At 62.7% G+C, this 115,343-nt stretch carries 95 protein-coding genes and 3 tRNA genes (2 of these 98 only partly in view); 55 read left to right on the top strand and 43 right to left on the bottom strand.

From position 1 onward, the window contains the following. From SM755_RS05070 to SM755_RS05050, 5 genes are all read left to right on the top strand, one after another. Positions 1 to 543: the 3' end of an MFS transporter gene (locus tag SM755_RS05070; RefSeq protein ID WP_323171709.1), read on the top strand. The gene continues 1,344 nt to the left of window position 1, outside the view; the window shows 543 of its 1,887 coding nt (coding positions 1,345–1,887); the start codon falls outside the window, past its left edge; its stop codon occupies positions 541 to 543. 466 nt (positions 544 to 1,009) lie between these two features. Further along, entirely contained in the window at positions 1,010 to 2,098 is a 1,089-nt protein-coding gene (locus SM755_RS05065) for a Gfo/Idh/MocA family oxidoreductase (protein ID WP_323171708.1), read from the top strand. 41 nt (positions 2,099 to 2,139) lie between these two features. After that, positions 2,140 to 3,591: a flippase gene (locus SM755_RS05060; RefSeq protein ID WP_323171707.1), complete on the top strand. Its 1,452-nt coding sequence runs from the start codon at positions 2,140 to 2,142 to the stop codon at positions 3,589 to 3,591. A gap of 363 nt (positions 3,592 to 3,954) precedes the next feature. Continuing rightward, positions 3,955 to 5,400 carry a hypothetical protein gene (locus SM755_RS05055; RefSeq protein WP_323171706.1) on the top strand — a complete coding sequence of 482 codons (1,446 nt, stop codon included), beginning with the start codon at positions 3,955 to 3,957 and terminating at the stop codon, positions 5,398 to 5,400. A 588-nt stretch (positions 5,401 to 5,988) separates the two neighbouring features. After that, a complete protein-coding gene (locus SM755_RS05050) occupies positions 5,989 to 6,984 on the top strand; it encodes a polysaccharide deacetylase (protein WP_323171705.1) in 996 nt (331 codons plus the stop codon). A 29-nt stretch (positions 6,985 to 7,013) separates the two neighbouring features. Here SM755_RS05050 and SM755_RS05045 read toward each other — a convergent pair whose 3' ends face one another. From SM755_RS05045 to SM755_RS05035, 3 genes are all read right to left on the bottom strand, one after another. Next, a complete protein-coding gene (locus SM755_RS05045) occupies positions 7,014 to 8,033 on the bottom strand; it encodes a GNAT family N-acetyltransferase (protein WP_323171704.1) in 1,020 nt (339 codons plus the stop codon). Positions 8,034 to 8,164: 131 nt separating this feature from the next. Continuing rightward, positions 8,165 to 9,469 carry a glycosyltransferase gene (locus SM755_RS05040; RefSeq protein WP_323171703.1) on the bottom strand — a complete coding sequence of 435 codons (1,305 nt, stop codon included), beginning with the start codon at positions 9,467 to 9,469 and terminating at the stop codon, positions 8,165 to 8,167. Further along, entirely contained in the window at positions 9,466 to 10,824 is a 1,359-nt protein-coding gene (locus tag SM755_RS05035; RefSeq protein ID WP_323171702.1) for an antibiotic ABC transporter permease, read from the bottom strand. The genes SM755_RS05040 and SM755_RS05035 overlap by 4 nt, the downstream gene beginning before the upstream one ends. 174 nt (positions 10,825 to 10,998) lie before the next feature. Between SM755_RS05035 and SM755_RS05030 the strand changes: the two genes are divergently transcribed. Further along, positions 10,999 to 12,114: a glycosyltransferase gene (locus SM755_RS05030; protein ID WP_323171701.1), complete on the top strand. Its 1,116-nt coding sequence runs from the start codon at positions 10,999 to 11,001 to the stop codon at positions 12,112 to 12,114. Positions 12,115 to 12,374: 260 nt separating this feature from the next. Then, entirely contained in the window at positions 12,375 to 13,046 is a 672-nt protein-coding gene (locus tag SM755_RS05025; RefSeq protein ID WP_323171700.1) for an alpha/beta fold hydrolase, read from the top strand. 14 nt (positions 13,047 to 13,060) lie between these two features. Here SM755_RS05025 and SM755_RS05020 read toward each other — a convergent pair whose 3' ends face one another. From SM755_RS05020 to SM755_RS05010, 3 genes are all read right to left on the bottom strand, one after another. After that, positions 13,061 to 14,413, bottom strand: coding sequence for a hypothetical protein (locus SM755_RS05020; RefSeq protein ID WP_323171699.1), 1,353 nt, complete (start codon positions 14,411 to 14,413; stop codon positions 13,061 to 13,063). After that, positions 14,410 to 15,528 carry a polysaccharide deacetylase family protein gene (locus tag SM755_RS05015; RefSeq protein WP_323171698.1) on the bottom strand — a complete coding sequence of 373 codons (1,119 nt, stop codon included), beginning with the start codon at positions 15,526 to 15,528 and terminating at the stop codon, positions 14,410 to 14,412. The genes SM755_RS05020 and SM755_RS05015 overlap by 4 nt, the downstream gene beginning before the upstream one ends. Before the next feature lie 106 nt (positions 15,529 to 15,634). Continuing rightward, positions 15,635 to 16,222, bottom strand: a complete 588-nt coding sequence (locus SM755_RS05010; RefSeq protein ID WP_323171697.1) for a metal-dependent hydrolase — start codon at positions 16,220 to 16,222, stop codon at positions 15,635 to 15,637. Between the two features lie 197 nt (positions 16,223 to 16,419). Here SM755_RS05010 and SM755_RS05005 point away from each other — a divergent pair, with 197 nt between their 5' ends. Together SM755_RS05005 and SM755_RS05000 are read left to right on the top strand one after the other, a co-directional pair. Further along, entirely contained in the window at positions 16,420 to 16,767 is a 348-nt protein-coding gene (locus SM755_RS05005; protein ID WP_006109318.1) for a winged helix-turn-helix domain-containing protein, read from the top strand. Beyond that, the gene (locus SM755_RS05000; protein WP_323171696.1) at positions 16,764 to 17,075 is read left to right on the top strand and encodes a hypothetical protein; all 312 of its coding nucleotides are present in this window, start codon (positions 16,764 to 16,766) and stop codon (positions 17,073 to 17,075) included. Before SM755_RS05005 ends, SM755_RS05000 begins: the two co-directional genes overlap by 4 nt. Before the next feature lie 644 nt (positions 17,076 to 17,719). Here SM755_RS05000 and SM755_RS04995 read toward each other — a convergent pair. Together SM755_RS04995 and SM755_RS04990 are read right to left on the bottom strand one after the other, a co-directional pair. Next, the gene (locus tag SM755_RS04995) at positions 17,720 to 19,213 is read right to left on the bottom strand and encodes an MATE family efflux transporter (protein WP_323171695.1); all 1,494 of its coding nucleotides are present in this window, start codon (positions 19,211 to 19,213) and stop codon (positions 17,720 to 17,722) included. A 443-nt stretch (positions 19,214 to 19,656) separates the two neighbouring features. After that, entirely contained in the window at positions 19,657 to 20,661 is a 1,005-nt protein-coding gene (locus SM755_RS04990) for a MaoC family dehydratase N-terminal domain-containing protein (RefSeq protein ID WP_323171882.1), read from the bottom strand. 190 nt (positions 20,662 to 20,851) lie between these two features. Between SM755_RS04990 and SM755_RS04985 the strand changes: the two genes are divergently transcribed. Continuing rightward, positions 20,852 to 22,000, top strand: coding sequence for a thiolase family protein (locus SM755_RS04985; RefSeq protein ID WP_323171694.1), 1,149 nt, complete (start codon positions 20,852 to 20,854; stop codon positions 21,998 to 22,000). A 20-nt stretch (positions 22,001 to 22,020) separates the two neighbouring features. On the opposite strand, the gene SM755_RS04980 is transcribed toward SM755_RS04985, so the two are convergent. Next, a complete protein-coding gene (locus tag SM755_RS04980) occupies positions 22,021 to 23,271 on the bottom strand; it encodes an acyl-CoA dehydrogenase family protein (RefSeq protein ID WP_323171693.1) in 1,251 nt (416 codons plus the stop codon). A gap of 200 nt (positions 23,272 to 23,471) precedes the next feature. On the opposite strand from SM755_RS04980, the gene SM755_RS04975 reads away from it, so the two are divergent. The 7 genes from SM755_RS04975 (at position 23,472) to SM755_RS04945 (ending at position 32,978) form a co-directional block, all read left to right on the top strand. Continuing rightward, on the top strand, positions 23,472 to 25,046 hold the full coding sequence (locus SM755_RS04975) for an AMP-binding protein (protein ID WP_323171692.1): 1,575 nt from the start codon (positions 23,472 to 23,474) through the stop codon (positions 25,044 to 25,046). A 136-nt stretch (positions 25,047 to 25,182) separates the two neighbouring features. Further along, entirely contained in the window at positions 25,183 to 25,995 is an 813-nt protein-coding gene (locus SM755_RS04970; RefSeq protein WP_323171691.1) for an AAC(3) family N-acetyltransferase, read from the top strand. Positions 25,996 to 26,115: 120 nt separating this feature from the next. Next, positions 26,116 to 26,188 (top strand) — tRNA-Gln (locus SM755_RS04965). A gap of 290 nt (positions 26,189 to 26,478) precedes the next feature. Continuing rightward, entirely contained in the window at positions 26,479 to 27,993 is a 1,515-nt protein-coding gene (locus SM755_RS04960) for a formate/nitrite transporter family protein (RefSeq protein WP_323171690.1), read from the top strand. Between the two features lie 233 nt (positions 27,994 to 28,226). Further along, entirely contained in the window at positions 28,227 to 29,975 is a 1,749-nt protein-coding gene (locus tag SM755_RS04955; protein WP_323171689.1) for an alkaline phosphatase family protein, read from the top strand. Positions 29,976 to 30,154: 179 nt separating this feature from the next. Beyond that, positions 30,155 to 30,829, top strand: a complete 675-nt coding sequence (locus SM755_RS04950) for a helix-turn-helix domain-containing protein (RefSeq protein ID WP_323171688.1) — start codon at positions 30,155 to 30,157, stop codon at positions 30,827 to 30,829. A gap of 499 nt (positions 30,830 to 31,328) precedes the next feature. Next, on the top strand, positions 31,329 to 32,978 hold the full coding sequence (locus SM755_RS04945; protein ID WP_323171687.1) for a right-handed parallel beta-helix repeat-containing protein: 1,650 nt from the start codon (positions 31,329 to 31,331) through the stop codon (positions 32,976 to 32,978). Between the two features lie 107 nt (positions 32,979 to 33,085). Here SM755_RS04945 and SM755_RS04940 read toward each other — a convergent pair whose 3' ends face one another. After that, entirely contained in the window at positions 33,086 to 34,147 is a 1,062-nt protein-coding gene (locus tag SM755_RS04940; protein ID WP_323171686.1) for a polysaccharide deacetylase family protein, read from the bottom strand. 211 nt (positions 34,148 to 34,358) lie between these two features. Between SM755_RS04940 and SM755_RS04935 the strand changes: the two genes are divergently transcribed. Beyond that, on the top strand, positions 34,359 to 35,999 hold the full coding sequence (locus tag SM755_RS04935) for a flippase (RefSeq protein ID WP_323171685.1): 1,641 nt from the start codon (positions 34,359 to 34,361) through the stop codon (positions 35,997 to 35,999). A gap of 512 nt (positions 36,000 to 36,511) precedes the next feature. Here SM755_RS04935 and SM755_RS04930 read toward each other — a convergent pair. Next, positions 36,512 to 37,588: a glycosyltransferase family 2 protein gene (locus SM755_RS04930; protein WP_323171684.1), complete on the bottom strand. Its 1,077-nt coding sequence runs from the start codon at positions 37,586 to 37,588 to the stop codon at positions 36,512 to 36,514. Between the two features lie 25 nt (positions 37,589 to 37,613). Next, the gene (locus tag SM755_RS04925; RefSeq protein WP_323171683.1) at positions 37,614 to 38,903 is read right to left on the bottom strand and encodes a hypothetical protein; all 1,290 of its coding nucleotides are present in this window, start codon (positions 38,901 to 38,903) and stop codon (positions 37,614 to 37,616) included. 162 nt (positions 38,904 to 39,065) lie between these two features. Between SM755_RS04925 and SM755_RS04920 the strand changes: the two genes are divergently transcribed. From SM755_RS04920 to SM755_RS04910, 3 genes are all read left to right on the top strand, one after another. After that, positions 39,066 to 40,154 carry a glycosyltransferase family A protein gene (locus SM755_RS04920; RefSeq protein ID WP_323171682.1) on the top strand — a complete coding sequence of 363 codons (1,089 nt, stop codon included), beginning with the start codon at positions 39,066 to 39,068 and terminating at the stop codon, positions 40,152 to 40,154. A gap of 90 nt (positions 40,155 to 40,244) precedes the next feature. Next, the gene (locus SM755_RS04915; RefSeq protein WP_323171681.1) at positions 40,245 to 41,420 is read left to right on the top strand and encodes a sugar-transfer associated ATP-grasp domain-containing protein; all 1,176 of its coding nucleotides are present in this window, start codon (positions 40,245 to 40,247) and stop codon (positions 41,418 to 41,420) included. Positions 41,421 to 41,653: 233 nt separating this feature from the next. Next, a complete protein-coding gene (locus tag SM755_RS04910) occupies positions 41,654 to 43,033 on the top strand; it encodes a succinylglutamate desuccinylase/aspartoacylase family protein (protein ID WP_323171680.1) in 1,380 nt (459 codons plus the stop codon). A 209-nt stretch (positions 43,034 to 43,242) separates the two neighbouring features. On the opposite strand, the gene SM755_RS04905 is transcribed toward SM755_RS04910, so the two are convergent. Then, positions 43,243 to 44,577, bottom strand: a complete 1,335-nt coding sequence (locus SM755_RS04905) for a polysaccharide deacetylase family protein (RefSeq protein WP_323171679.1) — start codon at positions 44,575 to 44,577, stop codon at positions 43,243 to 43,245. Positions 44,578 to 44,821: 244 nt separating this feature from the next. On the opposite strand from SM755_RS04905, the gene SM755_RS04900 reads away from it, so the two are divergent. Next, complete coding sequence (locus tag SM755_RS04900; RefSeq protein ID WP_323171678.1) at positions 44,822 to 46,528, top strand: asparagine synthase-related protein; 1,707 nt, start codon at positions 44,822 to 44,824, stop codon at positions 46,526 to 46,528. A gap of 969 nt (positions 46,529 to 47,497) precedes the next feature. Here SM755_RS04900 and SM755_RS04895 read toward each other — a convergent pair. Then, positions 47,498 to 48,103, bottom strand: a complete 606-nt coding sequence (locus tag SM755_RS04895) for a hypothetical protein (protein WP_323171677.1) — start codon at positions 48,101 to 48,103, stop codon at positions 47,498 to 47,500. 386 nt (positions 48,104 to 48,489) lie between these two features. On the opposite strand from SM755_RS04895, the gene SM755_RS04890 reads away from it, so the two are divergent. After that, positions 48,490 to 49,488, top strand: a complete 999-nt coding sequence (locus SM755_RS04890) for a DUF1616 domain-containing protein (RefSeq protein ID WP_323171676.1) — start codon at positions 48,490 to 48,492, stop codon at positions 49,486 to 49,488. A gap of 241 nt (positions 49,489 to 49,729) precedes the next feature. Here SM755_RS04890 and SM755_RS04885 read toward each other — a convergent pair whose 3' ends face one another. Continuing rightward, positions 49,730 to 50,659 carry a hypothetical protein gene (locus SM755_RS04885; protein WP_323171675.1) on the bottom strand — a complete coding sequence of 310 codons (930 nt, stop codon included), beginning with the start codon at positions 50,657 to 50,659 and terminating at the stop codon, positions 49,730 to 49,732. Positions 50,660 to 51,086: 427 nt separating this feature from the next. On the opposite strand from SM755_RS04885, the gene SM755_RS04880 reads away from it, so the two are divergent. Further along, a complete protein-coding gene (locus SM755_RS04880; RefSeq protein ID WP_323171674.1) occupies positions 51,087 to 51,782 on the top strand; it encodes a rhamnogalacturonan acetylesterase in 696 nt (231 codons plus the stop codon). A gap of 83 nt (positions 51,783 to 51,865) precedes the next feature. On the opposite strand, the gene SM755_RS04875 is transcribed toward SM755_RS04880, so the two are convergent. The 4 genes from SM755_RS04875 to SM755_RS04860 all read right to left on the bottom strand — a co-directional run bounded on the left by SM755_RS04875 (position 51,866) and on the right by SM755_RS04860 (position 57,498). After that, positions 51,866 to 53,842 carry a hypothetical protein gene (locus tag SM755_RS04875; protein ID WP_323171673.1) on the bottom strand — a complete coding sequence of 659 codons (1,977 nt, stop codon included), beginning with the start codon at positions 53,840 to 53,842 and terminating at the stop codon, positions 51,866 to 51,868. After that, complete coding sequence (locus tag SM755_RS04870) at positions 53,832 to 54,809, bottom strand: glycosyltransferase (protein WP_323171672.1); 978 nt, start codon at positions 54,807 to 54,809, stop codon at positions 53,832 to 53,834. The genes SM755_RS04875 and SM755_RS04870 overlap by 11 nt, the downstream gene beginning before the upstream one ends. A gap of 11 nt (positions 54,810 to 54,820) precedes the next feature. Continuing rightward, entirely contained in the window at positions 54,821 to 55,888 is a 1,068-nt protein-coding gene (locus SM755_RS04865; protein ID WP_323171671.1) for a DUF354 domain-containing protein, read from the bottom strand. Positions 55,889 to 56,094: 206 nt separating this feature from the next. Next, on the bottom strand, positions 56,095 to 57,498 hold the full coding sequence (locus SM755_RS04860) for a nucleotide sugar dehydrogenase (RefSeq protein WP_323171670.1): 1,404 nt from the start codon (positions 57,496 to 57,498) through the stop codon (positions 56,095 to 56,097). Between the two features lie 514 nt (positions 57,499 to 58,012). On the opposite strand from SM755_RS04860, the gene SM755_RS04855 reads away from it, so the two are divergent. The 3 genes from SM755_RS04855 to SM755_RS04845 all read left to right on the top strand — a co-directional run bounded on the left by SM755_RS04855 (position 58,013) and on the right by SM755_RS04845 (position 62,547). Next, the gene (locus SM755_RS04855) at positions 58,013 to 58,675 is read left to right on the top strand and encodes a helix-turn-helix domain-containing protein (protein ID WP_323171881.1); all 663 of its coding nucleotides are present in this window, start codon (positions 58,013 to 58,015) and stop codon (positions 58,673 to 58,675) included. Between the two features lie 1,081 nt (positions 58,676 to 59,756). Then, positions 59,757 to 61,565, top strand: a complete 1,809-nt coding sequence (gene glmS / locus SM755_RS04850) for a glutamine--fructose-6-phosphate transaminase (isomerizing) (protein ID WP_323171880.1) — start codon at positions 59,757 to 59,759, stop codon at positions 61,563 to 61,565. A 295-nt stretch (positions 61,566 to 61,860) separates the two neighbouring features. Next, entirely contained in the window at positions 61,861 to 62,547 is a 687-nt protein-coding gene (locus SM755_RS04845; RefSeq protein WP_323171669.1) for a helix-turn-helix domain-containing protein, read from the top strand. A gap of 581 nt (positions 62,548 to 63,128) precedes the next feature. On the opposite strand, the gene SM755_RS04840 is transcribed toward SM755_RS04845, so the two are convergent. The 3 genes from SM755_RS04840 to SM755_RS04830 form a co-directional block, all read right to left on the bottom strand. Further along, positions 63,129 to 64,133 (bottom strand): carboxypeptidase regulatory-like domain-containing protein, encoded by a 1,005-nt coding sequence (locus tag SM755_RS04840; protein ID WP_323171668.1) that lies wholly within the window; start codon positions 64,131 to 64,133, stop codon positions 63,129 to 63,131. A 595-nt stretch (positions 64,134 to 64,728) separates the two neighbouring features. Beyond that, positions 64,729 to 65,982 (bottom strand): hypothetical protein, encoded by a 1,254-nt coding sequence (locus SM755_RS04835; protein WP_323171667.1) that lies wholly within the window; start codon positions 65,980 to 65,982, stop codon positions 64,729 to 64,731. A gap of 348 nt (positions 65,983 to 66,330) precedes the next feature. Beyond that, positions 66,331 to 67,041: a hypothetical protein gene (locus SM755_RS04830; protein ID WP_323171666.1), complete on the bottom strand. Its 711-nt coding sequence runs from the start codon at positions 67,039 to 67,041 to the stop codon at positions 66,331 to 66,333. Between the two features lie 168 nt (positions 67,042 to 67,209). Here SM755_RS04830 and leuS point away from each other — a divergent pair, with 168 nt between their 5' ends. The 3 genes from leuS (at position 67,210) to SM755_RS04815 (ending at position 73,290) form a co-directional block, all read left to right on the top strand. After that, positions 67,210 to 70,092 carry a leucine--tRNA ligase gene (gene leuS / locus SM755_RS04825; protein WP_323171879.1) on the top strand — a complete coding sequence of 961 codons (2,883 nt, stop codon included), beginning with the start codon at positions 67,210 to 67,212 and terminating at the stop codon, positions 70,090 to 70,092. Positions 70,093 to 70,334: 242 nt separating this feature from the next. Further along, on the top strand, positions 70,335 to 70,943 hold the full coding sequence (locus tag SM755_RS04820; RefSeq protein ID WP_006827630.1) for a DUF420 domain-containing protein: 609 nt from the start codon (positions 70,335 to 70,337) through the stop codon (positions 70,941 to 70,943). Between the two features lie 142 nt (positions 70,944 to 71,085). Further along, complete coding sequence (locus SM755_RS04815; protein WP_323171665.1) at positions 71,086 to 73,290, top strand: ATP-binding protein; 2,205 nt, start codon at positions 71,086 to 71,088, stop codon at positions 73,288 to 73,290. A gap of 16 nt (positions 73,291 to 73,306) precedes the next feature. On the opposite strand, the gene SM755_RS04810 is transcribed toward SM755_RS04815, so the two are convergent. After that, on the bottom strand, positions 73,307 to 74,080 hold the full coding sequence (locus SM755_RS04810) for an ABC transporter permease (RefSeq protein WP_323171664.1): 774 nt from the start codon (positions 74,078 to 74,080) through the stop codon (positions 73,307 to 73,309). After that, entirely contained in the window at positions 74,077 to 75,075 is a 999-nt protein-coding gene (locus SM755_RS04805) for an ABC transporter ATP-binding protein (RefSeq protein WP_323171663.1), read from the bottom strand. Before SM755_RS04805 ends, SM755_RS04810 begins: the two co-directional genes overlap by 4 nt. Positions 75,076 to 75,175: 100 nt before the next feature. Here SM755_RS04805 and SM755_RS04800 point away from each other — a divergent pair, with 100 nt between their 5' ends. Continuing rightward, positions 75,176 to 76,129: a TIGR03557 family F420-dependent LLM class oxidoreductase gene (locus tag SM755_RS04800; RefSeq protein WP_323171662.1), complete on the top strand. Its 954-nt coding sequence runs from the start codon at positions 75,176 to 75,178 to the stop codon at positions 76,127 to 76,129. Between the two features lie 104 nt (positions 76,130 to 76,233). Beyond that, positions 76,234 to 77,898 carry a PQQ-binding-like beta-propeller repeat protein gene (locus tag SM755_RS04795; protein ID WP_323171661.1) on the top strand — a complete coding sequence of 555 codons (1,665 nt, stop codon included), beginning with the start codon at positions 76,234 to 76,236 and terminating at the stop codon, positions 77,896 to 77,898. Between the two features lie 124 nt (positions 77,899 to 78,022). Here the strand turns inward: SM755_RS04795 and glyA are convergent, their stop codons facing one another. Continuing rightward, a complete protein-coding gene (gene glyA, locus SM755_RS04790) occupies positions 78,023 to 79,276 on the bottom strand; it encodes a serine hydroxymethyltransferase (RefSeq protein WP_323171660.1) in 1,254 nt (417 codons plus the stop codon). A 159-nt stretch (positions 79,277 to 79,435) separates the two neighbouring features. Here glyA and SM755_RS04785 point away from each other — a divergent pair, with 159 nt between their 5' ends. The 7 genes from SM755_RS04785 to SM755_RS04755 all read left to right on the top strand — a co-directional run bounded on the left by SM755_RS04785 (position 79,436) and on the right by SM755_RS04755 (position 86,487). Continuing rightward, complete coding sequence (locus SM755_RS04785) at positions 79,436 to 81,649, top strand: hypothetical protein (RefSeq protein WP_323171659.1); 2,214 nt, start codon at positions 79,436 to 79,438, stop codon at positions 81,647 to 81,649. A 396-nt stretch (positions 81,650 to 82,045) separates the two neighbouring features. Continuing rightward, positions 82,046 to 82,864: a transcriptional regulator TbsP gene (locus SM755_RS04780; protein WP_323171658.1), complete on the top strand. Its 819-nt coding sequence runs from the start codon at positions 82,046 to 82,048 to the stop codon at positions 82,862 to 82,864. Between the two features lie 129 nt (positions 82,865 to 82,993). Next, the gene (locus tag SM755_RS04775; protein ID WP_323171657.1) at positions 82,994 to 83,698 is read left to right on the top strand and encodes an RNase P subunit p30 family protein; all 705 of its coding nucleotides are present in this window, start codon (positions 82,994 to 82,996) and stop codon (positions 83,696 to 83,698) included. After that, on the top strand, positions 83,682 to 84,308 hold the full coding sequence (locus SM755_RS04770; RefSeq protein WP_323171656.1) for a class I SAM-dependent methyltransferase: 627 nt from the start codon (positions 83,682 to 83,684) through the stop codon (positions 84,306 to 84,308). Before SM755_RS04775 ends, SM755_RS04770 begins: the two co-directional genes overlap by 17 nt. Beyond that, positions 84,305 to 84,796: an Rpp14/Pop5 family protein gene (locus SM755_RS04765; RefSeq protein ID WP_323171655.1), complete on the top strand. Its 492-nt coding sequence runs from the start codon at positions 84,305 to 84,307 to the stop codon at positions 84,794 to 84,796. The genes SM755_RS04770 and SM755_RS04765 overlap by 4 nt, the downstream gene beginning before the upstream one ends. Positions 84,797 to 84,800: 4 nt before the next feature. Continuing rightward, positions 84,801 to 85,562 (top strand): archaeal proteasome endopeptidase complex subunit alpha, encoded by a 762-nt coding sequence (gene psmA, locus SM755_RS04760; RefSeq protein WP_006663914.1) that lies wholly within the window; start codon positions 84,801 to 84,803, stop codon positions 85,560 to 85,562. 199 nt (positions 85,563 to 85,761) lie between these two features. Then, positions 85,762 to 86,487, top strand: a complete 726-nt coding sequence (locus tag SM755_RS04755) for a ribosome assembly factor SBDS (protein ID WP_323171654.1) — start codon at positions 85,762 to 85,764, stop codon at positions 86,485 to 86,487. 217 nt (positions 86,488 to 86,704) lie between these two features. Here SM755_RS04755 and SM755_RS04750 read toward each other — a convergent pair whose 3' ends face one another. Then, positions 86,705 to 87,028: an FUN14 domain-containing protein gene (locus SM755_RS04750; RefSeq protein ID WP_323171653.1), complete on the bottom strand. Its 324-nt coding sequence runs from the start codon at positions 87,026 to 87,028 to the stop codon at positions 86,705 to 86,707. 551 nt (positions 87,029 to 87,579) lie between these two features. On the opposite strand from SM755_RS04750, the gene hflX reads away from it, so the two are divergent. From hflX to SM755_RS04730, 4 genes are all read left to right on the top strand, one after another. Continuing rightward, the gene (hflX, locus tag SM755_RS04745; protein ID WP_323171652.1) at positions 87,580 to 88,881 is read left to right on the top strand and encodes a GTPase HflX; all 1,302 of its coding nucleotides are present in this window, start codon (positions 87,580 to 87,582) and stop codon (positions 88,879 to 88,881) included. A 38-nt stretch (positions 88,882 to 88,919) separates the two neighbouring features. Next, positions 88,920 to 89,063, top strand: a complete 144-nt coding sequence (locus SM755_RS04740; protein WP_323171651.1) for a hypothetical protein — start codon at positions 88,920 to 88,922, stop codon at positions 89,061 to 89,063. 154 nt (positions 89,064 to 89,217) lie between these two features. Continuing rightward, positions 89,218 to 90,372, top strand: coding sequence for a thiolase family protein (locus SM755_RS04735; protein WP_323171650.1), 1,155 nt, complete (start codon positions 89,218 to 89,220; stop codon positions 90,370 to 90,372). After that, positions 90,369 to 90,728 carry a nucleic acid-binding protein gene (locus SM755_RS04730; protein WP_323171649.1) on the top strand — a complete coding sequence of 120 codons (360 nt, stop codon included), beginning with the start codon at positions 90,369 to 90,371 and terminating at the stop codon, positions 90,726 to 90,728. The genes SM755_RS04735 and SM755_RS04730 overlap by 4 nt, the downstream gene beginning before the upstream one ends. 18 nt (positions 90,729 to 90,746) lie before the next feature. Here the strand turns inward: SM755_RS04730 and SM755_RS04725 are convergent, their stop codons facing one another. Next, positions 90,747 to 91,679, bottom strand: a complete 933-nt coding sequence (locus SM755_RS04725; RefSeq protein ID WP_323171648.1) for a hypothetical protein — start codon at positions 91,677 to 91,679, stop codon at positions 90,747 to 90,749. Positions 91,680 to 91,837: 158 nt separating this feature from the next. Here SM755_RS04725 and SM755_RS04720 point away from each other — a divergent pair, with 158 nt between their 5' ends. The 3 genes from SM755_RS04720 (at position 91,838) to SM755_RS04710 (ending at position 93,955) form a co-directional block, all read left to right on the top strand. Then, entirely contained in the window at positions 91,838 to 92,635 is a 798-nt protein-coding gene (locus SM755_RS04720) for a hypothetical protein (RefSeq protein ID WP_323171647.1), read from the top strand. Positions 92,636 to 92,738: 103 nt separating this feature from the next. After that, positions 92,739 to 93,491, top strand: coding sequence for a ribonuclease H-like domain-containing protein (locus SM755_RS04715; RefSeq protein ID WP_323171646.1), 753 nt, complete (start codon positions 92,739 to 92,741; stop codon positions 93,489 to 93,491). 53 nt (positions 93,492 to 93,544) lie between these two features. Further along, entirely contained in the window at positions 93,545 to 93,955 is a 411-nt protein-coding gene (locus tag SM755_RS04710) for a thioesterase family protein (RefSeq protein ID WP_323171645.1), read from the top strand. Positions 93,956 to 94,001: 46 nt separating this feature from the next. On the opposite strand, the gene SM755_RS04705 is transcribed toward SM755_RS04710, so the two are convergent. The 7 genes from SM755_RS04705 to SM755_RS04675 form a co-directional block, all read right to left on the bottom strand. Further along, the gene (locus SM755_RS04705; RefSeq protein ID WP_323171644.1) at positions 94,002 to 94,286 is read right to left on the bottom strand and encodes a HalOD1 output domain-containing protein; all 285 of its coding nucleotides are present in this window, start codon (positions 94,284 to 94,286) and stop codon (positions 94,002 to 94,004) included. 685 nt (positions 94,287 to 94,971) lie between these two features. After that, positions 94,972 to 95,045 (bottom strand) — tRNA-Thr (locus tag SM755_RS04700). Between the two features lie 12 nt (positions 95,046 to 95,057). Continuing rightward, positions 95,058 to 95,627 (bottom strand): GNAT family N-acetyltransferase, encoded by a 570-nt coding sequence (locus SM755_RS04695; protein WP_323171643.1) that lies wholly within the window; start codon positions 95,625 to 95,627, stop codon positions 95,058 to 95,060. 33 nt (positions 95,628 to 95,660) lie between these two features. Further along, on the bottom strand, positions 95,661 to 96,893 hold the full coding sequence (gene pgk, locus SM755_RS04690; RefSeq protein ID WP_323171642.1) for a phosphoglycerate kinase: 1,233 nt from the start codon (positions 96,891 to 96,893) through the stop codon (positions 95,661 to 95,663). Positions 96,894 to 97,132: 239 nt separating this feature from the next. After that, positions 97,133 to 97,759 carry a CBS domain-containing protein gene (locus tag SM755_RS04685; RefSeq protein WP_323171641.1) on the bottom strand — a complete coding sequence of 209 codons (627 nt, stop codon included), beginning with the start codon at positions 97,757 to 97,759 and terminating at the stop codon, positions 97,133 to 97,135. Positions 97,760 to 97,865: 106 nt separating this feature from the next. Continuing rightward, positions 97,866 to 98,627, bottom strand: a complete 762-nt coding sequence (locus SM755_RS04680; RefSeq protein ID WP_323171640.1) for a GTP cyclohydrolase IIa — start codon at positions 98,625 to 98,627, stop codon at positions 97,866 to 97,868. A gap of 137 nt (positions 98,628 to 98,764) precedes the next feature. Beyond that, the gene (locus tag SM755_RS04675) at positions 98,765 to 99,091 is read right to left on the bottom strand and encodes a DUF5785 family protein (RefSeq protein WP_006663930.1); all 327 of its coding nucleotides are present in this window, start codon (positions 99,089 to 99,091) and stop codon (positions 98,765 to 98,767) included. Positions 99,092 to 99,183: 92 nt separating this feature from the next. Between SM755_RS04675 and SM755_RS04670 the strand changes: the two genes are divergently transcribed. After that, a complete protein-coding gene (locus SM755_RS04670) occupies positions 99,184 to 99,957 on the top strand; it encodes a DUF4013 domain-containing protein (protein ID WP_323171639.1) in 774 nt (257 codons plus the stop codon). A 30-nt stretch (positions 99,958 to 99,987) separates the two neighbouring features. Here SM755_RS04670 and SM755_RS04665 read toward each other — a convergent pair whose 3' ends face one another. From SM755_RS04665 to SM755_RS04645, 5 genes are all read right to left on the bottom strand, one after another. After that, on the bottom strand, positions 99,988 to 101,133 hold the full coding sequence (locus SM755_RS04665) for a sn-glycerol-3-phosphate ABC transporter ATP-binding protein UgpC (RefSeq protein WP_323171638.1): 1,146 nt from the start codon (positions 101,131 to 101,133) through the stop codon (positions 99,988 to 99,990). Between the two features lie 22 nt (positions 101,134 to 101,155). Further along, positions 101,156 to 102,121, bottom strand: coding sequence for a carbohydrate ABC transporter permease (locus SM755_RS04660; RefSeq protein ID WP_323171637.1), 966 nt, complete (start codon positions 102,119 to 102,121; stop codon positions 101,156 to 101,158). Next, positions 102,121 to 103,098, bottom strand: a complete 978-nt coding sequence (locus tag SM755_RS04655; protein ID WP_323171636.1) for a sugar ABC transporter permease — start codon at positions 103,096 to 103,098, stop codon at positions 102,121 to 102,123. The genes SM755_RS04660 and SM755_RS04655 overlap by 1 nt, the downstream gene beginning before the upstream one ends. A gap of 20 nt (positions 103,099 to 103,118) precedes the next feature. Continuing rightward, entirely contained in the window at positions 103,119 to 104,402 is a 1,284-nt protein-coding gene (locus SM755_RS04650; RefSeq protein WP_323171878.1) for an ABC transporter substrate-binding protein, read from the bottom strand. Positions 104,403 to 104,673: 271 nt separating this feature from the next. After that, positions 104,674 to 105,828, bottom strand: a complete 1,155-nt coding sequence (locus SM755_RS04645) for a Gfo/Idh/MocA family oxidoreductase (RefSeq protein WP_323171635.1) — start codon at positions 105,826 to 105,828, stop codon at positions 104,674 to 104,676. A gap of 240 nt (positions 105,829 to 106,068) precedes the next feature. On the opposite strand from SM755_RS04645, the gene SM755_RS04640 reads away from it, so the two are divergent. Next, on the top strand, positions 106,069 to 106,791 hold the full coding sequence (locus SM755_RS04640; protein ID WP_323171634.1) for a ThuA domain-containing protein: 723 nt from the start codon (positions 106,069 to 106,071) through the stop codon (positions 106,789 to 106,791). Positions 106,792 to 106,802: 11 nt separating this feature from the next. Here the strand turns inward: SM755_RS04640 and SM755_RS04635 are convergent, their stop codons facing one another. From SM755_RS04635 to SM755_RS04625, 3 genes are all read right to left on the bottom strand, one after another. Then, positions 106,803 to 108,089 (bottom strand): TIGR00341 family protein, encoded by a 1,287-nt coding sequence (locus SM755_RS04635; protein WP_006663938.1) that lies wholly within the window; start codon positions 108,087 to 108,089, stop codon positions 106,803 to 106,805. 188 nt (positions 108,090 to 108,277) lie between these two features. Next, positions 108,278 to 109,129: a translation initiation factor eIF-2B gene (locus SM755_RS04630; protein WP_323171633.1), complete on the bottom strand. Its 852-nt coding sequence runs from the start codon at positions 109,127 to 109,129 to the stop codon at positions 108,278 to 108,280. An 87-nt stretch (positions 109,130 to 109,216) separates the two neighbouring features. Then, positions 109,217 to 109,585 (bottom strand): DUF5783 family protein, encoded by a 369-nt coding sequence (locus tag SM755_RS04625; protein WP_323171632.1) that lies wholly within the window; start codon positions 109,583 to 109,585, stop codon positions 109,217 to 109,219. A gap of 104 nt (positions 109,586 to 109,689) precedes the next feature. Between SM755_RS04625 and SM755_RS04620 the strand changes: the two genes are divergently transcribed. The 4 genes from SM755_RS04620 to SM755_RS04605 all read left to right on the top strand — a co-directional run bounded on the left by SM755_RS04620 (position 109,690) and on the right by SM755_RS04605 (position 112,219). Next, entirely contained in the window at positions 109,690 to 110,022 is a 333-nt protein-coding gene (locus SM755_RS04620; protein ID WP_006663941.1) for a hypothetical protein, read from the top strand. Positions 110,023 to 110,095: 73 nt separating this feature from the next. Further along, the gene (locus SM755_RS04615) at positions 110,096 to 111,172 is read left to right on the top strand and encodes an Mrp/NBP35 family ATP-binding protein (RefSeq protein WP_006663942.1); all 1,077 of its coding nucleotides are present in this window, start codon (positions 110,096 to 110,098) and stop codon (positions 111,170 to 111,172) included. Next, on the top strand, positions 111,169 to 111,465 hold the full coding sequence (locus tag SM755_RS04610; protein WP_323171631.1) for a hypothetical protein: 297 nt from the start codon (positions 111,169 to 111,171) through the stop codon (positions 111,463 to 111,465). Before SM755_RS04615 ends, SM755_RS04610 begins: the two co-directional genes overlap by 4 nt. Positions 111,466 to 111,553: 88 nt before the next feature. Beyond that, the gene (locus tag SM755_RS04605) at positions 111,554 to 112,219 is read left to right on the top strand and encodes a uracil-DNA glycosylase (protein WP_323171877.1); all 666 of its coding nucleotides are present in this window, start codon (positions 111,554 to 111,556) and stop codon (positions 112,217 to 112,219) included. A gap of 32 nt (positions 112,220 to 112,251) precedes the next feature. Here SM755_RS04605 and SM755_RS04600 read toward each other — a convergent pair whose 3' ends face one another. Then, entirely contained in the window at positions 112,252 to 112,476 is a 225-nt protein-coding gene (locus SM755_RS04600) for a hypothetical protein (RefSeq protein WP_323171630.1), read from the bottom strand. A gap of 100 nt (positions 112,477 to 112,576) precedes the next feature. Between SM755_RS04600 and SM755_RS04595 the strand changes: the two genes are divergently transcribed. The 3 genes from SM755_RS04595 to ppk1 form a co-directional block, all read left to right on the top strand. Next, entirely contained in the window at positions 112,577 to 113,356 is a 780-nt protein-coding gene (locus SM755_RS04595; RefSeq protein WP_323171629.1) for a hypothetical protein, read from the top strand. A gap of 23 nt (positions 113,357 to 113,379) precedes the next feature. After that, positions 113,380 to 113,461: transfer RNA gene (locus tag SM755_RS04590), tRNA-Ser, on the top strand. 960 nt (positions 113,462 to 114,421) lie between these two features. Then, positions 114,422 to 115,343: the beginning of a polyphosphate kinase 1 gene (gene ppk1, locus SM755_RS04585; protein ID WP_323171628.1), read on the top strand. It continues 1,460 nt past the right edge of the window; the window shows 922 of its 2,382 coding nt (coding positions 1–922); the start codon lies at positions 114,422 to 114,424; its stop codon lies beyond the right edge, outside the window.

The following is a 115,343-nucleotide window of genomic DNA, read 5'->3' as shown; positions in this document are numbered from 1 at the left end:
GGTGCGCTCGCAATCTACGGCCTGTGCAGTCGTTTCTCGGGTACGAGCCGCTGGCGACAGTCTCGGTTCGTTCCCTCGGGACAGCCGCTGCTCGCCGTCGGCTTTGCGCTCTTGCTCTTGCTCTCGCTGGCTGCCGTCTTCTCCTCGCCATACACCTACACGCCAACCGCACACGTCAGCGATCAGGATATCCAGGGCTACGAAACGACCTTCGACGATCGAGACGCCGAGGTCGATCTCGTCGGATTGCGAAACGGTCCGAACCGTTTCGACGACGCCGTCAACGGGAACGCAGAGCGCATGCGAGTTCACCGGGACGTTCCCGAGTCGACGCTCGGCAGGAATCTCACCGAGGAGTTCGAAGAGGATCGGTATCTCGTGTTGACCCAGTACGATTACGATCGGGAGGTGATTGCCTACGGTGAACTCCGGTACAGCGACGCGCAGTTCAGTGCCGTCGAGAACGAGCGGGGGGTCAGCCGCATCCACTCGACGGACGAGTTCGAGCGCTACTACGTCGATACCGAGATGGGGGACACGTAAGGAACTGAGCGGCTTGCACGACGCGTTTCGAACGGGTTCGGTTGGTCCGTTTTCGAGTATTGTGGGCACTCTGTTGTTTCGGTGTCGGTGCTGTCGCGGTGTCGCGCTGTCGTGGCAGCGCTGTTGTGGCGGTGATGCTGTCGTGGTGTCGGCGCTGTTATAGGAACAAGCTGTACCGTTCCCGGAGCGGTGTCGCTCTCGGTGTCTTACTGGTTCCTGACGCGTGTTCGCTGGCGTCCCGCCTTCGATTGCGGAACCCACTACTCACTGCTCGCGACGGAGTGGACGCGAGATTCGGTCCCTTTCGAAGACGCAGGCACCAGTTACCGCTGTGGCGGGCAGCCGAGGAAGAGTTCCCAATTCGGCTGCTATAGCGCCGTTTCCGTCGGATCTGGTGGGAAAACGATCCTGGGGATCGGTAATAGATCTATAACAATACCACTGTCTGTGCGTCTTTCGCAGGAGAATGACAGTCAAAACGGCAGTAATCGGCGCGGGAACAGTTTCGGAGGTTCATCTGTCCGGCGTCGCCAAGAACCCCCAAACTGACCTCGTTGCGATCTGTGATCTCGACTTCGAGCGCGCGCGCCAGGCGGCACGGCAGTACGACATCACGCCGTATGCGGATATCGATGACCTGCTCGACCAGGAATCGCTCGACTGGCTCCACGTGTGTACGTCGGTCCAGAGCCACCTACCCCTCGGCAAACGCGCGATCGAGGCCGGCGTCCCGCTGTTGATCGAGAAGCCGGTCACCGAGACGATCGAGGAGATCGAAGAACTCGAGGCGTTCGCAGCCGAACACGACGTGCCGGTGTCGCCCGTCCACCAGCACGTCTTCGATCCGTCGATGCGGGCCGCCCGTCGGCTCATCGACGCGGGCGAACTCGGACAGATTCGCGGCGTCGATCTGATCTACACCGGTCTCTCTTCGCCAGACGAGGCGAACCGCGGCACCTGGGTCTTCGATCTCCCCGGCGGCGAGTTCGAGGAAGGACTGCCCCACCCGCTCTACTCTGCACTTGCTCTCAGTGGCTATCCCGAGAGTGAGGACTCGATTTCGAGTCTCACGCGGCTCATCGGCGACTACGACGACGAGTTCGCCTACGACGCGGCCCAGTTGCAGTACGTCACCGAGGACGACGTGTTGTGTAACCTGAAGATGCTCTCGAGTTCGAAGCCGCGACACGAGATTTACGTCCACGGCTCCGAGCAGTCGATCCACCTGGATCTGATTCTCCAGACGGTCCAGACGGTCGACGACGACTATCACCTGTCCTCGTTCAAGAAAGGAAAGGAGGCGGTCACCCGCTCGGCGAGCTACCTGTCGGGGCTCCTTTCGAACGCCAAACTCGTCGCCGATGGACAGCTGAACGACGACTGGGAGACGGCGACGCGAATGAACCCCCACTACGCGCAGTTCGACCGGACCGCCCGCGCGCTCGAACGCGGTGCCGAAATGCCCGTGTCGCTCGAATCGTCGAAGTGGACGATCCGCTTGCTCGAAGAACTCCGCCGTGCGAGTACACCGCCCGTTCGTACCCCAACGCCGTAACACGCGCTGCGCTCACGACACAGTTATTAGATAGCTAATATATGAAGGAGAAGCTCCTCTCCGGGTTTCGAGCGACGCTCGGCGCAGAGATCGTTCGAACGGTCGCAAAGGGCGTTCTCACCGTCTCGCTCGCCCGACTCTTCCTGACGCCGGACGAGTACGGTATCCTCTTTCTCGCTATCTCCGTCTTCAGCGCGTCCTTGCTCTGTAGTCGACTCGGTATTCCCCGATCGACGGCTCGGTATATCGCGGAATACCGCGAAACCGACCCCGGACAGGTCCCCTACCTCGTCCAGAGTTCGCTGCTGTTCCTCGGTATCGTCATGCTGACCGTCGCCGCCGCGGTCACGGTCTTTCACCAACTCCTGGCCGATCTATTCGGCGAGCCGGAACTGGCTCCCCTCCTGTTGCTGGGTGGCGTCTACATCAGTGCCTGGACGCTGAACTCGTACGTCCACACGCTTTTCCAGGGGTTCAATCGCATCACCTGGAGCGCGAGGGTGACGATCATCACGAACGCATCGACCCTTCTGTCCGTCGTTGCTTTCCTCCTAACCGGAAGCGGCGTGATCGGCGCTCTCACCGGCTACATCATCGGGTATGCGCTCGGCGCGGTGTACGGACTGGTCCTCCTGTATCGCCTGGTCGCCGAGTTCGACCGCGCCGCCGAACCCGAACCCGGACTGCGCCGGCGATTGATCGAATACAGCCTCCCGCTGACGGTTTCCGACGGCGCAAACGTCGTCTACAAACAGGTCGACACGCTCCTCATCGGCGCGTTTCTCACGCCGGCCGCGGTCGGCTACTACGTCCTCGCCAAACAGATTTCGGACTTCGTCATCGCGCCTGCGAGTTCACTCGGGTTCACCGTCTCGCCGTCCTACGGCGAGTACAAGGCAAACGGTGAACTCGAGGAGGCGGCGCGGATGTACGAAACGACGTTCAAACACAATGTGGTGTTCTACGTGCCGGCGGCGGCGGGGTTGATCGTCGTTGCGGACCCGCTGATCCGGTACGTATTCGGGTCGGAGTATCTCGGCGCGATTCCGGTAATCCAGGTGTTCGCGCTCTTCATCGTCTTCCAGTCGATCGACAAGATCACGAACGACGCTCTCGACTATCTCGGGCGGGCGACCCACCGAGCCGTCTCGAAGGGTGCGACGGGCGCGTTCAACTTCGGGCTGAATTTGGTCCTTATTCCAACGATCGGCGTGGTCGGCGCGGCGATCTCGACGGTCGTGAGTTACGGGATCATGGTCGCCGTGAATATCTATCTCATCCACACTGAACTCCCGATATCGCCGCGGTACCTCGCCAAGTCGGTCGTCATGGTCTCCGGGATCGCACTCTCGATGGCGCTGGTCGTGCTGTTGGCGCTTCCCGCCGCGACGAACCTCGTCTCCTTGCTCGCCGTTATCGGACTCGGCGTTACGCTCTGGGCACTCTTCTCCGTGACGAGCGGGCTGGTAGACATCCACAGCGTTCGTTCCTGAATAGCAGCGACCCAGAGTTCCGTTTCGAGGCGAATTAGGTCAGCACCGACCGCTCGCCGTAGCCAGTATCGTGAACCGCTTCGGGGTTAAGCCCGAGACACTCCCCTTACTTCCCTGTGGTTCCCGCCTCTAACGGCCTCTGTTCAGTGTTTTCTGGTGAATTGGACGCGCCGTACTCCGTCTCCTCTCGGGGCGTTCGCTTTCGTCCTGTTCTCTCATAGCCACTATATATTGGGATATAAAATCTAAGGAGTGAACATTCATGCGGTTTTTATAATAATATCACGAGTAATTGACTGTTATATTGGATTATACTAAGGGAAACAGAAGGTTTATGTTTACGACTTCAAATTCCCTGACTGTATGGCACGCGATACGGTACTGGATGACGACGGATCTAGCGATCGGAAACCACCGGAAGGCAGCCGGGCAACGGAGAGTAATAGCGGATTACTCCACCGGCGCAGGTACCTCGGACTCGTCGGGTCTGCGGCGGCGGCGCTTGCAACGACGGTTGGAACCGGCGCGGCGGCCGAAGACTACGAGGAGATCACCGTCGCAGCAGGTGACTCCCAGACGGTGCGTCTCGACGATGGAGAGACGTTTTCGAACGTTCTCATCGACATCACCGCCTCCAACGCTTCCTTCCACATCCGGGCGATCGCGGACGACTGGGAGATCCGCAACATCGGCTTCCGCGGCAACTGGGATAGCACGGAAAAGGAGAACGCGATCATCTGCCAGGTCAACAGTGCAAACGCGACCGGGCTGATCGAGAACGTCTACTTCATGGGGAGCGAAAACGACGACACCTACCCAGGGATCACCGGCATCAACGTCGCAAACGGTCACGCCGGCGACCTCGAAATTCGAAACGTTAACATTCAGAACTGCCCTGACAACTCGATCTACGGGAGCAACCCCGGCGACTCCTCCGCTCACCCAAGCGGTTCCGGTGGTGGCGGCCCGGTCGTCATCAAGGACTCCTACGCTCGCAACTCCAGGGCCGGCGGATTCCGCGTCGGCACCGACGGCTCGCGCGTCGAAAACTGCGTGATCACCGAGTGTGACAAAGGCATCTGGGGCTATTACGAGCACGCGGAGGTCGTGGACAGCGACATCTCCAACTCCCACCACGCCGACATCGTCTGTGGGGCTCCGGACTGGCAGAAGGCCCAGAACGCAGAAATCACCGTCACGGACGCCCGGTACGGGTCGGAAAACAATCGCGGCGCAGCGATCCACGGCTCCTCGGCCGGCACGCCACAGCGCACCGAACCGGGTGACGTCGACGGCGTTCCACTGAGTCCGGAGGAGGCCGCTTCCGGTTCGTCGTCCACGTCCACCCAAACGGCCGACGGCTCCGACGACACGACTGACGACGAGAACGAGGGCGAAGAGGGAAATGAGAACTCGGCGGACGAGCACCTCCTCTCGTTCGTCACCGAACCCGGTGCCCGGTACGCAGGCTATGAGTTCAGTGCCGAGGGATCGGTCGAGTTCACCGAAGCGCCAGCCGAGAGTCCGTCCGGGAAGCCGATCGAAGGTGGCACGTACGTTGCCGAGGACTTCATCGAAGACGGCGACGGCGACGAGACGTGGCACGCCGGCGGCGTGACCGGTGGCGGCTACGGTGATGCCTTCTGCGTCGCGGGCGCGGTGACAGCGATCGATATCGAACAGCCCGACGTCATGTGGGTTGAACTCGACGGCGAGAAGGTATCGCCGGAGACGGTGATCGAACGGACGAGTAGTGGCGGCGGTAAAAGCGAAGACGAGGATGAGACCGAATCCGGCGATAGCAACTAGGACGGATCAGCCGGTCGGTCGAACGTGATCGTCATCAACGCGAACGGATCGACGGCGAGACATCGTTCTCGTTCGCGGTCACCGGCGATATCCAACACACGTCGTATCCGGGTTCCAGGTCGGCACCATCGACGGCTCCGCAGACAAGGGGACGATCGAAAGCGGCTGTGATGCCTCCGAGTTCAGCGGTGAGATTACGAACGTCCGACTCGCCGGGAACGCCGATGTCGACTTCGAGTACGACGTGCGATAAGGGGCGTCTGAGCGGCGACTAGCCGATCCCGTTCGGCATTTTCTTCCGGTCCGGATACGTCTGCGACGAGCGACTGCCGGTTCTTCACCACGGTAGGTGGTGCCTATAGCTGTCCACCCGCGCGGAAACGCACTGAGGACGATTTGACGAGACGGCTGTGCGCCCTGCAATCGGGCGGGCGATGCCGTTCCGCGGTGACTATCAATGGCTGCATCGGATAACCGTCTCCATACTAATAGTTCACCTTGCCAATCACTTCGGTGTGCGAAGTCGTTGACACCGTCGTGACGGTCTCGACCGCTCGAATGGCCTTCGACAGCACCACACTCTAACACATGGGCAGTGTACTCATCTCGATCGACGCCGAACTCGCGTGGGGGTTTCACGACCTCGATCAGCCGCCAGTAGAGAGAGTGCAGAACGCACGCTGGGGGTGGCGACGCCTCCTCGAACTCCTCGACGCCTACGAGGTCCCGGCGACCTGGGGCGTCGTCGGTCACCTCCTGTTAGAACGCTGTGACGGCCGCCACGCCGGCCATCCGGCCGCGCGGGACGGCTGGTTCGACCGCGACCCCGGCGGCAGGGCCACCACCCACGACCACTGGTTCGGCATGGACCTCGTCAACGCCGTCAGAGACGCCGATGTCGAGCACGAACTCGGCTGTCACTCGTTCTCCCACGCGTGTTTCGACCCCGAGGTGACCGACCGCGCCGTCGCCGAGGCTGAACTCGCGGCCTGTTTGACTGCGGCCCGCGATCGAGGCCTCTCGTTCGACTCGTTTCTCTTCCCGCGAAACGACATTGGGTATACGGAGCTGCTGGCCGAGTACGGGTTCAGCTGCTACCGCGGTCGCTCGCCGGCGCAGTGGTACGACAGGCCGTGGTTGTATCCGATCGGCAAGTTCGCAAGTTATACGGCCGGGATGACGCCCCCGCCGCTGGTGACGCCGGAGGTCGACGAAAACGGCATCGTCAACGTGCCGGGATCGCTGTGTCTGTTCTCGTTCGAGGGACTTGCGCGATCGATCGTCGAGCCGGTCGTCGGCGATCCGGTGGTTCGGAAGGCCGCACTGGGTATCGACGCTGCGGCGGCGGGCGATGGAATCTGCCATCTCTGGTTGCATCCGAACGATCTGACGACGCCTCGACGCGTCGCCCGACTCCGGCGGATTCTCGAGATCATCGACGAGCGCCGTCGGGAGTCGGATCTGCGCGTCGAGACGATGCGAGCGGTCGCTCGGCGAACGAAACGACGGGCGGCCGACGGTTACAGAAGCGAGCCGGCGCTCGAGGCGGCGAAACCGGAACGAAGCGTCCAGCGAATACGGTAGCCGGGAGGCGCTTTAGAAGATGGTGGTCGCTACTTCAACGAACCGGCCACGCGCTCGTAGGCCGATTTCGCGAGCGTCATCTCGAGCCCGGCGGACTCGACGACGTAGTACGGCCGGAGGTTGCCGTTGAACTTGCCCTTGTACTCACAGAGGCGTTCGGTGTTCGCGCCGACGAGATCGTAGCCCGTCACCGACTCGAGTTCGGGATCGGTGACGAGATCCTCAAGGATCACGCGGTGCAGGCAGTTGTTGACGCTGACGTGCTCGTAGGAGGCCGTGACGCCGCCTTGCCAGTAGTAGGCCAGGTCGTTCGAGAAGAGGGTGATGATGCCGCTCTTGTACGTCCCATCGGGCGTGCGCGCCACGTACACGCGCCAGCGATCGTCGTCCAGGTTCGAGAGCAGGTCCCGAAGGAAAGGCCGGGTCATCGGCGCGGTGTCGTCGTACTCCTCGTACTGGTCCACGACATCGTCGTAGATCCGCAGCGCCGCGTCGATGCCCTCGGTTTCGATCGAGAGGTCGAGTTCGTCGTACCGGCGCATCTCGTTGCGGAGGCTCTTGCTGAACCCCGCCATCGCGTCGTCGAGGTCGGCACAGTCCTCGAGATCCACGACGTAGGTGAACTGCGGTTCGATCGTGAACTCGTTCCAGCCGTACGGCCGCGGATCGGCGTAGCCGAGCGGACAGGTCATTCGGAACAGCGTCGAGCGCCTGTGCGTTTCGAGGTCCTCGAGGACGCCCTCGGCGAGCGCGGCATTTATCCGCTCCCACTTGCGCCGTTTAGGACTGTTCGGGTTGATGACTGGCCCGAGTCGCGGGACGCCGAGGGAGAGCGCCGGCGAGAAGACGGTGCGGCCGACGGACTTCTCGTCGACGAAGACGGGAAGCAGTCCGACCGCCTGCTGTCCCTTGAACGCGCCGTACAGTCGCAGGTCGCCGCCGGTGTGGGCGTCGAGCACGGCGAGTGCGTCCGGATCGTGAAAAACTTCGAAACCGCTCCGTGGAAGTGCGTCCCCCCACTCCGAGAGGTCGAGTCGTTCGATTTCCATGTAGGTCCGGCTGCGATGACTGACCGTTTTGTTACCACGTGGTTACCGCCCCGTAACGCGTCCGATCCACGATCTGCACGCTGGCGGGACCGATCACCTTCGTCCCCGGCGAACTGACACCGCCCTCGCGGTCACGTCGCAGCAGCCGTCTCGAGCGCAGCCACAATTCGCCGCCAGTCCGCGCCGGCCTGCGCCATCGAGAACTCGTCTCGGACCGCGGTCGCGTTCGCCGCGAGCGACGCCCGCAGGTCCGGCTCGTCCAGACAGCGCGCCATCGCCGCGGCGTACGTCTCGGGCTCCCGATCGGCCACGACGAGGCCGTTCTCGCCGTCCGTGACGGCGTCCGGAATCGAGCCGACCCGCGGAACGACGGGAGCGAGTTCAGTTGCCATAGCTTCGAGGAGGACGAGCGGCAGCGCATCCCGCTCCGACGTGAGGACGAAGGTTTCCGAACGGTGGTAGTACGCGAGCGGGTCGTCGACCCAGCCCGCGAGTTCGATCCGATCGTCCAGCCCCCGAGCCCGAATGTCGGCCGCGACCGACTCGTAGAGCGGCCCGTCGCCGACCATCACTGCGCTGAACTCGCGTTCGGTCGCGTCGAGTTCGGCGGCGGCGGCGACGAAGCGGTGGGGGTCTTTCTCGGCGCTGAAGCGGCCGACCCAGAGGAAGTCGACCGTTTCGCCGGTTGTTTCGTTCCTTTGGTCTTTCTCGTCCGCGTCTGTGTCCGTGTCTGTGTTCGTGTCCGCGTCCACGTCTGCGTCCGTTTCCGCGTCCGAGACCGAGCCGCCGCCGGTCGCGCGATCAGTGGGCGGGCGGTATGTATCCGCGTCGATCGGGTTCGTCAGGCGCTCGATCCGCGCGGACGGGACGCCACACCGGGCGAGCCGGTCGGCGTGGTCGGAGCCCGGAACCGAGACGATATCGAACCGTCGGAATAGCCAGCGTACGAGCGGGCCGTACCACTGCGCGGCGTGGTGATCGAGGTCGATACCGATGATCCCGAGGTGCGCCGGATAGCCGTAGACGGCCTTCAGCGCGAGCGCGTAGCAGCCGTAGGGAAACAGCGAGATCGAGGCGACCGCGTCGTAGTCGTTCCGGCAGCCCTCGTACAGCGCGAGAACGAAGAGGAGCGCGATGCGAAGGAGGCGGGGACCGACCTGGGGCACCGCGACGTTTCGCGCCGCGTCGACGCCCTCGACGGGAGCGAGCGAGACGAGCGTCGTCTCGCCGGCCGCGTCCGCGAGCGGGCCGTAATGGCGTTCGTTCTTGTGAGCGAGTCCGGTCACGACGAGAACTCGTTGCGTTTCGGCGACCTCGCGTTCGAGTTCGGGTCCGGACGCCGCGCCCGCTTCGGACGACCCGCCGTCCGCGCCATTCGCCGACGCCGCCGATCCAGATGCCGTCTGCGGCGCGCTACCGACCCCCCGCCGGCTCATCGCTTCCCGTCGGCTGACTCTCGATCGTCCACGAGCGCCGTTCGATCCGTCCCCCGGGCCGCGTCGTCGCTCGCCAGCATGAACTCCGAGAGCGCGTAGGCCATCCAGCCCTGACACCACCGCATCAGGGTCACGCGCTTCGTGTGGTGGCGATACTGCCGATAATAAAATCGCCCCTCCTCGCCCTCGACCCGCAGGTTCGCGAGCACCCACCGGAGAATTCGCTCGGCGAACTCGAGTTCACCTTCGCGCGTGAAGACGAGCATCCCCTGCGTGCTGGCGTGGATGTCGCGGGGATAGGCGTTGCCCTCGTCGAAGTTCGGGGCCCCGTCGAGTTCGAACAGTTCCTCCCGGTAGAACTCGAGCGCCGTCGAGAGCGTGTCGGCGTAGCGCCCGTCGTCGATCGCGTCGCGGTAGCGCTGGAAGGCCTCGATGACGAACCCGTTGTGGTGGCTGTCCATCGAGAGGTGCGACGCCGAGGCCGGGAGCCGGTAGGGCCAGCCGCCGACGTCAGTCTGGGCCGCCGCGATATGGTCGAGAATGTTCGTCGCGCGCTCGCTGAACTCGTCGTCGCCGAAGAACTCGTAGAGGTCGACGAGCATCGCAGCGCCGACGGCGGCCGCGTTGATGGTGTAGGAGTCCTCGGGGTGGTTCATGTGGTAATCGATCTTCGCTCCTTCGTCGACCTCCCGGTAGTTCAGGTCCTCGACGAGGAAGTCGGCCGCCGTTCGGGCGAGGTCGGCGTACTCGCTCGTGGCTTCGTCGTGGCGGGCGGCCTGCAGGAAGGCGCGGACGGCGTAGGCGGTCGAGACGATGTCGGGGTCGCTCGGCACGCCCTTGGTGTGAAGGTGCTGGATCGGATGGCGGTGGCCGCCGCAGAAGCCGCTGTAGTCGGTGATCCGTTCGTCGGCGAGCCAGTCGGCCAGTCGGTCGGCCTCGCCGAGCGGATCGCAGGCCGGCGAGACTGCATCGCTCCGTCTCGCGAGGTCGTGGTAGTTCAGGTTGGCCATCGCGAACAGCGCCGCGCCCTTGTAGTTGCGTTTGCACTCGACCCGAAACAGCGGTCTGACATCGACGGGCGTGCGTTTGACCGTCTCCTGAACGACGAGATTGAGCGCGCGGTTCTCGAAGGGAAGCGACTGAACGAGCCGGCTGCTCAGTCCGTCGCCGTAGTCCGGCCCGACGTAGTCGTGTCGTCGGGCGTAGGCGAGCGTTGCATCGAGGACGGGACCATACTGGTCGAAATCGATCGTGCGCGCCCCGGTGCTCGCCGACGAACCGCCCGCGGCAGCGGCGTCTCTGGGAGTGTCGGACTCGGTCGTCGCGGTGAGGTGGGAACGTCCGTGCGACTGCATCTACTGATCGCTGGCCCGTGCGAGCCATTAGTATCCGCTCACTACCCGACAGACGGACCGGCCGCCGATCCGGTATCCGACGAGTTCGTCTCGACCGGACAGTCCGTCGAACTGGTATGCAGGCGATAACAAACCCGGTCGGTGAGCCACGTCGGACAGAGACGTGGTCTCCCCATGAACTACCTGTTCTTTACGAATACGCCGGCACACGTCCATCTGTACAAACACGCGATACGCGAGTTGCGCGAGCGCGGCCACGAGGTCCGTATCCTCGCCCGCGAGTACACGTGCACGGTCGAATTGCTCGAATGGTACGACCTGCCCTACGAGGTCTACGGCTCCTGTGGCACCTCGAAGGGGTCGCTGCTGAGTCGGTTGCCGGTACACTATGCTCGGGCGATCCGCCTCGCCCGTCGATTCGATCCGGATCTCATCTTCGGCATGGGCGGCTACGCAGCCCACACCGGCGCGTTGCTTCGGACGCCGACGGTCCTGCTCATCGACTCCGAACCCGCGTCGTTCGATCACACGATCTCCACGCCGTTCGCTCGCGTCGTCCTCACGCCGAACACGTTCCGCAAGGACCTGGGCGACCACCACTACGTCTTCGCAGGCGTCAAGGAATGTGCCTACCTTCATCCGGACATCTACGAGCCGAATCCCGCGGTCCGCGACCGCCTCGGACTCGACGCCGACGAACCCTACGCGATCTTGCGGCTCAACGCGTTCGGCTCCCAGCACGACGTGGGCAAATCGGGGATCACGGGCACCGATCGGCGTCGGATCATCGAGCGACTGGCCGAGGACGCGACCGTGCTCGTCTCCGACGAGGGCGGGACGACGAATCTGGAGGGCCTCCCCGCCCGTCCCTTCGACCTCCATCCAGCCCTGCTTCACGACGTGCTCGCGGAGGCCGAGTTGCTGGTCGCCGACACCCAGACGATGGTCACCGAGGCTGCGATGCTCGGCACGCCCGCGATCCGGTCGAACTCCTTCGTCGGCGACGACGACATGGGCAACTTCGTCGAACTCGAAAACCAGGGACTGATCCGCAACGTCTCTTCGGCGGACGAAATCCGCACCGAGATCGACACCTACCTCGGGACCGACATCGACGAGACGTGGTGCACACGACGCGACGAGTTCCTCGCGGAGACGGTGAACCTCACCGACGTGATCGTCGATGTCGCGACGGTGGACGGCCACGTCGACGGACTCGAGTCGGTCCGCCAGTTCGGCAATCACCGGCGACAGGAACCGGCGAGTTCAGTGGGCGTCGGCAGCGACTGAGCACGGGTTCTTCGACTGCGACCGACGTGTTTTTCCTCACCCTATCCGAGCGTATTGGTAGCACGATACATGTCTATTTACCGTTCACGAGCGGGAAAAGCGAAGCTGCTGGCGGCCTACGACGACGCCGTCGACCGTCTCGACGTCGAGGTCGACGAGCGCCGGATCGAGACGCGGCACGGATCGACCCACCTTCTCGTTACGGGGCCGTCGGACGGTCAGCCGTCGTTGTCTTCCACGGCGGCAACGCGACCAATCCGATGACGCTCGCGTGGTATACGGGACTGGCCGACGACTATCGGCTGATCGCACCGGATACGATCGGGCAGCCGGGAAAGAGCGCGGAGACGCGCGTCGACCCGAACGGAAGCGGCTACGGCGAGTGGGTCGTCGATATTCTCGATGCGCTCGACATCGCGTCGGCGTCGATGATCGGCACCTCGTACGGCGGCGGCATCGTCCTCCGGACGGCCGCGGTCGCGCCCGGACGGATCGACCGCGCCGCGCTGGTCGTGCCCGCGGGGTTCGGTACGGGGTCGCTCGTCTCGATGCTACAAGTCGGTCTGCCCGCCGTACTCTATCGGCTGGTTTCTCGCGACCGGCTGTTGGACCGAGTCTGTTCGGCGATGGTCACACGGCCGGGTTCGAACCCCGTCGTCCGAGACACCATTGCAGCCTCACTGCGACACGTCGATCTCGAGCGCACGTTCCCGCAGGCGACCGCGGCTGAACTCGAGCGGTTCACTGCGCCCGTTGTGCTGGTCGTCGCCGAAAACGATCCGTTCTTTCCACCCGAGGAGATCGTCCCTCGCGCCCGCGACCGTCTTCCATCGCTCTCGCGTGTCGAGCGCATTCCCGGCGAGAAACACATCCTGTCGCCGGCGGCCCAGGAACGAGTCACCGACGTTATTCGCGAGTTCTACGGCGGCTAAAAGAGGCTGCGGCGCTATTCTCGACGCCGAGTTCGGATCGCCGCGGCCCCGATGAGGGCGACGATCACGCTCAGCGCGACGACCGGACCGAAGCCTGGCATCGGCGATTCGGTGATGCTCGACGGCTGCTGTGGCGCAACGGTGAACCCGCCGAGCGACGACACCGACGCGGTGAACTCGTAGCTGTCGCCGGTGGCGTCCCGGACGGTCGTCTCCGATTCGGCCCAGCCGTCGCCGCCACGCTCGTAGAGGGCGAGTTCATCGGGTTCGATGCCCCGTTCGTTCAGCAGATCGGCGGCGACGCTGAACGTGACCGTCCCGGAGACATCGCTGAGGTCGTCGTCGCTGGTGACGGAGAGATGGCCGAGGGATTGCACGTCGTCGGGTGACTCCGGCAGGCCGTCGGGCTGGTTGCTTTCGAACTGAACCGTGCTGTTCGATGGGAGGCCGGTCGCCTCGATCCCGTCGAACCGGACGCCGTCCGTCGTTCCCGCCGTCGGCTGGAGGTAGACGGTATCGTCCCCGCTCGCGCCGTCGATCGTAGCGGTGATGCCGTCCCCTTCGGTATCGGGACCGCTCGTATTGCCGTGGCGCTCGTACGTGACGGACGGTCCGTCGCAGGTCCCGGTTCGGATCGTCACCGGCTCGTCGAGGGAGGGAAGCGTCGCGCGGTCCGGATCGTCGGCGTCGCCCGAGAGCACGACCCAGTCCTCGATCTCGCCGCCGTCGTGGAAGTCCGGATCGTACAGGTCGTCCGCGTCGGCGAACTCGGCATCGTCGTTGAACGCCGGCTGGACGGTAAGACTGAACGGCCCGTTGAGACCGCCGTTGATCGCACCCCCGTCAGTTCTGCCCTCGGCCCAGATGAGCGAGGCCCCGAGCCAGCCGTCGCCGCCGTACCATTCGGCCATGTTCGTCTCACCGGTGTAGTTGTCGTCCTGGACCGCCCACGCGCTCTCGTGGGGAACGCCGACGAACTCGAACGTCGCCACGCCGCCGGTGGTATTGCCGTCGACGCGGTCATTGACGGTGACGAGACTCAGCCCGTCGGTCCCTTCGTGAAGGAAGAGCAGGCTCGTGTTGTCTTCCTGAAGGTCTTGTGTCCCGTAGGAGCTGTACATTCGATCGGTGTCGTTGGAATGCGTCTCGTGATTGCGGTAGTCGTAGAACGATTCGACCGTCTCGCCGGTCGAGAGCGGCTCGATCTGCTGGCAGCGATCGCCCTGTTCGACGACGTACGTGTCGGTCGGCGGTGCGTTCACCTGTGGGGCGACGCTGGATTGGCTTCCCCGCTGGGCGACCCCGCCGACACTGGCGCAGACGAGAAGGACGGCGACCGCGAGTACCGGGAGCACTCTCGCGCTCATGAGTGGGACTCACCCCGCGTTGTCGGCGAGCACGGCCGTGGCGTCGTCCGCTCGTGCTCCCCCGCCGGCGCTTGCGGATCGTACTCCGTCCGACCGTTCTCCCGGACCGCTACCGGTTCTGAACTCGGTCCGTCGGCGTTCGAGAGCCGAGCCGTCCGTTCGTCTTCGATTCGAGTATAGAGTTCTGCCGGCGTTCCGACCCAGCCGCCGAGTTCGAGCGCGCGTTCGACCAGCCACCGGTAGCACTCGCGGTAGCCGGGGAACTCGCGGTCGTTGAAAAATCGGGGGTGCCAGAGCACCGTCATCACCGCGTCGTTGCGGACGGCATCGAGCAACAACCGTTCGCAGGTCCGTCGGGCGGCCGCCGGATTTGCGTCCGGATCGGGAAGCGCCTGGTCCATGATCGTCAGCGGGAAGACGACGAACTCGTCGTCGAAAGGTCGGATCGGATGATACCCGTTGTGGAACCCGCACTCGGTCGTCGATCCCAGACTCGTATCGTACGCGAGTCCGATATCCCGATAGTGCTCCCACGTCTCGGGAACGGAGAGCCGAAGGTGATGTTGGCGGCCGCCGGTGATCGGATGTCCGAGGACGGTTTCGAGTTCAGTTTGCTCGACGTCGAGTCGGTCGCGGTCGTCGCGCGTGTGATAGGAGCCGTGGAGGCCGACCTCCCAGCCGCCGCGATCGAGGTCGCGGATGACGGTTTCAACGTCGTCGGCGTCGAGTCGGTATCGGCCGAGGTGTTGCACCCAGTGTGCCGGGGAGAGCCACTCGCGTGGCGGCCGCGCCGCAAGCAGGTGTTGTTCGTTCAGGAAGTAAAACGCCGATCGGACGCCGAGGTCGTCCTCGAGTGCCATGATCTCCTCGAACTGCCAGTAGGGATTCTTCGAGGAGAGTGCCGTTTGCAGGTGATAGCGCGGTCGCTCCTGCGTTGCGTAGTACAGCGACCGAACCCCCTTGTACGGGCGGTCTACGTCGTGAGTGAGACAGAGGGCGAACTCGGCGTCGTCGGGGAGGGTCCTGACGCGGGGACGATGGTCGGTAGTAGCCGTTTGCTCACGGGCGCACTCGCGCTGGGCCGGTGAGCGATGGCAACCAGTCGTATCGCTCATGCTGTCTAACACGCATCGGAGCCGATATGATAGTAAATGACAACATTACGCTCGCAGTGATCGTGCGACTCTCACGAACGATCGGTACCGAGACCATACCCGGTCGTCAGCGACCGCCGGTGACGACTCGAACGCAGCCGCGTAGACACTCTCGGACGACCGGTGCGCCGTCGTAAAGCCACACCAGCGCCGCGATCCCGACGAGCCCGAGCTGCGCCCACCGATACGCCGGCAACTCGCCCGCGAGCAGGCGCGCCAGATACTGCCCGAACAAGCGTCTGAACTCGTTGACGAATCCCGGGCTTGTGCCGGTCGATTCGACGGTTTTGACGGGCCACAACAGAATGTCGAATCGAATCTGTCCGCCCCGGTAGTAGGTGTCGAGCACGTCTCCCGGCAAGTGCAACAGATACCCGAGGCCGAACGCGAGGCCGACGCGCGGCCGACCGGCCGACTGCGCGATCGCGCCGACGATGAGTGCGAGCGGAACCGCCATGAAAACCGAATGGCCGAGCGCGTAGCCCGCATCGAAGATCCCGAACTCCCAGGCCAGCGGCTTATCGATGATATCGGGGAGCACCGACGCGAACACGACGGCGAATGCCTCGAGTCCACCCGGCGAGCGCCGATACACGAGGTGACTGCACAGTGAGTAGGCCAGATAGCCGACGATTGCGTGTTCCCATGGCCACATCAGTGTACGTCAGCCACCTCGACCCGTTAGTTATGCAGCTGATAACCCGCTGTGCCAGCGGTTTCGTCACCGACTGTGGACGCCGACTCCCACCCGACTCTCGCCCATCCGTCGTCGATGACGCCTGCCACACAGCGTTTTCTCGGTCAGAAAAACCGGACCGTTTTTCATAGCGATGCCGAAACGATCAGCTACCAGTGAGTGAGGATACCGATTTATCGACCGTTCTCTCGGTACTCGACGACGAGTACGCGCGAGAGATCCTCACGCATACGAGCGTCGAATCCATGTCTGCCAGTACACTGAGTGACCGATGTGACGCGTCCCTCCCGACGATCTATCGGCGACTCGATCGTCTCGAGGAGTGTCGGCTCGTCACCGAGGAAACTGAACTCGCCCCGGATGGTAACCACTACAGCGTCTACAGTGCGAACCTCGACCGACTCGAACTCTCACTCGAGGACGGGGCGTTCGATCTCGAATTGTCCTATCACGAAGAAGACGTCGCTGACAAGTTCACCCGGATGTGGGAGGGAATGCGATGAGCAACGAAGCCGTCCCGCTCACCGATGCGACGATGTTCGAAGTATTCACCGTCGTGAGTCTCTTTCTCGTCGCCCTCTTCGGGACGGTTATCGCCTACCAGGCCTATCGCGGCTACCGACGGAACGATGCTGAGTCAATGCTCTACCTTGCCATCGGGTTACTCTTGTTGACGCTTTGTCCGTTCCTCGTCAACATCGTCATCAATACGGCGACCGATATGGCACGGATCGTGACGGTCTTTGCCGAGAACCTGAGTCGCCTCCTCGGTCTCGTCGCGATCATGTACTCGCTGTACGGCCAGCATTGATTCACCGGGGTGACATCCTCCTCGCCGTTTACAGGTAGTAGCCGCTGCGAGTCACTGTACACCCGATCGGTCGATTGTATCCCCTTCTTTGTGCTCTTGCAGGACTTACACCCCTTCTGACCGGTACAGACGGGGCTGGCGAATCGAGTTCAGTTTGCGAATCGGAACCAGGTTCAGTTGGCAGGGCCGAAGCGGGCGGGGAGCGCGACACAGACAGTGTGGACCCACTGTCGAGGGAAGTGGAGGTGAGGGTGGGTGGGGTTCGAACGGGAACACGGCGGTGTGGGGGTGGCCGTGCCGGGCTAGGGGCTCCGTTCGAATTAATTCGGGCGAGGGGGACCAACGAGGTGCGGGATTCGATCCGTTATGTCCCCCACATTGTTCGTTCGACTGTATCGTATTAGTGTCGGGCGAGTATTTTCTGAGTCGGAAAACGCGCAACGGGAGAGCGATTTCGGTCGCGCATTGAGAGCGAGTACTAGCGATGGAGGGCGAGCGCGGTACTGGCCGAGAGCACAGCCGCTGGTGCGTAGACGAGGAAGCTGACGTCTCGAGAGGGGTGGTCAGACGGTGTGCTGTATCGATTTCCCGGCGCGATCCAAGACGGTTGCGGGTGCGCCGGCACTGGCTGCCAGTCGTCCGTATCAATCGTCACTCGGTGCCGTTTCAGGACGGTAGCCGCGGCTGATCGCCTTCCAGCGGCCGGTCGAAAACCGGTGGTAGTTGATCGCTGCTGGAGCGGCCGTCTCCGCGATAAACGAGAGGTAAAGTCCCACCAATCCGATCGGTGCGATGTTGAGTCCTGGAAGCGGTCCGATCGCGGGGATGACCAGTCCCTCAGCACCCAGGTATGCGAGTGGAATCGCGAGGACGAACATGCCAATGAACTGGCTGAAGAACGGCCAGAGCGTATCGCCACTCGCCTTGAGCGCTCCCGCTGCTCCGGTCGAGACGCCCTTCAAGATAATCGCAAGACAGGCCGCATAGATGAGCGAGACCGCAGTCGGAACCGAGAGATCGGCCGGATTATCGGTAAACAGCAGGACGATCGGCTCGGCAAACACGAAGACGACCGCGGCGGCGACGACGTAGATCGCGACGGCGTACAGGATGATCTCGTGACCGTAGCGTTCGGCGCGCCCCTCGTCGCCGAGGCCGAGTTTCTGTCCGACGAGACTCGAGGCGGCCAGCCCGAAGCCCCAGCCGGGCGTGTTCATCAGCCCCCAGATGCGACGGGCGATGACGTAGGCGGAAACGGTCTGTTGTCCGAACAATCCGACGATCGCGAGCATCGGGAACTCGGCGACCGTCCAGACGGACTTGCTCCCGAGAACGGGAAGCCCGATTTTCGCCAGGTCCCGGATGGACTCCTCGTGGACGTAACTCCCGAAGGGATCGATACTGACCGGGAACGTCCCCACGCCGGGGAGACCGCCAGCGACGAGGGCCCCGGTGAACGCGGCGGTGACGACAACGTTCGCGAGGACGGTTCCCAGCGCCGCCCCCTCGACGCCGAGACCGAGCCCAAAGATGAGGACGGCATTGAGAACGATATTCGAAATCGCGCCACCCGCGCGGACGATCATCGGTGTCCACGCGTCGTCCATGCCGACGAAGGTACGGCTCCCGATGAGGTTGAGCCCGGCGAAGGGAATGCCGAGGCCGACGATTTTCAGGTACTCCGCCCCCAACTCGATCGACTCCGGATCGCTCCCGATCACCGAGATCAATTCGGTCGGGTACGTCCAGAACAGGACCGTCAGCGGGAGCGTCAACAGGAGGACCAGGAGTGAACTCGATCGCACCGCCTGACCGAGCGACTCGAACGATTCGGCGCTGTACCGCTGTGAGACGAGCGCGATAGTCCCCCCTGCAACGCCGCCGCCGACTGCAAACGCGAGCCCCCAGAACGGCGAGGCGAAGCCGACGCCGGCGATCGCCGTCGAGCCGACCGCGACGCCGACCATCGCCACGTCGACCGCGTTTTTCGACATGCGGGCGAGACCGGTGACGACACGGGGCCAGGCCAGATCGGCGGTACGGCGAGCTCGATCGGCGTCCAGAACGCCGAGACGGGCGAGCGCGAGTCCGACCCAGTAGATACACAACCGGATCGGATTGGGAACGCGACGACTCACAAGAACCGTCTCGGCCTAGTTCGGGGGTACAAAAGTGCCTTGGCGACGCGGCAGACGCGGCCGATTTCGGCTCGCTATCCAATCTCATATTCCGGATTCGATGGTACTGAATACGATTGATGAACTCGTTTACCGGGCGCAGCGAGTTCTCACGAACACCCACCTCTCAGCAAACCGTCCCGAGTTCAGGACTTCTCGGAAAGAACCGTAGTATGTGCGTATCGGATATGTCGTCGCGGCTGTGCCTTCGCGTGGGGACTTCGAGCGAATGCGAGTCGCTGAACTCTATGCCGAGTTGTCGCTCATCGGCCTTCCCGTCCCAGTATGCGCCGAAAGCGCTCTTCACGAGGCCGATTACCGATCGTGACGGAGAGTCGGCCGGCCTCGCGTTGGGCAACCTCCACCGCAGAGAATCGGACGGTGGCGTCCCGTTTTCCGGCCGACTACGGCTTCCGTTCCGGAAGCGTCGCCGTCGCCGTCCCGGTAAGGAGCGTCGTCCCGCTCGCAGTCGTCGCCTCGACAGCTGTCTCGACGGTCCCGTCTCCTGTCACATCGGTCACCTCGCCGCTCGCGACGATCGTCTCGCCGGGGAAGACCCGCGACTGGAATCGAACGCCGAACGAGGAGACGGCAGCGCGGCCGAACCAGTCGGTGACGACTCGCGAGGCGACGCCGGCCGTGAACATTCCCTGGCCGAAGACGCTCTCGTTGCCCGCCTCCCGAGCGTAAGGTTCGTCGTAGTGGATCGGATTGAAATCGCCGCTCGCGCCGGCGTACGCGACGAAGTGGCGTCGTTCGAGTTCAGTGACGACGACCGTCGGGCCGGTTTGTCCGGTGTCGAGGTCGTCCGCTGACCGCGGCGGTGCGACGGATTCTGGTTCCGGCGGCGCTGGCGACGTATCGCCGGTGGACTTGCTGCGCCCGCTCTCGCTCTCGCTGTCGTCGTCGACGGCTCCTTCCGTTTCGATCGCCGTCGCGCGGTCGGTGAGAACGAGTTCACCCGACTGGTCGCGATACTCGGTTTCGAGCACGGCGAAGGTCATCGTGCCGGCGCGGCCGCCGTCACGCTGGTAGATGTCGGTGAGCGTCGTCGTCCCGGTCAGTTCGTCGCCGGCGAGCAGCGGGCGGGCGTACTCGTAGGCCTGTTCGCCGTGGAGGACGTACTCGGGGCGAAAGCCGAGGTCGAACCCGTAGTGTCCCTCGTCGATAGCGGCCCCATCGTCCGCTCGGTACCGCGGAAAACGCTTGACGCGCGGATACGTAAGCGGTGCCGGGACAGCGTCGAAGCCCCGTTCTCGGGCGACGGACTCGTCCCGGAACACCGGGTTCGGGTCCGTGATCGCGCGGGCGAACTCGGCGACTTTCCCGGCTTCGACGCGAAAGCCCTCGACCGTTCGGTGCGAGTCGCCGACCATTGCCTCGAGTTCAGCGAGCGGTTTCGTCGGCATCGCCGTCACCTCCGTCGCGTCCTGTGGTGGGCATTGCCAGCAGGGTTCGTTCGACGAACCCATAAGCGTACACCAACCGGTGGCTAGCGGGTTCTGTCGGGTGGCTGATGGCACTCACGGTCAGTCTCGGTAGCCGCTTTCTGCGGGCCCTGCGGAACGTCTATAGTGGTCGCTAGAGTATTCCTGACACATGCACGATGCAGTTATTGTCGATGCCGTCCGCACTCCGTTCGGCAACCGGGACGGCTCGTTCCGCGACACGCACCCGCAGGATCTGGCGGCGAAGCCGCTCGAAGCGCTCGAACGTCGAAACGAGTTCGATCCGGAGACGATCGAGGACGTCATCTACGGCTGCGTGACGCCGATCGGCGAGCAGGGGGCGAATATCGGCCGCCTGGCTCCGATGGTCGCCGGCTGGGGCGACGGCGTACCCGGCGTTCAACTCAACCGCATGTGCGGGTCGGGCCAGCAGGCTGTCAACTTCGCCGCGGCGAACATCATGGCCGGCCAGCACGACGTGTTGGTCGCCGGCGGCGTCGAACACATGACCCGCGAACCGATGGGCTCGGACGGCGACGGCGTCACGGACACCTACTTCGACTACTTCGACGAGGTCACTACCCAGGGCGAGGGTGCAGAACGGATCGCCGAAGACTACGAGTGCAGCCGCGAGGAACTCGACGAACTCGCCGTCGACTCCCAGCGCCGCTGGGCCGAAGCCTGGGATGCCGGCCGCTACGACGACCAGGTCGTTCCCGTCGACACTGAACTCGACGGTAAACCGGTTCGCGTCGAGCAGGACGAGCACCCGCGACCGGAGACCGATCTCGAGACGCTCGCGGAGCTGCCGCTCTCGTTCCGCGAGGAAGGGACCGGCGTCCTCCATCCGGGGAACTCGTCCGGTATCGTCGACGGTTCGTCGGCCCTGTTGCTCGCGAGCGCCGAGGCCGCCGAGCGCCACGGCTGGGAGCCGATGGCTCGCATCGTCCAGACGGAAGTCGTCGGCGTCGATCCGATCACGATGCTTACCGGCCCGATTCCCGCGACCGAGCAGGTTCTGGAGAAAGCCGACATGGAACTCGAAGACATCGACCTGTTCGAGGTCAACGAGGCCTTCGCATCAGTCGTCGCAGCCTGGCTCGCGGAAACCGGCGTCTCCTGGGAGCGAGTCAACGTCAACGGCGGTGCCATCGCTCACGGCCACCCGCTCGGGGCGACCGGTGCCATGCTGCTGACGAAACTGGCACACGAACTCGAGCGAACCGGGCAGGACACGGCCCTGTCGACGATGTGTATCGGGTTCGGACAGGGGATCGCGACGATTATCGAGCGGGTCTGAGGGGTTCCCTCGCCGTTTGCTTACTCGTCGAGTTCGTCGATCCGCAGATTCTCGTCGAACTGGAGGGTGTTCTCGATCTCGGCTTCGTCGACGTCTTCGAACGCCCAGCGAGCGATCGAGCGGCGGTGGACTTCGTCTGCGCCGTCGACGATGCGGAACGCGCGGACGTTCTCGTAGAAGTGCGCGATCGGGAGGTCCTTCCCGATGCCGTTGCCGCCACAGCACTGCAGCGCGAGGTCGATCGTCTCCTGCGTGACGTTCGCGGTGAACAGCTTCGCCATTGCGACCTCGATGCGGGCGTCGCTGCGGTCGAGTTCGCGGGCGGCGTGGCGGACCATCGTTCGCGCGGCGTGGAGTCGGGTTTCGGCGTCCGCGATCCGGTGGCGAAGCGCCTGTTTTTCGTCGAGTGTCGTGCCGAAGGCCTCGCGTTCGCTGAGGTAGGCCTTCGCGATGTCGAGCGAGCGCTCGGCCATGCCGGAGTAGCGCATGCAGTGGGTGAGTCGGCCGCCGCCGAGGCGCATCTGGGCGATCTGGAAGCCCTGGCCGGCGTCGCCGACGGTGTTCTCGACGGGAACGCGGACGTTCTCGAACTTCACTTCGGCGTGGCCGCCCTCGCGTTCCGTGATGCCGTGGCCGCCGAGGTGGGGTACGTTTCGAACGACTTCGACCCCGGCAGCGTCGGCGGGAACGAGGATGATCGAGGTGCCCTCGTAGGGATGGGCGTTGAGGTCCGTTCGGGCCATGACCAGGTAGAAGTCGGCGTTCAGCCCGTCGGAGGTCCACCACTTGTGTGCGTTGATGACCCACTCGTCGCCGTCTCGGGTGGCCGTACTCTGGAGCATTTTCGGGTCGGAGCCCCCGCCCTGTCTCGGTTCGGTCATCGCGAACGCGGAACTGATATCGCCCTGCACGAGCGGGCGAAGCCACCGCTCTTTCTGCTCGTCGGTGCCGACCATCTCGAGCGTGTGCATGTTCCCCTCCTGGGGCGCGTTGGCTCGGATCGCGAGCGCGCCGATGAGCGACCGGCCGACCTGTTCGAACGAGGGAAGCATGTCGCTGAAGTCGAGCCCCTGCCCGCCGTACTCCGTCGAAACCTGCGGCGCGAACAGTTCGCGGTCTTTCGCTTGCTCCCAGAGACCCTCGATTTCGGCCATCGGAATCGGCTCCTGGGTCGCAAGCGCCTCTCGCTCGTGCGGGATGACGACCTCGTCCATGAACGATGCGACCCGGTCCGCGACGGCTTTTGCCGTATCGGAATCGTGGTATTCCATACCCAGTCATTCCCATACTCCATTGTAAATGTACACGCCCTGTCCAGACACCATTGTAAATACGACCAACCCGGGCGAACTCGGCCCTGACTGGCGGTTAGTTCCCCGCCACACCGCACTTCGGTCCTGTCGTCGTTCTGTCGCCACCCAACGTGTCGGCCCGGGGTACGTTTTAATATTGGTATATGATATACAGGGACATGGATCTGGACGAGACGAGTACTACCGCAAGGAAGGGCAATGCTGCACGGATACACGACGAAACGGCTCGCCATCACGGCGACGCGGTTGCCGTCGAGTACCACGGAACGGAACTCACGCACGACGAACTCCGCGAGGAGAGCGCTCGGTTCGCCGGCGGACTGGCCGACCTGGGTATCGAACCCGGTTCGGTCCTCCTCCAGTACGTACCGAACTGTCCCGCAGCCCTGATCGGCTCGCTCGGCGCGCTCAAAGCCGGCGTCGCCGTCTCCCCGGTCAACCCGCAGTATCGCCGCCGTGAACTCGCCTCCCAGCTCGAAGATACCGGCGCGGCGGCGGTCTTGACCCACGCTTCCCTGGTCCCCCATCTGCGGGAAGGACTCGCGGCCGTCGACGCCGATCCGGTCGTTATCAGCGTTGCAAGCACCGACGACGGTCACTCCTTCGAGTCAGTTCGTGGCGAGGAACGGCTCGTCGAGCGGGCCGCCGATGATATTGCACTGCTCCCGTACACCTCCGGGACGACCGGCAAGCCGAAAGGTGTCCAGTTGACCCACCGGAATTTTCGAGCTCAGCTGTTCTCGACCCTCTCTCAGGAACAAGCACTCGCACCCGAGGCTGTTCGCAGTCTCGCCTGGCTCCCGCTGTATCACATCACCGGCTTTACGCACACCGCGTGGCAGCCCCTCGTCCGCGGCGGCCGGGTGTTCCTGCGCAGCGCCGCAAACTGGGATGCCGACGCAGCGATGTCGCTGATCGAAACCGAGGCGATCACTCACTTCATCGGCGTCACCGCCATGTACGTCGACATGGTCACGAGCGACGAGTTCAGCTCGTTCGATCTCTCGAGCCTCGAGACGGTCAGCGAGGGTGGGGCGAAGCTCTCCGTCGCCGTCCAGCGGCAGTTCGAGGAGACGGCCGGCGTCGACATTCAAGAGGGGTACGGCCTCACGGAAACGCACGGCGCGACTCACAGTCAGTCGAACTCGACGTTCGGGCCGCGCCACGGGACGATCGGACAACCGTTACGGATGACCGACTGCAAGATCGTCGACGACAGCGGTGCAGAAGTCCCGCCGGGTGAGGCGGGCGAACTCCTCGTCCGCGGCCCGCACGTGATGTCGGGCTATCACGATCGGCCGGACGCAACCGCGGCCGCGTTCACCGACGACGGCTACTTCCGGACCGGCGATATCGCCCGCCGGGACGCCGACAACTACTACGAGATCGTCGACCGGAAAAAGCACGTCATCGTCACCGCCGGCTACAACGTCTATCCGAGTGAACTCGAAGAACTCCTCGCCGAACACGACGCCGTTGCGGAGGGGGCCGTCGTCGGCATTCCGGACGAACGGCGCAACGAAGTCCCCAAAGCGTTCGTCGTCCCGACGCCGGACGCCGAGCCCGGTGTCGATATCACCGAGGCGGACATCACGGAGTACTTTCTCGACACCGTCGCGGCCTACAAGCATCCCCGAGAGGTCGAGTTCATCGACGAACTCCCGCGGACGGCCTCGGGAAAGATCCAGAAATTCAAATTGACGACGGACCACGAACCGACGGACGGCGAGTGACGTGTCGTTGTGAACGCTCTCGCTATTTCCAGGTGTTTCTTGTCTTCATATGTGTTCTATCTTTAGAAAGTGGTTCTAGAGTGGTGGTGTCGACACTAACCGGTGGTATTACAGTATCTGGCCGAAACGAACGGCTATGAGCGAAGCCGACGCTGTCGATCGCGTTGCGGAGCCGGCTACCGTCTCCACACTTACCGAGGAGCTTCGTGCACTCGGCGTCGAGGCCGGCGAGGTGGTGCTCGTCCACTCGTCGCTGTCGTCGCTCGGCTGGGTGGCAGGCGATGCCCAGGCCGTCGTGGAGGCCCTTCGAAATGCTGTCACGCCCAGTGGGACGCTCGTCATGCCGACGCACACGACCCAGTACTCCGACCCTGCGGTCTGGTCGAACCCACCCGTCCCGGACGACTGGGTCGACACCATCCGTTCGTCGCGACCACCGTTCCGGCCCGCCGCCACTCCGTCGCGAGGAATGGGTGCGATTCCGGAGTGTTTCCGAACCTACGACGACGTCGTCCGGAGTTCGCACCCGGTCTACTCGTTCGCCGCGTGGGGCGCGGACGCCGAGGCGGTCGTCTCCGAGCACGGGCTCGATTACGGACTCGGCGAGGACTCCCCGCTGGCGACCGTCGGTGAACTCGGCGGAACGGTCTTGCTCCTCGGCGTCGGTCACGACTCCAACACGTCGTTGCACCTCGCGGAGTATCGCGCTGCACTCGAGCAGGAGACGACGAGAAACGCCGTTCCGGTGCTCGAGGACGGCGACCGAGTGCAACGAGAGTACGTGGACATCGCCCAGTCGACTGATGACTTCCCCGAAGTCGGGGCGGCGTTCGAACAGCAGGCGGGATCGGCAGTGACGACTGGGACCGTCGGTGTGGCGACGGCTAGACTCGTGTCCCAGCCAGAACTCGTCGACTTCGCCGTCGACTGGTTCGAAGCAAATCGGTGATGCGGTCGGCCGCGAACGGTGGTGAGTCGTGGGCCAACCGGTGAACGAAACGCTGGCGAGTGGGGAGAGCGAAACAATAACTCATAAGCCAGTCTGTCGCTAATCCAGAGGTGGATCCGCAGTCCCGTGGTGTAGTGGCCAATCATCTGAGCCTTTGGAGCTCAGGACGGCGGTTCGAATCCGCCCGGGACTACTTTGCGCCGAACAAACTCGTGAGGCGAAAGTATCCTCGCGGATTCGGGCCCAGAGGACGAGCGGAGTCGAGTCCTCGCGGTTCGAATCCGCCCGGGACTATTTTATCGCGAGCAATTCCGCAAGCGGCGACTCCGCTCGTGACTAGTTTGTCGCGACCGAACTCGCAAGCAACGAGTTCACCCAGTCGATTCGCCAGCCGTTCTAGCGCGAGTTCACCGGCGGGGCTGGCAGCGAGTGGGCCGGGGAAGGCTAAGTCCGTCAACGGTGTCGTCTCTTCCAGAAGATCAAATGAGTCGATCGACAGTCTCGACGCTTACGACGTCAGTCACGGAGCGCGATCATAGTCGCGGGCCGGACGATGCGCCGTTGACGCTCGTACAGTACGCTGACTTCGAATGTCCGTCCTGCGGGAACCTCTACGACGCCCTCGAGCGGCTACAGAACCAACTCGGCGATCAGTTTCGAGTCGTCTTTCGCCACTTTCCGCTCACATCGGTCCATCCGCATGCGCTGCGCGCTGCAGAAGCGGCCGAGGCGGCCGCCGCCCAGGGAAAGTTCTGGGAGATGCACGACGTTCTCTACGAGAATCAGGGGGCGCTCGCGGCGGACGATCTGGTCCGCTACGCCGCCGAAATCGGGCTTGATACGGATCGGTTCGTCCGCGAGTTAGAGAACGGCACTCACCAGGAACGCATCGAGGAAGACGTTTCGAGCGGTGCCCAAAGTGGCGTCGACGGGACGCCGACGGTCTTCATTAACGGCCGTCGGTACGATGGTCCTGCTGAACTCGACGCGCTGTACGAGGCGATCGTACGGACGGGAGATATCACCGCTATCCAGGCGTCGATCCGGCATCGTGGGAGGGCGTTGCGCGATACGATCGACCGTTCACAAAGTGGGGCCCCGGCCGCGGGTGCGGCCATTCGCGATTACTTCTCGGCGGACGAGATCTTCCAGCGGATCGTCGCCACCGCCGACGAGGAGTTCAGTCGGAGCAATCGGCTGTTATTCATGAGCGGGCTGGCTGCCGGGTTCGCGGTGACGCTGACGTTTCTTGCGCGATCAGCGGTTACTGCGGCGGTTCCGACCGATTCGGGGGAGTTGATTGGGAATCTGTTCTATCCGGTCGGCTTCGTGCTCATCGTCATGGGGCGGTATCAACTCTTCACCGAGAACACGCTCACGCCGGTCACGCTCGTGTTGACGCGCATCGCGAGCGTCCGAAACCTACTTCGACTGTGGGCGGTTGTTATCGTTGCGAACGTTCTCGGGGCGGCTCTCGGCGCGTTCGTCCTTGCGACCACGGGTGTGTTCACGCCCGAAGCCGCCGCGGTCGCACGGGGCTTCGGCGAACACGCGTTTGCGACCGGCTGGTGGGATCTCTTTTTCAAGGCGGTGTTCGCGGGGAATATCGTTGCAGCGATGGTCTGGCTAGTGCACGCGAGTCAGGATACAACGGCGCGGTTTCTGATCATCGTTTTTCTCATGTTCTTGATCCCGGCGACCGATCTGTTCCACTGTATTACCGGCATGTGTGAGGTGCTTTACTTCGTCTTCCGCGGGCAAGAAACGCTCTGGGCTGCCGTTGGAGAATTCTTCGTCCCGGTTACGCTCGGCAACATCGTCGGTGGCGTCTTGCTGGTTGCACTGCTTAACTACAGCCAGACGGCCGAGCGGCAATACCCGGATCGAGATGCGAGTCAGCTCAAGCTCTCCTGGGCGGAGTGGTTATACAGTCGACAGACGGGCCACCCTCGGTCGCCATCGTTCAGTGGCGAGAACGACGACGAATTGACCGAGTAAGATAGAGCGGGAACCGATACTGCAGTTGGCGAACGGAGCGTTCGCTAATCGGGCCCATTACAAAATCGCGGTTTTGAAGGGTTTAACGAACAGATAATGAAGGGCACCGTCTCCGTTGGATTGAGCTAAGACGCGTGCTCGTATCGACCGGCGAGTGGCTGTGGTCCGTCGCAGACTGGACGCAGTACCGGTCGAGCTAGCACAGCAGTACTACATACCAGAGGCATGATACGATGAGTCGGACGTCTAACCGCGACGAGATGGTATCGAATGAGAACAGTACGGACGGCGAGTCGAGTTCACTCGAGACCTTGGTGATCGGCATCGATGCGGGTTGTTTGCCGGTGTTCGAGCGGTTGTTCGAAGACGATCGGATTCCGACGATCGAACGGTTGTGTTCCGACGGCGTCACTGCGCCACTCGAGTCGCAGATCCCGCCGTGGACGCCGAGCGCCTGGCCGTCGGTGTATACCGGCGTCAATCCGGGAAAACACGGGGCGATCGGATTCGTCGGCTACGACGGATACGACTGGCACGTGACGAGTAACGACGACGTCGCCGCACAGCCGCTGTGGACGTTACTGGACCAACAGGATCGGTCGAGCGTCGTCGTCAACGCGCCGGTGACGCATCCGCCGGACGAGTTCGATGGTGCGATCATTCCCGGATTCCTCGGTCCCGAAGATCCGCAGTGTCATCCGGCGGGACTGCTAGCGGAGGTCCGGGAGGCGATCGGCGAGTATCGGGTCTATCCGAACTACACACGTGATGACGAGTCGGTTCCGGAGTCGGTGAAGATGGCGGAGTACCAGCGGCTGGCTCGTATGCGCGGAGCGGCCTTTCGCTATCTGGTCGACGAGTACGACCCGGATTTCGGGTTCTTGCAGTTCCAGAAGACGGATACGGTCTTCCACGAGTTCGCGGGAGACCAAGAGAAGGTCGAGACGATATACGAGGCGACGGACGAGGAGATTGCGCGCGTTCTCGAGGCCTGTGATCCGGACCGGGTCTTCCTCGTGAGCGATCACGGCATGGGGCCGTATGAGGGCTACGAGTTCAGGCTGAACGAGTTCTTGCGCGACGAGGGATTTCTGGAGACGACGACAAGCGGGAAGGGAATGCCGTCGTGGACGCCGATGCGGCGGCGGCTCCGTGAGGGTGAGGAGTACGATACCTGGGAGCCGGGGACGGTCGCTCGGGCGGCGTCGGTCGCCGCGCAGTTTGGGATTACTGCCAGTCGGATTCGGACGGCACTAGAGCGCGTCGGACTCGCCGACCTGGCCATCAAGTACGCGCCGAGCGGCGTGTCGCGGACGGCGAACGAGCAGGTCGATTTCAGTTCGTCGAAGGCTTACGTTCGCGCTCGCACCGAACTTGGCGTTCGGATCAACCTCGCGGGGCGTGAGCCGATGGGTGTCGTGCCGCCGTCGGAGTACGAGACCGTTCGCGAGGAGTTGATCGAACTGCTTCGCGGTGTCGAGACGCCGGACGGCGAACCGTTCTTCGAGACGGTCGAGCCGCGAGAGGAGTACTTCCACGGCGAGCACGTCGAGGAGACGGTCGATATCGTCACGGTTCCGACGGATTTCGAGCACACGATTTCGGAACAGTTCCGCGAGAACGCAACGACCTACTTCGGCCCGGTCGAGCCGTGGAACCACAAGCTCGATGGGGTGTTCGTCGCTCTGGGTGAGGGGATCGACGAGACGGCCTCCCTCGAGCGAGCACATCTGTTCGACGTTGCGCCCACGGTCATGGCTGCGATGGGGGTTCCCTACAGTGATCGGATGGACGGTGAGGTCGTTTCGGCCGTCGAACCGACCGACGCGATCGAGTACCCGGAGCATGAGGGTCGAGCGAGCGGTGGACTGACACGGGGCAACGAACGAGACCAGAGTCAGAGCCAGGACCAGGATCAGACTGGACCCAATGCCGACGACGACGTGACGGAACGACTTGCCGATCTTGGCTACCTCAATTGACTCACCGGGACAGCCGTCCCAGCGTGACCCACGTACCGTAGTTGTACACACAGCCGGATGGAGATTCCCTTTCGCTCAATTCTCCTGTACGACCGTTTCACCGGTTACAGTCAGTACAACGGCGCTTAGTGACACGATAAGTATGAGTTAGTCAGACTGAGTGTCAGGCAAACGGTTACATGGGGTTTATTGCAGAGATCAATGTCGCTCACGACGAACTCGTATTGGTACCGACTATCGAGCGACATCCGAACGTCATGATCAGATACGAGTATGAGGTTGAAACCGACGACGCGGTAACGTACTTCGTCTCGGTGTTTACCGACGAGTACGGGCGACTCGAAACCTCGATGGAGGCCGATCCGACCGTCTCTAACCCGATCCGTGTTGCGACGTTCGACAACCGAGTGATCTACCGCGTCCAACTCGAGACCGAGCGTGAACTCGTGCCGGAGCGCTGTGCCAAGCGCGGGCTGTTCGTCTTTACGATCACGAGCGGTTCAGGCGGCTGGAACGCCCGCGTTCACTTTCCGGACCGGGAAGCGTTGATGGAGTTCCGAGAGTACTGTCGTGAGCAGGACATCGCTTTTCGGGTGGACCAGTTATACGAGTCGTCGGCTTCGGACGATGGAACGTACTTTCTGACTGAGCAACAACACGAGATTCTGTCGCTCGCCTACTATGCGGGCTACTACGACATTCCGCGAGAGGCGACACAGGACGATCTGGCGGAGCAGCTTGATATTACTGATTCAGCGGTATCACAGCGGTTGCGGCGGGCTGTCGCGGAGTTAATTGGTGCGACGCTTGATGACGATCGGACGCCGGACGAGTCAAGTCCGAGTAACGATTGAGGAGTGGTTACTGGGTAGCTGTCGGCTCCGGTGTCGATCAGGCGCGTATTTGAGTACACGTGTGATCGACTGGTCCGATGAACGGAAGGGAGTATGACTGTGATCGGTGACTGTAATGACTACTCGGGGTAACTCGTAGCCGGGTAGTGTTTGTTCAGGATTTGGCGACTATCCGTTTGTTCGATAGGTCAGCTTGCGTTTAACCGGGAGTTCGTCGGTGTTGATTCCCGATAAGATCTGCCGTTTCGTAAAGTCAATGACGGATTATTTGGGTATTATACGCGTCATAGGCCCAGGTATCAATCACGCTTGTTACGGGCTATCAAAGGCGATACTCGTAGAATTGCAACACGTACAATCGTTGCAATTCTCACGCCAGTGATGGCTGTGTGTTCAGAATATTGAGATATCAAACTTAAAGACTTGCTATCCTAATCCATAGATACTCGGTCCAAAGATTACTCAAGTAACTTGGCTATCAATGTCGAAACGAAGTGGTATGCGGAACGCGATTCAGGGGAGTGGGGATGGATGGAACGATTCGGCGACAGCGTCTGACGACACTGCTGCGACAGCGACAGGGGAATCGGGCTCGAGTGGTGGGTCCGGCCGATCGCGACGGACGTTCTTGCAAGGTGTCTCGGTTGCCGGCGCAACAGTACTTGGCCTCGGAGCGGCAACGACGAACGGCGCAGCCGTACACGAGTACGGCGAAGAGTTCGATACCGTCGTGAACGTTGTCGACGCGGGGATGGACAACACCGGGCGACGCTCGATCACACCTGTACTCGAGGATCTCCGTGCGGACAACACGTTGCTGATCTTCCCCGAGGGCGAATACTACATCGACGAACAGTTCCGGTTTACCGGATTCGAGAAGTTCGGTATGGTCGGGGATGGAGCGACGCTCGTGCCGGCGAACTATCACGAGTTCGATGGCCCGCAGTTTCGGTTATTCCGTCTCGGCGTCTCCTATAGACCGGGTGGCCACCTGCTGTTCGCAGGGTTCGATGTCGACCAGACGGCACCGGATACGGGGATTCGGGTCATCGAGGCGACAGCCGAAGACCACCTCGAAGTACGGGACGTGACGATTCACGGCGAACACGACAGCGGGACGTGGGGTCCTGGTATGTTCGCCATGTCCGATTCGGACGGCTACGGCATCATCGAACGATTCCGTGCGCCCGATGGTGGCGTCCACGCGGATCAGACGCCCAACGCGGGGAATATCTGGCGCGGCCCGATCGGAATCGAAGCGAACACGAACGTCGGCCACCTCGAGTTCAGCGATTGTGAACTCGGCGGTTTCCCGGATAACGGGCTGTACGCGATTAACGATGAGGGGACGATCGTCGTCGACGGCGGCGAGTTCAGAAACAGCAACGGCGCGAACGTTCGCGTCGGCGGTGAGGGAAGCGTCGTCAGGAACGCGACCGTCGAAATCGATCGGACGCGGTCGTACGACCGCGGACAGCGGGGCGTTCGACTCGAGAACGGGAAGAACCTCCAGATCGACGATGTCGATATCTCGATCACGTCGCCTCAGCCGACCAACCACGCGATTTCGGTGATGAATACGTGTCAGTCTTCGAAGATCAAAGACACGGATATCGAGATCAGCGGTGATCGGGTGAACCACGGGATCGTCGTCTCGCCGGAAGCGGGCTACACCTACATCTACGACGGCGAGATCGATTACAACGCCGCGGGTGGCTATCCGCTGTGGATTCGAGACAGCGACCGGGACGAACGGGTACTCGTCGAACTGCTCGATATCCACGGCGAGGCCGGCGTTACCTCGGCCGGTTTCCGTGACGGAATCCGGTGTAGCCGGGATAACTGTCGGTTCAGTCATGTCTCCGTCGACCAACCGGGTCGCCACGGTGCCGACCGGAACGCCGTCTTCCTCAACGGAAACGATGCGACCTTCTACAAGTGCACCTTCCGTGCGAACCAGTATCCGTACATCGACAACGGCGACGGGAACCTGCTCCGGAACTCGACGGTCGAATCCTACGAGGGCCAGGAGGGGGTCCGGCTCTATCCGGGCATCGATAACCCCCAGTTCAAAGTGAACGAAATCGTCAACGGAATCGACGATCTCGGTGCGGACGACGTTGTCACCTGGAACAATACCATCGCGTAACGAACGGACGACGCGACCGGGCGTGACTCGTCACCGCTGCACTCTCGGTCTCGCTTGCACCGCGTTCGAGCACACGCTTTTCACGACCGAGAAGACGACGAGGACCGCTACCCGTTCGTCGCTCGAATCGCGTCTCGGAACGTCACGACCTCGAGATCGAGTTCGTCGACCCATTCGAGGGTCTCGCGGATGCGATCTTCCGTGACTTCTTCCTTGAACGAGTGCGCGCCCAGGATCGCGATATTCTCCTGTCTCGCCGCTCGGTCGAGTTCAGTCTGGACCGTCTCTTGATTGGTGAACTCGATGAAGTAGGCCCGGTGGGTATCGAACGGGTCGAACGCGTCGCGGTCGTTGTGCATCGAATCCGGGTTCACGTTCGCGATTCCGTCGTAGTACTGCTTTGCGTGCTCGATCGCCCATTCGTCGACGACGTCGTAGGGTGCGAGCAGCGTGTCGACCGTCAGACCGTGGTCCTCGAGCGTGTTCTTCGACGTTTCGAGGAAGTCGTTCATGACGTCGTCGGGGTATCGCTCGACGGCTTCCCCTGCACTGAAGGACTCGCCCAGGGCCTCGCCGAGTTCGAGATAGCCGCCGGTGTCGTCCGTGTTCGAGTTGACGATCGTTCGGCGAACGCTCGTGTCGCCGTCCGTGATTTCGATATCGTTCCCGTGATTGAAGCCGTGGCTGCGCTCTTCGGGATAGATGCGGGTGTCGTCCGCCGCGGCGTCCTCGACGAGTTCGAACTCGCCGAGTGCGGTATGGGAGGTCGTGTGGGACATGATCTCCCAGCCGGCAGATTCGAGTTCGTCGAGTTGCTCGATGGTCATCCAGTCGGAGCCGTCGAAGTCTTGACGGCCCATCCACTCGGTGACGACAGCGGTGCTCGCAGGCGCGTCGAACTCTTGATGGACCGGGAACGCGGTCTCGTAGTCTGACATCGGTCCGTCGTCGTAGACGAACACGACGGCTCCGCCGTCGATCGTCGGTACGTCTTCTCCATCGGTCTCGTCGCCGTTTCCGTCGGTTTCGTTTCCGTTTCCGGATTCGTTTCCGTTCTCGCCGCCCGGTTGAATCGCGCTACAGCCAGCACCCAGTCCAAGACAGCTGACACCAGCCGTGGCGATGAGGTGGCGTCGCGTCAGTCGGCGACCTGTCGAATCTCTCTCCATCGGTTAGTGTCACGGTTGTGGGTACAGTCCTATACTTATCGGTCCGGTAATCGCGCCGTCGACGGGCAATCACGTTGCACGCCTCGTTTAATCGCGGTATAATAAGGCCGCCACAGCAGCATCGTTTCACCACTGTGGCTTTCGCTCGCGAGTTGTTGGGGGTTCGATTGCAAAACACAATCACTGGACAGCGATCGCTGGAGGACAAGCAATGAATAGAAGCCTCGCTAGTGGCATCTTTTCGGTCGTCAGTACAAAAGTCATCGTCCTCGTCGTCACGGCACTTTCGACGCCGCTTCTGTACCGGTTTCTCGGTGCGTCGGGATTCGGTGACTACTCGTTTCTGATGTCGGTGTTCGCGATTTACATGATCTTCGTCAGCTCCGGCATCACCGACGGCGTCAGGAAGTTCCTCGCCGAGGATCGACCGAAAGCAAACTGGAGCAAACACGTCGTCGGCTACTACTTTCGTCTCGCACTCGTCCTTTCGGCCGCTGGTGCAGTGCTCATGCTTCTTGCCGCCTATTTCGACCTCGTCGGAAGCGCCTTCGGCGGCGGGTTGTCGCAGTACTTCTACGCGCTCGCACTGCTCGTCATCACCGCCCAGTTTCGCGATTACGCACGCAAGACGCTCATGGGATTCGGCCTCGAACGGTACTCCGAGCCGCTGAAAGTCCTCGACAAGATCGGCTTCGTCATCGTCGCCATCCCGCTTGCCTACCTCGGTGCTGGTGTTTTCGGTGCACTCGTCGGCCACCTCGTCGCGAGTACCCTCGTCGCGGCCGTCGGCCTCGCCCTCGTTCACCGTCGCGTTTCGCTTTCGTCAGTGTTCGACCGACCCGGCGACACCTTCCCCCGGAAGACGATGCTCACCTTTAACTCGATGAGCATCGCACTCGTCTTCCTCCTGATGTCGCTCTATCACATCGATATCATCATGCTCCAGCAGTTCCGCGCGAGTGCCGACGTCGGGAACTATCGCGCCGCCCTCGCTATCGCCGAGTTCCTCTGGTTCGTCGGCATCGCCCTCCAGACCGTGTACGTCCACTCGACGTCGGAACTCTGGTCACAGAACCGCCACCGACAGATTACTGAACTCGCCTCTCGGACGACGCGATACACGTTTCTCCTGACGGCGATCATGGCCGTCGGCCTCGCGTCACTCGCCGACGTCGCCGTCCCCCTCTACTTCGGTTCCGAAGCGAAGCCGGCGATCGAGCCCCTCCTCCTCCTGCTCCCCGGCGCGCTCGGATTCGCGCTTGCAAGGCCGATCCTCGCCATCTCGCAGGGGAACGGCAAACTCCGGTATCCGGTCGCAGCGACCGGGGCTGCAGCCGGCATCAACCTCATTCTCAACGCGCTGTTGATCCCCCGCTTCGGGATGCACGGTGCGGCAGTCGCGACGAGCATCGGGTACGGCTCGATGTTCGCGTTTCACTGCCTGAGCGCCCGCGTTATCGGATTCGATCCCCTCGCTGACGCCCGACTCGGACGTGGTGTGGTTGCAGCGCTGCTCGCTGGCGCACCCATTTTCTCGCTCTCGATGGCGATTACGAACCCACTGCTCGCGCTCGCGGTCGTCCCGCCGGTCGGCTTCCTGACCTTCGTCGGCTTCGCGCTCCTCGTCGGCGCGCTGGACCCGACGGAGCCGTTCGAAATCCTCGGGATGCTCCCCGATCCGATCGGTTCGAAAGCGGATGCGATGAACAACCGAATCGATCGGCGAGTCAGTAGTACTGATAGCCCCTCACGCGGCTGGTTCCAGCGCATCCTCTTTATCGTCGGCCTCTCGCTGCTCGCATCCGGACTCGCACTCGGACTGCTCGGCCCGGCACTTAATTCCCTTCTGTGAGCCGGCCATCCCGAGTTCATGTTCTCACTCCACAGCGAGTGCAGCCAGGACGATACTGAACTCGTTTCCGAGGAGTGCGGTGAACAAGCGAGTACACGAGCGCGCGTCAGGTGCCTCGCGCGCACCCGCATGGGTTACAATCTCATAATCACAATTATACTCTTCACTACTCGATCGGCACCGCTCACCCGCCACGAGACGTGGCACGCGAGAACGGTCGCAGGCGAGTTCACGAAATCGCTTCGCCGGTGACGGGAGAGACGAGGATATTCGATGTCCGCTTGGGTGGTCACCGGGTCGGGTTGGCTTCTCAGGCCGTACAACGCGGCGGCTAATTGTGCGGTCCGTGTCCGATGGAGCGACGAGTGTGACAGTGACACCAGAGCGGAGAGCGGAGTGCGGAGTGAGCAGTAAGGAAGAGCCGCCGCTGAGATCGAGATTTGGGCTGAGTGAACTCGTGCGGGAGCGAAGCGTTCGGGGATGGATCCGTGACCGGAGGAAGTAAGCGAGCGCTAGTACACTTGCGTCTCGAGGTGCTCGCTCTGGGCCATATCGAACACCATCGCGAAGAGCAAGAGCGCGATGCCGAAGACGAAGACCAGGAAACTCGCCATGCCCTGGAGGAACGGAAGCGTCAACTGCGAGAGAGCGATGAACAGCGTCCAGAGTCCACCGCCCACCCCGACTGCGGTGGTTCCCGCACCGAGTAGGTAAAAGAGTGCGAGCGGGTGGAAATCGAGGGCGAGGTATTTCGTCTTGAGCCGCCAGAAGAAGTTCGTGAGGAGCATCGTCGAGACTTTCGGAATGTACTCCGAGTAGGTGATGCTCGACTCCTCGTCGCCGTAGACGGCGGGCATCGACACGTCTGCCACGGCCACGTTGTTGACGTTTAGCTTCACCAGCAGGTCGTTGCAGTAGCCGTAGTATTCGTAAAGTGCTTCGAGTTCAATCGCTTCTAGAGCCTCTTGGGAGATGGCCGTGTACCCGTTCTGGGGGTCCATCGTCTTCCAGTAGCCGGAGGCGACCTTGGTGAGGAAGGTAAGCATGGTGTTGCCGATGAACCGAAAGCGGGGCATGGCGTCCCGATATTCGGAGACGAGGAGCCGATTCCCCTTGGTGTAGTCGGCGGTGCCATCGACGATCGGATCGAGCAGCCGCGACATCTGGGAGAGGTCCATCTGGCCGTCCGCGTCGACGGTGACGGTCGCGTCGACGCCGTCCGCACGAGCGGCGAGGTAGCCGGTTTTGATCGCGCCGCCCGCACCGCGGTTTTCACGGTGCTGGATCGGGACGACGCGGCCGATCGGATCGTGGACGATGGCTCGGTTCGACAGGGCAGAGGTGCCGCCATCGGGTGCGAGTTCAGCTCGGTGGGTCGCGGCTGCACGGTTCGAGTCGGTCTCGGCTGTGCGTTCGTTTCGATCTGCCCGAGCTGCGTCGTGGATTTCCTCCCAGGTGCCATCGGTCGACTGGTCGTCGATGAGGTACAATCGGTCGACGTACGCCGGCATCTCGCGGATCACGTCGCCGACGAATCCTTCTTCGTTGTAGGCGGGGATCACGACGCCGACGCTGGAGTCTCGGTACATCTAGGTAGTGCCTCCTGTGACTGTGTTAGGCATCGGAGAGTTCGGATGCGGTGACGACATCGACATCCGCGGCATCGATGTACTCGAGGAGGTCCGCGAACGCGGTTTCGGCCATGCCGTCGGGACCGATTTCTTCGAAGTGCAAGACTGCGAGTTGCCCGTACGCTTCGGCGTGATCGACGTACGTTCTCGTCGTCGCACCCGCCTCCCCGGAGAAGAACCCGAGGTTGTACGGGTCCGAAATCGGCAGTGCGTTCGGAGACCCACCGTACCGGAGCGCTCGGTCGTGATACTCCTGAACGAGTTCACGCGTCGTCGAGCCGAGAACGTTTCGTGGGGTGATGAAGGTCCCCGCGCCGTCTTCGAAGCCGCGGGTCTCGAGCCAGCCGGCCGTCTGCTCGATTATTCGTTCCTGCTCGTCGGCGGAGAAGTCAGTGATGTTCTGGGAGCCTGTTCGCGGACGGGCGGCGAGATCCCAGCCGGCCTCGGCTAGCTCGTCGAGTTCACTGAGCGAGAGTCGGCCGTTGCTGTCGTTGCCGACGGCTTCGGGGATCACGGCTTCGACGCCGGTGAAGTCGTACGTCGAGAGGTGCTCGAGTGCCACATCGTAGTGGCTCTGGAGCGTTCCGTTGAACAGGAGCATGACCTTGCCCGTGTCGGGGCGAGGGGCGGTGCGAAGGTCGTCGATCGAGCACTCGATCGGGCCGGAGTCGCTGCCGCGTCGGCGGGCCGAGAGGCGGATCTCGCGGACGGACGAGAGGTCGGGGTTGCCGTCGACGTCCGTCGTGCCGAAGTCGACGCGGGTCCAGCTGTCGTTTGGCCCGATGAGGGTGCGCCGGAGCCGGTGAACGATGTTCGAGTTCGGCGCGAAGAGTTCGAGCGTCAGCGTGAGTTGGTCCTGTTCGGCGAATTTGACCGCCAGCGAGAGGTTCGAGTCGCTCAGGTCCGTTCCGCCCGAGATGGTCCGGTAGATGCCGGCGTATTCGGTCCCCTCGGGTGCGGTGAGGCGGGCGGACTGGGAGCCGCTGTAGGGGTCTTCCTCGTCGGCTTCGAAATCGCCCTCGTCGAGCAACGTGACCCAGTCGTCGAGGGTATCGAAGGAGTTGATGGTTTCACCCGGCAGGTCGGCGGGATCGGCGTAGTGGAACGTCGTCCCGTCGCCGGAGTCGTCCGCGTCGCCGTTTGAGTCGGCGTCGGAATCGTCGTCACCGTTCCCGCCACCCCACTCTTCGATACTCGAGAGGCAGCCGGCGACGCCGAGTGTGCCGACCGCCGCGGTCGCCGCCACGAACGATCGTCGATTACTGTTCGTCATTGACTCTATCGAGAACTGGTTGGGTCTTTCTTATACACCTCTTAGCGCCCACAGCGACCCGGATCGTTGCCGGGGACCCAACCTGTGGGTGGGCAAGGAATCCACCGGTAGCGGTGCTTATGCGCTCGATAATAATGGCCTGGGGCCGGATAGCATCCCGAAATGGTACACGAACAGTCAGAGCCGCGCGTCAGCGTCGTGATTCCGACGTACAACAGAGCCGAGACCCTGCCGACGGCGATCGATAGCGCGCTCGAGCAGACGGTCGAGGAAATCGAAGTCATCGTCGTCGACGACGGCTCGACGGACGACACGCCAGCGGTGCTCGCGAGCTACGACGACCCGCGAGTGCAGCCGGTCGTCCACGCGGACAATCAGGGGGCAAACGTCGCCCGGAATACCGGTATCGACCACGCCCGCGGCGAGTACATCGCATTCCTCGATTCCGACGATGAGTGGCGTCCCGAGAAACTCGACCGCCAGCTCGAGACGCTCGAAACGCGCTCGGAAGAGTGGGTCGCCGCCTACTGTGACACCGCGCTGGAACTTCCCGAGACGAGCGACAAACTCCGCGGTCTCGCCGCCGCCGTCCTCTCCCGGTCGGACGCAGAGCCGACCCGGGAGGGCGGCGAGGAACTGATCGGCGAAATCCTGGCGGATAACGTCCAGCCGGGGGCCGGCTCGACCCTCCTCGTCGAAACCGAGGTTGCCCGCGATATCGGCGGCTTCGACGAAGAACTCGACCGATTCCAGGATCCGGAGTTCTGTCTGCGCATCCTCAAGGAAGGAAAACTCGCCTACGTCGACGACGAACTCGTCGTTCGCGAGGAAACGGGCCATCCGCCGGCGGCCGTCATCAAAGCCGCCGATCAGCAGTACCTCTCGCGGTACGAAGACGAGGTCGACCGCTTCGAGGATGACGGATACGACATTCGTGCGCGTCACAACCTCCTCCTCGCAAAGCGATACCTCGCCGAGGGCCGATTCCTGCGCGGCGCGTGGCATCTCCGATCCGCAACCCCATCTCGACGTCGCTATCCGGGGCTGTGCTGGGCTGCTGGAACCGGCGTTCGACGGCGCCCGAAGACAGTCGTCGCGACCGCGTTCCTCTTTGCGCTGCTCACTGTCGGCCTCGTCACCGCTGCCTCTCGAATCCCGCTGTGTAGTGCGACCGCAAACAGTCCCGATGTCGACGAGTTCTCGACGGACGCCGGTTCGACGCTCGCCGACTCGGAGTCGGCAGACGAGTAACCAACGTTCCATCTGGACCAACTGAACTCGCGGCCGTGAAACGATCTTTTCCGCTCGGTAACTAATACCGTCGCGCTCCCAGCGGAAGTCATGAACGTCCGAACGCTGTATCATACGGCTCGAGGGCTGCAGGGACTCGCGGGGACCGAGTACGATAGCGACGTTTCCCCACCGCTTCGGCGTCGGCTGTGGCTCTGGCGGCGCGGCTTCCTGAGTCGCTCCGATGCGATCTACGATCTGGACGAGGAGTCAGCGCAGGACTACGTCAACGACTATCAGCGGTTCGTTCGAACGAAGCGCATTAACGGCACCTGGTCGGTTGCGCTGTCGAACAAACTCCTGTTTCATCGGGTGATGCAGCCCTTTGACGAGCAGCGAATGACCGTCTACGGAATGGTCACTGGCGGTTCGTTCCACTCGGTCGATACGATGGCCGAGCAGTCGGAACTAACCGACGGTGGAAGCGTCGTCGCCGAGTCCACGGGTGATGGAGGCGTGACGGGGAAGGGTGACGCGGGCGACGAGTTCAGTCGAGCAGGAGACCGGACGCATAACGCCGCTCAACGGGTCGTCGAACGCCTCGAAACCGAGGGCGAACTGGTGCTCAAGTGGGTCCACGGCGGCGGCGGGAACAACGTCTTGCTGTGTTCCCGGTCCTCGGACGGCTACCGGGTGAACGGCGAGCACCACACGGAGACGGAGTTCCGCTCGCTCGTCGCGAACCTGGACGAGTACCTCGTCTGTGAGTACGTCGAGCAGGGGGATTTCCCGGCCGAGCTGTATCCGGAGACGCCGAACACGCTCCGGTTCATCACGATGTACGACGAGGCCGATCACGAGCCGTTTATCGCGGCAGTGATCCATCGAATCGGCACCAGTGACTCGGAGCCGCTCGACAACTTCACGCAGGGCGGGCTCTCCGCAGCCATCGATCCCGAGACGGGTGAACTCGGGGCCGGTGCGCGGCCGCCGGCACACGGCGGTGCGCGCGTGTCGTGGCACGAAACCCATCCGGACACCGGGACGCAGATCGAGGGCAGGCAGGTTCCCGGCTGGCAGCAGATCCGCGATTCGGTGCTCGAAATGGCGTCGACGGCCTCGTTCCTCCCGTACATCGGCTGGGACGTGATCGTCACCGACGACGACGGATCGTTCTCGGTTATCGAAGCCAACAGCTATCCGGGGCTCAAGTCGATCCAGGTCCACGGCCCGCTGCTGGCCGACGACCGGGTGCGGCGGTTCTACGAACAACACGACGTGTGCTAACAGGGTACATTACATGTCCGGAGATATGTCGACGAATAACAACTTACTAGCCGGGCGCAGTATAGGCGCACTCACCCCGATTACACCGACCAGACCGGACAGTTGTGGACTTAGAACTGTTCGGCGGATTTCGATACTCTACTCGATCCAACCATTTCGCGAGCGGAACATAGTCGCACAATCGTCTTAGATGCGCTATAGTGAACACTCCCCCTTCAAAAGGGGGGAGTGGTATGCAGCGGGATTCGATATCACGACGAACAGTATTGTCCCTTTCTGGACTGGCAGTCACAGGCGCAGGTATTGCGACCGGTACGCAAGTACGGACGCAGGCCCAGGACCAATCCGACCCGGGATCGACTGACGAGGCTGACCTCTCTCGTTCTTCGTTTACGATTCTGGAGGGAACGGACAGCGAAACGACCGTCAACGTCACGGAGGCTCCAACCGACGGTCCAACGGTTTTCGTCATCGGTGGCATCCACGGCAACGAGACCGCCGGCTACATCGCCGCCGAAGAGATTACCGAGTGGACGATCGACGCCGGGACGCTGGTCACGCTCCCCCGAGCGAACCCCGTCGCCATCGAACGCACGACTCGCGTCGACGACGAGGGCGTCGACCTCAACCGACAGTTCCCCGAGGGAAGCGACCCCAGAACTGAACTCGCCACCGCGATCTGGGATGTCCTCTCCGAGTTCGATCCCGACATCGTGATCGATCTGCACGAATCGCGCGGGATCTACGCGGGCGACCCCGTCGACGGCGTCGGACAGGCGATCTTTCACTCTCGCCGGGACGATGTCGCCCAACTGGCAGCGGACACTGCCAACGCGGTCAACGACATCTATATCGACGATTCGAACCGCGCGTTCCAGACCGGGTACTACTCCGCCCCCGGCAACGATCCGAGCGGGCTCCTCGTCCACAAGGCGTCCCGCGAGCTGAACGCCGATACCTTCCTCGTCGAAACCGTCTCGACCCAGAACGAACTCGAAACGCGAGTTACCTGGCACTCGGCGATCGTCGAACACCTGGCCACCGACGCGCTGTTCCCGGCGGATGAACCCGACAACGGCCACGAGCCAGACGAACCACTCGACGAAGAGGAAGAACCGGACGACCCGCCGGCGAACGAGAACGATCCGGACGAGACCGAACCCGACGATGGTGACGATAGGAGTGGTGAGAACGGCGGTGACGGCGAGAACGACGACAACAGTAGTGACGGCGACAACGGCGACGGCGACAACGGCGAAAACAGCGAAAACGGTGCGGGTTCCGGCGACAACGACGGCAGTGACGACAGCGACAGCGACATCCCAGCGGATCACACCGCCCCGACCGCAACAATTCGCACCGAGCCAGCGAACGCTGCCGACCGAACCTTCGCTCCCGACGAAACCATCACCCTCGATGCCACCTGTTCCTCTGCTCCCGACGGTGAACTCGTCAGCTACGAGTGGAGCATCCAGAACGACGGCACCTACGACGAATCCGGTCAAACGGTCGACGTCACGGTCAGTGCCACCGGCGAACACCGCGTCCTCTTGCGCGTCACCGACGACGCCGGCGCACACGATACGACCGAACTGACGCTCACCGTCAACTAATACTGTTAGACAGCACTGTTTGAAGACCGGTCGCTCGAACTCGGCTGCCTTCAACGGCGACAGCCGGACCGTCGCGACCGACTTCTCACTGAGCACCGAGCGACGACGACAGCAGTCGTACTGATCGACGTGCTGCCCGATAGCACTCGAGAAACAGCCCGTCTCTCGGTTCGAGTTGCGTTCAGTACCGCTCGCGACCCGCGATCCACTCAAAACGGGTCCGTTCGTAGCTTCCACAGGTCATCGAAGTTGATAACCTCGACATCCGCAGTATCGACGTACTCGAGGAACGTCTCGTAATCGCCCTCGGGCATCGTATTGTTCGCGTCGAACTCGTGGAAGTTCAGGATCGTACACTGGTTGTGCGCCTCGGCGAGGTCGACACACCGTTTCGCCGTGCTGAGGTCGTGTCCGATCGTCCGCGGCAACGCCATCGGATCGAACCCGTAGACGGTCGTCGTGTTGACGTTCCCCGACTGATTGAACCCGCCGCAGTAGTGGTAGTCCGTGAGGTACTCGAGACTCGTCTTGTCGTAACTGTTGTTCGGATAGACGATATAATCCGCACCCTCGAACTCGTTCTCGATAAACCAGTTTTTGTCGCTCCGGATACGGTTCTCGAGTTCAGTCTCGTCGTCGTACTCGTGCAGTGACGTGTGCGTTCCGTGGACGACGATTTGATCGCCCGCTGCCTGTCGATCCTCGAGTTCCGAAACGGACATGATGCCGTTGCGCCCTTCCACTACCCACCGCGGGACGACCGCCTGGACCGCCGTGAAGCCGAACTCGTCGTGCAGCGGCGCGGCAGTGTCGTAGAAGTCGCGCGTGCCATCGTCCCAGTTCAGCATGACGTAGCCCGTCTCTGGTTTCTGGTGGGTCCGAAGGTCGTCGACCCAGATCTCGGCCTCGTCCATGGAGTGGAGAACCCGAATTTCGAGCCGGTCGGCACTGTCCAGCGTCGGCGCGACATCGCTCTCTTCGAAGACGCCGGGGCTTGCGCGGAACCAGCCGACATCGGGAGTGCGATACGTGATCTCGCGAAGCGAGTAGACCCGGGCGCTTCCGTAGGAGTCGACGACGCGCAGGTTAACTGTGATGTTCTGGGGCGTCGTGGTCCGAACAGCAAAGGAGTAGTCGTTGCCGGTCAGATCCGTTTCCGAGATATCGCGTTGTGCGACGATAGTCTGGCCGTTCTCGCTCGTCAGACGGAGGCTTTGAGAGCCGTCGAAAGAAATGTCTTGGTCGGCCTTACCCGATCCGCGCGTGATCTCCCAGGCGTCGATATCCTCGAAGTCGTCGAGGGAGTCGCCCGGCTGGCCGTACTCAGTACGGCTATTGTACTCGGTTTCGAGGGGCGGAACGCCGTCGGCGAGTGCGGCGACATCCGACGCCCCGTTCTCGGCGGACTCGTTTCCTGACGATCCGTCGTCGACCGGTCCGCCGCGCAGTGACTTGAGCCGGTCGGTACAACCCGCCAATCCGGCGACCGCAGCAACGCCCGATCCGGCAAGGAATCGGCGTCGCGTCGCGCGTCCATCTGTCATGGTGCTCAACCGTACCGATAGTGACGGCATTATTATGGCTCTGATAGGCACCTGCGCGGTGTTCGTGCGGCTCGACTAAACCCCTCTATTTCGACCGTCTTGGGCCTTAGCAACGGCATAGTTAATGGGAACTCGATCCCAGATCAGAGGAGAGACAGACCCGCGGGGACGGCCGGACCGTTCCGGCATCTCCGCGACGAAACGCCGTCTACTCCCACCACAGCGGAGAGTACTAACATTAACGATGAACAAGGAACTGTTTGGTGTATTCGGTGGTAGCGAGACGTTCGAGCGGTTTCGATCGCGCGACGAGTTCGACGAGGTGCTCTCGGGACCGTCGCTTACAGTTGCGATCAGAGATCCCGGCCTCGACTATCCGGGCTGGAGCGCAACGTCTGCGGACGAAACCGGCTGCTGTGTGATCTGGGGCGAGGCCTACGTTCCCGGTGACGAGCAAAACGCCGCACGCTGGCTGCTCGACCAGTACGACGCGAACGGCCTCGATGCACTGGACACGCTCAACGGTTCGTACCTGGCCGTCCTCGATATCGACGGTGAAACGCCGTTCGTCGCAACGGATCTCGTGCGCTCACGGGAGTGTTTCTACACCGACGACCCCGGTCCGCTCGTCTTCGGCACCGACGCCGCCGAAGTCGGACGGACGATTCCGGACCCCTCACTCGACCGGAACGGTATCCTCGAGTTCCTCCATATGGGCCTCGCGCTCGGAGAGAAGACGTGGATAGACGAACTCTCGCGGCTTCCGATCGATAGCCGGCTGACACCGCACGGCGTCGACTCACTTTCCCGGTTCGTCTACCGACCGGCCGACCCCGACGCCTTCGACTACGTAGACGAACTCGCATCCCGACTCGAACGGGCGCTGCGGCGGCGCTCGTCGAATCCCGGGCCGAAGGGGCTCTTGCTCTCTGCGGGGTACGATTCGCGCATCGTGCTCTCACAGGTCGACGACATCGACCACTGTTACACCGTCGGCTCGCCGGATGCACAGGAGGTGCAGGGTGCAAAACGGGTTGCGAACCAGTACGGTGCAACACACACCGCGTTTCAACCGGACGAACGCTATCTGCTCGCCGACGAGTCCAAGGTCCAGTACTCACAGGGGATCAAAGAGTCGCTTCATATTCATCACGCCGGCTATACCGACGAACTCGCGGACGAAGTCGAGACGATGTACCACGGCCTGCTCTGTGATACGTTCTTCCGCGGGCACTTTACCGCACAAGACGGGGTCGACGTACTCGGGACATGGGTACCGTTTCAGCGACTCGATCCCGATCCCGATCCGGTTGCGGTCTTCCTCGACAAGTACGGGTACAGCCGCGAGCAGAGCATCGAACTGACCGAGCGGACGGGGATCGACAACGATCCGGAACAGTTCGTCGAGGAGGCGATCGCCGCCGAATTCGCCGCCAATCGCTCGCGCGCAGATTGCATTCAAAACGCCCTGACCTGCTGTGGCATCGCCAACCAGCCGTCGGTTCCGTTCCACAACCACCTTGCCGACCAGTTCTTTGCCCCGTTTCTGGCAACCGATCGTGAACTACTCGAGTGGCACCTCCGAACGCCCCCGCGCCTCCGGACGACCGAGACCTTCTTACAGGCTTGCAAACAGCTCGATGACGATATCCTTCGCCACCGGCCGCCGGATCGTCCACACGACGGCATGCTGCTAAACGAAGTTGAGGGGTTCGTCAGGCGCAAGACGCCGCTTCTGACCTCGTTCGAGCCCCCGTGGCCCGACCGGCGAACGCTCTTCGAGAAACACGGGTTCAATGACCGACTGCTCGGCGAGTACGAGAACATCCACCCGATAGCACCCAGACACAAACTCCGCGTGGCCGACCTGCAAACGTGGCTCGACTCCTGGGATGCAGTTGCTAGTGACACAATCCCATGGTTGCAATCACCACCACGGATTATGTCCTAGTACAGCACCCGAACGACCTGTTTCTTGACATCGGGAACGAATCCTAACGATTCCTCAAACAGCCGCTAACAATCATTTAGATCGTTTACCAGATTTGAATCGTGAGAATACTTATATACCACGAAGGTTTAGGCTGGAATATGCGTCTGACGCCGTCTTGGTTGTGCTCTTCGTCAGCCCACACGGTCGAAGAGCAATCAGTAGATGGCGATTCACCGGGGGCCTCACTGCACACTATCGCCGGCGTGGCTGGTTCCAGTCCACGTCCCAGGACCAATACTGCCACCGCTAGGACCTCCGCAAGCCCGAGTACAAGTACAAGCACAAGTTCAGGCTCAGGTTCAGGGTCAAGTCCACCGACAGACCGTGACACGGACACTGACACCAACGGCAACCACACTGCCGACTCCACTCCTGCTGCGGTTCCCGACTCCGATGAAGAACTCCTCGCGCTCCTTGCAGACATGCGAACCCCAGTTACTGTCGATGAACTCGTCGACCGACTGGTACATAATGCTGACCAGCAGGAGACAGCACATGCGTCCGCGGTACAGTCGACACGCACTCGAACGCCGTCAAATCCATCAGCGGTACAGCAATCACAGTCGACATTAACATTCTCGTCGACCCCGCCGACCCCGCCGTCTTCCGTCCCGATCGAAACGTGGGCGACTATTCACGAACACCTGCATCAGAAGCGCCTTCCTGCGCTCAACGAGGCTGGTTCGATCACGTTCGATCCGGAACGTGGTCTTGTGGAACTTCCCGAGACGACTGCAGACGAACAGTCATTTTCGCCGCCGCTCCTTGGTCCGGTTCTGGTCGGACTCCTGTTTCTATTTGTTGCACTCGCATCGGCATCAGTACTGACGGCAGTAACGCTTACAGTGGCTGCAACGACGTTTGCAGTGTGGATGTTCCCGGTTTACGGGCTAGTATAAGGAGTGTCGTTGATCGGGGTCGTCCGGGTCAATTGATGAACCGACTGGCAGTGACCAGTGTGAACAGCAGCAAGATCAGCGCGCTCAGCCCGATTCCTGAAACGATCGAGAGAACTGGGAGTTCGAGGACAGCACCCAGCAGCGCGACGTAACAGACGGCGGTCGCACCGATGTAGTAGTCGTCGCTGACGGAGATCGTCGTCTCGTCGCTTTCAGTTGACTCGTCCGTCTGCTCGTCGACCTGCAGGTACTGATCGACTTCGTCCGCGAGCGGCTTGCGTTCGACGATCCCACGGTTTTGCTGATAGTCGATGACGCCGGCTTCGTCCAGTTTCGAGAGGTGGGACTGATACAGTGGGATGTAGACGCGCTGGCGCTCTGTCGAAGTGAGCTCTGCAACCGTCGTATCGTGTTCCCACGCAGCTACCTGCTCTGCAACGTCACGCATGCGGACGGCTTCGTCAGTACCGCGGAGGTACCGCAGAACCAGCCGACGGCGTTCATTTTGCAGCAGGTGAAATATTTCGTCTTCGGTGAACGACTCCGCGTCTGAAACGTCGGCTGCATCATCAACTGCGTCGTCTGCAGTTTCGTGCCCGTTCTGTTCTTCCGAGCTGATATGTGTTGCTGTCATCGAACCAGTCTTCCCTAATCAGGTGTGGGTAATAAAGTGTAGAAACCGAACATTCCAATTGAATCGGTTTCACGATATTTCATCGACCGGAATTCGATTTTGTGCCATTTCATAACCCCAGCAATACGCTCATTTGGGCTATATATCGCCGGTCTCAAAATACTCGCTCCTATTAATTACTGCTATTACAGGGTGAATACTTCAAAACACTATCGCTGAATTTTCGACAGTTCCGTTCAGTGTGACTATCCAGAACCAGCGAAAGACATTAGTCCAGACCATATGTCTGGATTGTGGTACAATGGGTAGCATTCGGGGGTAATTTCACCGGGTGAGCGGCCCTTACCTGGGCGATAATAAACCTCCTTGGACCCGTCGTCGACACCATGAGCGACACCGACTGGTGGTTTCTCGACCTGGCGATCGTCATCGCGAGTACTGGTGCCCTCTCACTCGGGCTTTTCCTCCCGCTTCCAGGTCCTGTTCGCATCGGACTGGCACTCCCGCTGTTACTTTTCCTTCCCGGGTATGCGCTTGTCTCCGTGCTGTTTCCGGACGAAGCCGCCGACGACGACCAAGCGTTCGACGAGGAAAAAACGGGCCTTGGGAACCCCTTATTGCATACCCGCGGTCTCGAACTCACTGAGCGGGTTATCTTGTCAGTTGTGTTCAGCGTTGCGCTCGTTCCGGGAATCACCCTTCTTACCAGCATAACCCCTTGGGGTATTACCTTCGAACCAGTGCTTTACGGGATTACGCTGGTGACCATCATGCTGTCTCTGTTCGGAATCGTCTCTCGCTACCGGTGCTCACCGGATCGACGATTCGCGATGACCCCTACCGAGAACTCGCTGTTTTTCACACAGGTTCAGAATCGAGCGTACTCCGGCACGAATCCGCGCCCGTATAATCTCGGAATCGCACTCGGTATCGCCGTGTTGCTTTTGAGCGCAGGGTTTGCCGTTGCCAATCCTGCACAGCACGGCGACGGCTACACCGAGTTCGCAGTCGATACCCAGGAAGTCGACGGCGATATGCAGACGATGTACAATGACACGTACACGGCTGGTGAAACGCAGGAGCTGACGGTATCGATCACGAACGAAGAGAACACGGAGCAGACGTATACGACGGTGATGCTGTTACAGCGGGTGAACGAAACCGACGGCGGTGATTCCGTGACTGTCGCGGAGGAAACGCAACTCACCACTACCTCAACAACGATCGCCGATGGCGAGACAAGTGAACCGACACTCGAGTTCACGCCGTCGATGCAGGGTGAGTCCCTTCGGCTGACGCTCTTGCTGTACAAGGGTGAGCCGCCATCGGATCCGAGTTCGGAGTCCGCCTACCGGGAGATCCAGCTCCCGATCGTCGTCGAATAGAACCGTCGCTCGACGGATTACGGCCCGGTCAGTCCTATCATTTGTTCCAGTCGTCCGCTCCGGTCTGGTCGCTCTCGAGTTCTCTGAAGACCGGGTTTCGACGGGTTTGTCCCGAGTCGCGTCGGCGATCGATCTGACGGTGTGTTGAACTCAGTTCACCGCAACGTTCTCCCTGCTCTTTGCTGTTCTTTGCTGTGGAACTCCTGTGGTACCATCAACCAGACCCAGACACGGTGGCCAGCTACTCGGGGAAGTCGATGATGAGCCCCGTCTCGATCCACGGCTGCCCGAGCAGACCCGGTCGCGGGACTAGCTGTGCGATTCGCAGTCGATATCTACCGTCGCCCGGAGAGACGTACAGTCGTTTGTATCGGACGGCGTGGGCGAGGGTGTCACCAGGCGTCCACGAATACAGCTCTCCGGGACCCTCGTATCCAGGGTCCAACGAATACAGTTCGTCGATCCGCTTGGACGGTGGGGTTACGTTGGCCACCGAATCGGGCGTTCTGTGGAGCCCGTATAACAGCCCAGCACGGGTCAGCTGCCTGTCGTGCTCACCCTCGTACCGATCGAGGAGCGCACCGCTCAGTCGGAAGTCGGTCCAGAGTCGGTCCGTCCGATTCGCGTCGTTCGTGTTCGCTCCGGGAAAGCGACCGTCCTCGATGAGCCGGCGGATCGCCGCCTCGTCGTCGAGTTGTGCGGGAGAGAGCGGCAGGGCATCTGCAACCGTCTCGGGCGGCCACAGTGGGCCGCCACGCACGTAGGGGGACTCCACGCTGGCCGCGGCAGTTGTTCCGGACGCGTTCTCACCGCGGACCCCAAGAAAGCGCGGCTCAACGAGCGTCCGCTCCCCGAACAGCGTCGACCGTCGGCCGATAACCACGCCGAATACGTCGAACATGCGGTCGGTGGTGGATTCGTCGATCCCGGTATACTGGACGCCGAGGAGGTGGGTGACGGACGCCTCCGGCAGTTCTGATCCAGACTGGTACTCGCTGTACCAGAGCGTCCCGACCTCGGGCGTGGTGTCGAGACGCCGCGTGTCGAACTGCTCGATATCGGATCGGTGAACGGGGTTATCAGTTACGTATCCGACCACGCCGATACCGCCAACACCGGCGGCACCACCGATTCCGAGGAGCTGTCGTCGGCTGAGAGTGTCTCGAGTCATGCGCTCGGTCGCTTGCCGCTTCGTGCCGGACTGCGTTCGGACCCCGGGCAATCACGAGCGGCCGTCCTGCTACAAGCGTTGCGGGCGGCTGCGAGCGCCACCCGCCGACGGTCGTCGATAAGCGGGCTGCGGAGGCGAGGACCGTTTCGTCAGTGCGGCGGTTCGGCAAGTCGTCTGCTCTGTTCTGTTCACTGCTTTGAAATATATCCTGTGGTCTCCGGCTGACCGCGTGGCGGGTCGAGTAGTTACCGGAGCAACAATCGATCCCACCGGTGCCTGTCAAGAACAGCGTGCGAATATAGCGGATATCTCGATCGATGAGCGCTCGTATATTCTCGATTTGCTCGTCTGAAACGGCTGTGAGAACGAGCGTGCAGACTGACCGGTACCGATGCATCTATCCTTCATCTTGACTACGGCTCCCAAAATGACAGAGTCGATCACCGTTCACCTGATCGGGGATTCTACGATGGCCGAGAAAGCGGCGAGCGAACGTCCTGAGACCGGTTGGGGAACGCCCTTCGCCTACTGTCTGGACGATTCGGTGACAGTGGAAAACCACGCCCGCAACGGGCGCAGTACTCGTACGTTCTTGGAGGAGGGGCGCTGGAAGCCCGTGGTGCGTCGCTTGGGTGAGAACCACTACGTGTTCGTCCAGTTCGGCCACAACGACGAGGTGCCCTCGAAAGAACAGCACACGACCGAGGAGCAGTTCGTCACCAACCTCGAAAAGTTCGCCGAAGAGACACGCGAGTGCGGAGCAACGGCGGTCTTTCTCACGCCCATCGCGCGCCGTCACTTCGACGAGGACGGCGAACTGAAAGACACCCATCGAGTCTACTCGGAGCTGATACGAGACGTCGCACGGGCGCGTGACGTGCCGCTCATCGACGCGGACGAGCGGAGTCAGTCACTCTTGGGAGAACTGGGGCCGGAGCGATCAAAATCCCTCTACAACCATCTGCCGCCGGGTGAACATCCCAACTATCCCGACGGAGTGGCCGACAACACGCACTTCAGTGAGTCCGGAGCCCGCCAGATGGCCGACCTAGTACTAGACGGGGTCGAAGCATTGGACCTCGAGCTGGCTACCCACGTCGTCCGGGACGATCAGTACTTGTGACAGTGGATACAATCGGGGGCTATGAACTCTCGATCGGGGCCGGGTGTGAACGGGGAAAATAGCGCGGTGACGAAACCGACCGACTAACTCGCCGGCGAGGGCGTACACATGGTTACCTCGCCGTTCGTGTAGACCGTCGCCTGGTCCGGACTACAGAGCCGATCCTGACTGACCTGTTCGATGCGACCCGGGCCGTCGGCGGTACCGAAGTACGTCGCATCGGTCGATTGCTCGGTCCGGTAGACGACGTAGTCGTGGTCGGCGGACCCGCCGTCGGGGACCGTCGCCGTCGTCGTCGACGGATAGGCTCCCGTCCGACTGAAGACCGTTTGATACGGATGGTCCGTGTGGAGTTGTTGATCGGGTCTGATATTGTCCCCGTCAGGGCTCCCCGTGAGCTCTCCGATGCTGTCGACGGCGGCGAGTTCAGCTTCGCTGTAGGCGAGTTGTTCGTGCTGCTCGGAGAAGACCGGATTCTCGGTGTTGCTTTCGGCGGCGAGGAACATCGCGCCGGGGTAGATGAGCGCGAACAGCACGAGGCAGGTGACGACGATGCCGGGTGAGAGGTTCCGAGCGAACGTGCGTAGCCCGATCGCACCGAGGATGGCCATCGGCGCGTAGAGGAACGCGAACCAGCGCGTCGGAATGAAGTTCCGGATGCCGAACATCGGCAGGACGAGGACGAACACGAGCATGATCGCGGCGGCGAGCAGGAGGGTGAACACCGACTGTTCGGCCCGGCGGCGGTGGACGACGTAGAGGCAGCCGACGAACGTCGCACCGAGCAAGAACAGGAAGCCGAGCACGTCGATGTAGGGGACGAGCTGTTCGAGAAGCGTCGGTGCGGCGGCTTCGGCACCGGCTTCAGCGCCGCTCGAGCCGCCGCTTGCGATGTTGAGGAAGCCGGCACTTTCCTCGAGCGTCTGCGTGAAGTAGCTTAGAACGGTTGCCAGGAACGACTGTTCGCGATAGGGGGTGAGCGACCAGACGAAGATCGTCATGCCGAAGTTGAAGACGACGAGGCCGATGAGGTTGACCGGCTTCTTCGCGCGGAAGACGCTCGTATCGAGCCGCGTGAGCCCGAAGGGGCCGACGACGAAGACGACCTGGGCGACGAAGGCGGCGAGCAACAGGACGAGCATGATGAACGTCGACACCTGGTGGGTGAGAATGACGGCGATGCTCGAGAGGAGCAACAGCGAGAAATCGCGTATCGTGTACTCGATCCGCATCACGCGGATGAGGGCGTACAGGACGCCGAGGAAGAACACCAGCCCGAGGCTCGTCGGAATGAGGTGCATGCCCCAGTTGGCGACGTGGCCCGCGAACGCGAACAGCGCCGTCGCCAGAACCGCCCAGCGCGCCGAGACGAGCAGGTTCGTCGTCGCGTAGACGAGCAGCACCGACAACGGCATCACGATCCCGACCGACAGATACAGCGCGAGTCGAAGCGGCACGTCGAGGAGGAGCGACGACGCGACGACGAGCAGGTGGTAGAACGGCGAGGCGTAGTGCTTGTCGTGAGAGATCGCGCTCAGGGACTCCTGGGCGTGTATCGAATCGACGAATCCCATGTGCGTCCAGATGTCGATTCCGATGTAACCGGGTGTGGCGTACAGCGCCGTGAACCGGAAGACGAGCGCGAAGAGAACGATCTGTGCCAGTAACAGTCGCTGGTTGAAGTCTCGTGAACTCGTAAAGAGGATCTGGACGAGGATGAGCGTCGCGAGCACGCCGGCGAGTCCGAAGAATACCGGCGTCCGTTCGCCCTGAAGACTGGTCAGGACGATCAGCCCGCCGAGGCCGACCAGGACGACGCTCGGAAGCGCCATCGAAACGCTCGTCGGCAGTCGCGGCATCGTCGTTTCGCGGTCCTGCTGATACAGCGCGACGAGGTAGAGCCCGCACGCGATGGCCAGCACGAACGGGACCGTATCGAGGTAGACCTGCGAGACGAACAGTTGGAGCGGGAGCATTGCCAGTGCGAGTAGCAGTCCGCCGATCGCCGCGACGCTGTCCAGTCGGAGCGGGCGCAGCTCCGACAGCGAGCTATACCCCACGAGAAACACCTCGTTGGGAAACGGCGGTCTCGTTCGACTCCGTCGTCCCGAGTAACCCTTCGTAGAGGCTGACGAGCCGGTCACCCATCGCGTCGAGGCTCAACCCGTCGATTCGCTCGCGTCCGTCCGAGGGGCTGCCGTCCTCAAGCGTGGCCGCGAGTCCGGCGGCCAGTTCCTCGTCGTCGTCGCTGACGACGCAGTTCGAGAGGTGCTCGATCGTGTCGCCGACGAAACCAACGTCCGTCGAGACGATCGGCAGGTTGCAGGCGGCGGCCTCCTTGACCACCATCGGCCCGCTCTCGCGCTTCGAGGTCACCAGCAGTACATCGCTTGCGTTCATGTAATAGGGAATCTCCGTGTGGTTGACGCCGCTTACCGTTCGCAGTTCGATTTCCGCATCGGCTCGCTCGACGAGTCGCTTCGCCCGTGAGAAGTCCTTGACCGACCGCGACTGATCGTAGGGAAAGAGCGCAATCTTCCGCTCGCCGTCGGTCTGCCAGCCGACCCGTTCGCGCGCCCTTTCCCGTGGGATCGGTCTGAAGAGTTCAGTGTCGACGCCGAAGGGGATCAGTTCGTGGTCGGTCTCGAGTTCGCGCGCCATGACCGGACTCGGAACAACGGTGGCGCTTGCGTGGCGTGCTCCGAACCGACTGATCGACTGGAGCCACTCCCGGTCGGCCATGAGGTCGGTTCCCCACAGCGTCAGGACAACCGGTCGGGTCGGCTGAGCGAGCGCGAACGGAGCGACGAGCCCGTAGTTCGCGTGGACCAGGTCGTAGTCGTCGGACCGAAGTTCGGCGAGAATCCGCGGATAGAATCGGGCGTAGTCGAGCGGCGTCCGTCCCGAATCGCCGTGGTGTTCGCCGGGGACGCCAACTACCGTACAGTCGACGCCGCGATCTTCGAGTACCGACACCTGCTGATCGAAAAACGGCCGTGGCGTGGTCACTACCTGAAGTACCTTCATCGTTTGCTCACCTAGCCGAGATTCGCTGCGTGTTTTGTCTGTGTCGGACGCCCACCGCGGGCGGTCGTCTCGAGCGTCCGGACGATCACGTCCGTCACGTCGACACGTTCCGTGAGCAACCGTTCGCGCCGCGTTGCCCACGGGTCATCCTCGCGCTCGACGATCGACACCGCTTTCTCGAGTGCCTCCACGTGGCGGTTCTCGTCGTTGAACTCGAACAAGAGCCCGTATTCCGAGTCGAGTTCGGCCGTGTAGCCGAGCGAGAGCGAGTTCACGTAGACCGACGGGGTGCCGAGGACGGCGGCTTCGGCGGCGGTCGTCGCGCCCTCGCCGACGACGACGTCAGCGTAGGCGAGCAGATCGTGCATCTTCTCGGGGGGCGTCTCCAGCTGGTAGGATTCGAGCTCGGCGGGCGGCTCGCCCTCTGCCGTAAGCAAGACGGTCGCGCCGGCGTCCTCGAGTCGGTCGACGACCTCGTGTGGGTCGTCGAAGCCGCCGTGACCGACGTCGTGTGAGGCCTCCCAACTGCTGAGGCGGACGACGGCGAACTGCTCGTCACGCTCGATGCCGGCCAGTTCGAGGACGGACGGGTCCGGTTCGAACCGGTCGGGGTGGAGATACGCCAGTTCGTGGTAGCCCGGGTACGAAACCTGTTTCGAACCGATCTCGTCGCGGTAACACGTCGGGGTACAGATCACGTCCGCGAAGGGGTAGCCGAGGGACGTGATGAGCGTCGCGTGCTCGGTGTCGTAGAAGACGACGCTCTCGGTCCGGAGTGCCGTCGCGACGTGGGCGGCGGCGACGCCGCCGATCGCGGTGATGACATCCGGGTCGATCGCTCGTGCTCGGCGCAACAGTCGCGCCTCGTAGGTCGCTTGGACGGCCGCCAGGGAGGGCAACGAGTTCGCATCGCCAGCGAGGACCTCGTGGTCGATACCGGCGGCCTCGAGCAAGTCGATCGCGACGCCGCTCTCCCGGGCGAAGACGTGAACCTCGTGGCCGTCGGCCTGGAGTTCGTCGATCGCGTTCCGGAAGAAGTGGACGTGTCCGGGGTGTTGGATCGTGACGATAACGCGCATCGGTGATCAGTGGGGTGCCTCCGTGTGTGACGTGTGTGGCGTGTGTGATGCGTTCGTCCTGTGCGGACTGCGAGACGGGTGCGGCGCGTGCGGCCCGTGTGGCGCGTGTCGGCTGCCGTCCGCCGCGGCGACTCGCGTCACAACCGCTGTACCCGTCGCCGCAACCGACCGCTCGAGATCGGTCACGATCCCATCCCCCCGTCCCATCATACTCGTCGGTAGGTGAATCCAGCGTCGACGGCTTCGTCCTCGTCGATCGCGCCCGCAACGTCGATCAACGCCGGATCGTCGGCGAGTTCGCTCGCGACCGCTTCTGGATCGAGCGTGGTGAACTCGTCGTGGGGCGTCGCGAGGACGATTGCATCGAAGTCCTCGAACGAGAGGTTCTCTTGGACCTCGAGGTCGAACGTCTCGCTTGCGGCGTCGGGGTTTGCGATCGGGTCGAACCCTTCGAGGTGGATGTCGTACTCATTGAGCGTGTCGACGACTTTGGAGACCTTCGAACTGCGGAGGTCGCCGACGCCCGGTTTGTACGAGAGACCAAGGACGAGCACGCGGCTGTCGCGGAGCGTCTTGTGACACTGGTTGAGGGCCTTGATCGTCAGGTCGGCGACGTGGCCGGGCATCGCTTCGTTGACTTTCCGACCGGTCTGCATCAGTTCGGGGTCGAAGCCTTCCTGTTCGGAGCGGTAGGAGAGGAAGTACGGGTCGACCGGGATACAGTGGCCGCCGACCAGTCCGGGTTGATAGTCGTGGAAGTTCCACTTCGTGCCGGCAGCATCGAGTACATCATGCGTGTCGACGTCCATGTGCTCCAGCGCGACCGAGAGTTCGTTGACGAAGGCGATGTTCAGATCGCGCTGCGTGTTTTCGACGACCTTCGACGCTTCGGCGACCTCGATCGACGGAGCGCGGTGGACGCCGACGTCGACGACGGACTCGTAGAGTTCGGCGACGTCGTCGAGGACGGCTTCGGTCTGGCCGCTGACGACTTTGACGACATCCGAGAGCCCGTGTTCTTCGTCACCCGGTGTTGCCCGCTCGGGCGAGTAGCCGACGAAGAAATCCTCGCCGGCGGTCATGCCGGATGCGTCCTCGAGTTTCGGAATGAGCACTTCACGGGTCGAACCGGGATAGACCGTCGATTCGAGGATGACGGTTGTGCCGGCGCTCATCTTCGAGCCGACCGTCGTGCCGGCACTTTCGACGAAACTCAGGTCAGGCCGGTCGTCGTCCCGGATAGGCGTCGGGACGGCGATGACGACGTATTCGGCGTCGCTGATCGCCGTCGCGTTCGTCGTGTAGGAGATGTCGTCGTTCTGGACGGCCGCATCCGAGAGGTCGCCGGTCGTATCCTCGCCGTCCTGCAATCGCTCGACGGTGGTCTCGTCGACATCGTAGCCGATAACCTGATAGTTCGACTGGGCGAAGCCGACTGCAAGTGGCAGGCCGACGTAGCCGAGCCCGACAACGCAGATCGTCGCTTCGCGCGTTCGCTGGTCGTCTTCGACGTGCTCGAGGGTCGTTCCAGACTCAGTCTGGTCGACTACCTGACGGCCATGCGTTCGCTCGTCCGTTCGGTTCTCGGTGTCGCTTATTGTCGGCGTCATGGTGTATCGTGTGGGTAGGTCGTCGCTGACCGGCGCACAACTCGTGCGGCGGCGGTTCGGTTCAGTTTGTGTCCGGTACCTCGAGTCCCGCTGGAGCGGGATCGCTCTCGATTCAGACAAGCATGGATGACCGGTTTACTATAGCGCTGATAAACTGTTGCAGCGAGAACACTGATTCGGAATCCGACTGCTCGGCAGTGCTCGGTGGCGATATGGGCAATTTCGAGGTAACTGGACAGCGAGCGGCTTAGCAGCCTACTAAACGTGTTTGTATCGACCCATAATGAAGGTCCCCTAGGTTGGACTCTCAGTGCGGTCGTCGTGACTGCAGTGAGTCGCCGAGATCACTCACGATCACCCATCAGTCGCGAATCGGCCGCAGTGGATCGACACACCAAAGAGGCAGACGTTGCGGACGAACGCAATCGCAGTCACAGACACAACGTAGATCAGAACCGCGAAATCCATGGCACCAACACCCAGAATCTGGTTCGATACCGGACCGCACGCACCGATGGAGGGAAGCGATCACTCCATCGATACGGTCTCGGTTGCCACACCCGACGTAGACACGGTTGTCGCGACGATACCCCTTCCTGGGTTGGGCGAAATGGCAGGTGGATCGTCGTACTGGCCGTCGGCGATCCGTGGCGCGTCGATCTGGGAGGTGTCACTGATCGTGGTCCTGTTCCTGCTGATCGCCGCGCTGGTCGGCATCCGCATGCTTCAGGCTTTCTCCACGCGCGAGCCCGGCGCTACCCAGTCGCCGAGCGCTGACACACCCGCTCCCGGTGCGGTTGGATCGACACGCTCCAATGCGAATCCGAACCCAAGTGCAGCCCCAGCGGCGGGAGCACAATCAGCCGAGCAACCACGCTCGTACGAAGATGTCGTGTCGGCAGAGACGCCCCCAGAGCTGCTCAGCGACGAAGGGCGCGTCGTTCGACTACTCGTGAAACACGGCGGCCAGATTCGACAGCACCAGATCGCCGACGAAACAGGCTGGTCGAAGTCAAAAGTCAGCCGAATTCTCTCGAGTATGTACGATGACGGCACGATCGAGAAAACTTCCGTTGGACGCGAGAACGTCATCTCGCTCCCGGAGCGATCGGATGGCGAGCCGACGGGCACCGGCCCCGGGACGACGACGGACAATCCCAATAACCCGGTCCCGTAAGCAACCCTCTGTTATAGCAGACACGGCACACCTACAGCCACACCACCACCCCTACCCTACCCCTACCACCCTCTCGAAACCAACGCGTCAGTAGTGCCGTCTCAGTTCTCTCAGCGCTCGGTCAGTCCGATTGGACCATTCATCGTCGCTCGCTTAGTTTTCGAACCGGCTCGGACTCCCGACCGGCATCAAAACCGATTCGGATCCCCGATTGACAGCAATTCGGTCACAAACACGCGCATTCGTACCATCCAAGACGAACCCAGTGGCAATGCGCTTCGACTGGTTCTTCCCGACTGCCCGTTTCCAACCGAGACACAATCGCACGACAGCCCATCGGTGAATCGAGTTCACGATGCGCTCGTTTTCGAGGCCACACGCTGTATGCCACATGCCAGCCCGTTCGTGTCCACGATGTACAGCCGAGAATACCAGTGTGAGTGCAATCGTCTCGGCAGACAGATACTACAAGCGTCCATCGAGACGACTGGTCGGGTCACCACAGAGGTTGATCGGTCACAACGACACGCGTCGCGTTCGATAGTCCTGCCGCGTCTGAACTCGTAGAGATCCATCCGGACACCACCCTTAGCGGCCTGCTAAACGGAACCTGTGCTGTGCACAACAGTCGAGCGGAGAGTCGCCATCGTGTTGCGAAGTCAGTGCCTCTCGATACAGGAAACGCCTGACCCGATACTACCCGTTCGAGTTCGTCTATCTCGTATAGCTGCTCGCCAGCGTCTCTATCCGGAGAATATCCCGTAACTTCGGTGCAGTACATGTAACGGCGACCGTCTTATTCGCTCTATAGTAATCCCTGCAGGACTATTCGATTCGAGTAGATGCCCGAGACGTCCGGCACTGGACGGGGCGGGTACGAGCACATATATCGAGTTCAACGTACTATGATCCAGAATAGCACCGAATCCCGGTCAGCTGTCTCGAGCCGAGTTACTAAGGATACGACTGTCGCAGTCGATGCCGGTATCGGTGCCGGAACTGAAGCCGATACGCCGGTTCAGTCTCGCGGTGTGACATGGACGTGGAACGTCCCGAGCGATCGAACGGAGGTGAGCGGCTGATGTGTGGCATTATCGCGCGGATTGGACACGGTGAGGCTGCGGAAACGCTACTTACGGGTCTCGAGAACCTGGAGTACCGCGGCTACGACTCCGCCGGAATCGCCGTTCAGAACGGCTCTGGCGTCAAGGTACACAAGTGTTCGGGGGAGGTATCCGAGCTCAAGGCGCAACTCGACGGCCAGCCCCACGGAAACATGGGAATCGGGCATACGCGCTGGAGTACGCACGGCCCGCCGACCGACGAGAACGCCCATCCCCACACCGACACCGTCGGCGACGTGGCAGTCGTGCACAACGGCGTCATCGACAACTACGACGAGCTCAAGGCTGATCTCCAGGCGAAAGGCCACGAGTTCGAGAGCGACACGGACACGGAGGTCATCCCGCACCTCATCGACGAGTACCGGGATTCGGCCGAGGATACGGAAGTCGCAGTCCGTCGAGCCGTCGAGACGCTCGAAGGCAGTTACGCCATCGCCGCGATCGTCGACGGCGAAGAGCGCGTCTACGCGGCTCGAAAGGGGTCGCCGCTCGTCCTCGGACTCGACAACGACGAGTGGTTCCTCGCGAGCGACGTCCCGGCGTTCCTCGATCACACGGACGAGGTCATCTACCTCGAGGACGGCGATCTGGTCACGCTCGATCCCGACACCTACCGTATTACCGACCTCGACGGGCAACCGGTCGAACGATCGGTCGACACCGTCGACTGGGACCCGGAGGACGCCGGGAAGGGTGAGTACGACCATTACATGCTAAAGGAGATCCACAACCAGCCGACCGCGCTCTCGAACACGATCGAGGGTCGGGTCGAGAACGGTGACGTAGCGTTCGACGCCCTCCCCGCAGGCTCGTTTGCAGAAACCGAAACAGTTCAGTTCGTCGCCTGTGGGACATCCTATCACGCCGCGATGTACGGCGCACAGCTCCTCCGAGAGGCTGGCCTCCGGACGGAAGTCGTCCGCGCGAGCGAGTACGACTCGACGGCCGGTCCCGTTGACGAGAACACTCTCGTTATCGCGGTCACCCAGAGCGGCGAAACTGCGGACACGCTCGATGCGGTCCGCACCGCAACCGACCGCGGCGCACGGTCGCTCGCCGTCACCAACGTCGTCGGTTCGACCGCCGCTCGCGAGGCCGACGACGCCGTCTACATCCGCGCCGGCCCCGAGGTCGGCGTCGCCGCGACGAAGACCTACTCCTCGCAGGCCGTCACCCTCGCGCTGCTCACCCAGCGCATCGCGGCCGACGTTCCCGAGGCGACCCCCGCCGCGGATCGCGAGGAGATGCTCGCCGAACTCGAACACCTCCCCGAGTACGTCGAGCAAGTGCTCGAGTTCACCGAGGCGGCTGAACTCGCGGACGACCTGCTCGACAGCGAGTCGTACTTCTTCATCGGGAACGGGCTGAGCCGCTCCGTCGCGCTCGAGGGGGCGCTGAAGTTCAAGGAGATCACCTACGAGCACGCGGAGGGCTTCGCGTCGGGACAGCTCAAGCACGGGCCGCTCGCGCTCGTCACCGAGGCGTCGCCGATCTTCGCCGTCGTGACGGGAGACGGTGACGAGAAGACGAAGACGAACGCGATCGAAGCTCAGTCCCGCGGTGCGCCGATCGTCGCGGTCGGGCCGGACGATCATGGGCTCGTCGACGTGGCCGATGCGACCCTGTCGGTTCCGGACACCCACCCCGTCTGGGCGGGGCTGCTCGCGAACGTCCAACTCCAGCTCGTCTCCTATCACGCTGCGGACATGCTCGGCCGACCGATCGACAAGCCACGGAACCTCGCGAAGAGTGTCACTGTCGAGTAACGCCGCTACGATTCTGTATCGATAGTCGATATCGAGTGAGCCGAGTCGGTGCTGTTCTCCTGGTTCTGGCCCCCGAGTAACTGAGTGACTACATCAGGCTTCGAGACTGGTCTGGTCGGTGTCTCCCTGTTCCACCGGGTTCGAGCGGGCAGTACGCACGGATACGAACACGGGGTGTCCCAGCGCGAGCCACCACGCGATGCGTTCCATCAACCCGGTACCCGTCAGTGCTTCGACCGATCACTGACGGATCGACACCACCATACAGAAGGTCGGCGGCACCACTCGATCTCACATGGGACTCGTCGCCGAATTCGAAATCACCTGCGAGGCGCTCCCGCTCGTCGAGGTTGCAACAGCCGTGCCAGCGGCGACGATGGAGGTCGACATTCAGTTCAATCACGGGAACCGGCCGCCGTTCATCGTTCACGTAACACGCGACCCTGCCGATGCCGTCGAAGACGCCTTCGACACGTCCTCGTTCGTCGCCGAATACACACTGATCGGGCGGGCAGGGAACACGTCTCGATATCAGGTACTCCCGGCCGTTGGACTCGAGGCGCGGCTCGGCGACCACGTGGCGGACCTCTCGGGACTCCGTGCGCTGGCCACCACCGACGCCATCATCGAGCGAATCTGCGTCACGCCAACTGGATGGATACAGCGTGGCTGGTTTGCCGATCGAAACGCGTTCGCCGAGTTCAGCGAATTTTGGCAGCAAAACGCTGGATTCACTCTCAGACGGCTTACCCGCGATGGTGAGCCCGAAGCGCCTGGCGACGGACTGACCGATCCCCAGCGGGAGGCGCTTCGAACCGCGTACGAGATGGGCCACTACGAAATCCCACAGTCGGCATCGCTCGACGATGTCGCCGCTGAACTCGGGATTACGGCGTCGTCGCTCTCCGAGCGCCTTCGACGTGCACAGACTCGGCTTATCGAGACGACCGTCGGCTCGACGTGGCCACCGTTACCGGAGTGACTCCCGAACTTCTGGTTCTTGTGGTCGGATGATTGACCGACGATTTCGAGACGCGTGTCGGTCGGTCCCGAATCCGGAGTCTACCGAGACAGATAGTGCCGCCGACTGACGGGGCCGGTCGTGCAGACGAATGACAGTCCGTCCGTAGACCGTTTTTCCGGACCGACGGCGGGTGTGGCGAGAGAGGAAAAGAAAGGTTGTGGTGAAAGAGAGAGAAGAAAAGAAAGCGACTACTGCTGCGTATCGCGTCTCCCGTGGTCGAAGATTCCCGACAGCGATCGATGCGGTCGCAAGCGATCCGATCCGGGTTGGTCGTCTTCAGGCGATCAGCGCCGCCTGTGACGGTCGCGTGAAAGCGTGACGCCGACGGGACAGATTCCGACGGCGAGGACAGAGCGCAAGCGCTGCGCGCGGCACAACCGGGGCGCGACGCGACGACGGACAGCACTGCGAGGCGATCCGTCGATGGACCCGCCCGTCTCACAGTCGAAGTAGTATCTATTCTGACAGTTATCCGACTGGGAACGGAATCAAACCGTCGGTCAGTCTCACCACCGAAAACGAGCGATCGAACGGGATCGTTAGTTCGAGTCGAGTTCGATCGAGACGTCCTGGTCTTCGTCGAGGTTGACTTCGAACTCGGTTTCCTCGTAGCCGTCTGCGGAGACGACGACGGTGTACTCGTCGGATTCGGCATCGAGTTCAGCGGTACCGTCGTCGTCAGTCGTAGCGTCTGCGTCGGGGCCGAAGAACTGGTAGCCGCTGTAGAGTTCGACGGTTGCGCCTTCGATCGCGCTGCCGTTGGCGCTATCTTCGACGGTGGTGGTGAGTGTGTTGGTGTTGCTATCGTCGTCGCTGTCGTTGTCGCTCCCGTTGTCGCCACCGTCCTCGCTTTCGAGGGTTAGCGTGGCGCTTTCGTCGCTTCCATCGACCTCGACATCCGTTTCGCTCTCCTCGTAGCCGTCCGCGGAGGCGGTGAGCGTGTACTCGCCATCGTTCACGGTGAACTCGGCCTGACCGTTGTTGTCGGTCGTCACGTCGGTCGTTCCGCTGTCGCCAGTGAGTTCGAGGGTGGCACCCGAGATGGCGTTCCCGTTGTCGTCTTCGACGGTGGTGGTGAGCGTCTGGGTGTTGGTTCCGGAGTCTTCGTCGCCGTCGCTGCCGTTGTCGCCGTTATTGTTATCGCCGTTATTTCCGTCTCCGTCTCCGGCTCCGTCTCCATTGTCGTCACCGCCGTTGGAACCGTTTCCGTCGTCGTTGCCGCTGCCAGTGTCGTCGCCATTGCCGCCACCGCCGTCGCCGCTATCGTCACCGCCATTCTCATCACCGGTGTCGTCACCGCCATTAGCACCGTCGTCAGTCGCGTTGCCATTGTCGGTATCATCGGCGTTCGATCCAGCGTCCTGGTCGTCAGGGCTGTCGTCGTCGTCACCGATCGAACCGAGCGTCTCGTTAATCGATGCACCACTCGCTGCAAGCGCCAGCCCAGCGACGAGCAACACGACGCCAGCAGCCGTTAGCAGGAGCTGTACACCCGTCTGGATCGATCGCGCGTCTGCAGTCTGTTGGCGGGTATTGCGGGACATGTCTGTCAGTAGTCGGTTTGGTGGTCGGAAGACGGCCCAGGCTCCGTTCGGGCCGTCACGCACGGACCATCGCGTTCAGGTTCAAATTCACTCTCGTGGGCGGTCCAACTCGCGTTCTCGCCTGGAGACTGCAGTGCAGTCTCACCGCTCCTGTCGGGCCTGCTGTAGTCACGGTCAAGCCCCGTCTGCGGCCGGGGCGATGCCCCTGACAGCGCACTGAGCAGCAACGGTTGACTCTGGCGGCGTTGCATTACCAGAACAGTTCTCGCTTTCGGCGGTTCACTATACAGTTGCTAAGGTCGTTCTATTGACCTGAACGAGGCCGATCCGTACTAGCGGTCCTGTCGTACAGGCCTCCGGGCATTACAGCATCCCAGAGTAGTACTGTTGTGGGAATCACGACTGATTTTCTTCCGGTATCTCCGTACTTCCCGGATCTCAACTGTCCAGTTGCAATCGGCCTTGGCAGCGACCGGACCTCTCCTACAGTAGACACCTGTATGCGGCCGATTGATACGGGACTTCGTCACGCCGGTTCCTTCGGCCGAATAGCCTCTCGTCGCCTCTGCGGAAGAGTTCTTCGTCGGTATCCCCGTTATTCTAAATTCCCATCAACCAGGTCCGAAGGTGTAACCACGTCGAGACCGCGATTTTCGAGGTGGTCGAGCAGTTCTTCGAAATCCTCGAGCGGCATGCTGTTCGAGCCGGCCTCCCCGCCGTTCGACGTGTCGACGATGCGGGGAATGCGAAGCACCGTGAGTTGCTGGAACTGGTCGCACAGGTTGATCGCACGCCGAACGCCGCCGTGGAGGTCCGGTCCCCAGATCAGCGGCGTCATGTGCAGGTTGGTCGGCGGCGCGCCAGCGGGAGAGGCCCCGAACAGGAACGCCGATTCGTGGCTGTCGCGGAGGACCGTCTGCGTCGCTGCGGCCATTCGGTCGTTGGGCGCGAAGAAGTGCCGGGAGCCGTCCTCGTAACCGAGTTCAGCGAGTTCGTCTCGGTTGCTTTCGATGACCTCCTGTTGGCGGTCCTCGGGCATTTCAGGCAGCGGGGTGCTGACAGACGGGTACGAGCAGATGTCCCAGCCCCGTTCGTCGAGTTCGTCGAGTTCGCCGAGTCCCATCCGGCCCTGGCCGCCGATTCGGTCGGAATCGACCGGTACTGCAGCGGACCAACCGCGTTCTTCGAGCCTGTCGGCTGCGAGTTCGTAGTGCGAATCGCGGCCGTCGTAGAACGCGAGGACAGCTTTCCCGTTGTCGACGGCCTCGGTCTTCCGGAGGTCGTCGACCACGATTCGGGTGCCGTCCTCGGGCCCGACGGCGACGATGTTCAGCCGCCTGACGTTCGCGAGATCGGGTTCGCCGTGTTTCTGAATGTACCCGAAGTCGAGTCGCGTCCACCCCTCGAAGTCCGACGGGATGTCACGGATGCTGGTCAGGTGACTCCCGCGTTCGGGAGCCATGAACTCGAAGTGAATCTTGGTGACGGAATCGGTTTTGACCGCGAGTGAGGTGTCCCAGCCGTCGAGGTCGATACCTCGCGGGAAGTCGATGCGCATCGCAGCCCGGTCGCCGTCGCCTTCGACTGCGAGACCCTGGGAGCCGGTCGGGGCGTCCGACACGGTTTCGAGTTCGCCGGTAACGGCGGTCCAGTCGTCTGCTGTCTCGAAGTCGGAGATGACCTCGCCGTCATCGATCGCGGGCCAGCCGCCTCCGTTGCCGTTCCCGTTTCCGTTCCCGTCGCCGTTTCCGTTGCCGGAGCCGTCGCCGTTTCCGTTGCCGTCTCCATTGCCGTCACTATCGTCGGAGAGGGCGTCGAGACAGCCTGCGACCGTCGCTGTCGATGTCACGCCTAGTGCTGTGACCAATTGTCGTCGAGACAGTCCACGAGTCATGTCTGTATCGGCACAACTCCTGCAAGGGACTTTCTAATGAAGGTGTTAATTCCGCTGGAGTAAACTATTCCGGCGTCGATAGCAATCCCAACCGGTCGCCGTCTCTCCGTCGGACTGCTCGATCCATCGGGAACGATGACTAACCCTTAATCGAGTGATAAACGCCGTGTGGAGACCAGCACCGCCCCGTGAGATCATGGTATCGGCGGGCCTGCAGTCTCCGGTGGGCCTGCCTACTCCGGTGGCCCGCTCTCACCCGCCGCCGGCAACCCCACGTCAACGGGCCGGTCGGGCGTCCTCGACTCAGTCTCGACCGGGAGTTCCGTCCAATGGGTCCCACTCCTCATCGCCCTCGTCATCCTCGTCATCCTGATCGCTTTCAGCGTCTCCCTCCCCGTCGCGCCACCGTGACTCGAGTTCAGAGCGCACGTCGGCCGCATCGAGATCGGCCTCGCTGAACTCGGTCGAAACGTCGGCCGGCAGTTCGGGTGGCTGGCGTTCGTCGGTGGTCGGCTCCGATGCTGTCTCCGGGTCGGCCGTCGATTCGGCGGTTGTTTCGGCCGCCGTTGTCGCCACCGCAGCCGAGGTGGTCGTCTGAGCTGTCGTGGCCGACGCCTTAGTTCCCGTGTTTGTCTCCGAAGACGCGGTTGTCTCGGTCGTCACCGTTCCCTCGGAGTCTACTGTCGTCGCGGAACCGTCGACGACGGACTCGCCGTTCGATGGGGCTACGGACGCCGTCGTCGTGTCGGGATCCTCGCTTGCGGTCGATTCGTTCGTTTCTGTCATGTCGTCCGTTGCACCAGTCTCATCGGCCTCATCCGTCCCGTCCGTTGCATCCGCCTCATCCGTCGATTCCGTCGAATCGATCGAACTGGAGCGATCGGGCATCATATTCGGCGCGAAGACAGCGATGAGCAGCGAGAACGTACACAACACCACCACAACCGTGACGATGAGCGTCCGTGTCGTCGGACGCTGATCGTCGGGTTCGGGCCGGTCAGACGAGTTCACCATTCGAGACTCTCCAGACGTGACGGTGAGCCTTTGTTAAGCGTCGCCCACACCTGTAGCCCTGGATTACGGGGCTTGTTACCCGTGCTTTGCGCCGCGTAGGTTCGGTGCCGACCGGTGGCGAACAATGATATGGACGGCACCCAGAGTGGTGATAACGAGTCCCGCTACATGACAAACCAGTACGATCACGCGCAGGTCCAGGAGTTCTGGCAGTACGTCTGGGAGCGCGACGGGGTCGCCCGCCTTTCGGACGACGCCGTCGATCCGACGTACGTCCTCGGCATGTTCCCCTACACCTCCGGGACGCTGCACATGGGCCACGTCCGGAACTACGCGATCACTGACGCCTACGCTCGCTATCGCCGGCTACAGGGCGACGACGTCCTCCATCCGATGGGGTGGGATGCCTTCGGCCTGCCCGCCGAAAACGCGGCCTACGAGCGCGCGAGCGACCCCGAATCCTGGACCCGCGCGTGCATCCGCCGCATGCGTGAAGAACTCGAGACGATGGGCTTTGGCTACGACTGGTCGCGGGAGGTTACGACCTGTGAGCCCGCCTACTACCGCTGGAATCAGTGGCTGTTCAAGCGATTCTACGAGGCCGACCTCGTCGAGTTCACCGGCGCGGCGGTCAACTGGTGTCCGGACTGCGAGACGGTACTGGCCGACGCGCAGGTCGCAGTCTCCGACAGCGATAATGATGGCGATGGCGATGGCGATGACGACCATCACGACGGAACCCGCGTCTGCTGGCGCTGCGAAACGCCCGTCGAACGGCGCGAACTCGACCAGTGGTTCTTCACGATCACCGACTACGCGGACGAACTCGCCGACGGCCTCGACGAACTCGACGGCTGGCCCGAGGGGGTTCGGGAGATCCAGCGCAACTGGATCGGCCGCCAGGACGGTGCACGACTCGCGTTCGACCTGTCGAACGCCCCGAGCGCCGCCGAATCCGTCGACGTCTTCAGCACCCGCCCCGAAACCGCCTTCGGCGCGACCTTCCTCGCCGTCTCGCCCGAGCACGACCTGGCGACCGCACTCGCAGAGACGGACGCGGACATCGCGGCGTTCGTCGACCGCGCACGAACTCGTGAGGGGGCGTCCGGACACGCCGACCGTGACGAGTACAGCGACTCGGGTATCGAAACGGATGCGACGGCGGTGAATCCGCTGACGGGCGAGGAGCTACCGGTGTACGTCGCCGAGTACGTTCTGGGTGACGTAGGAACTGGCGCGGTGATGGGCGTGCCGGGACACAACGAACAGGATTACGAGTTCGCGCGCGAACACGATCTGGCGGTGGAGATGGTCGTCGTTCCCGCGGCCGACGCGGCGGACGACGTGGCCTCCGGACCCGGGAACGGCCCCTACACCGACGAGGGCGTGCTCGACCTCGGGACCGGGACGGATAGCGAATACGACGGCCTCGCGAGCGAAACGGCTCGAGAAGAACTACTCTCGGATCACGAGGCGATCGAACCGGACGTGACCTACCGCCTGCGCGACTGGCTGATCTCCCGCCAGCGATACTGGGGCACGCCGATTCCGGTCGTCCACTGCGAGGACTGCGGCCACGTCCTCGTTCCAGACGACGACCTCCCGGTCGAACTCCCCGAGTTCGTCCAGACGACCGGCAATCCGCTCGACGCCGCCACGGAATGGAAGGAGACGACCTGTCCCGACTGCGGCGGGCCGGCCGAGCGGGAGACGGATACGATGGATACCTTCGTGGACTCCTCGTGGTACTTCCTGCGCTTTCTCTCGCCCGACCTCGCGGACGCGCCCTTTGACACCGAGCGGGCGAACGAGTGGCTGCCGGTCGACATCTACGTCGGCGGCGACGAACACGCGATCCTCCACCTGCTTTACATTCGCTTCGTGACGCGGGCGCTTTCGGATCTGGGCCTGCTCGATCGGCGCGAACCGGTCGAGCGGCTCGTTAGCCAGGGGACCGTCCTCTACGAGGGCGAGAAGATGTCCACCTCGACCGGCAATGTCGTCACTCCCGAGGAGTACGGCGCGGAGACGACACGGCTGTTCGTCCTCTCGGCCGCCCATCCCGAACAGGACTTCGAGTGGACTGCAAACGACGTGCGCGGTGCCTACGACCTCCAGCAGACCCTGTACGGAATGGCGACGGCGTTCGTCGATGAGGGGACGACCCGAGTCGAACGCGCGCCCCACGACGACTACCTCGACCGAGAGATCGACCGCACGATCGCCGCCGTTACCGACGAGTTCGAGCGGCTGCGATTCCACCGAGTGGTCACCGAAATTCGTGAACTCGCGGCGCTGCTTCGACGCTACCGATCGTTCGACCGCGTCCACGGCGACACGTATCGACGCGGACTGCTGACGATCGCCACGCTCATCTCGCCGCTTGCTCCCCACCTCGGAGAAGAACTCTGGAACATTCTCCGCGGCGAGGGGCTGGTCGTCGAAACCGACTGGCCCTCGTTGGCTACCGCCGGCGATTCCTCACCCCCAGCTACCGATGCTGCCGATACCGCTCCCAACGGAACCTCCGCAACCGATGACACCCCCGCAACCGCCGGCCCTGACGCCTCGACGGCCGGGACCGAGATCGAGTATGAACTCGAGCGACGACTCGTCGAAACGACGCTCTCGGACGTTCGAGACATCGTCGATGTCGCGTCGATCGACGACCCGGAGCGGATCGAGCTGGTCGTCGCACAGCCCTGGAAATACGACGTTCTGGCCCATCTCGGTCGGGCCGAGGACAACGCGGTCGCCGTCGACGTCGTCCTCGACGAACTCGAGTTCAGTGTGCCAGTCGACCGGGCGGCCGTCGCCGAGTTCGTGCAGACGGAAGGCGACCGCGCCGGGCAGTCGTCGCTTTCCGCCCGGCGTGAACGCGGGATTCTCGACCGCGCGTCCTGGCTCCTCGCCGACGAGTTCGGTGCGTCCGTCGTGGTTCGACAGGCCGATGCCGGTGGACCGACCGGGCGTCCTGGCGACGCTGAACTCGACACCGACGAGTTGGCACGGCGAGCGCGACCGGGGAAGCCGGCGATTCGAATCGAGTGATACGGACTGCTGTAAGTCAGTTCCGGAGCAACCGCAGGACGGGCGCGTTCGCGCCGGTAAATCGTTACAGCAGACCGTATGAACCGGCGGACGCGGCGGTGACGCGGAGAGAGGAGCCGTCCATTCCCGATTTTCGGGGCGTTCGTACGGATACGCGCGTCGGTTCGCGACGACCTGTGGACGATTCCCGGACGCGGGGTCTAACAGCAAGACAGATACGGCATCTCTCCTAACGGTCAACAATGGCAACCGCGGACGCACAACAGCGACTTCGGGAGCGGCCGATCGGAGCGACAGTCTTTCTGACGGTCGTGGGCTATACGCTCGTTCTCGGGACCTTCCTCCTCGACGTGCCGCTGTACCCGGAACTGACGAACGCACAGGTCAATCTCCTCACCCACGCGATCGCGGTTATCAACACGGCGACGACGATACTGCTCGTCGCCGGCTGGTACTGGATTCGGGCCGGCGAAACCGGAAAGCATCGGATGGCGATGATAAGCGGGTTCGCGTTGATCATGCTGTTTCTGGTCGTCTACCTGATCAAGGTCGGCGGCGGCGGCACGAAACTCTTCCAGGGTCCGGGCTGGGCCTACTACTCGTATCTGATCATGCTAGCGATTCACATTATCCTCTCCATCGTCTCCGTTCCGGTCGTTCTCTACGCGCTGATCCTCGGCCTGACGCACACGCCGGCGGAGTTGAAACAGACGGCCCACGCCAGCGTCGGCCGCATCGCCGCTGGCGCGTGGATTTTGAGCCTCGTCCTCGGCGTCGTGACGTACGTCCTGCTCAATCACGTCTTCACCTACGAGTTCAGCGCGATGCTCGTGCCGCTGGTTTCGGTGTGAGGCGGTCGGCCGAGGCCCGCTTTCGTATCGATACGCAGCCACCCGTCCCAACGGGAAAGAACGGTTCAGATGCGAGAAAATCACCGTTTCAATAGGGTTTGAGGACAGGGTTTACGGGGATCGGCAGTGTAGGTGGATCGACATGGATTCGCCGTCGCGGGACCCTGACGCCGAACGATCCCAGCAGTTGCGCCAACAGCAGGTGTTGGCCGAACTCAGTGATCGGTCACTCGACGTCCGACGTGGTGCCGTGCGTGCTGGGATGGATGCAGCTAGTGAGCGTATCGACTCTGACACCAACTCTGGCTCCGGCTCCGACGCCGACGACCACGGGAGCCTCACCGAGACGCTCGATGAACTCTTTCGAACGGCGACAGAGCGAATCAGATCGACGCTCGGCACGGATTCGTGTTACGTTCTCGAGGTCGATTCGGCACACGAGTTCTTTCACGTTCGTGCCGGTGCGCGCCGGACCGGTGACCTGAACGGGACGGGGCCGATTCCGGTCGATCCCGACACGCAACTCGGGGCGACACTCGTCTCACCCGAGCCGATTCTCGTCGACGAGTTCACGACTGACGACCGGTTTGTGCATGCCGGACCGCCGGTCGAAGACGAGGCGGCGAGCGGACTCAGCGTCAGGATCGATACGGGCCGCCGTGATCGCGAGGCGGACGGACGCGGTGTGTCCGCCAGCGGCGCTGCTCCCGGTACCGACGAATCGCCTCGGGATGCGGCTGGCGGCCGCGGTACGTGGGGTGTCCTCGGCACATATTCGACGACGCCGCGCGAGTTCAGCGAGGGAGAGATCGCGTTCGTCGAGGCCGTCGCGAATCTGCTCGCGCTGACGGTCGAGCGGACGCGGGCGGAGCGACGCCGGAAGGAAGAACAAACGCGCAGAAACAACGTGCTGGAAACATCGCCGATCGGGATCACGCTCATCAATGCCGAGGGACGACACGTCTTCTCGAACGATCGGGCGGAGGAGATTCTCGGCCGGTCGATCGAGGAATTAGAGACGTACACGCACAACGACGAGCGGTGGGATCTCGTCGACGAGAACGGCGAGCAGATGTCGTTCGATGAGCTCCCGTTCTCGCGGGTGAAAGAGACGAAGGAGCCGGTGTACGACGAAATCGTCGGTATCAGACGCTCCTCCGACGAGCGAGTGTGGCTGCTGATACACTGCAGTCCGCTGTTCGACGCAGCCGGCGAGTTCGACGGCGTCATCTACGCGTTCAGAGACATCACCGAGCGACGTGAACTCGAGAGCCGACTCGAAGAGATCCTGGGCCGGGTCGACGAGGCGGTCTGTGCGTTTGACGAAGATCTGCAGTATACGCACGTCAACGAACGGGCCGAGGAGTTGCTGCAGCGCCCGGCGGATGAACTCCTCGGTGAGAAGCTCTGGGAGCAGTTCCCGGAGTCGACGAGCGAGAACGTCGTCCGGGAGAGTTTCGAGCGGGCGATGGAGTCGCAGGAACAGACGAGTTACGAACACTACTACGAGCCGGCCGGTCTCTGGCTCGAGGTGACGATTTATCCGTCGGAGACCGGTGCGTCGGTGTACTTCCGGGATATTACGGATCGGAAGAAGTACCAGCGGCGGCTCGAGGAGTCGAATGAACGACTCGAACAGTTCGCCTACGCTGCGTCGCATGATCTGCAAGAGCCGTTGCGGATGATCACGAGCTACTTGCGGCTCATCGAGAATCGGTACGCGGACGAGCTAGATCAGGACGGCCGCGAGTTCATCGAGTACGCAGTCGACGGTGCAGAGCGGATGCAGGAGATGATCGACGGGTTGCTCCAGTTTTCGCGGGTCGAGACGCAGGGGGAGCCGTTCGAGCCGATCGACCTGGACGACGTTCTTGCGGACGTGCGGCGGGATTTACGGATGCAGATCGAAGAGAGCGGAGCCGAGATTGTGGCGGGTGAACTGCCGCGCGTGGAGGGAGACGGCAATCAGTTGCGGCAGGTGTTCCAGAACCTGTTGTCGAACGCGATCGAGTACTCCGGCAACGAGTCGCCCCGAATCGAAATCTCCGCCCACGATACGGGCAAGGAGTGGGTGATTTCGGTGAGTGATAACGGACTCGGGATCGAACCGGACGATCAAGAGCGGATCTTCGGGTTGTTCCAGCGCCGTCACGATAGCGACGAGCAGACGGGTAGCGGGCTCGGGCTGGCGCTCTGTAAGCGGATTATCGAGCGCCACGGCGGCGAGATTTGGGTCGAATCGGAGCCCGGGGAGGGGGCGACGTTTTCGTTTACGTTGCCGACGCGGTTGGGTTCGAAGCGAGAGTCGGCGTCGGGGTCAGAATCAGCCTCGAGTTCACTGAACTGAACGTCGTCGAGTTCGGTTAGTCCGTTTGCGGGATCGATCGTGCGCCGAGTGCGAAGATGATTCCGGCGAGGACCGCGAGGATGGCGAGGTTCGCCAGTGCAGGATCGACACCGGCGATCGTAGCGGGGTTCGCACCGGGATCGGTCACCGCTCGGACGCCGCGCGTGAAGTACGTCAGCGGCGAGAGGTTCACGAGCGGTTCGAACCAGCCGGGTAACTGCTCGAGCGTGATAAACGTCTCCGAGAGGAACAGGAGCGGGAGGCCGATGCCGTTACTCGCTGCGACGGCCCCGTCCTGTGAATCCGTGTAGCTGCCGAGTATTGCGCCGACGCCACAGAAGCAGACGACGCCGACGAGGATGTACGGCACGAGCAGGGGCGAGAAGGCGATTTCGGCACCCGTGAGGACGATCACGAGCCCGAGGATGAGGAGACTCGCCAGTCCGATGATGACGGCGTTGACGACCGTCTGGGCGAGCAGCCACTCCGCGCGGGTCAGCGGCGTCGTCGCGAGCTTTTCGAAGCGGTTGCCCTCGCGGTGGCGCGCGACTTCGCTGCCCATCCGCGACAGCGGCGTAAAGAGGACGACGACGGCGAGATAGCCCGGCACGTAGTAGACCGGCGGCTCTGCGAACAGCCCGCCGCCGGCGGGGTCGGTTCGGACGAGAGCCCCAAAGATGACGATCAGGATTACGGGGAAGAAAAACGTGAAGAAGACTGCCGTCCGACGGCGGATAAACGAGCGCCAGCCGGCTCCCGTCTCGGCCCGGACGCGGCTCGCGACGCTCACGCAGTCTCACCCGCCCGCGGCGCATCGCCGAGTTCGTCGTCGGTCGGTTCGTCCGCGTCCAATCCGCCACCCCGCCCGGTTCGTGCGCGCTCGGCCGAATCCGCGAGCGTCAGGTAGACGTCTTCGAGGTCGGGTTCGGCCCACGCGAGTCCGGAGTACTCGATCCCGTCGGTTTCGAGGGCGTCGACCACGGTTCCGATGTCGGCGGGCGAAATATCGCGGACGACGACGCCCTGGTGGTCACGCTGTCGGCCTCGAGCCGGTCGTTCGACGGCAAACGGGAGATCGGCGAACGCGTCCGCGGGTGCGTCCGTCTCGATTTCGAGGCGGCTCGTTCCGCCGTGTTCGTCGATCAGTTCGGCGGGCGTGCCGCGGGCGACGAGTTCACCGTTCGAAAGCAGGCCGACGCGGTCCGCGAGCCGTTCGGCCTCGGCCATGTCGTGAGTCGTCAAGATGACCGTCGTCCCGGCGTCGGCGAGGGCCTCGATCAGCCGCCAGACGGTGCGCCGGCCGGCGGGATCGATTCCTGTCGTCGGCTCGTCGAGAAAGAGCACGTCGGGATCGTTGACCAGCGTCGCGCCGACGCAGACCCGACGTTGCTGCCCGCCAGAGAGGTCTTCGTACCAGGTGTCGGCCGCATCGACGAGGCCCACGTCGGCGAGCACGTCGTCGGGATCGCGGGTCTCCTCGTAGAGCCCCGCGTAGTAGGTCAGGAGTTCGCGAACGGTGAGCCGATCCGGCGGCGAGAACGCCTGCGGGAGGACGCCGAGTCGGTCGCGGTCGACGGCCGCTGGCGGTTCATCGAGCACGCGCGCCGATCCCGAGTCAGGATCGGTCGTTCCCGTCAGCGCACGGACGAGCGTCGTTTTGCCGGCCCCGTTCGGGCCGATGAGTGCAAAGACCTCGCCGCGGTCGACGGTCAGCGAGGCGGAATCGAGCGCGACCGTCTCGCCGTATGTCTTCGCGAGTTCAGTCGCGGCAACGACGGCAGACATACGAATGGCTACCCACGCCGTCCGGGTAAGCGGTTCGATTCCCGCGCTCTTGCCCACGCAGGCTCAACCGTTACCGGCGCGTTCGTGATACGGTTTCGGCATGACCCAGCTCGGCTACACCCTCTCGAGCGAAGAGCATGGTCCGACTGAACTCGTCGAGTACGCCCGCCGCGCGGAGGAAGCCGGCTTCGACTTCGTCTCGATCTCGGACCACTTTCACCCGTGGATTCCGGCGCAGGGGGAGTCGCCGTTCGTCTGGAGCACCCTCGGCGGGATCGCGACGGCGACCGACGAGATCGAGGTCGGGGTCGGCGTCACCTGTCCGACGATGCGTATCCACCCGGTCAACGTCGCGCAGGCGGTCGCGACGGTCGAGGAGATGTTCGACGGCCGGTTCACCTTCGGCGTCGGTACCGGCGAGAACTTGAACGAACACGTCACCGGCCACCGCTGGCCCGAACACGACGTTCGACTCGAGATGCTGACAGAGGCCATGAACGTAATGAGCAGCCTTTGGACCGGCGACAATACGAGCCACCACGGCGAGCACTACACGGTCGAGAACGCGCGGCTGTTCACGGTCCCGGACGAGCAGCCGACGACGATCGCGAGCGCCTTCGGTCCGCAGACGGCCCGCTGGGCCGCAGAACACGGCGACGGACTCTGGTGTTCCGGACCGAAGGGTGCGGTGGTCGACGAGTACGAGGACGCCGGGGGCGACGGCCCAGCCTACTCCCAGTTGCACATCTGCTACGCCGACAGCGAGGACGAGGCGATCGACACCGTTCACGAGTACTGGCCGAACGGTTCACTGCCGGGTGAACTCGGGCAAGAACTGCCGACGCCGGCGCACTTCGAGCAGGCCACGGAGATGGTCGACTGGGACGATATCGCCGAGAGCGGGACCACTACCGATCCGGACCCGCAGGCGCACATCGACAGTATCGAGACGGCGGTCGACGCGGGGTACGATCACGTCTACGTCCACCAGATCGGCCCCGAGCAGGAGCGGGCGATCGAGTTCTACGAGGAGGAGGTGTTGCCGGCGTTCTGATACGGGTGCGGTGCGGTCGTGAACGGTTTGCAAAACAGTTGCTCAGGGATCAAATCCGTCGTAACAACTGGATAGTAACGACGGTCTCCGGGAGTGGTACCGGTATGTCTGATTGGGATCGCCGTTCGGTACTCGCAACCGGTGCAGCGCTTTCCGTCGGAAGCGGGATGACCTCGATCGCCGCCGGCCGTAACGACTCGGAGGAATCCGCCGCCGAGTCGCTTCCGGACCCGTCGCTGGAACCGAATCCGGATCAGGACGAAGACTGGGCGTCGTTCGCCGGCGACGCCAGCCACAGCAGGAGTGTCGACGCCGGCACCGAGTTCGATGCCGACGCGCTCGAGGCCGTCTGGTCCGTCGGGTCGACCGGACCGGTCGCCGTCGCCAACGACACCGTCTATACCTCGACTGCGGACGGCGTCGCTGCGTTCGACGCGGCCGACGGAACGCTCGTCTGGGAGAACACGACCGTCGACGCGAGCGAACCGGCGGTGGTCGGCGAGACGGTCTACGTCACCGGCGATAAGGTCGTGGCGCTCGATAGCTCGGACGGGAGCGTCCGCTGGGAGAGCGAGTTCGACACCGACGCACTGCTCGGGAGTCCAACGGTGGCCTACGGCGCGGTCTACGTCGGCGTCGACGGGACGCTGTACGCCCTCGAAACCGACGACGGGTCGGTTCGGTGGCGCAAGGAGTCGATCACCGCACCACCGGACCCGGAGGCAGACGAGGAAGCGGAATACGAGTTCACCAGCTACACCGCGGCGGCGAACGGGGTCGTCTATGCCCTGTCGTGGGGCGGTGCCGTCGCGTTCGAGCCCGAAACCGGGGCCGAGGTGTGGCTCGCTCCGATACCGTACCTGGGGACGGCCGCGAAGAACACCCAGGTTCGAGCGACGGCGAGCACTGTCGCCGTCGGCAACTCGGAGGCCGAGTGCGTACTCGTGAACGCACAAACCGGCGATGACGATATTTTGGTCGCATCCGAGAGTGTCGATTGGGCGCTCGACGACGAAATTTACGTTACCGGGACCGACCACCAACTCGAGGTCGGCGCGTACGAACACGAGTACTACTGGCAGGTCGAGAGCAACGCTAACGCCGGCCACGCCGCCATCTATGGCGAGACGGTGTACGTCTACTTTAGCGATGCTGGCTCCGAAGGCGAGGACGCGCCACCGTACAGTACGGACCTCGTCGCGCTGAACAAGCACGACGGAACCGAGCAGTGGGTCCTCTCGAACGACGACGTTCCCGTCGGCCACGTTCGCGCGATCAGCGACGGAACGATCTACGTCGACCGCAGCGGTGAACTCGTCGCGCTCCGAGAGGGGGCAGGTGATGAAGACGGGAACGATGGGGGCGATGAAGACGGCAGTGACGAAGACGGCAGTGACGAAGACGGCAGTGACGAAGACGGCAGTGACGAAGACGGAAGTAACGAGGGCGGTGACCAGGGCGACGGCGATCCGGCCGATGGCGGTGGCGACGGGAACGAAGGGGCGGACGAGGGAGATGACACGACCGAGGGAAGTGACGGAACCGACGGCGGGAACGGCAGCGATAACGGTGGTTCCGACGGCGGTAGTAACGGGAACGGCAACGGCAACGACAGCGCCGAAAACGGAACGTCCAACGAGACGGACGGAAGCTCCGGGGACGATACCGTTCCCGGCTTCACGACCGGTGCCGGCATCGTCAGCGGTGCGCTCGGCCTCGAATGGGTTCGCCGGCAGGCCGATTCGAACGCGGACGACTCGACCCAGTAACGGGCGCGTCGGCGGTCGCTGACGTGTGACTGTCGGCGCTGTGCTCCGTTCTGTAGCTCACGATGAGACGGTACTGCTCACTGAGAAGCGAAATTGCAGAAAGGCGACGGCCGTCAGACCGCGGTTACTCGTCCTGATACAGCGGGTATGCTGCACAGAGTTCGTCGACCTCCTCGCGGACCGACGCGATCACGTCTTCGTCGTCCGGCTCGTCGACGACGCGGGCGATCAAGTCCGCGACCGTTCGGCAGTCGTCCTCGTCGAAGCCGCGCGTGGTCAGCGCCGGGGTGCCGGCGCGGATGCCGCTCGGGTCGAACGGCGAGCGCGTCTCGCCGGGAACCGTGTTCCCGTTGAGGACGATGCCGGCGTCCTCGAGCGCCTCCTCGGCGTCGCCGCCGGAGGTGTCGGGGTGACTCTCGCGCAGGTCGACGAGCACGAGGTGATTGTCGGTCCCCTCCGAGACGAGCGAGAAGCCGTGTTCGGCGAGCCGGTCGCCGAGCGCTTCGGCATTTGCGACCGTCTGTTCGGCGTACTCCTCGAACTCGGGCTCGAGCGCTTCCTTGAAGCCGACGGCCTTGCCCGCGATATTGTGCATGAGCGGTCCGCCTTGGCCGCCAGGGAAGACGGCCGAGTCGATGTCGTCCGCGTACTCCTCGCCGGTCATCACGATGCCGCCGCGACCCGAGCGGATGGTCTTGTGCGTCGAACCCGTGACGAAGTCGGCGATGCCGACCGGCGACGAGTGAACGCCCGCGGCGACGAGGCCGGTGATGTGGGCGATGTCGGCGAGGTGGAGTGCATCGACGCTGTCGGCGGCCTCCTGAATGCGCTCCCATTCGATCTCGCGCGGGTACGCGGAGTAGCCCGAGACGATGATATCCGGTTCGAACTCCTCGGCGTGTTCGGCGAGGCCCTCGTAGTCGAGGTAGCCCGTCTCGGGGTCGACCTCGTACTGCTCGACGTCGTAGAGTTGGCCGACGAAGTTCGCCGGGTGGCCGTGACTGAGGTGGCCGCCGTGGTTCAGATCCAGCGAGAGGATCTTATCCCCGGGTTCGAGCATCGCGAAGTAGACGGCCTGGTTCGCCTGCGTCCCCGAATGCGGCTGGACGTTGACGTGTTCGGCCCCGAACAGTTCTTTGGCACGTTCGATCGCGAGTTCTTCGACCTCGTCGGCGAACTCGCAGCCGCCGTAGTAGCGCGAGCCGGGATAGCCCTCGGCGTACTTGTTCGTCAGCGCGCTTCCCTGGGCGTCGATGACGGCGCGACTGGCGTGGTTCTCGCTCGCGATCATCTGGAGCGTCGATCGCTGGCGGTCCACCTCGCCCTCGAGCGCATCGGCGACGGCGGGATCGACCTCTCGAACGTGCTCGTGATCCATATCCGATGTGGTGTCTGGCTGCTGTATAAGTGTACCTCTCTTCGGCAAAGCGGGCCACGAACGCAAGCGGTACCCTCGATCGATCAGCACGATCATGTCGTCTGTTATTGATTAACATCCGATACAACTAACTTGACTGCGTTGGATGTACCGCACCGGATGCTTGCGTGGGACGCCCAACAGAATGGCCTCTCCGTCACCGACAGCGATACCGCTGCCCTTGCCGTGACCGGGACCGAGTTCAGTATCGACGAGGCCGACCCGCCGCTCGACGTTCCGCGGCCGGTCGACGAAACCATCGCGGTGACCGCACGCGAACTGCGCTTGCCCCACGCCGTCGTCTACGCGTTCCCCCGCGAATCATCGACGCCACTCGAACTCGATCCCTGCGGCGACCCGCTCTCGCTTTCGCCCGGGGAGTACGTCGTCGACGTCGACACCGAGATCAAAACCTACCTGCAGTTTGCCGGTGCGGCGCGGATCGAGCGAACGGACGACTTCGAGTCCGTCGTCGTCTCCTTTCCCGAGCGAACGCGCGTCATCCTCGGCTTTCGAAGTCGCCACGAGTTCCCCACTGGAACGATCACCGTTCCGGACTCACCGGCGGCCCTCGCGCAGGCGGTTTCATACCTTTCGTCCTCGCACAAGACGACGGGACCGGACCGCTCCTATCCGACGCTCCGGGGCCACCCGCCGCTACTCGAATCGGGCGACGAACTGGCGATTCCTGACTGCGTTCGTGCCGACACGCCACAGACTGGAACCGAACTCGTCGTCCCGCCCGAGTACGAGTCGCTGTACGTCACTGCGCCGCTGGCGTACTACCTGCAGGCGCGCGTTCGAACGGACCCAACGATCAACGGTCCACGGCTTTGCCTTCCCGAGTACGATGTCGAACGCTCCCTCCCCGGCCCGCCTCGACTCGAGCGCGAGGTCGAACAGTTGCTTCGACAGACGTTCTTCCTCGACTGTCTGGTCCGCAACGCCGGCCCCTACGGCACCGAACTCGCCGAGTCCAGACTGCTCGAGATCCTCGATCTCGACAGCGAGTCGCTGTACGCGGCCCCGCCGCAGGACCGACTCGCGACCTACCTCGACATTCCCTTCGAGGCGATCGAACACCGCCTGCCCGACTGGCACCTCGCGACGTACGTCGCCCCCGAGTTCAGCCGCGTCGAGACGCTGCCGTTTCTGCTCGATCGGATGAGCCTGCTCTATCGACCCCGAACGTCGACACTCGAGGGGCGTGAACTCGTCGAACGATCGCTCGAGGCGTTCTACCGCACCGGCGAGCGGGCGGGGACGGGAGGACAGGTTGCGTCCGTCGACATCGTCAAGCCCGAACTGCGCCACGGCCGGGCCCACGGCTGGCTCGCCGACGGCGTTCCAGTCGACGTCTTCACCGCTGCGCCGGAGGCCTACCACAACCGGCTCGCGTTCCTCGATCGCACTTGCGGAGAAATCTCCGTCTGCGTCGTTCTCAACGACCCGGACATGGCCGGCGAACACGACGACGTGGCCGAGATCTACCGCTCTCGGTCCGGCGACCTCCCGATGACTGTCACCGTCGAGGACGGCCTGACGACGGCCGAACTCGCTCGCGTCTTCGAGACTGGCCACGACTTCGTCCACTACATCGGCCACTGCGAGACCGACGGCCTCTGCTGTCCCGACGGCACGCTCTCGACGGCGAGTCTCGACCGCTGTACCGCTCAGACGTTCTTTCTCAATGCGTGCGGCTCCTTCTACGAGGGACGAGCACTGATCGAGAAGGGCAGCGTCGCCGGAGCCGTCACCGTCACCGAGGTCCTGAACGAGCACGCGATCAAGGTCGGCTCCACGTTCGCGACGCTGCTCGTCAACGGCTTCAGCATCGAACGAGCGATGGAACTCGCACGCCGGCGCATCATGATGGGCAAGGACTACACCGTGGTCGGCGACGGCACCCACTCGCTTACGCAAGGCGAACACCGCGTGCCCACCACCCTCCGCATCGATGAACTCGACGCGGAACACAGACGCTCCTCGCGCGCAATTCGGAACGGCGATCCGGATGCGAGCACTGCAAGCGCTGCAAGCGCCGCAAGTACCGCGAGCAACGACACCGACGGTACATCCCAGCCACAACAGACAGCACGAAACGATCAGCCCCGATATCTCGTCACCTTCGACTGCTACTCGACCCGCGTCACCGGCTCCTATTACTTCCCCCACACCGCCGACAACGAGGTCGCCTACCTCTGTGGCTCCGAGTCCAATTTCATCGTCTCGAAACCTGAACTCGTAACGTTGCTCAAAGAAACGGAGGCGTCGGTGATTTACGACGGCGATATTTACTGGTCGAACTCGCTCTGGTCGCACTTCGACGAGTAGCGATGAGTAGATCGGTTCGCCTACGGACCGCCGTACGTACTCACGCGCTCTGCAAACAGCGTATAGTCGTCCGAACGGGGACGAGAGAGCAATCCATCACTCAGCTGGCAGGGCCATACATCCATCCAGAGTCGGGTACTACTGAAACCCATGCAGTCCGATATTACCAAGACACTCTTATATAATTATTCTAATTAATTCTCGCAATCAGATACGGATTAAACGAAGGCCGTCGATTCCGTTCATCGACCGACCATCCTGTTGTTCTGAGAAACCTATAGCTATAATGAACAACAACGGGACAAAAATTACCCGTTCGTCAATCAGGTGAGAAGTTCTGCCGTGAAGATGGCCACCAAAATTAAGTACTGGGACCTCGTTTACTTCTGCAGAGAGATGGCTTCGAATTTACTCAACCACCAGATTGACGATATACTCGAATCAGTCCTCGAAGACGCAAGCGGTGACGTCTACATGGTCAACCCCTCGCGGGATGCCATCGAGGAGTTCATCGCTGTCGCGACGGCGCTCGATGGGTCGCTCCCGTCGGTCCACATGCTCGCCGACGAGCGTACCCTGAAGGCGGTTATGGACGATTTCATCGTCGCCTCGAACGCGGCGGACCTCATCAGCGAGGGCGCACTCGCACTCCACACGCTTGAGGAAGCGCCGGAGAACTCGCTTTTGGTCACCGAAGACCGCGTCATCGCCGTCGTCCACGCCGGCGACCGCGTCGGCGGCCTCGTCACCGACGACGACAGTTTCGTCGAGGACACGTACGACACCTACGCCGCCCGCTGGGAAGACGCACCCGCCTACAACCTCCGGACGCCGCCGATTACGGACGTTCGCGAGACCCTTTCCGACGAGATCAGCCCCGAGGCCGAGGACGACTTCACCGCGATCTTGAACTCGCTCGAGACCGCTCGTGGCGACGGCGACGGGCTCGACGAAGTGACGATCTCGCTGCTCGTCGCGGCCAAGAACGAGGCGTTGCTGTACGACATCAGCAAGTGGGGCGAGGACGTTGGCATCGCGTCGAAGGCGACCTTTAGCCGCACGAAGACCAAGCTCGAAGACATGGGCCTGATCGACACCGAGAAGGTACCGATCGACGTTGGTCGGCCGCGCCTGCGCCTGAAGATCGGCGATGACCGCCTCCGCGAGGCCGACAACGGCCAGCTCGCGACGGTCGCCCAGTCCATCCTGAACTGAGACTGGCCGACACCGACTGTCGCATCACTGTTTCTCGCTGAACTCGGTGTCTTCTATTCGGCGGACAGCCGGTAGCCGGTGTCGCCGGATGACGCAAACCCCAAGTTCTCGCCGCGTGAGTCCACGACTATGTACGAGGCCGTCCACGCCCACCCCGACGGACAAAGCACGGTCGCCAGATTCGCGAAGACGGCGGCCGAGTTCGGTTTCGAGGGCGTGGTCGTGCGCAATCGCGCGGACGAGCGGGCCGAGTTCGACGCCGAGCGGATCGGGGACGAGTACGGGATCGACGTGGTCGAAGGGATCGAAATCGATGCCGACGATATCGAACAGGCAAGCGGTGCGGTCGGCAACTACCGGACCGACGAGACGATTGTCGCGGTCGCTGGCGGGACGCCCGCGATGAACCGCTTTGCCGTGGAAAACGAGAAGGTGGACGTGCTCGCCCGGCCGATGGCCGAGGGGGGCGATGTGAATCACGTGCTCGCGAAGGCAGCCGTCGAGAACGGCGTTCGCTTCGAGTTCGATCTCTCGGGCGTCCTTCGCACCCACGGCGGGCGACGTGTGCGGATCATCCAGTCCTTGCAAAAGCTCGCGGATATCGTCGACCACTACGACGCTCCCTACGTCGTGAGCGCGGCGCCGCGGTCGCACCTCGAACTCCGCGCGCCGCGGGAACTGGCGGCGCTCGGCAAGCAACTCGGTCTCTCGAGTTCGTTCGTCGAGGCGGGACTCGAAGAGTGGGGGCGGCTGGCCGAGCGCAACCGACGGATCCAGTCCGAGTCGTTCATTGAGCCGGGGGTCGAACGAGGGAGGTATGAAGAGGAGCATTGAGGATCACGCCGCCCGGTTTGACGAGATCGCAAGCGAGTACGACGACGAGAGTTCCGACGAGTATCGCGCGTGCGCGAATATGGTTATCGAGTACGCCGCGCCCGATGCGGACGATGTCGTTCTCGATCTTGGGACCGGAACGGGCGCGATCGCGCTCGCGCTGGCTCCGGACGCCGCGCGCGTCGTCGGGCGAGACATCAGCGAGGGCATGATGTCGGAAGCGGAGACGAAAGCGGCCGACGAAGGGATCGAGAACGTCGTGTTCGGCCACGGGACGTTCCGAGAGCCCGAGTACGACGGGGACGTCGATATCGTAACGTCGAACTTCGCGATGCATCACCTGTCGGACGAGGAAAAGCGCGAGGCGATTTCGGTGATCGCAGACCTCGGTCCGCGCACGTTCGTCCTCGGGGACGTGATGTTCTTCGGCGAGCCGAACCCGGACGAGCCGTTCTACTCGCCGGAGGTCGACGATCCGGCGACCGTCGGCTTCCTCGCGGATGCGCTTACGGACGCCGGCTTCTCACTGTCGGCCGTCGAACGCGTTCACGAGCAGGTCGGCGTGTTGGTGGCCGAGCGCGGCCGTCCCGACGCGGCCCAGAACGAATGAAACACCTTCCAAAGCACCTCCGGCCGCGCTGGCGGTATCTCGCGGTCGAGATAGAAAGTTGGCCCGACGCCACGATCGACCGCCGGGCGTTTCAGCGCGAGTGCTGGTATGCGGGCCAGAACTTGCTCGGTGATCCGGGGAGCGCACGCGCCGGGCTGTCGGTCCTGCAGTTCGAGTTCAGTGCCGATGCAGGCGTCGGTGAGGCGCTCGTCAAGGTCAGACACGGCTGGACAGACGAAGCGCGGGCGGCGCTCGCTTGCATCGACGAAATCGACGGACAGCCGGTCGGTGTTCGGGTCAGCGGTATCAGTGGCACGATCCGTGCCGCTGAAGAAAAGTATTTAGGGCGACGCGGGCAAGATTCTGAAGAGAGAAACGTCGTGTTCGGGAACGAGGAGCGAGTCGCCGTCGTGCGCGATGGATCTGTAGACGTGCGACTCGATGCGGCGTTCGCGGGGACGACAGACCTCGATTACGATTTAGCGTGATACTATGCAGGGACAAGCCCAACAGCAGGCGTACGACCGAGGCATCACGATCTTCTCGCCCGACGGCCGACTCTACCAGGTGGAGTACGCCCGCGAGGCGGTCAAACGTGGCACGGCGAGTATTGGAGTGCGAACCGACGACGGCGTCGTGCTGGCCGTCGACAAGCGCGTTCCCTCGCCGCTGCTCGAAGATTCGAGCGTCGAGAAGATCCACAAGGCAGACGACCACATCGGCATCGCGAGCGCGGGTCACGTCGCCGACGCGCGTCAGCTAATCGACTTCGCGCGCCGACAGACGCAGGTCAACCAACTGCGCTACGGCGAACCGATCGGCGTCGAAACGCTGACGAAGGAAGTTACCGACCACATCCAGCAGTACACCCAGGTTGGGGGCGCACGCCCGTTCGGCGTCGCACTGATCGTCGGCGGCGTCGAGAACGGCGAGCCGCGCCTGTTCGAGACCGATCCGTCCGGGACGCCATACGAGTGGAAGGCCCTCGCCGTCGGTGCCGACCGCAGTGAACTCCAGAGCTATCTGGAAGAAAACTACGACGACGAGGCTGACTTAGACGGCGGTATTCAGCTCGCACTCGACGCGCTCGCGTCGGTCAACGACGGCTCGCTGCTCCCGAGCGAGGTCGGCCTTGCGACCGTTGACGCCGAAACCGAGAGCTTCGAACAGTTCGAACAGGACCGCATCGCGGACCACTTGACCGAAAACGATCTCCTCGATGAGGGCGACGAGGACGGCGAATCCGAAGAGTAATCGAGCCAGAGACTCGTGACGACCCGCTCGGTCGCTCGAGTTCACGATCATCAGATCTTGACCCGACTCCCCGATTCCTGACAACTCGCGCTACTGCACTCGTTTGTCACTGTTTCGGGATTCGGATTCGTTCGACGGCTCCGAGCAACTGCCTCGTCTCAGGAAAAACTCTTTTAGGAAGCCGGAGGAACGCTTCGGTATGATCTCTCTTGACGAGGCGGTGACAGCGCGACTCGAGTCACACGGGGCGCGTTTTGAAGTGTTGGTCGATCCGGATGCGGCTCTCGCGATCAAACGCGGCGAGTTCGAGGGTGACCTGGAGGACGTCATCGCTGCGGAGGACGTTTTCGACAATGCCTCTCGTGGGGACCGCCCCGCCGAGAGCGACCTCGAGAAGGTCTTCGATACGACGGATCCACTGGAGATCATCCCGGAAGTTATCACGGAGGGAGAGATCCAGATTACGGCCGAGCAGCGACGCGAGATGCAAGAGAAAAAGCGCAAACAGCTGGTCGACACCATCGCGCGCAACGCGGTCAATCCGCAGATGGATAATGCGCCACACCCGCCGGAACGGATCGAAAACGCACTCGAGGAAGCGGGCTTTACCGTCGATCCGATGGAGACGGTCGAATCGCAGGTCGACGACGCGCTGGACGACCTTCGACCGGTGATCCCGATTCGGTTCGAGGAGGTGACGATCGCGGTCCAGATTCCGGCGGAGTACGCGGGCAGCGCGCAGGCCCAGGTCAGACAGTTCGGCGACCTCGAGCGCGAGGAGTGGCAGGCCGACGGTTCCTGGATCGGCGTCGTCACCTTCCCCGCAGGGATGCAAAACGAGTTCTACGACGTGGTCAACGAACACTCGAGCGGCAACGCTGAGACGGAGTTGATCAAGGACAAGGATGATATTCAGACGCGATAGTCAGTGGCGCGTCGTGACGGTACCGGTGTGAGACCGGAAGTCCCTGAGACTGGAAATCCAACAGCGACACTGCAGTATTACAGTCCCGGACGTTCTGTTCTAACCCGGTCTACGTACCGTTCCCGGACACAGATGGCGTCAGACGGTCTGCCATACCGATTTCCAGCGCAGTTGCAGCGGTTCGAATTCCTTTGGAACTGACTGCCAGCAGCCCGTCTTAGGCGCGATGGTATCCGATCAGAAAGCCGATCGTAAAGCCGACGGCGATCGAGGCGACGGAGAGGAGCGAGTCGATCCAGTGGGCAGTGACACCGGCATTTGACACCGTCTGTTCTTGTGTCGTGATAAGCCCGGCAGAAAGTCGATCCCAGTCCACGATAACGATGCCCTGGGACTGGAGATAGCGAACGACCATCAGTTCGATGCCGAAGATAATGGCGATCAGTTTAGCGACTCGCTTTGTCCCAAAGCCGAGCAGTCCGCCGAGGACTGCGCCGGCGATGAACTCGAGTGCGAGCGTCGTCGGGTCGGCGGAAACCATCACCGCGAGTATTCGTATCACAGATAATGACTGTTTTGATCCGATTTCCGTCGAGCGAGCGGCCGGCGAACCGGCGGTACAACGACGAGTTCAGCGCGGGCACGGGATTCAAGGCGGTTGGAGACGTACAGTGGAGTATGATTGTCTTGCGTTCAACGGAGGTGGCCTGCCGGCACCCCGAGCGTGGTTGATGGCGTCTCGTCGCCAGCCCGGTCGCGGTTGCAGTTGCAGTTGCAGTTGTACCCGCACCAGTGCTCGCGTGCGCGCATGGAGTCTTCGTCTCGGCAACAGCGGCGACACCCGATCGAGTCCCAACCACAACAGTCCACGCTTCGTCTCGGTAGCACCGGCCGAGAATCGAGTACACTGTCCACGCTGCTCTGTGGCTGTGTCCCTGCAGCGGCAGTGGTCTCATCTGTGATACGTCTCACCAACGGTAGTAGCGGCTTTCGTCCAGACGCCGTCAGTACCAGTACAACCACCACCATCCGACCCAACCGCAGAACCACCGACAAACCCGAAGTGACCCCTGCAATCGCATTCGAATCCGCATGAGAGCACTCATCGCCAAGCGCGTCGACTCCGGAACGCCAGACACGAGCGAGATCTCCGACCTCGCCGCCGCCGCCGGCTACACCGTCGTCGGTGAGATTACCCAATCCCGCCGGGCTGACCCCGCACTCCAGATCGGCGAGGGCAAGGCCGAAGAACTCGCCGAAACAGCCGCCGCCACGGACGCGACGACCGTCATCTTCGACAACCGGCTTGGCCCCTACCAGACGTACAACCTCGGCCAACTCCTGCCCGAGGGTGTCGAAGTCATCGACCGGTTCACCCTCATCCTCGAAATCTTCGGCCAGCGCGCTCAAACTCGAAAAGCCCAGCTCCAGGTCGAACTCGCCGAACTCCGCTACGAACTGCCCCGCGCCGAGGCCAAGACCAGCCTCGCCAAACGCGACGAGCACCCCGGTTTCATGGGGCTCGGCGAGTACGACGAAAGCCGCGAGCAGGACATCAAAGACCAGATCAGCCGCATCACCGACGAACTCGAGCGCATCGAACAAACGGAGGAACACCGCCGCGAACGACGGCGCAACTCCGGGTTCGATCTGGTCGCGCTCGCGGGCTACACGAACGCCGGCAAATCCACGCTGCTCCGCCGACTCGCGGCCGATCTCGATGTCGACGAGAACGAGGATCTCCACCCCGACCTCGACTCGACCGCCGAATCCCAGGACAAGCTGTTCACCACGCTTGGAACGACCACCCGCCGCGCCGACATCGACCCGCGCGACGTGCTCGTAACCGACACCGTCGGTTTCATCAGCGATCTGCCCCACTGGCTCGTCGAATCCTTCAAATCGACGCTCGATTCCGTCTACCGGGCCGACCTCGTCTTGCTCGTCGTCGACGTGAGCGAAGACGTCGACGACATCCACGAGAAACTCGTTACCAGCCACGACACGCTCTACGAACGCAACGAGGCCCCGATCGTCACCGTCCTCAACAAGATCGATGCCGTCGACGACGCTGAACTCGAGGAAAAGCAAGAGGCGTTGTCCGCGCTCGCACCGAATCCGGTCACCGTCAGCGCGCGGGAGGGGACGAACGTCGACGCACTGCTCGATCGGATCGACAACGAACTGCCCGACTGGGAAAAAGAACGGCTCGTGCTGCCGATGACCGACGAGACGATGAGCGTGGTCTCGTGGATCCACGACAACGCCCACGTCGACGACGTTACCTACGGCGACGAAGACGTTCTCGTTTCCTTCGAGGCGCGACCCGCGGTAATCTCGCAGGCGCGCTCGCGTGCGAGCGAGTTGCAGACGGCGACGCCCGAATCAGCCTAACCTGATCGCTCCACTCCCGCCGGATAGTAGATTACCGTATGAAGAACGATTTGAGCGCCACGTTCGAGGAGAGCGGTCTCGACGACCACGCGTTCGTGTACGTCTCGTATTCGTCGGGGCCGGTCGATGAGTTCTACTTCACCATGGTGAAAGATGGTGGCGAGTGGTACATTTACCAGTAGCGAGCGCGGATCACCGTAATCGACATGTAGTCGGATAGACACTGCTGTGCAGGAACTGCCAGCTACCTGCCGCTCCCAGTACTGGTCGATACCGTCGCGCCGCGAACGTTCCGGACCCCTACCATATAAAACAGTGACCTGTGTGCAGTAGGGTATGGAACGTGTTGCAGTCATCGGCTCGTCGATGACCCAGTTCGGGCAGCGAGACGAGTGGGTTCTGGAACTCCTCTCGGAGGCGGGACTCGCCTGTCTCGACGACGCGGGCGTCGACGCGGCGGATGTCGAGCACCTGTACGTCTCGAACATGGCGAGCGGCGAGTTCGAGGGACAGACCGGGATCATGAACGCGCTGGCTCAGGACATCGACGCGACGCCGGCGTACACCCAGCGGGTCGACCAGACGAGTTCGAGCGGCGGGGCGGGCATCTACGCCGCCTGGCAGTCGGTCGCGAGCGGGGCGAGCGAGATGACGCTGCTCGTCGGCGGCGAGAAGATGACCCATCGAACGACCGGCGAGGCGACGGACGTGATCGCCTCGTTGACCCATCCGGTCGAGTACAAACACGGCGTGACCTTGCCCTCGTTCGCCGGCCTGACGGCTCGGCATTACCTCGATCGGTTCGATGCGCCCCGCGAGAGCCTCGGGAAGGTTGCGGTCAAGAACCACAAAAACGGCGTCGACAATCCGCACGCGCAGTTCCGGAAGGAGGTCGATCTGGAGACGGTGCTGGAGTCGCCGATCGTGGCCGATCCGCTCCGACTGTACGACTTCTGTCCGATCACGGACGGGTCGGCGGCCCTGCTGTTGTGTCCCGAATCCGTCGCCCAGGAGTACGCCGACAAGTACGCCGTCATCACGGGTATCGACGGTGCGACGGACACCCACGTCGTCCACGAGCGCGAGGACCCGACCGTAATGGGCGGCGTCGTCGAGAGCGGCGAGGGGGCCTACGAGATGAGCGGCCGCGAGCCCGACGATATCGACGTCGCTGAACTTCACGACATGTTCACGATCCTCGAGTTCCTCCAGATGGAGGGACTCGGCTTCGCCGAGCAGGGCGAGGCCTGGGAACTCGTCGAAGAAGGGGAGACGGAACGCGACGGCGAGTTGCCGATCAACACCTCCGGCGGGCTGAAATCGAAGGGTCATCCGCTCGGTGCGAGCGGCGTCGCACAGGGGGTCGAGATCTACGAACAGCTCGTCGGCGAGGCCGGCCCACGGCAGGTCGAGGCAGACGTGGGACTGTGCTGTAACGTCGGCGGCTTCGGCAACTGCGTTATCACCACTATCATGGAGGCAGCACAATGACGATGGACGCCTACCGGTACGAGGACGGCACGATCAGCTACCCTGGACATCCGCGCGGCCCCGACGGCGCGGAGCCGGTGGAAACGATCGATCTGAGCGAGTTCACCGCGGAGGTCATCACGTGGACGACCTCGACGGCGACGCCCCCGGGCGTTCGTGAGCCGAACCACTTGGCGATCGTCGAGTTCACGATCGAGGGCGAATCAGTGCGCGCGATCGGACAGGTGACGACGGGCGAGATCGAGGTCGGTGACCAGGTCCGGCCGGTCTACGCCGATGAACTCCGCGAGCCGGGTGCGGGCATTCGGGAGCCGGCGAGCCAGGAGTGGGACGGCTATCGGTTCGAGCCGGTCTAACGTCCTCCAGGTCGTATTCTATTCGCCGTTGCCGTCGGTATCGTTGCTGCTGGAATCGTTGTCGCTGCCATCTGTCTCGTCGTCATCGTCTGCAGTGGCCCCCGAATCGTCGCGATTATTGTCGTCGGCGTCCGGTTCGCTCGACTCCGTATCGGGATCGCGAGCGTCCTGCCCGTCATCGGCCGGCGGCTCCTCGTCCGAACTGTACCGATCCTTCAGCGTCTCGAGTTCAGCGTCGACATCGACGTTCGAGCCGTTCGCCGCCTCGGTTTCGTCCGTCGTCTCATCGCGTGGGGGGCGACCGTCACCGATGTCGATCTGAACCACATCGGTCGTCCCCGTCTCAGTGCTGTCGCCACTGGTATCAGGAGTCCCGTCATCGGGACCGGACTCGCGGTCGGCGGTCGCTTCCCGGAGGCGAGTATCGACTTCGTCACGAAGCCGACGCGCCTCTGTGAGCAGTTCACGGGCGTCTTCGTCCGCGGGAAGGGCGTCCGACGAGGCCGCCCGCTGGAGTTGCGTGAGGACCGTATCGAGCTGTGAGAGGGTCGTCCGACGAACGTCGGTGGCGCGCTCGCTCGTCGTTTCGGCCGCCGCCGACGCGCGGTCCCTGGCCTCTCGTTCGGTTCGAACGAGGTTGAGGCCGCGCTGGAACGCCTCGAGTGCGCGCACGCTCGATTCGAGGGCAGTGATGGCGGCGGGTATAGCGAACTCGTCGGTGAACGCGAGAACTTCCCGGGGAGACGGTGGCCGGAGCGGTGGTCCGGATGGCGATGCAGGTGAGAACGGGGACCGGCGGTCGCTCTCGGCGAGTTCTTGACGGAGTAGCTCGATCGTGTCGGTGAGTTCGCGAACGGCCGTCGCGAGATCCTCGTCGGGGTCGGAGCGAGGAGCACCGGAGTCGGAACTGGAGTCGGCGTTGGAGTTGGAGTTGGAGTCGGGGTCGCCCATACCCCCTGTATGGGGTCACGGTATGAAAATCCGGCTGTCGGGAGGAGAGAGGCTTCCGACCGCGAGTCGACCGGCTGAACTCGGACGGCGGCGAGCACCGTTTTTCTCCCGTATTCATCCCGAAATATTATGTGTGATCGGTGTCTCTGTCAGCGAAGATGGGGTCAGAATCTGGGGGTTCCGACGTCACGGAGACGGACAGCGCGACGGTGCCAAGGGGAACCGTTGACACCGAGACGGAGATGACCTTCGCACAGACCCTCGATGCACTCAAACGAGAGGGGAGTTCGGTCCTGGTCGTCGGTGCTGACAGCCAGGGGGCACACGAGGCTGTCTGCCGGCGGCTCGCAGGCGTTCACCGAGAGTCAAGCTCAGACTCAGACTCAAACTCAGACACAGACTCGGAGACGCTGGAGACAGCTGACTCGCGCGGCGTCCAGTATCGACTGCGCGTCACGGGCACCGTCGATGAAACAACCAGCGCGGACTCTTGGCAGGACTGTCCGAACCAGTCGACCCGGACGCGTACGATTTCGACGGCTTCCCTCGATCGCTCCCGGCCCGGTCACACGCACCCGTCCGAGTCGTTGCCGGGTGAGCAGCCGCTAATCGGCACGCTCGGCCTCGAAATTATCGAGGCGATCGACGAGTTCGACCGAGAGACGGCCGACCGCAGACCGGCGGGGCTTCGTCTCTGTCTGGATTCACTGGTCACGTTGCTCGACGAGCACGACACGGACGAGGTCTTTCGACTGTTGCATCTGGTGACGACCGCCACGACTCATGCTCGGGGAGTCGGTCACGTCCACCTGCCGCTCGACTCGGACCACGACGCCGTTGCGCTGCTCGAACCGCTGTTCGATGCGGTCGTCGAACTGCGAACGCGCGACGGTATCGACGAACAGCGTTGGACGCTGCGCGATCGCGAACTGGTGACGGAGTGGATGCCGGTCTGATCGGTCCTCCTTTCGTGGCACTCGATGGACGTCGATCGCGTACCCGCCAGTACGGCTTCGATCGATCCAAGCACTTTTCTCTCCGCCACTCCCCTCCACTGGTGTGCGAATCGAGAACAGTTTCATTCCCGTTCGCGGCGTCGGCGAGGTGACCGAACGCCGCCTCTGGGAACACGGAATTACCCACTGGGACGAGTTCGACGGTAGCGTCGTCGGTGACACGCTCACGGATCGGATCGAGACGTTCATCGAAACGGGCCGAGCCCACCTGGAGCAGGGTGACGTCGCTCCGTTCGCGGAGTCTCTTCCCGCTTCGAGTCGCTGGCGACTCTACGAAAACGCCCGCCAGAACACGTGCTTTCTCGACATCGAAACGACCGGTCTTGATGCAAGTCACCACGACGTGACGACAGTCAGCCTTCATCGCAACGGCGAAACGACGACGTTCGTCAAGGGCCGAGATCTCACGCGCGACCGACTCGCGACTGCACTCGACGCCGCATCGCTGCTGGTCACGTTCAACGGCCAACGCTTTGACGTGCCGTTTCTCGAGACTTGCTACGATCTGGACGTGACGACGCCGCACGTCGACCTCATGTACCCCTGCAAGAAAATCGGCCTCGACGGCGGACTCAAAGCGATCGAACGGGACGTCGGTATCGAGCGCGACCTCCCGGAGATACACGGCCGCGATGCCGTCCGCCTCTGGCGGGAGTACGAACGCGGCGACGACGCCGCACTCGAAACCCTGATCGAATACAACCGGGCGGACACGCAACACATGAAACCGCTTCTCGAACTCGTCACAGAGCGGCTTCACGAGCAGGTGTTCGAATCGGCCTGTCGTGGCGAATAATTCTGGTCCCGGCAACCAGTACGTATACGGGTGTCGGACCACCATCCTTCTCCATGACTCCCGGAACTGAGCCGGACACGGCAACGGATACCTACGTCGTCGACATCGACGTTCGGCTTCGAGATATCGACTTCATGGGCCACGTCAACAACGCTACCTACGCAACCTACCTCGAACAGGCCCGAGAGGCCTACTTTCAGGACGTTTTCGACACCTCGCTCGCCGATATCGATACCGTTCTCGCACATCTCGAAATTGACTACAAACAGCCAATCGAAGCCGACGCAGCCGTCTCCATCGCACTCTCCGTCGGTGAACTCGGTACGGCGAGTCTCCCGCTCACGTACGAGATTTACGCCGACGAGTCCCTGGCAGCGACGGCCACGACCGTCCAGGTCTTCATCGACCCCGGTACCGGCGACTCACGGCCCATTCCGGAGGCCTGGCGTTCCCAGCTCGACTAGTCCACCATCGTTTTTCGATCGAGAGACCACCTCGCCGGTGGAGATACTACGATGATTCCTCTCGCAAGGTCACCTCACCATCGCCCGTAATAACGACGTGGTAACCATTGAACGTGAACTCGACACGGCCCGAAATTCTATCGGACCCGTCCTGTCGCGGTGCAAACAGTGCATCCAGTGCTTCGGGATTGACGACAGTATAGAGGGATTCGTACTCGGGCGGTTCGATGTCTGTCGGATCGACTCCCTCTCGTTCGGCGACTGCAGCGATTACGTCGAAGCTAAGCGACCGTGTCTCGGCGGTCTCCGAACGATCGACTGAGAGTAGCATTGGCCGGACTCTTTCCTCGCCCATATATAAATCCACTGGCCTCAACCCAAGCTTGTAGTATATGTCTGTTGTCTACTGTCTGTAGTTGTACACTGATGTATTTATTTCTATGAATATAATAGATAATATAGTTGAGTTCAGCCCAGTTGAGACGTTTCAGGGAGGCGTATCCACCAAACAGGTACTCGTTGTAGGAGGCGGAACACGCCACAGTTTCCGGCGTTCGAGGCTAATATTGAAGCCGACCTTTGCCGTGAGTATGACGACGCCGTGGTAGTCTCTCAGTTGATGACGGTTCCGGGAACCGAGATCCATTCGATTTCCTCGTCTGCTCTCTTTGTACTGTGTGAGGATACTCGGCCAGATACGTCGGCTGGTCACGATTGCGGTGCAGGCTGGGGGAAAAGTCACCGTCGAGTTCTCGAGTGATCGATCGATAGATGCGATCTGGTTCGTCGGGCTGCACTTCGGTTGCGCCGACGGCGAACCCACCCCGCCCTTATCAGATGTGAACTCGACCAACCGTTCGACGCGGTCGGTGCGCAATCCGAGAGGATACTCGATACCCATCCGCGTGGATTCAGCGGTAGAACGAGTGTTGAACCGGCGGGCCGAATTACTGGCGTTCTCCGAATGCCGGAATGTGTCGATACCAGCCGGTAAGCTGTTTGAGCCTACGGATTTAAGCCAGGGGTGGGATTTGAACCCACGAAGTCTCGATTACAAGTCGAGTGCATGAACCGCCCATGCTCCCCTGGCGCAGTCCGTTGGTTAGCAATCCTCCTTTGAATGTGTATCGTTTTCGGTTTCTGTTCGGCGATCCGTTCGACCGGACCGCTCAGTCTCGGAATCAGTATCCGCCCCGGCTGTGGGCTCCTCGAGCGATCGTTTCATCGCCACTCGATAGGGTTCGTATCCGTGCGCTCGGTAAAACCGCCTTGCGTCCTCGTTTTGTGCCATCACTTCGAGCAGCAACACCTCCGCGCCCTTCGATTCGAGTTCAGCCGTGGCGGCCTCGAGTAGCGCGGACCCGATGCCCCGGTCGCGATAGGCCGGGTCGACGTAGAGATTCGAGAGGGTGCCGCGCGTCCGCTCGAGTTCGAGACTGCCGCGTTCGAGTGAGACGGAGGCAAAGCCGACGATCGCGTCGTCGACGCGAGCGACGAGAAGGCCGTCGGCGACGCGGTGTGCGGCGAGGGTCTCGCGCATCAGTTCGCGGTTGGCCGCCGCGCGGACGGCCGAGTCGAACTCGCGCTGGCCGCGGGCGAGGCGGACCCAGAGATCGGTGACCGCTTCGAGATCGGCGCTCGTGGCGTGGTCGATAGTCAGATCGTCGCTCATCGTCGGTTGTCGGTCATCGATCTTCGGCGCGGTTCAGTGGCCATTGTCGAGGTCGGACGCAGCGTCACCGGGACGCTCGAGCGCGCTCACGGCGGGGAGTTGATCGGCGGTCAGCATTTGCAACGCGGCACCGCCGCCGGTACTCACGTGTGAAAAGCCCTCGACGCCGAGTCGGCGGAGCGCCGAGGCAGTGTCGCCACCGCCGACGATACTCGTCGGCACGCCCGTCGCCGCGCCGTAGAGCCGTCTGGTTCCCAGTTCGAACCGGTCGTCCTCGAAGACGCCGGCCGGCCCGTTGAGGATAACGGTACCTGCGTCCTCGAGAAGCCGCTCGTAGTAGGCGAGCGTCGACGAGCCGATATCCATCGCGGCCTCGCCCTCCTGGGGCGGTAACGCGTTGACACCCAGTTCGTGGCGGCTGTCGTCGCGGTCGACAGCAACATCGCGCGGCAGCGCGATCCGGTCGCCGTAGGCGTCGAGCAAGTCGCTGGCGCGATCGATCTCGTCCCAGTAGCCCTGTTCGTAGATGAAATCCGAACTCGCGTCGCCGAGGTCGACGCCGTCGGCGATAAGGAAGACGTTGGCGACGACGCCGGCGGTGAGGATGTGATCGGCGAGGTCCTTCTCGAGAACGCTCCAGGCGACATCGATTGAATCGGGGACTTTCGCGCCGCCGAGGACGTAGATCCGCGGTTCGGGCGTCTCCTCGATCGAGCCGAGTACGTCGAGTTCGGATTCCATGACGCGACCCGCGTAGCCCGGCACGACGGTCGGAAAGCCGACGAGCGAGGGCTGCGAGCGGTGGGCCGCGGCGAAGGCGTCGTTCACGTAGGCATCGAGGACGGGTGCGAGATTCGCCACGAGCTGTGTTCGAGCAGCGCGGTCCGGATCGAATTCCATGTATTCCTCGCTGTAGAAGCGGGTGTTCTCGAGGACGACGCAGTCGCCGTCGTCGAGCGAGCGGACGGCATCGCGTGCGGCCTGGCTGAACGTTGCATCGACGTAGTCGACGGGACGGCCGAGCAGGTCGGAGAGACGGTCGGCGTGTGGAGACAGGGAGCCGAAATCGTCACCGCCGGGTCGGCCCTGGTGGGCAAGGACGGCAACCCGACCGCCGCGCTCGAGCAATTCCGAGAGCGTATCGACGTGAGCACGGAGCCGGGCGTCGTCGGCGAGAGACCCGTCGTCGGCGATCGGACTATTGATGTCGACCCGAACGCCGACGGTTGTCCCTTCGACGTCGAGGTCGTCGAGGGTATCAATCATTGTCGGTCAGTCCACCGCGGCACCCGAAAGGTCTTTCTATCGGAGAGATAGTCTCCGTCTGCTGTATCCGTGAGTCGTGATTACAGCGACCATGATAACGGTCAGTGTCCTCGCTCACGTAGCGCCAGCCCCTTCCCTCGCTCACCGAGACTGGCCAGTCAGCAGTCGGCTTCGAAGGCTGCTAGCTGAACTCGTCTGCGGGCGGAACTGTGTGGTCTAGAGCGCCACGAGTCGGGATGTCATACCGTCCGGCAATCGGTACAGACCAGTTGGCCGTTCGCATCCCAGAGTTCGTCAGCGAGTGAGCCACAGGATTCACAGACGCCCTGCGTCGAATACTCGTCACCGCCGTTTGGCTGCAGTTGGGCCTGTGTGTCGAGTTCGCCTCTCGGCGTCGTGGCGGCGAGGCGTTCGTCGCCGCGATCCTGATCGGCGACGGCGCTCGATTCGGGGTCGGTCGTTCGTGGTGGCGTCATCGTCGCCTGGAACGAGCCGGCGGCAGCGATGACATCGCGTTGGGTAACGACGCCACGGAGTTCGGTATCGCGTTCGACGACGAGATTGCGGATGTTTTCACGAGCCATGATCGTTGCTGCGTCGGTAACCGACCGGGCCGGGTCGATGGAGATGACGGGGGCGGTCATGGCTTCGCCGACGGTCGTTTCGGCGGGATCGCGGCCGGCTGCGACGAGACCGAGGACGTCCCACTCGGTCATGATGCCGACCGGGTCAGCGCCGCGGACGACGAGCACACAGCCGGTGTGTTCCTCGCGCATGAGCGTTACTGCGTCCTGAACGGTGTCTGACTCGCTGACACCGACGTATTCGGTCGTCAGGACATCCCTGACCGACAGTTCCGATTCCATGTGTGAACACACCGCGCGGTCGGGCTAAAAACTACCTCCACCACACTTAAGCGGCCACACACCGAAGTTTTCTGCTTCTACGACCGCGGATATCGATGTCAGCGGGCTACCAGTCTACTTCGACTCTGGTTCCGTCTGCCCGACAGATTTCGAGCGCGTGTTTTGCAGCGAATCCGGCGTCGTGAGCGTTCTCACCGCGCCCAACGCCGACCTGGAGTTCGACATCGACGGCGTCCTCGACGTGGTGAATCGCGTCCTCGTAGTCGCCTTCCGTCAGGTTCGGACAGGAGACGATAATGTTGTCGCCGCCGACGAAAAAGGAGAGGCTCTCGTGGGCGGTGCGCATGTGTCGCATGAGTTCCGCGTAGCCCTGTTCGATTTCGATGAACGTATCGAAGGCGTTGAGCTCGTCCGTGTAGTTGCCCGTCGCGTTGATAACGTCGAAGTGGGCGATCTGGACGTCGTCGGCGGTCTGGTGGGCAGTTTCGATCGCCCGTCCCTTGAGACACTCGCGCCGACTCTTGTCCTGTGCGCTGCCCGCTTCCTGTACCAGCGTGGTCGCATCGGCAAGCGCCTGGACGGGCGAGGTGCCGGTCGCAACGCCGAGACTGAGCGTCACGGGGTAGCGATTGTTCACCGACTCCTGAAGGAGTTCGTGGTCCGCCATCGAGAGCCCGTTCGTAACCGCGATCATGTTGTCGAACCGACTGAAGAAGACGTAGCCACCACGGTTGCCGACGAACTGGGAGATGTCGGCGTAGAGTCGCGATTGCATCGTCTGGAGGTCGGCTTCGCGTCGCGGCTCCGGCGTCACCGTCCACGGCCCATAGTTGTCGATCTGAACGAGCGTTACCTGCGTGTTAGTCACGGTGCCCGAAGGTTTCGAACGCCATCGTATAAGTGATACGTAATCCAGATTCGTGATGGCGAACGGTCGTTAGCCGTATTCAGCCGCGACGGTCACAGCATCACTCCGAGTGGGGCCGAGTCGAACAACGGCGAGACTCAGGCGTGTTTCTGCTCCGGATTTACGCCCTGCGGGTGGTAGTCCCAGAAGCCCCCCTGCCGCATCGCCGCGCCGACCGCCTTGTGCATGTCCGTAATCGTCTCGAACTCCGCCTGCTCGACGAACTCGAAGATCTCACTGAGTGGGACGACCGTCCGGTAGTTCACCCGGATCGGATCGTCGCCGTACTCCGCGACGAACTCGTCTCGATCGAGCGGGAAGTCCTCGTCCTCGTCGACCTTCTTGGCGATAACTGCCATGTCGTACTTGCGCATCCCCTCGCTGCCTTCCTCGCCGTCGGGGTCGTGTGGCCAGTCCGAACTCATACCCGGATGTGTGCAGGGGTCCCGCAAAAGGGTTACTCTTGGCCGTCGGCAACCAGCAATCGTTATACCGCGAGCGTCCCCAGAGGTGGGTGATGGCGCTTGGACTGAGCGAGGCGCTGCGGTATCCATTCCGCGGCGATCGCTCGCCGGATCTATTCGTGATCGGTGGTCTGCTCGGACTCGTGACAGTTATCACAGGGCAACTGAGTGTAGCACTGAGTGCATCGAATCCACTTTTCGCACTTCCGTTTGCCGTCGTGACGGCAGTGACCGCCGTCGTCTTGTTGGGCTATCTCCTTCGCGTATTCGAAACGACAGCGGCCGAGAGCGAGACGCTACCGTCGTTTCGTCCGCTCGGATCGATACTCCAGCGCGGGTGTCGACTGGCCGTCCTCTCGATCGGCTACGCGATCCTTTTGAGCGCCGTCTTTGCGGTCGTCCTCACGGTGTTTACGCGACTCCCGTTCGCTGCAGAATCGGTCGGATTCACCGGATCGATGGTGTTTTTCCTGCTGTCGACGACGACGCTCGTCGCCGTTCTCGCGATCGGGTACGCGTACTCGGTTGCCGTCGGGCGTACTGCCGAGGGGGCGACGATTATCGAAGCGATCGATATCCGCTCGCAGCGACCGATTCTCGTAGACGGCGGCTACGCTGTTGCGTGGACGGCTGCACTGGTCGTCGTAGTCCCCGGTTGGGGATTTCTCGCAGCGGCGTTCTCCCGGCGAACGATATTCGGGGTTATCGCGGTCTTTCTTGCCTTCTACGCACATCTCGTTTCGATCCGCGTTCTCGCGCGCGGCTATCGAAGCGCAATGGGACGTGACACACCCGCCCCGGATCGAGACGGGGAACTGACTCGGTAGGCGGATCGAAAGATCGAAAAAGAGGCCGGGTCAGAGCTTCGTTTCCGGAATCGTCGTCGACTCGACCGTTCGGTTACGCAGTGCGTGTCCGCTCTGTCGGTCGAAGATATGCACCGCCGATTCGGGGATGTGCGCGTAGACGGTCTCTCCCGCCTCGACGTGGTGCATCCCGTCGACCGTGGCGACGAACGTCTGTGTCTGCTCGTCACCGATGGTGAGGTAGACGTTATTTTCGTTGCCCATCGGTTCGACGACATCGACGACCGTTTTGTAGGTGTGGGCCCCGTCTGCGGTGGATTGGAGGTCGATGTCCTCCGGGCGAACGCCGAGGACGAGTTCAGCGTGGGCGCCCGCAAGCGCGTCACCAGTTTCGTTCGAGAGGTCGTACCTGAAGTGGTCGTGGACGAGCTGGCCGTCGTCGCGGGTTACGTCGAAGAAGTTCATCGAGGGTTCGCCGATGAAGCTGGCGACGAAGAGGTTTGCGGGTTCGTGGTAGCACTCGAGTGGGGTGCCGACCTGCTGGAGTTCGCCGTCGTTCAGGATGGCGATTTTGTCGGCCATCGTCATCGCCTCGGTCTGATCGTGGGTGACGTAGATGGTGGCGACGTCGAGATCGTTCTGCAGGCGTTTGAGTTCCGTGCGCATCTGTGCGCGGAGTTTGGCGTCGAGGTTCGAGAGGGGTTCGTCGAGCAGGAAGACCTCGGGGTCGCGGACGATCGCGCGGCCGAGGGCGACGCGCTGTTGTTGGCCGCCGGAGAGGTCGTCCGGTTTGCGTTCGAGGAGCTCCTCGATGCCGAGCATGTCGGCGGCGGACTCGACCGTTCGTTCGATCTCGTCGTCGGGCATCGTGGTCGACTCCTGCAGCCCGAAGGCCATGTTTTCACGGACGGTCATGTGCGGGTACAGCGCGTAGGACTGGAACACCATCGCGATGTTCCGGTCTTTCGGTTTCGAGTCGTTGACGACCGTGTCGCCGAGTCGGACCTGGCCGGCGCTGATCGATTCCAAGCCGGCGACCATTCGGAGAGTCGTCGACTTGCCACAGCCGGAGGGGCCGACGAGGACGAGGAATTCCCCGTCTTCGATCGTGAGCGATACGTCGTCGACGGCGGTGATTTGGTTGCCGTCGCGTTCCGTGAACACCTTGGTTACGGCGTCAAGTTGTAGGTCTGCCATCGTTTTGATCTGTGAGTTGTGATCACATCGTCTGTCCTTTCGCGAACTGTTCTCCGAACATGATGTACACGAGAATCGTCGGGAGCGCTGCGATGAACGCACCTGCCATCTGCACGCCGTAGTCGGTCGCCATCGCGCCCTGGAGTGCGTTTAACTCGAGGGTGACGACGTAGTTCGCGCGGTCGCTGAGCAGGACGAGCGCGAACAGGAAGTCGTTCCAGATTTGCGTGAACTGGTAGATCAGCGTCACGGCGAACATCGGGACCGAGAGCGGCAGGACGATCTTCCGGTAGATTCGGGCGAGGCTCGCGCCGTCGAGGCGCGCCGCCTCGATGAGTTCGTCGTCGAGCGTCTGGTAGTACGATCGAAAGAGGACCGTACAGATCGGGGTCCCGTAGGCGATGTGGGTAATTATCAGTTCGACGAGTTCACCGCGCTCGTGGAGCCCGGAGATGTCGACGATCGACCAGAACTGACGGAGCGGGACGAGGACGGCCTGGTAGGGAATGAAGACGGCCGCGAGGAACAGCGCGAGCAAGAATGCCTGCCCGCGCCAGTTGACCTTGGTGAGGCCGTAGGCGGCCAGGCTGCCGAGCAGTGCCGAGAAGACGGCTGCGGGGATCGTCAGCGCGAAGCTGTTTACCATCCCCATGGCGAGTTCGCCGCCGGCGGTGAGCCAGGGGTCGATCGTGATCCCCTCGATTGGCGGCTGGAGCGGCGAGGTCTCGCGGTACGCTTCCTGGGTCTTGAACGCGGTCGTCAGCCCGCCGTACAGCGGGGAGAGGTAGCCGATCACGAGTGCAAGCAACGCGCCGTAGAGCGCGAGCCGACCGGGTCCGATAGCCGGGAGACGAGAGGAGTCGTCGGTCGCTGGTTTCGGTTCCGTGTCCGTGTCTGTCTCCGTCTGCGTGTCCCTATCCGCGTTCGTGTCGGTATCCGCGTCCGCATCTATATCTGTGTCTGTGTGAGCGTCGGTATCGTCCGTCATTAGAGTGCACCTCGCTTGTACTGCGTGTAGGCGTACGGTCCGATGATCGTCAGTGCGAGCGCGAACAGGACCACGGCGATCGCAGCGCCGTAGGCCCACTGGCTCGAGGAGAACGCCTCGCGGTACATCGTGACCGCGAGGATGTCGACGGAGCGACCGGGATTGGTCCCGAACATCACGTAGATGAAGTCAAACGCCTTGAGCGCGAAGACCATCAACACGACGACTGCGCCGATGGTCGAGGACCGAAGCTGCGGGATGATAACTCGCCAGTACAGCTTCAGCGTCGACGCGCCGTCGATCCGCGCGGCTTCGTAGTGTTCGTCCGGAATCGCCCGCAGCCCCGCGAGGTAGACGATCATACAGTAGCCGCTGAACTGCCAGATGAGCGCGACGATCACCGCCGCGAGTTTGAACTGCGGGTTGCCGATCCAGTTGTGCGTCAGCAAATCGAGTCCGAAGACGTTCAACGTCGTATTGATCACCCCGTTCGACGCGTACATCCACGACCAGAAGATTGCCGTCACGACGAACGACAGCGCCATCGGTAGCAGGTAGATCGTCCGAAACACGTTTTCGAAGCGAATCTTCCGGTCGATGAGCAGGGCGAGCCCCAGCCCGACGACCAGCGACGACCCCGTAAACGTGATGAGAAGCAGGATCGTGTTCCAGAGCGACGCTCTGAAGTTCTGGTCCGCCGGCAACTGGCGATACATCTCGAGCGAGAGATCGGTATACTCCGGTTGTCCGAGCCCCGACCAGCCAGTAAACGAGATGGCGATGTTCCAGGCGATTGCCCCGTAAACGAACAGCAAGACGAGCAGCGTCGGCGGCAGCCAGAACGGCATCGACTCGACAAAGTCACTGTCTCGAAGCCGGCCGGCGAGCGACCCTTGCGTCTGCGTTCCCTGGGACTGCTCCGTCGCCGTCTCGGATAGCGGGTTGAGCCGTCGGAGGGAGTTCCGTAACGAATCCATAGTAAATCCCTCTTCCAGCGTTACTGGAAGCTATTGCCGAGTTCGTTGTACGTCTCGTCGACGTTCCAGTTATCGATGAAGTTCGAGAACGCGCCCTCGACCTCGGTCTGGATATCCGGCGCGACTGCCAACCCGTGGGCGATCGACGGCGGCTGTTCGTCCGACTCCTCGAAGTCGGCCATCTGATCCTGGAGGAACGGGGTGAACGCTTCGTCCGAAACGTCGGTCCGCGGCGGAATCGAGCCCTTGGCCTGGTTGAACCGCTCCTGTGCGTCCGCGGTACCCGCATAGCGCAGGAATCGCACGGTCGCGTTCGGCGACGGGTTGAACTTCGGGAACACGAACGAGTCGATGACCATCACGTACATCCCGTCGGTTCCCGGGAACGGGACGTAATCCCAGTCGTCTCCGTACGCGAGTTCTTCGTCGGTTTCGTACTGGCCGGCGGCCCAGTCTCCCTGGTGGAAGAACGCGGCCTCGCCGGAGTTGATGTAGTCGCTCGCGTCGTCCCAGTCGTTCATCGAACTCGCGTCCTCGTTGAAGAACTCGCTGTAGTCGACGACGAGTTCGAGCGAGTCGCGGACTTCGGATTCGTTCTCCTCGACGTTCCCCTCGATGACCGAGTCGTACACATCGGTGCCGTACTCGCCGAGCAGGACCTGCGCCCACAGCTGCAGCGTCGACCACGACGACTGGGTCTGTTGGGCCATTCCGACGTAGCCCGCCTCGTCGGCGGTCTCCATCGCGTCGATGAGCGCGCTCGGACTGTCGATCGATTCGGGATCGATGCCGCTGTCCTCGATAACGTTGACGTTGTAGAACAGGTTGTTCAGCCGGTGGATGTTGATCGGCACGGCGACGAAGTCGCCGTCCGGCCGCGCGACCTCGATCGGCCCGTCGAGGTACGCCTCCTCCATCTCGTCGTTCCAGACGTGTCCCTCGATGTCGTAGAGCAGGTCGTCGGCGGTGTAATCCGCGAGCGCCTGGCCCGGCCAAACCTGGAACGTGCTCGGCGGATCCTGGTCGACGACCCGGTTTCGAATGTCCGCCTCGAGCGCGCTCCCGGCCCCTCCCGGTGACGGCGAGGACTCGACGGTAATATCCGGGTACTCCTCCTCGAACCCTTCGACGAGCGCCTCGAAGGCTTCCGCCTCCGCGTCGGCCGTCCACCAGTGGCCGATCTCGACCGACTCGAACTCGTCGGGATCCTCCTCGAGGAGTTCATCGAGCGGTTCGGCCTCGTTGCCGCCACCGAGACAACCCGCCGCCGCAGCTAGCCCGAGTGCCCCCGTCGCTTGCAACACCCGCCGTCGTGAGCGTCCGTTCGTGGTAGAATTTTTTCTAACCATAGTCAACCCTTCTACTGTATGCGAGATGTGTACATAGTAATAAGGCCTTTGATAATGATGGACAACATTGATTCAGAATATAGTTAATTATATACTCGAGAGAATAGGCCGATAACGGCGGTTCAGCGGACGATTCGGCTATACGACTGATTCTACGGCGCTAGTTGCGCGAAACAAAGGAGTTCGTCCGACGGACGGTTCCGAGGCGGGTCGGTGAGGACCGAGTTCAGAGATCAGCTTCGGCTCCGGCTTCCGGCTGTTGGTCCGCTTCGGCCTCTTTCTCGACCGGCTGTGGGATGGGCCGTGATTCGATCGATTCGGCTTGGCCTGTCTCGCTCGAGCGATAAATCGCGTCGATGACGCGCTGGACGGTGAGCGCCTCATCGAGCGTATTCGTCGTCGGCTCGCTTCCCGTGGCGACGGCCGTCAGGAACCGCTCGTCCTGCTCGAGATAGCCAGTTAGTCCCGTATCGCCCGTACAGGTTGTGTCAGTGTAGTGATCGGCGCCGGTTGCACTCGCACCGAGAATCTGGAGCTTCGTATCGCCGATGTCGAACTGTGCGCCGGCCTCGGTGCCGCGGATTCGGAAGTCCATACTCTCCTCGCGGTTCGTCGCCCACGCGGCCTCAAGCGAGATCGTCTGTCCGTCGGCACAGCGGATGAACGCGCTGACCGAATCGTCGACGTCGTACGTTTCGGCGTTTGCATCCCAGTTGTCGCCGAATCCGTCGGGGTCCGCGTAGTCCTCGCGCCCGCCGAACGTCGTCCTGGCGATGCCGGAGACTTCGGTGATGTCGGGGAAATCGAGCGCGTACAGTGCGAGGTCGAGCGCGTGAACGCCGATATCCAGCAGCGCGCCGCCGCCCGAGAGATCCTTGTTGGTGAACCACGAGCCCGGTCCGGGGACGCCGCGTCGCCGCACGTAGTTGGCTTCGATGTGGGTCAGCTCGCCGAACCGACCGCGGGCGTGGTGTTCCTCGAACATCGCCATCGAGGCCGCGTGTCGGTTGTGAAAGCCGACCATGCAGAATCCGTCCGATTCCGCTTCGGCCGCTGCGATCCGCTCTGCACTCTCTAGGGTGTGTGCCAGGGGTTTTTCGACGAGCACGTCACAGCCGGCCTCGAGCGCGGCGACCGTGATCGGTTCGTGAAATCGGTTCGGCGTCGTCACGACGACCGCATCGACCGCATCGTCGACGACGAGTTCGTCGTGCGTTTCGTACGTTTTCGCGTTGAACTCTGCGGCGAAGCGTTCGCGCTGTTCGGGGACGAGATCGACACCGGCGACGACGGTGGCACCGAGTTCTTCGACGTTTCGTGCGTGGTGGTGACCCATGCCGCCGAGCCCGACGATGCCGACGCCGATGCTCGTTCCGTTCACCGAGAACCACCCTGTCGTTGTTGTGAGGGTGGTGTGAGGCGAGAAATGAGGGTGTTCGATGTCGTAAGCGCCCAGTCCCAGTTCATAGAGAGACGCGGGCAGCGATCAAAATAAGGGTTGTGACCGACCCATCTCTCTGCATTACTGTGAATTATTTTATCTGACATGAGTCGGTGGTGTGGCACGTGAATGCAGGACAGACCAGGTGAGCTAAGGCCGTCGATGGTGGACCCACATCCAATGTGTACGATTACGATCTGGAACGAGTTCAGACACGAGCGCGAGGACGAGGAGGTCGCGGCGGTGTATCCGGAGGGGATTCACGAGGCGCTTGCAACCGTGTTTACCGGCGAGGAAGCCGAGATCGAGGACGGCGTCGAGTACGAGGTTCGGACGGCGACACTCGACGAACCGGAACACGGGCTCACCGAGGACGTACTCGACGCGACCGACGTGTTGCTCTGGTGGGGACACGAGGCGCACGACGAGGTCGAAGACGAGGTTGTCGACCGCGTTCAGGAGCGCGTGCTCGAGGGGATGGGCTTGCTGGTCCTCCACTCCGCACATTACTCGAAGATATTCAAGCGGCTGCTCGGAACGTCGTGTAGCCTCCAGTGGCGCGAAGACGGCGGCACGGAACGGCTGTGGGTCGTCGATCCCGGCCACCCGATCGCGGACGGGCTGGACGAGTGCATCGAGTTGCCGGAGACGGAGATGTACGGCGAGCCGTTCGACGTACCGGAGCCGGACCGACTGGTCTTTACGAGCTGGTTCGAGGGCGGCGAAGTGTTTCGAAGCGGCTGTTGTTATCGTCGCGGAAGCGGGCGCATCTTCTACTTCCGACCGGGCCACGAGACGTATCCGATCTACGAGAACGCGGAGATTCGGCGGGTGCTCCGAAACGCCGTCGCGTGGGCGAGTCCGACGGCGGGCGCGCCCCGATCGTTCGGCGAGCGCGAGTGACCAGCCCCCGATTAGCCGCTTCGCTGCGTGTCGACCAGTTCGGTGACGACCTCGAGTTCGGTTCCCGTCGCCGTTTCGAGTCGTTCACGCACTTGCTCGGCGAAGTCGGGTGGTTCCGTCTCGCCGGGCGGGCGTTCGACGAGGACGGTTACGACCGGCACGTCGCCGGTGTAGAGGTCGATCAGTTCGTACTGGACGGAGAGTTCTCGTAGGACGAGCTCGTCGAACGGTGGCTCGTCGCTCATCGCGTCGAGTTCGGTTCGCGCGTCGTGTTCGACGGCTGCAGTCTGGTAGGTGCCGTAGGTGACGCCCCCGAGGATCACCGAGAGGACGGCGATAGCGACGACCAACACGACGATCCGCGATCGAAGGCGACCGTAGACGCGGTCGACGCTCCCGACGCGGTGCGGTCGGTAGCCGGAGAGCCAGAGCAGGAGTAACGCGGTGAGGTTGATCGAGAGCAGGTTGACCAGAACGAGCGTGCCGGCGGTGACGACGACCTCCGGATGCCCCCAGGCGATTCCGAGGCCCACCGTCGCGGCCGGCGGCACGAGCGCGACGGCGATTGCGACGCCGACGAGGACCGAGCCGACGTTGCGGATGAGGCTGATGACGCCGGCGACGCCGGAGCCGAGCGCGAGAAACAGCGCCAGCGCGTTCGGCGTGATCCGCTCGCGGATCTGTGGTACCGTCGTGATGTCAAAGCCCGGCGGCAACAACACCGTTCCCCTGAGGAGCCACCCCAGCAGCGCCGCCGTTGCGACGGCGACAAGAAGGCCGACGACTTGCAAGACGACCCCGCGTCTCGCGAGTTCGTCGTCGTCAACGACGACGCCGACGCTCGCCGCGAGCGCGGGTCCCATAAGCGGTGCGACGACCATCGCGCCGATGATCGTCGCCGCGGAGTCAAGCAACAGGCCGGCCGTCGCGATGACCGTGCTGACGATGAGCAGCGTGTAGTACGTCGAACTCGCGGGCGCGAGCGCCACCGCCTGGGACTGCAACTCTTCGCGAGAGATTCGGGTGCCGGAAAACCGGCCGAGCAAGTCGTCGGTCCGGTCGGAAACGATCGTCTCCGCGGACGTGACCACCGTGTAGGAGGACTCGTCGAGGCCGGCCTTCCGAAAGTCGGCGACGAGCGGTTCGACGGCGGCCGGCGGGACGGGAATCGAGACGAGCGCCTCGAACTCGTCGTTACTCGTCTCCTCGGAGACGGCGTAGTCGACGCCGGCCGCCTCCGCCCGCTCGAGGACGAGTTCGAGATCACCCGCTGGAACGAACACCTGGACGAGGCGCATACTCCCAGTACGACGGACACCGGCATAGGCTGTCGTCACGGGATCGTGACCGTCAGCGACGCTGACCGCTCGTCGTCTCGGGTTCGATGGGGGCCGACAACGCCGTGAAACAGCGACCCAGTACCGGCGAATCGGTGCCACGATGAAACGACGAATCAGCGGGCGACGCGAAACGGGAAGCCGGACACTCAGAACGTCTCTCGTCCCTCGTCGGTGATCACGCTCTCGAGCAACGCCACCGGCGTCGCGTCGTAGGTCGGGTTCTCCACGTCGAATCCCTCCGCCGGTTCCGGCATGACCTCGCTACCCGACCTGAACTCGTTCTCGAAGACGAAGCCCTCGCCGACGATCTTCGAGGCCGATCCGAGAACGGTCACCGGAACGTCGAGTTCGCTCGCGGTCGCTGCGATCGGGAACGTCCCGACGCGATTGTAGAGGGTGTCCTCGACGATGCAGTCCATGCCGACGACGACGCGGTCACACTCCTCGAGATAGTAGCCGTTTGCGCTGTCGGCGATCAGCGTCGCCTCGACGCCGTCGAGGTCGGCGAGCCGGCGGGCCGTCTTGCGGCCGATGTACCGCGGTCGCGCTTCGGTGACGTAAACCTCGAAGGTCTTGCCCGCGTCCGTCGCCTGTTCGAGCGCCTCGATGACGGTCGAGGAGTAGTCGTGGGTCAGCAGCGTCGCGCCGTCATCGAGGCGGGAAACGGCGTTCTCGGCCGCCCGCTCCTTGGCGGATTCGACCCGCGAGACGACCGCGTCGATCTCCTCCTGGGTCAGTATCTTCGCTTCCGTCACGGTCTCGGGGTCGGCCTCGGTCACGGCCGCCACGACCTGGCGAACCGCGTTCTGGAGCGACGCGTGAGAGGGGTTCGCCCGCCGGAGCACCGAGCCGTTTCGCTCGAGCGCGCGAACGTACTCTTCGGCGGTCGCGAACTCCCGATCGAGCAGTTCCTCGAGCGCCCGCGTCGCGTTTACGGCGACTACCGAGGAGCTGTGCGTCTGCATCTCCTGAATCTCCTCGACCGTCTCGTCGATCATACCTGCATGGATTCCCGTAAGCGCAAAAGGTGTTCCGGGTCCGGCGATCGAATCAGCCCTGTTCAGTCAGCGATCGACACCGCGAGTTCACTCCGCAGTCCAGTCCCCGAACTCGAAGAGCCGCTGTAACTCCCGTTCGATCCGTTCGGTGAACGCGGAGAGCACGGCCTCGAACTCCTCGTCGTCGACAGCGCCGACTCGCTCCCGCGGGTTCTCGGGGAGGGCGACGCTGAACTCGCCGCTGCCCTCGTACACCGGTTCGCTCTCGCTCAACACCTGTCGGTCGATCGCTCGAAGGACCTCGGAATCGACCTGCCCGTGGAGTTGCTGGTAGGCGTTCGAATACGCCTCTTCGAGTTCGTCGAAGTAGTGGACGTACTTCTCCTCGAACTTTTCGGGGTCGAACTCGGCTGTCCGTTCGGCCTCAGCCTCGGGTTGAGGGTCGGGATCGGTCATGGCCGTCCGTCCGGTCGCCAATCGGTAAACAGTTCGGTCCCGGCGGTGGCGGCAGTCACGGCGACCGCATCCTTACGGTTCGCGCCGTCCTAGATCCGCCACCGATGGCTTCCGTCACCGTCCGATACACCTGTCCCCACTGCGACGCCGTCCACAGCATCGAACGCGGTCCCGACCTCGCGGACCGCTCGGTCACGAAACACGCACAGCCGGGCTGGGAGTACGCCACGCCGACCGACGGCCTGGCAACCCGCGAATCCGCGGACGGAATCGCCTTTCTCTGCGGCGAAGACGGCACCGTTACCGATCGTGAGGGGAGCCCGATCGACGGCTGTGGCCGCCCGTTCTACCTCAATTTCGTCCGCTACGAGCGCGGCGTTGAACTCGAACCCGACCCGCCGACCTACGGCGGGCCGCGGTTCGACTTCAACCCCTGATCCCTGAGTCGACCGGCCGTGTCGTCGCCCCCGCGAACACAACCCTTTTCGACGCCCGGAGGTACCTTCAAACATGGACGAAGCCGCCGTTCGCGACCGCCTTCGGTCGGTCGATGATCCTGAACTCGGCGACGATATCGTCTCGCTCGGGTTGGTCAACGACGTGACTGTCGAGGGGGACGAGGTTGCCATCGATCTCGCACTCGGCGCACCGTACTCGCCAACTGAGTCCGACATCGCCGCCGAGATCCGCGAGTTGCTCGTCGCGGAGGGACTCGAACCCGACCTTTCCGCGAGTATTCCCGACCGTGACGACTTCGAAACCGACGAACAGGTCCTGCCGAACGTCAAGAACGTCATCGCCGTTGCCTCCGGCAAGGGCGGCGTCGGCAAGTCGACCGTCGCGGTCAATCTCGCCGCCGGGCTCTCGCAGTTGGGGGCGCGCGTCGGGCTTTTCGACGCCGACGTGTACGGTCCGAACGTGCCGCGGATGGTCGACGCCGACGAGCCGCCGATGGCCACCGAGGACGAGACGCTCGTGCCGCCCGAAAAGTACGGCGTGAAGCTGATGAGCATGGCCTTTCTCACCGGGAAGGACGATCCGGTCATCTGGCGCGGCCCGATGGTCCACAAGGTCATCACGCAGCTCACCGAGGACGTCGAGTGGGGCCACCTCGATTACCTCGTCGTCGACCTCCCGCCGGGCACCGGCGACACGCAGTTGACGATGCTCCAGACCATGCCGGTCACCGGTGCCGTCATCGTCACGACGCCCCAGGATGTGGCGCTCGACGACGCCCGCAAGGGCCTCGAGATGTTCGCCAAACACGACACCGTCGTGCTCGGTATCGCCGAGAACATGTCGACGTTCGCCTGTCCCGATTGCGGGGGCGAACACGACATCTTCGGCTCCGGCGGCGGCGAGGAGTTCGCCGAGACTCACGACATGCCGTTTCTGGGCTCGATCCCGCTCGACCCGGCTGTCCGCGAGGGCGGCGACGGCGGCGAGCCGACCGTCCTCGACAACGATAGTGAGACCGGCGATGCGTTCAGAACGATCACCCAGAACGTCGCGAATAACACGGGGATCGTCCACCGGCGCGGCGTGTCTCAGGCAAGTCGGACGGAGACGCCCTCGCCGGACCAATGACCGACGAGAGCGCGGACGATACGGTTCCGGAACCGGATGCCGGTGAAGACGGCGCTGAGCGAGACGACGATGCTGAAATCGACGAGTTCAGTCCGGACCCGGAACGCGTCGAGCGCATCCGAGCCATTGCCGACGACGTGCGCGGCGAGTCGAGCGAGAGCAAGCAACTCGCGAACATCCTGTACCGGACCAGCGACCTCTACGACGCGGACGAAGACACGTCTCCGGAGGAGATCGTCCGCAACGTCAAGTTCATTCTCGAAGTCAACGAGCGCGGCGGGCTGGGTCGCTGACGCTCCGTGCAGTCGCGGTGCTTTTGGTCGTCCCCGCCGAGATCCGAGTGTGGACGCGAATCAGCAAACGCGGGCGAACCCGTTCAGCATGGACGAGCAGTGCCGGAACTGCCCGGCGCTCTGCGAGACGCGCACACAGGTCGTCCACGGCTACGGCGACGTCGGTGCTGACTTCCTGTTCGTCGGTGAACGCCCGAGTCGAGCGGCCGACGAGAGCGGGATTCCACTCGTCGCGCGCGATTCCGCGGCGGAGTCGGGTACCGAGGTGGACACCGGGGCGGACGCGGACACCGACGCGACGGCCAGCACGGACACCCCCGACGACCTCCGCCGCATCCTCGAACGGCTGGCCCTCTGTGACACCACCTCTCCTCCCGACCAGCCCGAACTCGAGAACGTCTATCTGACGTCTCTCACGCGCTGTCGCCATCCGGAGCGGCCGCCGACCGACGAAGAAATCGACACCTGCGAACCCTACCTCAACGCCGAAATCCGGATGATAAACCCCGAAATCCTGGTCCCCATCGGCGACCGAGCGCTCTCCGTCCTCGGCACCGACTACACCACGACGCCGGCGGACGAACTCGTCCTTCCCGACGCCCACGCGACGACGATCCGCGGACGCGGCTTCGAACTCGTGCCGATGGAAGCGCCCCGCGACCAGTCCCCGACGCAAACCCAGGCCTGGATCGAACACTTCGTCGACCTCATGGCGTCGGACTATCGGCAGACGAAGGGGCGACAAAAACGGTAACGAGCGCGATACCGGACCAGAAGCCGCGAGCGCTACCAGTACGGATTCTGCCGCCACCGCTTCGAACGCGCGCCGAGGAGTACCAGCGTGCCGACGACCGCAATGACAATCCCGAGCGTCGCAACCGACGGCGCGAACAACCGGCCGGGAGATTCGAGCAGGTAGCCAGTTGTGAACCCGTAGACGCCGAGCGCCGCCAGCACGCCGACGACTCCCGTTCCGAGCAGTCCCTCGATCGTGAGTGATCGATCGGTCATACGCGGGTGCACAGCCTCCACCCCTATAATTCGTCCGAGTTTCCCGGTTCGATCCGCACAAAGCGCCGCGTTCAAGAGTTCAGGTCCCGGACGAGTCAGTATGATCGTCGTCGTTCCCGTCGACCCGCCGTGGCCGGGGCTGGTCCTGCCGTCGCTCGTCGAGTCGACACCGCTCTCCGAATCAGCGGCTGTGACGCTCTACGAAGCCGCCGTCACCGACGTGGTGCGGGCCGCCGAGCAAAGCGGCGGCGACGTCCTGCTCAACTACCGCGACGAGGAGACGATACCGGACGCGGCCGCTGAGGCGGGAACGGGAGACGCTGAGACCGCGGTCCGTGAACTCGCTGCGGCGGCGCTCGAACCGACCGACGCCGAGACCGTCAGATTCGAACGCCAGGTCGGCTCCACGCACGCAGCCCGCATCGGAAACACGGTCACGCACTTACTCGAGCGCGATCAGGCCGACGCGGTCGGCGTCCTCGAACCGACGGTCCCGCTCGTCGCCCGAACTGAACTCGACGGGGCGGCGATGTCGCTACGCCGCCACGACGTCGTCCTCGGCCCTTCCTCCAACGGCCGGGCGTACTTCGCGGGCTTTACCGAGCCGATAGACTTCACCGACGCGTACGAAACGCCGGCAGTCTCGACGCTCGCAAAACGGACGGCAGCAGCGGAGGCCGACCTCAAACTCGGCTTCGCGCCCATGCTCCCGACTATCGCGACCGAGTCCGGGCTGTGTGCAACCATCGCCACTCTCGAGGCGCGCCAGCAGGCTGGTCGACCGGGGACAGACACAATGGCTGCCGCCGTTGCTGAACTCGGGTTGACAGTCGGCCCGGACGAAACGCTCGAGCGGACAGAGACCGATAACCCTTTTTGAACGCACGGGGAAGACGCAGGTGAGGTGGGGTGGCAGAGCGGCCTATTGCGCCTGCCTTGAAAGCAGGTGGCGTCAGCCTCTTGGGTTCAAATCCCAACCCCACCGTTTTGCGACGAACGAGATTGGATCACGGAAGTGCTTCGTACCGACCGTAGTTTCCGTCCCCAATCGTTGCCATTGGGACCGTATTTATGAGATCTCCTGTGTAATCTGAATTAAACCATTTCAGTCACGCGCAGCGAAGTGTGCCTGGTTCGAGGTGGTCTCCTTTCCGCTGCTGTTACTCTCCACGCGTTCAAGCGGCTACCACCCACAGCGCAGGTGCCCCAATTTCGTCGCTCGTTCGGATCGTCGGTGCTCAGCGGACATCAACACTACCTACCGTGGAGTCCGCATCGTAACAACCGCTCAGATGACCGTTCCCGCAGACGGTGACGGTAATAAATACATATTGATACATAGAGCTATTAAGTGGGTTACTTGTAGTCCGATGATTCTTTACCGGGTATGCCACAATCCTATCTCTGGCAGTGTTCGATCCACAAGCCCGATCGAATACGTGGGGGAACCGGAGATGTCCATTCGACCCGGGAGTGTCGCACGACTGGCACTACCCAGAGATATACTCATATTCTTGATGAGTGTTTAGCTGCGATCCGGAGCCAGTTGAGCAGACGTGACGCAGTGGAACGTGCGATAGAGTCACACGAGTTCGTTCGGACCCCGATAAGAGAGTCTGAACTGTCAACTGAAACGATCACTTTCCAGCCCTATGCCGAAGCCTGATACTCTCGGACAACTCGGTTCACAGACCGATCGCATGCGAACGATCGCCACGGATGTCGACGGGACGAGAGGCGTACTCGGCTGGTTACGGACGGCTGTTCGACGGGCTGGGTGTTCGGTATCGAATGCAGTGCCCAGTGTGGGACGCAATTGTGAGCCACCGGTTCAACAGAGACCGATCGGCGGAAATCGACCGACACGATTTGAACTCGATCACGTGAGCGGTCAGCCACGTCGATTTGGGGGGACACTGTCGCATGGGTGCGATGGGGTGCATCAATGAGCGACAGAGACCTCACGAACCCCGAGTACTACCTGAACCGGGAACTCTCAGAACTTGCTTTTCAGGAGCGTGTTCTTTGTGAGGGGATGGACGAGCGCAATCCACCACTCGAACGGCTTCGGTTTCTTGCGTTCTTTACCAAGAACACTGACGAGTTCTTCATGAAGCGCGTCGGTGGGCTCAAACAGCAGATCGAAGCCGACGTGACCGAGACGACGCCGGATGGTCGAACGCCGAAACAACAGTGGCGCGAGGTGCTTGATACCGCACGTCCGCTTTTTCGCCAGCAATCAGTGTATTGGCAAAACACGCTCAAACCTACGCTCGCTGATGAAGGTATCGAGATTTGCGATCTCGACGAGTTATCGGCGGATACGCGCGAAACGGTACGGACGTACTTCGAGGAGTCGATACTGCCAACGCTGACGCCTCTTTCATTCGACCCGGCTCACCCGTTTCCGTTCATTTCGAATCTCTCACTTTCTCTTGCTGTACTTTCGTCGGACGAGGCTGATGACCCCACGTTCACTCGCATCAAAATCCCATCAAACCAGCCGCGGTTGATAGCGATTCCCGACAGAACGGATCGGTATATTCTCATCGAAGAGTTGATCGAAGCAAATCTTGATCTACTGCTTCCCGATCTCGACATCCGCGACGTGTCGAAATTCAAAGTGACTCGGAACGCTGAGGTGCGGCGTAACGAAGAGGTCGCTGAGGACCTCATCGATATGGTTGAGGAGGTTCTCGAGCAGCGTCGCTTTGCGACAGTCGTCAGGCTGGAAGTCGATGCCGATATGCCAGCCGAGTCGCTTTCGACCCTCAAAGCGCAGCTTGATGTGCATGATCGGGAAGTGTTCTATCGGGAGGGACCGATCGATTTCGAGGACTTTTTCGAACTCACTGAACTGGACCGTC

Source organism: Natrialba sp. PRR66, assembly GCF_034808065.1.
Classification (GTDB): domain Archaea; phylum Halobacteriota; class Halobacteria; order Halobacteriales; family Natrialbaceae; genus Natrialba; species Natrialba aegyptia.
Note: the sequence above shows the minus strand (reverse complement) of the source record. Positions and strands in the feature narration are given on the sequence as shown.

Bases quoted from the DNA above. Each gene is read 5' to 3' on its own strand.
- SM755_RS05065 (WP_323171708.1), top strand. From the start codon at position 1,010: ATGACAGTCAAAACGGCAGTAATCGGCGCGGGAACAGTTTCGGAGGTT.
- SM755_RS05060 (WP_323171707.1), top strand. From the start codon at position 2,140: ATGAAGGAGAAGCTCCTCTCCGGGTTTCGAGCGACGCTCGGCGCAGAG.
- SM755_RS05055 (WP_323171706.1), top strand. From the start codon at position 3,955: ATGGCACGCGATACGGTACTGGATGACGACGGATCTAGCGATCGGAAA.
- SM755_RS05050 (WP_323171705.1), top strand. From the start codon at position 5,989: ATGGGCAGTGTACTCATCTCGATCGACGCCGAACTCGCGTGGGGGTTT.
- SM755_RS05045 (WP_323171704.1), bottom strand. From the start codon at position 8,033: ATGGAAATCGAACGACTCGACCTCTCGGAGTGGGGGGACGCACTTCCA.
- SM755_RS05040 (WP_323171703.1), bottom strand. From the start codon at position 9,469: ATGAGCCGGCGGGGGGTCGGTAGCGCGCCGCAGACGGCATCTGGATCG.
- SM755_RS05035 (WP_323171702.1), bottom strand. From the start codon at position 10,824: ATGCAGTCGCACGGACGTTCCCACCTCACCGCGACGACCGAGTCCGAC.
- SM755_RS05030 (WP_323171701.1), top strand. From the start codon at position 10,999: ATGAACTACCTGTTCTTTACGAATACGCCGGCACACGTCCATCTGTAC.
- SM755_RS05025 (WP_323171700.1), top strand. From the start codon at position 12,375: ATGACGCTCGCGTGGTATACGGGACTGGCCGACGACTATCGGCTGATC.
- SM755_RS05020 (WP_323171699.1), bottom strand. From the start codon at position 14,413: ATGAGCGCGAGAGTGCTCCCGGTACTCGCGGTCGCCGTCCTTCTCGTC.
- SM755_RS05015 (WP_323171698.1), bottom strand. From the start codon at position 15,528: ATGAGCGATACGACTGGTTGCCATCGCTCACCGGCCCAGCGCGAGTGC.
- SM755_RS05010 (WP_323171697.1), bottom strand. From the start codon at position 16,222: ATGTGGCCATGGGAACACGCAATCGTCGGCTATCTGGCCTACTCACTG.
- SM755_RS05000 (WP_323171696.1), top strand. From the start codon at position 16,764: ATGAGCAACGAAGCCGTCCCGCTCACCGATGCGACGATGTTCGAAGTA.
- SM755_RS04990 (WP_323171882.1), bottom strand. From the start codon at position 20,661: ATGCCGACGAAACCGCTCGCTGAACTCGAGGCAATGGTCGGCGACTCG.
- SM755_RS04985 (WP_323171694.1), top strand. From the start codon at position 20,852: ATGCACGATGCAGTTATTGTCGATGCCGTCCGCACTCCGTTCGGCAAC.
- SM755_RS04980 (WP_323171693.1), bottom strand. From the start codon at position 23,271: ATGGAATACCACGATTCCGATACGGCAAAAGCCGTCGCGGACCGGGTC.
- SM755_RS04975 (WP_323171692.1), top strand. From the start codon at position 23,472: ATGGATCTGGACGAGACGAGTACTACCGCAAGGAAGGGCAATGCTGCA.
- SM755_RS04970 (WP_323171691.1), top strand. From the start codon at position 25,183: ATGAGCGAAGCCGACGCTGTCGATCGCGTTGCGGAGCCGGCTACCGTC.
- SM755_RS04960 (WP_323171690.1), top strand. From the start codon at position 26,479: ATGAGTCGATCGACAGTCTCGACGCTTACGACGTCAGTCACGGAGCGC.
- SM755_RS04955 (WP_323171689.1), top strand. From the start codon at position 28,227: ATGAGTCGGACGTCTAACCGCGACGAGATGGTATCGAATGAGAACAGT.
- SM755_RS04950 (WP_323171688.1), top strand. From the start codon at position 30,155: ATGGGGTTTATTGCAGAGATCAATGTCGCTCACGACGAACTCGTATTG.
- SM755_RS04945 (WP_323171687.1), top strand. From the start codon at position 31,329: ATGCGGAACGCGATTCAGGGGAGTGGGGATGGATGGAACGATTCGGCG.
- SM755_RS04940 (WP_323171686.1), bottom strand. From the start codon at position 34,147: ATGGAGAGAGATTCGACAGGTCGCCGACTGACGCGACGCCACCTCATC.
- SM755_RS04935 (WP_323171685.1), top strand. From the start codon at position 34,359: ATGAATAGAAGCCTCGCTAGTGGCATCTTTTCGGTCGTCAGTACAAAA.
- SM755_RS04930 (WP_323171684.1), bottom strand. From the start codon at position 37,588: ATGTACCGAGACTCCAGCGTCGGCGTCGTGATCCCCGCCTACAACGAA.
- SM755_RS04925 (WP_323171683.1), bottom strand. From the start codon at position 38,903: ATGACGAACAGTAATCGACGATCGTTCGTGGCGGCGACCGCGGCGGTC.
- SM755_RS04920 (WP_323171682.1), top strand. From the start codon at position 39,066: ATGGTACACGAACAGTCAGAGCCGCGCGTCAGCGTCGTGATTCCGACG.
- SM755_RS04915 (WP_323171681.1), top strand. From the start codon at position 40,245: ATGAACGTCCGAACGCTGTATCATACGGCTCGAGGGCTGCAGGGACTC.
- SM755_RS04910 (WP_323171680.1), top strand. From the start codon at position 41,654: ATGCAGCGGGATTCGATATCACGACGAACAGTATTGTCCCTTTCTGGA.
- SM755_RS04905 (WP_323171679.1), bottom strand. From the start codon at position 44,577: ATGACAGATGGACGCGCGACGCGACGCCGATTCCTTGCCGGATCGGGC.
- SM755_RS04900 (WP_323171678.1), top strand. From the start codon at position 44,822: ATGAACAAGGAACTGTTTGGTGTATTCGGTGGTAGCGAGACGTTCGAG.
- SM755_RS04895 (WP_323171677.1), bottom strand. From the start codon at position 48,103: ATGACAGCAACACATATCAGCTCGGAAGAACAGAACGGGCACGAAACT.
- SM755_RS04890 (WP_323171676.1), top strand. From the start codon at position 48,490: ATGAGCGACACCGACTGGTGGTTTCTCGACCTGGCGATCGTCATCGCG.
- SM755_RS04885 (WP_323171675.1), bottom strand. From the start codon at position 50,659: ATGACTCGAGACACTCTCAGCCGACGACAGCTCCTCGGAATCGGTGGT.
- SM755_RS04880 (WP_323171674.1), top strand. From the start codon at position 51,087: ATGACAGAGTCGATCACCGTTCACCTGATCGGGGATTCTACGATGGCC.
- SM755_RS04870 (WP_323171672.1), bottom strand. From the start codon at position 54,809: ATGAAGGTACTTCAGGTAGTGACCACGCCACGGCCGTTTTTCGATCAG.
- SM755_RS04865 (WP_323171671.1), bottom strand. From the start codon at position 55,888: ATGCGCGTTATCGTCACGATCCAACACCCCGGACACGTCCACTTCTTC.
- SM755_RS04860 (WP_323171670.1), bottom strand. From the start codon at position 57,498: ATGACGCCGACAATAAGCGACACCGAGAACCGAACGGACGAGCGAACG.
- SM755_RS04855 (WP_323171881.1), top strand. From the start codon at position 58,013: ATGGAGGGAAGCGATCACTCCATCGATACGGTCTCGGTTGCCACACCC.
- glmS (WP_323171880.1), top strand. From the start codon at position 59,757: ATGTGTGGCATTATCGCGCGGATTGGACACGGTGAGGCTGCGGAAACG.
- SM755_RS04845 (WP_323171669.1), top strand. From the start codon at position 61,861: ATGGGACTCGTCGCCGAATTCGAAATCACCTGCGAGGCGCTCCCGCTC.
- SM755_RS04840 (WP_323171668.1), bottom strand. From the start codon at position 64,133: ATGTCCCGCAATACCCGCCAACAGACTGCAGACGCGCGATCGATCCAG.
- SM755_RS04830 (WP_323171666.1), bottom strand. From the start codon at position 67,041: ATGGTGAACTCGTCTGACCGGCCCGAACCCGACGATCAGCGTCCGACG.
- leuS (WP_323171879.1), top strand. From the start codon at position 67,210: ATGACAAACCAGTACGATCACGCGCAGGTCCAGGAGTTCTGGCAGTAC.
- SM755_RS04820 (WP_006827630.1), top strand. From the start codon at position 70,335: ATGGCAACCGCGGACGCACAACAGCGACTTCGGGAGCGGCCGATCGGA.
- SM755_RS04815 (WP_323171665.1), top strand. From the start codon at position 71,086: ATGGATTCGCCGTCGCGGGACCCTGACGCCGAACGATCCCAGCAGTTG.
- SM755_RS04805 (WP_323171663.1), bottom strand. From the start codon at position 75,075: ATGTCTGCCGTCGTTGCCGCGACTGAACTCGCGAAGACATACGGCGAG.
- SM755_RS04800 (WP_323171662.1), top strand. From the start codon at position 75,176: ATGACCCAGCTCGGCTACACCCTCTCGAGCGAAGAGCATGGTCCGACT.
- SM755_RS04795 (WP_323171661.1), top strand. From the start codon at position 76,234: ATGTCTGATTGGGATCGCCGTTCGGTACTCGCAACCGGTGCAGCGCTT.
- glyA (WP_323171660.1), bottom strand. From the start codon at position 79,276: ATGGATCACGAGCACGTTCGAGAGGTCGATCCCGCCGTCGCCGATGCG.
- SM755_RS04785 (WP_323171659.1), top strand. From the start codon at position 79,436: ATGCTTGCGTGGGACGCCCAACAGAATGGCCTCTCCGTCACCGACAGC.
- SM755_RS04780 (WP_323171658.1), top strand. From the start codon at position 82,046: ATGGCTTCGAATTTACTCAACCACCAGATTGACGATATACTCGAATCA.
- SM755_RS04775 (WP_323171657.1), top strand. From the start codon at position 82,994: ATGTACGAGGCCGTCCACGCCCACCCCGACGGACAAAGCACGGTCGCC.
- SM755_RS04770 (WP_323171656.1), top strand. From the start codon at position 83,682: ATGAAGAGGAGCATTGAGGATCACGCCGCCCGGTTTGACGAGATCGCA.
- SM755_RS04765 (WP_323171655.1), top strand. From the start codon at position 84,305: ATGAAACACCTTCCAAAGCACCTCCGGCCGCGCTGGCGGTATCTCGCG.
- psmA (WP_006663914.1), top strand. From the start codon at position 84,801: ATGCAGGGACAAGCCCAACAGCAGGCGTACGACCGAGGCATCACGATC.
- SM755_RS04755 (WP_323171654.1), top strand. From the start codon at position 85,762: ATGATCTCTCTTGACGAGGCGGTGACAGCGCGACTCGAGTCACACGGG.
- SM755_RS04750 (WP_323171653.1), bottom strand. From the start codon at position 87,028: ATGGTTTCCGCCGACCCGACGACGCTCGCACTCGAGTTCATCGCCGGC.
- hflX (WP_323171652.1), top strand. From the start codon at position 87,580: ATGAGAGCACTCATCGCCAAGCGCGTCGACTCCGGAACGCCAGACACG.
- SM755_RS04740 (WP_323171651.1), top strand. From the start codon at position 88,920: ATGAAGAACGATTTGAGCGCCACGTTCGAGGAGAGCGGTCTCGACGAC.
- SM755_RS04735 (WP_323171650.1), top strand. From the start codon at position 89,218: ATGGAACGTGTTGCAGTCATCGGCTCGTCGATGACCCAGTTCGGGCAG.
- SM755_RS04730 (WP_323171649.1), top strand. From the start codon at position 90,369: ATGACGATGGACGCCTACCGGTACGAGGACGGCACGATCAGCTACCCT.
- SM755_RS04725 (WP_323171648.1), bottom strand. From the start codon at position 91,679: ATGGGCGACCCCGACTCCAACTCCAACTCCAACGCCGACTCCAGTTCC.
- SM755_RS04720 (WP_323171647.1), top strand. From the start codon at position 91,838: ATGGGGTCAGAATCTGGGGGTTCCGACGTCACGGAGACGGACAGCGCG.
- SM755_RS04710 (WP_323171645.1), top strand. From the start codon at position 93,545: ATGACTCCCGGAACTGAGCCGGACACGGCAACGGATACCTACGTCGTC.
- SM755_RS04705 (WP_323171644.1), bottom strand. From the start codon at position 94,286: ATGCTACTCTCAGTCGATCGTTCGGAGACCGCCGAGACACGGTCGCTT.
- SM755_RS04695 (WP_323171643.1), bottom strand. From the start codon at position 95,627: ATGAGCGACGATCTGACTATCGACCACGCCACGAGCGCCGATCTCGAA.
- pgk (WP_323171642.1), bottom strand. From the start codon at position 96,893: ATGATTGATACCCTCGACGACCTCGACGTCGAAGGGACAACCGTCGGC.
- SM755_RS04685 (WP_323171641.1), bottom strand. From the start codon at position 97,759: ATGGAATCGGAACTGTCGGTCAGGGATGTCCTGACGACCGAATACGTC.
- SM755_RS04675 (WP_006663930.1), bottom strand. From the start codon at position 99,091: ATGAGTTCGGACTGGCCACACGACCCCGACGGCGAGGAAGGCAGCGAG.
- SM755_RS04670 (WP_323171639.1), top strand. From the start codon at position 99,184: ATGGCGCTTGGACTGAGCGAGGCGCTGCGGTATCCATTCCGCGGCGAT.
- SM755_RS04665 (WP_323171638.1), bottom strand. From the start codon at position 101,133: ATGGCAGACCTACAACTTGACGCCGTAACCAAGGTGTTCACGGAACGC.
- SM755_RS04660 (WP_323171637.1), bottom strand. From the start codon at position 102,121: ATGACGGACGATACCGACGCTCACACAGACACAGATATAGATGCGGAC.
- SM755_RS04655 (WP_323171636.1), bottom strand. From the start codon at position 103,098: ATGGATTCGTTACGGAACTCCCTCCGACGGCTCAACCCGCTATCCGAG.
- SM755_RS04640 (WP_323171634.1), top strand. From the start codon at position 106,069: ATGTGTACGATTACGATCTGGAACGAGTTCAGACACGAGCGCGAGGAC.
- SM755_RS04635 (WP_006663938.1), bottom strand. From the start codon at position 108,089: ATGCGCCTCGTCCAGGTGTTCGTTCCAGCGGGTGATCTCGAACTCGTC.
- SM755_RS04630 (WP_323171633.1), bottom strand. From the start codon at position 109,129: ATGATCGACGAGACGGTCGAGGAGATTCAGGAGATGCAGACGCACAGC.
- SM755_RS04625 (WP_323171632.1), bottom strand. From the start codon at position 109,585: ATGACCGATCCCGACCCTCAACCCGAGGCTGAGGCCGAACGGACAGCC.
- SM755_RS04620 (WP_006663941.1), top strand. From the start codon at position 109,690: ATGGCTTCCGTCACCGTCCGATACACCTGTCCCCACTGCGACGCCGTC.
- SM755_RS04615 (WP_006663942.1), top strand. From the start codon at position 110,096: ATGGACGAAGCCGCCGTTCGCGACCGCCTTCGGTCGGTCGATGATCCT.
- SM755_RS04610 (WP_323171631.1), top strand. From the start codon at position 111,169: ATGACCGACGAGAGCGCGGACGATACGGTTCCGGAACCGGATGCCGGT.
- SM755_RS04605 (WP_323171877.1), top strand. From the start codon at position 111,554: ATGGACGAGCAGTGCCGGAACTGCCCGGCGCTCTGCGAGACGCGCACA.
- SM755_RS04600 (WP_323171630.1), bottom strand. From the start codon at position 112,476: ATGACCGATCGATCACTCACGATCGAGGGACTGCTCGGAACGGGAGTC.
- SM755_RS04595 (WP_323171629.1), top strand. From the start codon at position 112,577: ATGATCGTCGTCGTTCCCGTCGACCCGCCGTGGCCGGGGCTGGTCCTG.